At 62.7% G+C, this 112,034-nt stretch carries 117 protein-coding genes and 1 riboswitch (2 of these 118 cut by a window edge); of the genes, 52 read left to right on the top strand and 65 right to left on the bottom strand.

The annotated features are described in order from the left end of the window. The 10 genes from BG57_RS09865 to BG57_RS09820 form a co-directional block, all read right to left on the bottom strand. Positions 1-796 carry the 5' portion of an NAD(P)/FAD-dependent oxidoreductase gene (locus BG57_RS09865; protein WP_035962627.1) on the bottom strand. Its footprint begins 374 nt before the window's first position, so the window shows 796 of its 1,170 coding nt (coding positions 1-796); its start codon is at positions 794-796; its stop codon lies off the left edge, out of view. Next, positions 793-2,181 (bottom strand): FAD/NAD(P)-dependent oxidoreductase, encoded by a 1,389-nt coding sequence (locus tag BG57_RS09860; protein ID WP_035962625.1) that lies wholly within the window; start codon positions 2,179-2,181, stop codon positions 793-795. The genes BG57_RS09865 and BG57_RS09860 overlap by 4 nt, the downstream gene beginning before the upstream one ends. After that, entirely contained in the window at positions 2,166-2,477 is a 312-nt protein-coding gene (locus BG57_RS09855; protein WP_035962624.1) for a (2Fe-2S)-binding protein, read from the bottom strand. Before BG57_RS09855 ends, BG57_RS09860 begins: the two co-directional genes overlap by 16 nt. Beyond that, positions 2,474-4,309: an ABC transporter ATP-binding protein gene (locus BG57_RS09850; RefSeq protein ID WP_035962623.1), complete on the bottom strand. Its 1,836-nt coding sequence runs from the start codon at positions 4,307-4,309 to the stop codon at positions 2,474-2,476. The genes BG57_RS09855 and BG57_RS09850 overlap by 4 nt, the downstream gene beginning before the upstream one ends. Then, complete coding sequence (locus BG57_RS09845) at positions 4,306-5,238, bottom strand: ABC transporter permease (protein ID WP_035962622.1); 933 nt, start codon at positions 5,236-5,238, stop codon at positions 4,306-4,308. The genes BG57_RS09850 and BG57_RS09845 overlap by 4 nt, the downstream gene beginning before the upstream one ends. Beyond that, positions 5,235-6,191, bottom strand: coding sequence for an ABC transporter permease (locus BG57_RS09840; protein WP_035962621.1), 957 nt, complete (start codon positions 6,189-6,191; stop codon positions 5,235-5,237). The genes BG57_RS09845 and BG57_RS09840 overlap by 4 nt, the downstream gene beginning before the upstream one ends. 79 nt (positions 6,192-6,270) lie before the next feature. Then, positions 6,271-7,893 (bottom strand): ABC transporter substrate-binding protein, encoded by a 1,623-nt coding sequence (locus BG57_RS09835; protein WP_035962619.1) that lies wholly within the window; start codon positions 7,891-7,893, stop codon positions 6,271-6,273. Positions 7,894-7,993: 100 nt separating this feature from the next. Beyond that, on the bottom strand, positions 7,994-9,268 hold the full coding sequence (locus BG57_RS09830) for an NAD(P)/FAD-dependent oxidoreductase (RefSeq protein ID WP_035962759.1): 1,275 nt from the start codon (positions 9,266-9,268) through the stop codon (positions 7,994-7,996). A 27-nt stretch (positions 9,269-9,295) separates the two neighbouring features. Next, positions 9,296-9,964, bottom strand: coding sequence for a haloacid dehalogenase type II (locus tag BG57_RS09825; RefSeq protein ID WP_035962618.1), 669 nt, complete (start codon positions 9,962-9,964; stop codon positions 9,296-9,298). A gap of 197 nt (positions 9,965-10,161) precedes the next feature. Next, on the bottom strand, positions 10,162-11,640 hold the full coding sequence (locus tag BG57_RS09820) for an aldehyde dehydrogenase family protein (RefSeq protein WP_035962617.1): 1,479 nt from the start codon (positions 11,638-11,640) through the stop codon (positions 10,162-10,164). 246 nt (positions 11,641-11,886) lie between these two features. Here BG57_RS09820 and BG57_RS09815 point away from each other — a divergent pair, with 246 nt between their 5' ends. Further along, a complete protein-coding gene (locus BG57_RS09815) occupies positions 11,887-12,759 on the top strand; it encodes a GNAT family N-acetyltransferase (protein ID WP_035962616.1) in 873 nt (290 codons plus the stop codon). A gap of 12 nt (positions 12,760-12,771) precedes the next feature. On the opposite strand, the gene BG57_RS09810 is transcribed toward BG57_RS09815, so the two are convergent. Both BG57_RS09810 and BG57_RS09805 read right to left on the bottom strand, forming a co-directional pair. Continuing rightward, positions 12,772-14,349, bottom strand: coding sequence for an ABC transporter substrate-binding protein (locus BG57_RS09810; RefSeq protein WP_035962615.1), 1,578 nt, complete (start codon positions 14,347-14,349; stop codon positions 12,772-12,774). Between the two features lie 49 nt (positions 14,350-14,398). After that, positions 14,399-16,453: an oxidoreductase gene (locus BG57_RS09805; protein ID WP_035962614.1), complete on the bottom strand. Its 2,055-nt coding sequence runs from the start codon at positions 16,451-16,453 to the stop codon at positions 14,399-14,401. Between the two features lie 96 nt (positions 16,454-16,549). On the opposite strand from BG57_RS09805, the gene BG57_RS33675 reads away from it, so the two are divergent. The 3 genes from BG57_RS33675 to BG57_RS09795 all read left to right on the top strand — a co-directional run bounded on the left by BG57_RS33675 (position 16,550) and on the right by BG57_RS09795 (position 18,456). Then, complete coding sequence (locus tag BG57_RS33675; protein WP_229754015.1) at positions 16,550-16,684, top strand: LysR family transcriptional regulator; 135 nt, start codon at positions 16,550-16,552, stop codon at positions 16,682-16,684. After that, positions 16,671-17,540: a LysR substrate-binding domain-containing protein gene (locus BG57_RS09800; RefSeq protein WP_229754014.1), complete on the top strand. Its 870-nt coding sequence runs from the start codon at positions 16,671-16,673 to the stop codon at positions 17,538-17,540. The genes BG57_RS33675 and BG57_RS09800 overlap by 14 nt, the downstream gene beginning before the upstream one ends. A 130-nt stretch (positions 17,541-17,670) precedes the next feature. Continuing rightward, positions 17,671-18,456 carry a spherulation-specific family 4 protein gene (locus BG57_RS09795; protein ID WP_052005690.1) on the top strand — a complete coding sequence of 262 codons (786 nt, stop codon included), beginning with the start codon at positions 17,671-17,673 and terminating at the stop codon, positions 18,454-18,456. Between the two features lie 27 nt (positions 18,457-18,483). Here the strand turns inward: BG57_RS09795 and BG57_RS09790 are convergent, their stop codons facing one another. Beyond that, on the bottom strand, positions 18,484-18,759 hold the full coding sequence (locus tag BG57_RS09790) for a hypothetical protein (protein WP_035962612.1): 276 nt from the start codon (positions 18,757-18,759) through the stop codon (positions 18,484-18,486). Between the two features lie 127 nt (positions 18,760-18,886). After that, positions 18,887-19,513, bottom strand: coding sequence for a LysE family translocator (locus BG57_RS09785; RefSeq protein ID WP_035962611.1), 627 nt, complete (start codon positions 19,511-19,513; stop codon positions 18,887-18,889). A gap of 128 nt (positions 19,514-19,641) precedes the next feature. On the opposite strand from BG57_RS09785, the gene BG57_RS09780 reads away from it, so the two are divergent. After that, a complete protein-coding gene (locus BG57_RS09780; RefSeq protein ID WP_035962610.1) occupies positions 19,642-20,106 on the top strand; it encodes an Lrp/AsnC family transcriptional regulator in 465 nt (154 codons plus the stop codon). Between the two features lie 4 nt (positions 20,107-20,110). On the opposite strand, the gene BG57_RS09775 is transcribed toward BG57_RS09780, so the two are convergent. Continuing rightward, entirely contained in the window at positions 20,111-21,073 is a 963-nt protein-coding gene (locus BG57_RS09775; RefSeq protein WP_035962609.1) for a GlxA family transcriptional regulator, read from the bottom strand. 117 nt (positions 21,074-21,190) lie between these two features. Between BG57_RS09775 and BG57_RS09770 the strand changes: the two genes are divergently transcribed. Beyond that, positions 21,191-21,832 carry an HD domain-containing protein gene (locus BG57_RS09770; protein ID WP_035962756.1) on the top strand — a complete coding sequence of 214 codons (642 nt, stop codon included), beginning with the start codon at positions 21,191-21,193 and terminating at the stop codon, positions 21,830-21,832. A 35-nt stretch (positions 21,833-21,867) separates the two neighbouring features. On the opposite strand, the gene BG57_RS09765 is transcribed toward BG57_RS09770, so the two are convergent. Continuing rightward, positions 21,868-23,295 (bottom strand): cytochrome P450, encoded by a 1,428-nt coding sequence (locus BG57_RS09765; RefSeq protein ID WP_035962608.1) that lies wholly within the window; start codon positions 23,293-23,295, stop codon positions 21,868-21,870. 389 nt (positions 23,296-23,684) lie between these two features. On the opposite strand from BG57_RS09765, the gene BG57_RS09760 reads away from it, so the two are divergent. Next, positions 23,685-24,419 carry an ABC transporter substrate-binding protein gene (locus BG57_RS09760; RefSeq protein ID WP_035962607.1) on the top strand — a complete coding sequence of 245 codons (735 nt, stop codon included), beginning with the start codon at positions 23,685-23,687 and terminating at the stop codon, positions 24,417-24,419. A 29-nt stretch (positions 24,420-24,448) separates the two neighbouring features. On the opposite strand, the gene BG57_RS09755 is transcribed toward BG57_RS09760, so the two are convergent. The 5 genes from BG57_RS09755 to BG57_RS09735 form a co-directional block, all read right to left on the bottom strand. Then, the gene (locus tag BG57_RS09755) at positions 24,449-24,973 is read right to left on the bottom strand and encodes a DUF4142 domain-containing protein (RefSeq protein WP_035962605.1); all 525 of its coding nucleotides are present in this window, start codon (positions 24,971-24,973) and stop codon (positions 24,449-24,451) included. Between the two features lie 135 nt (positions 24,974-25,108). Beyond that, positions 25,109-26,815, bottom strand: coding sequence for a methyl-accepting chemotaxis protein (locus tag BG57_RS09750; RefSeq protein ID WP_035962604.1), 1,707 nt, complete (start codon positions 26,813-26,815; stop codon positions 25,109-25,111). Between the two features lie 225 nt (positions 26,816-27,040). Beyond that, entirely contained in the window at positions 27,041-27,361 is a 321-nt protein-coding gene (locus BG57_RS32475) for a hypothetical protein (protein WP_152562555.1), read from the bottom strand. A gap of 6 nt (positions 27,362-27,367) precedes the next feature. After that, positions 27,368-27,826, bottom strand: coding sequence for a ribonuclease (locus BG57_RS09740; protein ID WP_035962755.1), 459 nt, complete (start codon positions 27,824-27,826; stop codon positions 27,368-27,370). Between the two features lie 127 nt (positions 27,827-27,953). Beyond that, entirely contained in the window at positions 27,954-28,727 is a 774-nt protein-coding gene (locus BG57_RS09735) for an H-NS family nucleoid-associated regulatory protein (protein WP_035962602.1), read from the bottom strand. A 363-nt stretch (positions 28,728-29,090) separates the two neighbouring features. Here BG57_RS09735 and BG57_RS09730 point away from each other — a divergent pair, with 363 nt between their 5' ends. The 4 genes from BG57_RS09730 to BG57_RS09715 all read left to right on the top strand — a co-directional run bounded on the left by BG57_RS09730 (position 29,091) and on the right by BG57_RS09715 (position 33,598). Beyond that, positions 29,091-30,452 (top strand): MFS transporter, encoded by a 1,362-nt coding sequence (locus BG57_RS09730; RefSeq protein WP_035962600.1) that lies wholly within the window; start codon positions 29,091-29,093, stop codon positions 30,450-30,452. A 26-nt stretch (positions 30,453-30,478) separates the two neighbouring features. After that, complete coding sequence (locus tag BG57_RS09725) at positions 30,479-31,450, top strand: dipeptidase (RefSeq protein ID WP_035962599.1); 972 nt, start codon at positions 30,479-30,481, stop codon at positions 31,448-31,450. A 53-nt stretch (positions 31,451-31,503) separates the two neighbouring features. Beyond that, positions 31,504-32,076: a PAS and helix-turn-helix domain-containing protein gene (locus BG57_RS09720; RefSeq protein WP_035962597.1), complete on the top strand. Its 573-nt coding sequence runs from the start codon at positions 31,504-31,506 to the stop codon at positions 32,074-32,076. Between the two features lie 118 nt (positions 32,077-32,194). Beyond that, positions 32,195-33,598 (top strand): glycerophosphodiester phosphodiesterase family protein, encoded by a 1,404-nt coding sequence (locus tag BG57_RS09715; protein ID WP_035962596.1) that lies wholly within the window; start codon positions 32,195-32,197, stop codon positions 33,596-33,598. A 12-nt stretch (positions 33,599-33,610) separates the two neighbouring features. On the opposite strand, the gene BG57_RS09710 is transcribed toward BG57_RS09715, so the two are convergent. Next, positions 33,611-34,924, bottom strand: a complete 1,314-nt coding sequence (locus BG57_RS09710; RefSeq protein WP_035962595.1) for an MFS transporter — start codon at positions 34,922-34,924, stop codon at positions 33,611-33,613. 41 nt (positions 34,925-34,965) lie between these two features. After that, on the bottom strand, positions 34,966-36,240 hold the full coding sequence (locus BG57_RS09705) for a glucarate dehydratase family protein (protein ID WP_035962594.1): 1,275 nt from the start codon (positions 36,238-36,240) through the stop codon (positions 34,966-34,968). 153 nt (positions 36,241-36,393) lie between these two features. On the opposite strand from BG57_RS09705, the gene BG57_RS09700 reads away from it, so the two are divergent. Beyond that, on the top strand, positions 36,394-37,098 hold the full coding sequence (locus BG57_RS09700; RefSeq protein WP_035962593.1) for a GntR family transcriptional regulator: 705 nt from the start codon (positions 36,394-36,396) through the stop codon (positions 37,096-37,098). A gap of 10 nt (positions 37,099-37,108) precedes the next feature. Here BG57_RS09700 and BG57_RS09695 read toward each other — a convergent pair whose 3' ends face one another. Together BG57_RS09695 and BG57_RS09690 are read right to left on the bottom strand one after the other, a co-directional pair. Then, a complete protein-coding gene (locus BG57_RS09695; RefSeq protein WP_035962592.1) occupies positions 37,109-38,746 on the bottom strand; it encodes a methyl-accepting chemotaxis protein in 1,638 nt (545 codons plus the stop codon). Between the two features lie 133 nt (positions 38,747-38,879). Then, positions 38,880-39,698 (bottom strand): class I SAM-dependent methyltransferase, encoded by an 819-nt coding sequence (locus BG57_RS09690; RefSeq protein WP_174447204.1) that lies wholly within the window; start codon positions 39,696-39,698, stop codon positions 38,880-38,882. A gap of 139 nt (positions 39,699-39,837) precedes the next feature. Here BG57_RS09690 and BG57_RS09685 point away from each other — a divergent pair, with 139 nt between their 5' ends. Continuing rightward, the gene (locus BG57_RS09685; RefSeq protein ID WP_035962590.1) at positions 39,838-40,908 is read left to right on the top strand and encodes an SDR family oxidoreductase; all 1,071 of its coding nucleotides are present in this window, start codon (positions 39,838-39,840) and stop codon (positions 40,906-40,908) included. A gap of 49 nt (positions 40,909-40,957) precedes the next feature. Here the strand turns inward: BG57_RS09685 and BG57_RS09680 are convergent, their stop codons facing one another. After that, positions 40,958-41,377: an organic hydroperoxide resistance protein gene (locus BG57_RS09680; RefSeq protein WP_035962588.1), complete on the bottom strand. Its 420-nt coding sequence runs from the start codon at positions 41,375-41,377 to the stop codon at positions 40,958-40,960. A 36-nt stretch (positions 41,378-41,413) separates the two neighbouring features. Next, entirely contained in the window at positions 41,414-41,629 is a 216-nt protein-coding gene (locus BG57_RS09675) for a DUF4148 domain-containing protein (RefSeq protein ID WP_035962587.1), read from the bottom strand. 276 nt (positions 41,630-41,905) lie between these two features. On the opposite strand from BG57_RS09675, the gene BG57_RS34105 reads away from it, so the two are divergent. The 3 genes from BG57_RS34105 to BG57_RS09665 are packed head-to-tail and all read left to right on the top strand — an operon-like array spanning position 41,906 to position 44,116. Next, a complete protein-coding gene (locus BG57_RS34105; RefSeq protein WP_268238048.1) occupies positions 41,906-42,028 on the top strand; it encodes a hypothetical protein in 123 nt (40 codons plus the stop codon). 7 nt (positions 42,029-42,035) lie between these two features. After that, a complete protein-coding gene (locus BG57_RS09670) occupies positions 42,036-42,776 on the top strand; it encodes a response regulator (protein WP_035962586.1) in 741 nt (246 codons plus the stop codon). Beyond that, on the top strand, positions 42,773-44,116 hold the full coding sequence (locus BG57_RS09665; RefSeq protein WP_035962585.1) for a sensor histidine kinase: 1,344 nt from the start codon (positions 42,773-42,775) through the stop codon (positions 44,114-44,116). The genes BG57_RS09670 and BG57_RS09665 overlap by 4 nt, the downstream gene beginning before the upstream one ends. An 11-nt stretch (positions 44,117-44,127) precedes the next feature. Here BG57_RS09665 and BG57_RS09660 read toward each other — a convergent pair whose 3' ends face one another. After that, entirely contained in the window at positions 44,128-45,846 is a 1,719-nt protein-coding gene (locus BG57_RS09660) for a cytochrome c biogenesis protein DipZ (RefSeq protein ID WP_035962752.1), read from the bottom strand. 206 nt (positions 45,847-46,052) lie between these two features. Between BG57_RS09660 and BG57_RS09655 the strand changes: the two genes are divergently transcribed. Beyond that, the gene (locus BG57_RS09655; protein ID WP_035962584.1) at positions 46,053-46,610 is read left to right on the top strand and encodes a thioredoxin family protein; all 558 of its coding nucleotides are present in this window, start codon (positions 46,053-46,055) and stop codon (positions 46,608-46,610) included. A gap of 12 nt (positions 46,611-46,622) precedes the next feature. Here BG57_RS09655 and BG57_RS09650 read toward each other — a convergent pair whose 3' ends face one another. Beyond that, positions 46,623-47,525, bottom strand: coding sequence for a LysR family transcriptional regulator (locus BG57_RS09650; protein ID WP_035962582.1), 903 nt, complete (start codon positions 47,523-47,525; stop codon positions 46,623-46,625). A gap of 105 nt (positions 47,526-47,630) precedes the next feature. Here BG57_RS09650 and BG57_RS09645 point away from each other — a divergent pair, with 105 nt between their 5' ends. The 4 genes from BG57_RS09645 (at position 47,631) to BG57_RS09630 (ending at position 50,493) form a co-directional block, all read left to right on the top strand. Then, positions 47,631-48,053 (top strand): (R)-mandelonitrile lyase, encoded by a 423-nt coding sequence (locus BG57_RS09645; RefSeq protein ID WP_035962581.1) that lies wholly within the window; start codon positions 47,631-47,633, stop codon positions 48,051-48,053. Further along, positions 48,050-48,523 carry a (R)-mandelonitrile lyase gene (locus BG57_RS09640; protein ID WP_035962580.1) on the top strand — a complete coding sequence of 158 codons (474 nt, stop codon included), beginning with the start codon at positions 48,050-48,052 and terminating at the stop codon, positions 48,521-48,523. Before BG57_RS09645 ends, BG57_RS09640 begins: the two co-directional genes overlap by 4 nt. An 88-nt stretch (positions 48,524-48,611) precedes the next feature. Continuing rightward, positions 48,612-49,313 carry a carboxymuconolactone decarboxylase family protein gene (locus BG57_RS09635; protein ID WP_152562554.1) on the top strand — a complete coding sequence of 234 codons (702 nt, stop codon included), beginning with the start codon at positions 48,612-48,614 and terminating at the stop codon, positions 49,311-49,313. Positions 49,314-49,470: 157 nt separating this feature from the next. Next, positions 49,471-50,493: an SGNH/GDSL hydrolase family protein gene (locus BG57_RS09630; protein WP_035962751.1), complete on the top strand. Its 1,023-nt coding sequence runs from the start codon at positions 49,471-49,473 to the stop codon at positions 50,491-50,493. A gap of 181 nt (positions 50,494-50,674) precedes the next feature. On the opposite strand, the gene BG57_RS09625 is transcribed toward BG57_RS09630, so the two are convergent. The 3 genes from BG57_RS09625 to BG57_RS09615 form a co-directional block, all read right to left on the bottom strand. Further along, a complete protein-coding gene (locus tag BG57_RS09625) occupies positions 50,675-50,902 on the bottom strand; it encodes a hypothetical protein (protein ID WP_035962578.1) in 228 nt (75 codons plus the stop codon). Then, a complete protein-coding gene (locus tag BG57_RS09620) occupies positions 50,899-51,564 on the bottom strand; it encodes a peroxidase-related enzyme (protein WP_229754012.1) in 666 nt (221 codons plus the stop codon). Before BG57_RS09620 ends, BG57_RS09625 begins: the two co-directional genes overlap by 4 nt. A gap of 180 nt (positions 51,565-51,744) precedes the next feature. Continuing rightward, positions 51,745-52,821, bottom strand: coding sequence for an AraC family transcriptional regulator (locus BG57_RS09615; RefSeq protein ID WP_081850859.1), 1,077 nt, complete (start codon positions 52,819-52,821; stop codon positions 51,745-51,747). 141 nt (positions 52,822-52,962) lie between these two features. Here BG57_RS09615 and BG57_RS09610 point away from each other — a divergent pair, with 141 nt between their 5' ends. From BG57_RS09610 to BG57_RS09585, 7 genes are all read left to right on the top strand, one after another. Continuing rightward, a complete protein-coding gene (locus BG57_RS09610) occupies positions 52,963-53,313 on the top strand; it encodes a GFA family protein (RefSeq protein ID WP_152562553.1) in 351 nt (116 codons plus the stop codon). Between the two features lie 129 nt (positions 53,314-53,442). Continuing rightward, the gene (locus BG57_RS09605; protein WP_035962577.1) at positions 53,443-54,276 is read left to right on the top strand and encodes a class I SAM-dependent methyltransferase; all 834 of its coding nucleotides are present in this window, start codon (positions 53,443-53,445) and stop codon (positions 54,274-54,276) included. After that, complete coding sequence (locus BG57_RS32965) at positions 54,273-54,449, top strand: hypothetical protein (RefSeq protein ID WP_160174721.1); 177 nt, start codon at positions 54,273-54,275, stop codon at positions 54,447-54,449. The genes BG57_RS09605 and BG57_RS32965 overlap by 4 nt, the downstream gene beginning before the upstream one ends. A gap of 398 nt (positions 54,450-54,847) precedes the next feature. Further along, positions 54,848-55,273, top strand: a complete 426-nt coding sequence (locus BG57_RS09600; RefSeq protein ID WP_035962575.1) for an organic hydroperoxide resistance protein — start codon at positions 54,848-54,850, stop codon at positions 55,271-55,273. A gap of 426 nt (positions 55,274-55,699) precedes the next feature. Beyond that, positions 55,700-56,467, top strand: a complete 768-nt coding sequence (locus tag BG57_RS09595; protein WP_052005704.1) for an FkbM family methyltransferase — start codon at positions 55,700-55,702, stop codon at positions 56,465-56,467. A gap of 76 nt (positions 56,468-56,543) precedes the next feature. Next, complete coding sequence (locus tag BG57_RS09590) at positions 56,544-57,725, top strand: glycosyltransferase family protein (protein ID WP_035962574.1); 1,182 nt, start codon at positions 56,544-56,546, stop codon at positions 57,723-57,725. Positions 57,726-57,900: 175 nt separating this feature from the next. Further along, positions 57,901-58,890 carry a sulfonate ABC transporter substrate-binding protein gene (locus BG57_RS09585; RefSeq protein WP_035962573.1) on the top strand — a complete coding sequence of 330 codons (990 nt, stop codon included), beginning with the start codon at positions 57,901-57,903 and terminating at the stop codon, positions 58,888-58,890. A 22-nt stretch (positions 58,891-58,912) separates the two neighbouring features. On the opposite strand, the gene BG57_RS09580 is transcribed toward BG57_RS09585, so the two are convergent. After that, positions 58,913-59,137 carry a hypothetical protein gene (locus BG57_RS09580; protein ID WP_035962572.1) on the bottom strand — a complete coding sequence of 75 codons (225 nt, stop codon included), beginning with the start codon at positions 59,135-59,137 and terminating at the stop codon, positions 58,913-58,915. Between the two features lie 330 nt (positions 59,138-59,467). Between BG57_RS09580 and BG57_RS09575 the strand changes: the two genes are divergently transcribed. Then, positions 59,468-59,971 (top strand): GNAT family N-acetyltransferase, encoded by a 504-nt coding sequence (locus tag BG57_RS09575; RefSeq protein ID WP_229754011.1) that lies wholly within the window; start codon positions 59,468-59,470, stop codon positions 59,969-59,971. Positions 59,972-60,070: 99 nt separating this feature from the next. Continuing rightward, positions 60,071-60,246: riboswitch (FMN riboswitch) on the top strand. A 93-nt stretch (positions 60,247-60,339) separates the two neighbouring features. Then, a complete protein-coding gene (locus BG57_RS09565; RefSeq protein ID WP_035962570.1) occupies positions 60,340-60,840 on the top strand; it encodes a 6,7-dimethyl-8-ribityllumazine synthase in 501 nt (166 codons plus the stop codon). A gap of 79 nt (positions 60,841-60,919) precedes the next feature. Here BG57_RS09565 and BG57_RS09560 read toward each other — a convergent pair whose 3' ends face one another. The 9 genes from BG57_RS09560 to BG57_RS09520 form a co-directional block, all read right to left on the bottom strand. Then, positions 60,920-61,714 (bottom strand): glucose 1-dehydrogenase, encoded by a 795-nt coding sequence (locus BG57_RS09560; protein ID WP_035962569.1) that lies wholly within the window; start codon positions 61,712-61,714, stop codon positions 60,920-60,922. Between the two features lie 24 nt (positions 61,715-61,738). Further along, on the bottom strand, positions 61,739-63,208 hold the full coding sequence (locus BG57_RS09555; protein ID WP_035962567.1) for an FGGY family carbohydrate kinase: 1,470 nt from the start codon (positions 63,206-63,208) through the stop codon (positions 61,739-61,741). A gap of 33 nt (positions 63,209-63,241) precedes the next feature. Further along, entirely contained in the window at positions 63,242-64,324 is a 1,083-nt protein-coding gene (locus BG57_RS09550; protein WP_152562552.1) for an ABC transporter permease, read from the bottom strand. 24 nt (positions 64,325-64,348) lie between these two features. Continuing rightward, positions 64,349-65,896 (bottom strand): sugar ABC transporter ATP-binding protein, encoded by a 1,548-nt coding sequence (locus tag BG57_RS09545; RefSeq protein WP_035962566.1) that lies wholly within the window; start codon positions 65,894-65,896, stop codon positions 64,349-64,351. Next, entirely contained in the window at positions 65,893-66,534 is a 642-nt protein-coding gene (locus BG57_RS09540) for a DUF2291 family protein (protein WP_035962565.1), read from the bottom strand. Before BG57_RS09540 ends, BG57_RS09545 begins: the two co-directional genes overlap by 4 nt. Before the next feature lie 67 nt (positions 66,535-66,601). Then, the gene (locus BG57_RS09535; RefSeq protein WP_035962564.1) at positions 66,602-67,546 is read right to left on the bottom strand and encodes a D-ribose ABC transporter substrate-binding protein; all 945 of its coding nucleotides are present in this window, start codon (positions 67,544-67,546) and stop codon (positions 66,602-66,604) included. A 43-nt stretch (positions 67,547-67,589) separates the two neighbouring features. Next, a complete protein-coding gene (locus BG57_RS09530) occupies positions 67,590-68,387 on the bottom strand; it encodes a GolD/DthD family dehydrogenase (protein ID WP_035962563.1) in 798 nt (265 codons plus the stop codon). A 33-nt stretch (positions 68,388-68,420) separates the two neighbouring features. Then, a complete protein-coding gene (locus BG57_RS09525) occupies positions 68,421-69,365 on the bottom strand; it encodes a transketolase family protein (RefSeq protein WP_035962562.1) in 945 nt (314 codons plus the stop codon). After that, positions 69,358-70,212 (bottom strand): transketolase, encoded by an 855-nt coding sequence (locus tag BG57_RS09520; RefSeq protein ID WP_035962560.1) that lies wholly within the window; start codon positions 70,210-70,212, stop codon positions 69,358-69,360. The genes BG57_RS09525 and BG57_RS09520 overlap by 8 nt, the downstream gene beginning before the upstream one ends. A gap of 175 nt (positions 70,213-70,387) precedes the next feature. Here BG57_RS09520 and BG57_RS09515 point away from each other — a divergent pair, with 175 nt between their 5' ends. Beyond that, complete coding sequence (locus tag BG57_RS09515; RefSeq protein ID WP_035962559.1) at positions 70,388-71,155, top strand: DeoR/GlpR family DNA-binding transcription regulator; 768 nt, start codon at positions 70,388-70,390, stop codon at positions 71,153-71,155. 109 nt (positions 71,156-71,264) lie between these two features. Here the strand turns inward: BG57_RS09515 and BG57_RS09510 are convergent, their stop codons facing one another. The 6 genes from BG57_RS09510 to BG57_RS09485 are packed head-to-tail and all read right to left on the bottom strand — an operon-like array spanning position 71,265 to position 77,736. Next, on the bottom strand, positions 71,265-72,278 hold the full coding sequence (locus BG57_RS09510; RefSeq protein WP_371875866.1) for an ABC transporter substrate-binding protein: 1,014 nt from the start codon (positions 72,276-72,278) through the stop codon (positions 71,265-71,267). 29 nt (positions 72,279-72,307) lie between these two features. Continuing rightward, on the bottom strand, positions 72,308-73,216 hold the full coding sequence (locus tag BG57_RS09505; RefSeq protein WP_035962557.1) for an SMP-30/gluconolactonase/LRE family protein: 909 nt from the start codon (positions 73,214-73,216) through the stop codon (positions 72,308-72,310). Positions 73,217-73,265: 49 nt separating this feature from the next. Next, a complete protein-coding gene (locus BG57_RS09500) occupies positions 73,266-74,237 on the bottom strand; it encodes an ABC transporter permease (protein WP_035962556.1) in 972 nt (323 codons plus the stop codon). Further along, positions 74,234-75,169 carry an ABC transporter permease gene (locus BG57_RS09495; protein ID WP_035962554.1) on the bottom strand — a complete coding sequence of 312 codons (936 nt, stop codon included), beginning with the start codon at positions 75,167-75,169 and terminating at the stop codon, positions 74,234-74,236. Before BG57_RS09495 ends, BG57_RS09500 begins: the two co-directional genes overlap by 4 nt. Continuing rightward, positions 75,166-76,650 (bottom strand): sugar ABC transporter ATP-binding protein, encoded by a 1,485-nt coding sequence (locus tag BG57_RS09490; RefSeq protein WP_052005688.1) that lies wholly within the window; start codon positions 76,648-76,650, stop codon positions 75,166-75,168. Before BG57_RS09490 ends, BG57_RS09495 begins: the two co-directional genes overlap by 4 nt. A gap of 48 nt (positions 76,651-76,698) precedes the next feature. Then, on the bottom strand, positions 76,699-77,736 hold the full coding sequence (locus BG57_RS09485; RefSeq protein WP_035962552.1) for an ABC transporter substrate-binding protein: 1,038 nt from the start codon (positions 77,734-77,736) through the stop codon (positions 76,699-76,701). A 439-nt stretch (positions 77,737-78,175) separates the two neighbouring features. On the opposite strand from BG57_RS09485, the gene budC reads away from it, so the two are divergent. Beyond that, positions 78,176-78,946: a meso-2,3-butanediol dehydrogenase gene (gene budC, locus BG57_RS09480; RefSeq protein ID WP_035962551.1), complete on the top strand. Its 771-nt coding sequence runs from the start codon at positions 78,176-78,178 to the stop codon at positions 78,944-78,946. Between the two features lie 62 nt (positions 78,947-79,008). Then, positions 79,009-80,157 (top strand): SIR2 family protein, encoded by a 1,149-nt coding sequence (locus BG57_RS09475; protein WP_052005687.1) that lies wholly within the window; start codon positions 79,009-79,011, stop codon positions 80,155-80,157. Between the two features lie 35 nt (positions 80,158-80,192). Here BG57_RS09475 and BG57_RS31150 read toward each other — a convergent pair whose 3' ends face one another. Together BG57_RS31150 and BG57_RS09465 are read right to left on the bottom strand one after the other, a co-directional pair. Further along, positions 80,193-80,570: a hypothetical protein gene (locus tag BG57_RS31150; RefSeq protein WP_052005686.1), complete on the bottom strand. Its 378-nt coding sequence runs from the start codon at positions 80,568-80,570 to the stop codon at positions 80,193-80,195. Further along, entirely contained in the window at positions 80,567-80,794 is a 228-nt protein-coding gene (locus BG57_RS09465) for a hypothetical protein (RefSeq protein ID WP_052005685.1), read from the bottom strand. Before BG57_RS09465 ends, BG57_RS31150 begins: the two co-directional genes overlap by 4 nt. Before the next feature lie 111 nt (positions 80,795-80,905). Between BG57_RS09465 and BG57_RS09460 the strand changes: the two genes are divergently transcribed. Then, positions 80,906-81,499: a DUF3005 domain-containing protein gene (locus BG57_RS09460; RefSeq protein WP_308743664.1), complete on the top strand. Its 594-nt coding sequence runs from the start codon at positions 80,906-80,908 to the stop codon at positions 81,497-81,499. Positions 81,500-81,506: 7 nt separating this feature from the next. Here the strand turns inward: BG57_RS09460 and gcvA are convergent, their stop codons facing one another. Continuing rightward, on the bottom strand, positions 81,507-82,397 hold the full coding sequence (gene gcvA, locus BG57_RS09455) for a transcriptional regulator GcvA (protein ID WP_035962550.1): 891 nt from the start codon (positions 82,395-82,397) through the stop codon (positions 81,507-81,509). 102 nt (positions 82,398-82,499) lie between these two features. Between gcvA and BG57_RS09450 the strand changes: the two genes are divergently transcribed. Further along, positions 82,500-83,342: a DMT family transporter gene (locus BG57_RS09450; RefSeq protein WP_035962549.1), complete on the top strand. Its 843-nt coding sequence runs from the start codon at positions 82,500-82,502 to the stop codon at positions 83,340-83,342. Between the two features lie 7 nt (positions 83,343-83,349). Next, on the top strand, positions 83,350-84,072 hold the full coding sequence (locus BG57_RS09445) for a sulfite exporter TauE/SafE family protein (RefSeq protein WP_035962548.1): 723 nt from the start codon (positions 83,350-83,352) through the stop codon (positions 84,070-84,072). Positions 84,073-84,137: 65 nt separating this feature from the next. On the opposite strand, the gene BG57_RS09440 is transcribed toward BG57_RS09445, so the two are convergent. The 5 genes from BG57_RS09440 to BG57_RS09420 form a co-directional block, all read right to left on the bottom strand. Then, positions 84,138-85,865 carry a tannase/feruloyl esterase family alpha/beta hydrolase gene (locus BG57_RS09440; protein WP_052005701.1) on the bottom strand — a complete coding sequence of 576 codons (1,728 nt, stop codon included), beginning with the start codon at positions 85,863-85,865 and terminating at the stop codon, positions 84,138-84,140. 151 nt (positions 85,866-86,016) lie between these two features. Beyond that, positions 86,017-86,958 (bottom strand): ABC transporter substrate-binding protein, encoded by a 942-nt coding sequence (locus BG57_RS09435; protein ID WP_035962546.1) that lies wholly within the window; start codon positions 86,956-86,958, stop codon positions 86,017-86,019. Between the two features lie 57 nt (positions 86,959-87,015). After that, positions 87,016-88,059, bottom strand: a complete 1,044-nt coding sequence (locus BG57_RS09430; protein WP_035962545.1) for an ABC transporter permease — start codon at positions 88,057-88,059, stop codon at positions 87,016-87,018. 16 nt (positions 88,060-88,075) lie between these two features. Further along, positions 88,076-89,587 carry a sugar ABC transporter ATP-binding protein gene (locus BG57_RS09425; protein WP_035962543.1) on the bottom strand — a complete coding sequence of 504 codons (1,512 nt, stop codon included), beginning with the start codon at positions 89,585-89,587 and terminating at the stop codon, positions 88,076-88,078. 96 nt (positions 89,588-89,683) lie between these two features. Further along, complete coding sequence (locus tag BG57_RS09420) at positions 89,684-90,445, bottom strand: GntR family transcriptional regulator (protein WP_035962541.1); 762 nt, start codon at positions 90,443-90,445, stop codon at positions 89,684-89,686. A gap of 133 nt (positions 90,446-90,578) precedes the next feature. Here BG57_RS09420 and BG57_RS09415 point away from each other — a divergent pair, with 133 nt between their 5' ends. Next, a complete protein-coding gene (locus BG57_RS09415; protein ID WP_035962538.1) occupies positions 90,579-91,877 on the top strand; it encodes an L-fuconate dehydratase in 1,299 nt (432 codons plus the stop codon). A gap of 41 nt (positions 91,878-91,918) precedes the next feature. Here BG57_RS09415 and BG57_RS09410 read toward each other — a convergent pair whose 3' ends face one another. The 3 genes from BG57_RS09410 to BG57_RS09400 all read right to left on the bottom strand — a co-directional run bounded on the left by BG57_RS09410 (position 91,919) and on the right by BG57_RS09400 (position 94,238). Further along, positions 91,919-92,665, bottom strand: coding sequence for a glucose 1-dehydrogenase (locus BG57_RS09410; protein ID WP_035962735.1), 747 nt, complete (start codon positions 92,663-92,665; stop codon positions 91,919-91,921). Positions 92,666-93,157: 492 nt separating this feature from the next. Then, positions 93,158-94,027: an MBL fold metallo-hydrolase gene (locus BG57_RS09405; RefSeq protein WP_035962537.1), complete on the bottom strand. Its 870-nt coding sequence runs from the start codon at positions 94,025-94,027 to the stop codon at positions 93,158-93,160. A gap of 19 nt (positions 94,028-94,046) precedes the next feature. After that, entirely contained in the window at positions 94,047-94,238 is a 192-nt protein-coding gene (locus BG57_RS09400) for a hypothetical protein (RefSeq protein WP_035962536.1), read from the bottom strand. A 179-nt stretch (positions 94,239-94,417) separates the two neighbouring features. On the opposite strand from BG57_RS09400, the gene BG57_RS09395 reads away from it, so the two are divergent. The 14 genes from BG57_RS09395 (at position 94,418) to BG57_RS09330 (ending at position 106,841) form a co-directional block, all read left to right on the top strand. Continuing rightward, a complete protein-coding gene (locus tag BG57_RS09395) occupies positions 94,418-95,209 on the top strand; it encodes an OBAP family protein (protein ID WP_052005700.1) in 792 nt (263 codons plus the stop codon). 47 nt (positions 95,210-95,256) lie between these two features. Then, positions 95,257-95,466, top strand: coding sequence for a hypothetical protein (locus BG57_RS09390; RefSeq protein WP_152562551.1), 210 nt, complete (start codon positions 95,257-95,259; stop codon positions 95,464-95,466). Between the two features lie 54 nt (positions 95,467-95,520). After that, entirely contained in the window at positions 95,521-95,736 is a 216-nt protein-coding gene (locus BG57_RS09385) for a DUF2795 domain-containing protein (RefSeq protein ID WP_035962533.1), read from the top strand. Positions 95,737-95,797: 61 nt separating this feature from the next. After that, complete coding sequence (locus BG57_RS09380) at positions 95,798-96,250, top strand: DUF3597 domain-containing protein (protein WP_035962532.1); 453 nt, start codon at positions 95,798-95,800, stop codon at positions 96,248-96,250. A 105-nt stretch (positions 96,251-96,355) separates the two neighbouring features. Further along, the gene (locus BG57_RS09375) at positions 96,356-96,655 is read left to right on the top strand and encodes a DUF6723 family protein (RefSeq protein WP_035962731.1); all 300 of its coding nucleotides are present in this window, start codon (positions 96,356-96,358) and stop codon (positions 96,653-96,655) included. 225 nt (positions 96,656-96,880) lie between these two features. Next, positions 96,881-99,241 (top strand): hybrid sensor histidine kinase/response regulator, encoded by a 2,361-nt coding sequence (locus tag BG57_RS09370; protein ID WP_035962729.1) that lies wholly within the window; start codon positions 96,881-96,883, stop codon positions 99,239-99,241. Positions 99,242-99,567: 326 nt separating this feature from the next. Beyond that, entirely contained in the window at positions 99,568-100,284 is a 717-nt protein-coding gene (locus tag BG57_RS09365) for a YrzE family protein (RefSeq protein WP_035962530.1), read from the top strand. Between the two features lie 38 nt (positions 100,285-100,322). Beyond that, entirely contained in the window at positions 100,323-100,772 is a 450-nt protein-coding gene (locus tag BG57_RS09360; RefSeq protein WP_035962529.1) for a DUF2382 domain-containing protein, read from the top strand. Between the two features lie 85 nt (positions 100,773-100,857). After that, entirely contained in the window at positions 100,858-101,718 is an 861-nt protein-coding gene (locus BG57_RS09355) for a YsnF/AvaK domain-containing protein (protein ID WP_035962528.1), read from the top strand. A gap of 224 nt (positions 101,719-101,942) precedes the next feature. Then, complete coding sequence (locus BG57_RS09350; protein WP_035962526.1) at positions 101,943-102,146, top strand: cold-shock protein; 204 nt, start codon at positions 101,943-101,945, stop codon at positions 102,144-102,146. A 177-nt stretch (positions 102,147-102,323) separates the two neighbouring features. Further along, positions 102,324-102,542 carry a hypothetical protein gene (locus BG57_RS09345; RefSeq protein WP_035962525.1) on the top strand — a complete coding sequence of 73 codons (219 nt, stop codon included), beginning with the start codon at positions 102,324-102,326 and terminating at the stop codon, positions 102,540-102,542. Positions 102,543-102,858: 316 nt separating this feature from the next. Continuing rightward, complete coding sequence (locus BG57_RS09340; RefSeq protein WP_160174720.1) at positions 102,859-105,255, top strand: EAL domain-containing protein; 2,397 nt, start codon at positions 102,859-102,861, stop codon at positions 105,253-105,255. A gap of 14 nt (positions 105,256-105,269) precedes the next feature. Continuing rightward, positions 105,270-106,004, top strand: a complete 735-nt coding sequence (locus tag BG57_RS09335; protein WP_035962521.1) for an iron-containing redox enzyme family protein — start codon at positions 105,270-105,272, stop codon at positions 106,002-106,004. A 108-nt stretch (positions 106,005-106,112) separates the two neighbouring features. Next, positions 106,113-106,841, top strand: coding sequence for an OmpW/AlkL family protein (locus BG57_RS09330; protein WP_035962520.1), 729 nt, complete (start codon positions 106,113-106,115; stop codon positions 106,839-106,841). A 48-nt stretch (positions 106,842-106,889) separates the two neighbouring features. Here the strand turns inward: BG57_RS09330 and BG57_RS09325 are convergent, their stop codons facing one another. The 6 genes from BG57_RS09325 to BG57_RS09300 form a co-directional block, all read right to left on the bottom strand. Beyond that, positions 106,890-107,153: a DUF3072 domain-containing protein gene (locus BG57_RS09325; RefSeq protein ID WP_035962519.1), complete on the bottom strand. Its 264-nt coding sequence runs from the start codon at positions 107,151-107,153 to the stop codon at positions 106,890-106,892. A gap of 61 nt (positions 107,154-107,214) precedes the next feature. Further along, a complete protein-coding gene (locus BG57_RS09320) occupies positions 107,215-108,090 on the bottom strand; it encodes a LysR substrate-binding domain-containing protein (RefSeq protein ID WP_035962517.1) in 876 nt (291 codons plus the stop codon). A gap of 380 nt (positions 108,091-108,470) precedes the next feature. Beyond that, complete coding sequence (locus tag BG57_RS09315) at positions 108,471-109,166, bottom strand: CBS domain-containing protein (RefSeq protein WP_035962516.1); 696 nt, start codon at positions 109,164-109,166, stop codon at positions 108,471-108,473. Between the two features lie 121 nt (positions 109,167-109,287). Beyond that, the gene (locus BG57_RS09310) at positions 109,288-110,277 is read right to left on the bottom strand and encodes a zinc-dependent alcohol dehydrogenase family protein (protein ID WP_035962727.1); all 990 of its coding nucleotides are present in this window, start codon (positions 110,275-110,277) and stop codon (positions 109,288-109,290) included. Continuing rightward, positions 110,277-110,693, bottom strand: a complete 417-nt coding sequence (locus BG57_RS09305) for a DUF1488 family protein (protein ID WP_075583107.1) — start codon at positions 110,691-110,693, stop codon at positions 110,277-110,279. The genes BG57_RS09310 and BG57_RS09305 overlap by 1 nt, the downstream gene beginning before the upstream one ends. 200 nt (positions 110,694-110,893) lie before the next feature. Beyond that, positions 110,894-111,823 (bottom strand): LysR substrate-binding domain-containing protein, encoded by a 930-nt coding sequence (locus BG57_RS09300; protein WP_035962514.1) that lies wholly within the window; start codon positions 111,821-111,823, stop codon positions 110,894-110,896. A gap of 156 nt (positions 111,824-111,979) precedes the next feature. Between BG57_RS09300 and BG57_RS09295 the strand changes: the two genes are divergently transcribed. After that, positions 111,980-112,034 carry the beginning of an ABC transporter substrate-binding protein gene (locus tag BG57_RS09295; RefSeq protein ID WP_035962513.1) on the top strand. Its footprint extends 1,001 nt past the window's final position, so only the first 55 of its 1,056 coding nucleotides appear in the window; the start codon lies at positions 111,980-111,982; its stop codon lies beyond the right edge, outside the window.

Raw genomic sequence — 112,034 nt, 5'->3', positions numbered from 1 at the left:
GGCCGCCGCCCAGCACGATATTGCCGCGCGCCACCTGCCTGTAATACACGCTCTCCTTCTTGATCGACGTATAAACGCCCATCGACGTGCTGAACACGTAGGGCACCGGCTCGGTCACGGCCATCTGCGGACCGCGTGCGACGAGCGGCACCGGCTCGCCGGCTTGCGTCGATAGCGTATTGGCCCATGCGCCCGCGCAGATCAGCACTTGTTCGGCGCGATAGATCTCGCCCGTTGCGCTCTCCACGCGAAAGCCGCCCGCTTCCTTTTCGACGCGCACGACTTCCGTGTTTTCCACGATGCGCGCGCCCAGCCGCGATGCGGCGCGTCCGAAAGCGGGCGCGGCGAGTCGCGGATTCGCGTGACCATCGAAGGGCGAAACGGATGCCGCGAGCACCTCGCGGCCAAGATGCGGATAACGTCTGAACATCGCTGCGCCATCGAGCACTTCGAGATCGAGGCCATGGTCGCGCGCATCGGCGGCATAGCGATGAAAGTAGTCGGCATCGTGCGCGTGATAGCACACGCGCGTATGACCCGACGGCATGAACTCGACGTCTTCGCCCAGCAAATCGCGCGAACGCCGCCACGTTTCGAGCGCGCGATTGGACATCGCAAGCTGTTGGAGCGCACGCCCTTGCCGGCGCACGCCGCCGAAGTTGACGCCGCTTGCCTGCTGCCCCGTCAAGCCGCGCTCGAGCAGAATCACTGATCGCTGGCGGCGGCGCAGAAAAAAGGCAGTCGTCGTGCCGACGATGCCGCCGCCGATCACGATCACATCGGCGCGTTCGCTCATTCGCTCGTCTCCATGTCTGCTTGCGTCGCGATCGCCATCGGCAGCGGTTTGATGGGCGCCTGTCCGCGCAGCCGCCCCACTGCTTCGAGCGGCACGCGTGCTTCCGCCGCGATGACCTCCGCGCCTGCATGGGCGCAGAAGCGGCCCTGGCATCGGCCCATGCCGACGCGTGAAAACGCTTTCGCGCGATTCGCTTCCTTCGCGCCCATCTCGTTCACGACGCGCCGCAATTCACCCGCGGTAATCGCTTCGCATCGGCAGACGATGGTGTCGTCCGGCAATGCGGCGGCGAATTGAGCGGGCCACGGAAACGCGGCGCGCAGTCCGGCGGCGAAGCGCGTGAAGCGCTGCAACTGCAGGCGCAAGCGGTTAGCTTCGTCTGCGTTGCGCGTGACGCCGGTGTCCTTCAACACGGCCAATGCAGCGAGACGTCCCGCCCGTTCGGCTGCATCGGCGCCTCGCACGCGTGCGCCATCGCCCGCGAGATAGACGCCCTTCACGTTGCTGCGGCCGTCTTCATCGGCGAAGGGAAGCCACTGCTGCAACGCGTGATCGAAGCGGAATTCGCAGCCTGCAAGGTCCGCAAGTTGAGTCTCAGAACGAAGGTGATAACCGAGCGCAACGGCATCGCATGACACTTGCAGCGGCGCGCCATTAGCCTGCTTCACGCGTACGTTCTGCACGCCGGTCTCCGGCGTTCCTTCGATGGCAAGCGGCGTGATGCCGCGATGAACCGGCACGCGCGCATCCTTGAGCACACGCATCAACGCGATGCCTTTCTTCAACGTCGACGGAATCGCGAGCAGTTGCGGCAATGCGCGCACGCGTTGAGCGAACGTCGATGTATCGAGCACGGCGCTGACCGTCGCGCCGGCCTTCACGTATTGCGCAGCGACGAGATACAGCAATGGGCCAGTGCCCATCATCACGACGCGCGAGCCGATTGCGCAGCCCTGCGACTTCAACGCAACCTGTGCCCCGCCGAGGCTATACGTGCCCGCGTGATGCCAGCCGGGAACCGGCATCAGCCGATCCGTCGCGCCGCTGCAAATGATGAGCGCATCGAACGCCATCTTGCGATGATGCGTGCCGCTCACCACATGGACCGCGTTCGGCTCGATGTTCCACACGAGCGTATCGGGCACGTAGTCGATGTTCGCGCGCAACGCATCGAAGTCGCGATGCAAGGAACGCGCACGTTCCGCTTCTGTGCCGTAAAGCGCCTCGTAGGTGCGCGTGAATCCTTCGGGCTGCCGGCGATAAATCTGCCCGCCGTCGCGCCGTCCTTCATCGATGACGACCGGACGCAAGCCCGCTTCGACGAGCGCCTGCGCCGCGCGCACGCCCGCCGGTCCCGCGCCGATCACGATTACAGTCGCGGCCATAACCCCTCCCTGTCCGCCAGCCGTGTGACGATCGACATGCCTTCGACCGCTGGCGTCGTGCACGCACGCACGCGTTCGCCGTCCGCCGTCCACACCCAGCAGTCCTGACATGCACCCATCACGCAGAAGCCGGCGCGCCGGCCATCGCCGAATTCAGAATCGCGCAAGGCGTCCTGCGATGTCAGCAGCGCGACCATCAACGTGTCGCCTTCGGCTGCGAGCGCGCGCTGGCCGTCGATATGAATGGCGAAGGTCTTGCGCCCCTTCTCCGCGACCCTCACGAAACGTCCGCTCATGCCGTCACCGTGTCGAGCGACTGCATGCGCGCAAGATCGTCCGCGCTGTGATGACACAAAATCTGCGAGCCCGATGGCAGCGTCTTCTTCATGGGCGGCGTCACGTTGCATTTGCCGTCGATACGCGCGGCGCAGCGCGAGCGGAAGCTGCAAAGCTCTTGCGCACCGCTTTCCGGGCCCATCGCGGGCAACGCGGCAAGCGCCGTCGCGCGTCGCGCGTCGAGCCAGCCGGGACGCAACGCCGGAACCGAATCGACGAGCAAGCCCGTGTACGGGTGATACGGCGGATGCGAAAGCGCATCGCGCTGTCCGGCTTCGACGCACTGGCCTGCATACAGCACGATGACGTCGTCGCAGATCGCACGCACCGTCGATATGTCGTGGCTGATGAACATATACGACACGCGCAGTTCGCGGCGCAGTTCCGCGAGCAGATCCAGAATCGCGGCGCCGACGACCGTATCGAGCGCGGACGTCACTTCATCGCAGAGAATGAGCTCGGGATTCGCCGCGAGCGCGCGCGCGAGATTCACGCGCTGCTTCTGCCCGCCCGACAAACCGCCCGGCTGACGCTTCGCGATGGCTGCGGGCAGCTTCACGAGATCGAGCAATTCGAGCATGCGCTTTTGCGCCGCTGCGCCGCGCAGGCCGTGATAGAAGTTCATTGGCCGCGCGAGAATATCGGCGATGGTGCGGCTCGGGTTCAGCGCCGTATCCGCGTTCTGAAACACGATTTGCACACGGCGATATTGACCCAGCGTGCGCTCCGACAGCTTCGCGGGCAAGGGCTTGCCGTCGAGCAGAACGTCGCCGCGCGCACGATCGACGAGACCCGCGATCACGCGGGCGAGCGTCGTCTTGCCCGAGCCCGATTCACCGATCACGCCGAGCGTTGCGCCGCGTGCGATGGTCAGGCTCACGTCATCGAGCACGCGCACGGCCGGAACGCCGTTCGCATCGACACGGCCATAGCCCGCGCTCAGGTTGCGTATCTCCAGCAGCGGCGTTGCCTTCGCTGTTTGCGCGCCGTCGAGTTCGAGTTCCGGACGGCGCGTCGCCGCAAGCAACTGGCGCGTGTAGTCGTCGGCGGGCGCATCGAGCACTTGAGCCGTCGCGCCGTTTTCACGCACGCGTCCGTTATTCAACACGACGATGCGATCCGCCATCTGCGCGACCACGGCCAGATCGTGCGACACGTACACCGCCGTCGTGCCCAGTTCGCGCACCACGCCCTTGAACGCGGCGAGCACTTCGATCTGCGTGGTCACATCGAGCGCGGTGGTCGGTTCATCGAATACGACGACAGCGGGATCGGTGATCATCGCCATCGCCGCCATCAGGCGCTGTAACTGCCCGCCGGATACCTGATGCGGATAACGGTCGCCGATGGTTTCAGGATTCGGCAACGCGAGCGAGCGAAAGAGGCCGATGGCTTTCTCGCGCGCGGCGACGGCCGTCATCAGCTTGTGGAGCAGCGCGGGCTCGGTCACCTGATCCATGATCGTGCGCGCCGGATTGAAGCCTGCCGATGCGCTTTGCGCGACATACGCGACGGTGCGCGCACGCAAGGCGCGGCGGCCCTTTTCATCGAGCGCGAGCACATCGACATCGCCGATTCTCACCGAGCCGCCCGCAATCGCGCATCCCGCGCGCGCATGGCCGAGCAGCGCCAGCGCAATCGTCGTCTTGCCCGAACCCGACTCGCCGATCAGCGCAAGCACTTCGCCCTTCTTCACCGTGAAATCGACGCCCTTCACGATCTCGACGACCGCATCGGGCGCGCTGCCCGCGACCACGCGCAAGCCCTTTACTTCGATCATGTCCGTCGTCATTTCGCGCCTCCGTGCGAACGCGCGCCATGACGGCGCAGGCTGTCGATCAGCAGGTTGACGCCGACCGTCAGCGTCGCGATGGCGACCGCCGGCATCAGCACCGCGGGCGCGCCTTCGGAAAGACCGCCGATGTTCTCGCGCACCAGCGAGCCCCAGTCGGCGTTCGGCGGCTGCACGCCGAGGCCGAGGAAGCTCAGGCCCGACAGCAGCAGCACGATGAACACAAAGCGCAGGCCGAAGTCCGCGAGCATCGGATGAATCATGTTGGGCAGCACTTCGACGCGCGCGATATAGAAAAGCTTTTCGCCGCGCGCGTTCGCCACCTGCACGTACTCGAGCGTCATGATGTTGACCGCCAGTGAGCGCGAGATGCGGAACGCGCCGGGGATATAGGCGAGCGCGGCGACTGTCATCAGCATCGGAATGGACGAGCCGAATGCCGCGATCACGACGAGCGCGAGTATCTTGCTCGGGATCGAGATGAGTGCATCGAAGAGGCGGCTCAGCACTTCATCGACCCATCGGCCCGAAACGGCGGCGATGAGACCGAAGCACGTGCCGATGACGCTCGCCGCGACCGTCGATGCAAGCGCGAGACCGACCGTGTGCTGCGTGCCGTACAGGATGCGGCTCAGCATGTCGCGGCCGAGGTAGTCGGTGCCGAGCAGATGCGCCGCGCTATATGACGCGAAGATTTCCGTCGACGTGAACGCGCCGCCTTTATACGGCGCGACGAGCGGCCCGATGAACGCGACCGCGAGCCAGAACACGACAAGCGCAAGACCGATCAGGCCGAGCACGGAGAAGCGATGCACGAGGCGGCTGACCGCGCCGCGCCTCGCCGGAGCGGGTGCCTGCTCTTGCGGGGCGTCGGCGGGCGGCTGGTCGTATAGCACGGTGGTGGCGTGAGAAGAGACGTTCCGGTTCATCGTTGACGCAGCCTCGGGTTGGAGACGATCTGGGCCAGATCGGCGATCAGAACGAGCGCGAGATACGCCGCGCAGAACACCATCACGCAGCCCTGAACGAGCGGCATGTCGCGATTGGTGACGGCATCCACCATCAGGCTCGCAAGGCCCGGATAGTTGAAGATGGACTCGACGATCACCACGCCGCCGAACAGATACGACAGCGACAGCGCGACCGCATTGGCAATCGGTCCGATGGTGTTCGGCAACACATGCCGCAACACCACGCGCATCGGGGAAGCGCCCTTTAGCACTGCCATCTCCACATACGAGGCGTTGAGCTGATCGAGCACCGCCGCGCGCGTCATCCGCGCCATCTGCGCGACGATCACGCAGCAAAGCGTCATCACCGGCATTGCATAGGTACGCACGAGCGCGCCGAACGACGACACGTCCGACAGATACGACAGCGCCGGCAGCCAGCGCAGCTTCACCGCGAAGATCAGCACGGCAATGGTCGCGACGAGGAACTCGGGCACGGCGACCGTCGACAACGTGAGGACGTTCAGCGTGCGATCGAGCAGGGAGCCGCGATACATCGCCGACAGAATGCCGATGGTGAGCGCGAGCGGCACGGACACGAGCGCCGTCAGCCCCGCGAGCACGAGCGAATTCGGCAAACGCGTCGAGATCAGCTCACGGACCGGCAGATTGTTCGACAGCGACGTGCCGAAGTTGCCCGTCACCACATGCGCGAGCCATTGCAGATAGCGCGTGAAGGCGGGTTGATCGAGACCGAACTGATGCCGCAGCGCGGCGACCTGTTCGGGCGTGGCCGCCTGGCCGAGCGCCTGCTGTGCAGCATCGCCCGGCAGGAGGCCGGTGATGCCGAATACGATCATCGACACGATCAGCAGCGTCAGCAGCGCGAGGCCGAGGCGCGCGGCGACGAGTCGTTGCGCGTGAACTTTCATCGGATATCGCCTCTCGTTCGAAGGGTTGATATCGCGCGCCGTATCGTGGAAACGGCGCGCGTCCGCTGCTAGAGCACGCTCATGCGTCGAGCCACACGTTCTCCGCGAACATCCAGCCCATCAGGCCCGCGAGCGGAATGCCGCCCAGACCCTTGAGCTTCGCGGTGTGCGCATCGAGCGAACTTTGGAACATCGGAATGCCGACGCCGCCATCCTTGTGCACGAGTTCCTGCATGTCGCCGTAGATTTTCTTGCGCTTCCCATCGTCCGGCTCGCCTCGTGCGGCGACCAGCAGTTGATCGAACTGGGCGCTCTTCCAGTTCGCTTCGTTCCACGGCGCGTCAGACTTGAAGAACTGCGTGAAGATGACGTCCGCGCTCGGGCGCGCATTGATGTTGCCGAAGCCGAGCGGATGCTTCATCCAGTGGTTCGACCAGTAGCCGTCCGACGGCACGCGAACGACCTGCAGATTGATGCCGGCCTGTGGCGCGACCTGCTGCATCAGCACGGCCATCTCGACCGAACCCTCCGCCGCCGGCGATGCGTAAAGCTGAATCGGCGCGTTGCCGAGCTTCGCCTTCTGGAAATAGAACTTCGCCTTCTCGGGATCGAACGTGCGCTGTGGCAGGCCCGCCATGTAGTACTTGTTGCTCGGATCGATCGGCTGATCGTTGCCGATCGCACCGTAGCCGCGGAAGATGGTCTTGCGCATCTGCTCGCGATCCATCAGGTGCATCATGCCGCGCCGGAAGTCCGCGTTGCCGGTGATGCCGCCGTCGTCGCGCATGATGAGATCGGTGTATTGGCCGGTCTTCGTTTCGAGCACCGAGAAACCCGGCGTCCCCTTGATGCGCTCCGTCGAACGCGCGCTTACCGCGTTGATGAGCTGCACGTCGCCGGACATCAGCGCATTCACCCGGGCCGGTTCATCTGCAATCCCAATCAATTCCACTTCGTCCAGATGCGGCATGCCGGACTTCCAGTACTTCTCGTTGCGCACGCCCACGGTGCGCACGCCCGGCGAAAATTCCTTGAGCTTGAACGGCCCCGTGCCGACGGCCGTTTTGAAATCGGTCGTGCCGTCCTTGATGATGAGAAAGTGCGAAGCCGCGAGGATCACCGGCAAGTCCGCATTCGCGCCCGTCAGCGTGATCGTCAGCTCGTTCGGACCGGTCGCCTTGATCTCCTTGAACTGATCGGCAAGCGTCTTCGCTTTCGAGCCGACCGCCGGGTCTTTATGGCGCATCAGCGAATAGGCGACGTCCTGCGGCGCGAGAGATTTGCCGTCGTGGAACTGCACGCCGCTGCGCAGCTTCACGACCCACACGGTTGCGTCGTTCGTGTCGAGCGATTCGGCGAGCGCCATCTTCGCGCCGAGGCGGTTATCGAGTTCGGTGAGACCGCTATAGAACATGAAGGCGCGGGCGTAGTCGGTGCCTAGCGCGCCCTTCGCGGGATCGAGCGTATCGGCGGCGGACGACGATTGCGTCGCCACGCGGATGCGGCCGCCCTGCTTCGGCTTGTCTTGCGCGAACGCTGCACCGCTCGCCGTGAGCAGGCCCGCGCCGGTCATCGACAGCAGCCCGCCCGCGGCCATCGCGCGAAGGACGTTGCGCCGCGACGCGCCACGGCGCGTCAGTTGCTCGAGCCGTTGACCGGCATCGGCGTGGGCGATAGCTTCAGGCGTTTTGTCGATGCTCATGGACTTCTCCGCGATTGGGGGGCTATGAATGTGCGACGGCTTCGTTGTTTGCTGCGGGCCGCCTGTCCTTGATGCCGTTGCTTCCGTTGCTTCCGTTGCTTCAATAAAACACGTCTTTGATCGAGTAATACGCGCCGACGAGCGGCAGGAACCACGGCTTGCCCGTGTGGCCCGGAATCGCGGGCCAGGCGAATTCGCGCCACGGGTTGGCATCGGCATTGCCGTTCATCACGTCGGCCATCACCTGGCCCATGTGCGTCGACATTTGCGTGCCGTGGCCGCTGTAGCCCATCGAGAAATAGAGGCCGTCGTGCTGGCCCGCACGCGGCAGGCGGTCGGCGGTGATATCGACGAGCCCGCCCCAGCAATAGTCGATTCGCACGTTCGCAAGACCCGGGAAAATCGAGGCCAGATTGCCTTGCAGGATGCGCCCGCTCTTTTCATCCGATGGACGCTCCGACGCGGTGAACCGTGCGCGGCCGCCCAGCAGCAGCCGCGAATCGGGCGTGATGCGAAAGTAGTTGTGCATCAGGCGGCTCGTCGTGTACGAGCGGCGGTTCGGCATCAGTTGGCTCAAACGATCGGCGGCCAACGGCTCGGTCACGATGATGAACGAGCCGACCGGCGCCATCCTTCGCCGATACCACGAGAACGGACCGTGTTTCGACGGGCCGGTCGCGATCAACACTTGCTTCGCGCGAACCGTGCCCCGCTTCGAATCGATCCGATACGCCCCGCCTTCCTTCGCAATCGCCGTTACTTCGGCATGCTCATAAAGCCGTGCGCCTTGTCTTGCGGCTGCCTTCGCAAGTCCAGCGGCGAACTTGCCCATGTGCATCTGTCCGCCATGACGCTGCAACAGGCCGCCGTGAAAGGCATCGGACTGCACTTCATTGCGGATCTGCTCGCGATCGAGCAAGTCGATGTGCGGATCCACTTCTCGGCGAATCAGTTCGGCGGCCGCCGCGATGTGTTCCAGATGATGCGGCTTTGCGGCCAGCTTCAGCTTGCCCGACGCGAGGTAATCGCAATCGATGCTCTCTTCGCGGATCAGGCGTTCCACGGTGCTCACCGCCGCCGCATACGCGCGATAGCAGCCCTGCGCACGCTCGACGCCGAGTTGCGCGCGCAGCGCCGCATAGTCCTGCGCGACGCCCGTGTTGCACTGGCCGCCATTGCGGCCCGACGCGCCGCCGCCGATCCGCCCGGCATCGAGCACCACGACCGACGCGCCGCGCTTTCCCAGCGCGAGCGCCGCCGACAAACCCGTGAACCCGCCGCCGATCACGGCGACATCGGCCTGGCCATCGACCGGGCCTTCGCACGCCGAGGTCATCGCGGGCGCGGTGTCGAGCCAGTAGGAGTCGAGTTTCATCGGCATTGCTCGCGTGAGGGAGTGCGGTTACAGACCGAGCTGGCCGGCTAGCTCGCCGATGGTTTCCACTTCGTAATACTCGTAGTAGGGCGTGCCCGGCTCATGCCCGCGCTTCACGAAAGCCTTGTGCTTGATGCCCATGTCATGCGCGGTCATCAGGTCGTAACGCAGGCTGGACGACACATGCAGCACGTCTTCCGGATTGCAGTCGAGCTGATCGAACATGTACTCGAAGCCCTGCATGCGCGGCTTGTACGACTGCGCCTGCTGCGCCGTGAACACGCGATGGAACGGCGCACCGAGCAGGTCGACGTTGCTTTGAATCTGATCGTTCGATGCGTTCGACAGAATCACCAGCTTGTATTTCTTCGCAAGCCGCGAGAGGCCTTCCGGCACGTCCGGATGCGGGCCCCAGGTCGGCACGGCGAGATAGAACTTCTCGGCTTCGGCTTCGTTGAACTCGACGTTCATCCGCGCACATGCCCGGCGCACCGAATTGACGATCACATCGCGATACGGCTTCCACGCCCCGAGCACTTCATCGCGACGATAACCTGCGAAGAACTTGACGAATTGCTCCAGCTCGTCGCCTTTCAGGCGGTCGGCGTACAGCTCGCGGGTCATATCGGCCATGCGGAACTTCGTCAGCGTGCCGTAGCAGTCGAACGTGATGTACTTCGGCTCGAAATCGATCATGGTTTCAGTCCTGTCGTGTAGTGAACCCGCCCGGAGTTCAGTGGTGGAAACAAGGAACAGCGAACTGTCGAGAAAATTTAATCAAGGCAAAAATGACTGCTGGCGTCGAATGCGTGCGTTGCGACGATACAAGTCATGCGTTTTCAAGCTCCGCGACAGCACAAAATGCGGTGTGCTTTTATGCACGGTCGTGCAACTCAGCCTTCCGTGTCGATGAGCACACTCTTGAAGCGCAGATTCGCTTCATAGGACTGGCGGCCAAGATCCTTGCCGATGCCCGAGCGCTTGTACCCGCCCGTGGGGATCACGAAATCGCTGGTGCGTCCATAACGATTGACCCATACCGTGCCCGCTTCGATGCCGCGCACCATGCGCAACGCGCGGCCGATATCGGCTGTATGCACGCCGGCGGCAAGTCCATACTCGGGATGCGACGCGAGTTCGAGCGCTTCTTCTTCCGTGTCGAACGACTGGACAGTCAGCACGGGGCCGAAGATTTCGCTGCGCACCGCTTCGCTTTCCTGCGTGACATCGCAGAGCAAGGTCGGCGAATAGAATGCGCCGGGCGTTGCCGCATCGGCGCGTGTGCCGCCGTATCGCAAGGTCGCGCCGCTCGCGATGCTGCGCTGAACGATCGCATCGATGCGCGCTGCCTGCGGCTCGGAGATGATCGGCGGCAAGGTCGCGCCTGCGGCCCATGTCGGTCCCGCCCTCAGTTCGCTGAAGGCTTGCGCAATGCGTTCGATCAGTTCATCGGCTATCGCGCGTTGAACGAGCAGACGCGATCCCGCCACGCATACCTGTCCCGCGTTGCCCGTGATCGCGCCGGCGATGCGTCTCGCCACATCGTCGATGCGCGGGGCATCGGCGAATACGATCTGCGGGCTCTTGCCGCCGAGTTCGAGCGTGACGGGCTTGGTGCCCGTTTCCGCGCAGGCGGCCATGATCGCGGCGCCGGTGCGCGTCGAGCCGGTGAACGTCACTTTGCCGATGCGCGGATGACGCACGAGCGCCTCGCCGGTGATGCGGCCATCGCCCTGAACGACGTTGAAGATGCCGGGCGGCACGCCTGCTTGCAGCGCAAGCTCGGCCAGCCGCAATGCGGAAAACGGCGTCATTTCCGAAGGCTTGAGCACGACCGCATTGCCCGCCGCGAGCGCGGGCGCAACCTTCCATATGCCCATCACGAGCGGAAAATTCCACGGTGCGATGGCGCCGATCACGCCATACGGTTCGGCGATCGTCATGCCGAGATGACGATGATCGGTCGCCGCCACTTCGCCGCCGATCTTGTCGGCAAGCTCCGCGTAGAAGCGGATGCTCTCGGCGGTGAACGGAACGTCCCAGTGGTACGCATCGCGCACCGGACGCGTCGAACCGACGGCTTCGAGCGGCGCGAGATTCGCTGCATCGGCCGCGACGAGATCGGCGAACTGGCGCAACACGCGGGCGCGCTCGCGCGGCGCACGGCGCGCCCAGTCGCTTCGTGTGAACGCGGCGTATGCGTTCTGCACGGCATAGTCGATCATCGCGTCATCGGCGACGGGCACCGATGCATACGTGAGGCCATCCGATGGCCGCGCGACGTCGATGCGCGACGCGCCTGCATCGATCAGTTCGCCGCCGATGAAGTGCCCGCTCCTGATGCCGATGCTGGCGGGATCGAAACGGTCCATAAGCGTGAATCCTCCTCGGGATGCTGCGTTGGCATGACATCATCGTAGGACCGGAGGCCCGGCATAAATCGCCGACAAAATTGCCGATACAGCACAGCGCGCGCGTTGTCGGCGCGATAACCTGCGCTTTTGCGTTGCACCACATCGCGCGGTCCATTGCCTGTGTGGGACAGGAAGATCGTCCTAGCCATGCACGCGGCGCGGTGTCACAGTCACGGTAATAGTCTTCAAAATGAGGAGGCCGGCATGCCCGACTCGAACAATCGCGATGTGGTCGAATACCGGGCTTTCACGCTCGACGACATCCCCGCCGGGCATGCGCTTTCCATGTCCGTCAAATGGCGGCATCGGGCCGACGACTGGCGCTTCGCCGCACGTCTCGGCCGCGGTTTTGCCGCTGTCGATGCGCAAGGCGCGCTCATCGGCACCGCGCTCGCCTGGCAGTTCGGCGAAAGCGCCGCCACGCTCGGCATGTTCATCGTGTCGCCCGAGCATCAACGTCAGGGCATCGGGCGTGCATTGCTCGACCGCCTGATCGCGGCGCACCCCTCGCGCATGCTGCTCAGTCATGTATCCAATGAAGGCAGGCACTTGTGCGAAGAACGCGGCTTCACGCGCATCGATACGATTCATCAACATCAGGGCGCGGCCTTTCAGCCGCCGCTCGTTTCACTGCCGCCGGGCGAGCGGCTTCGTCCGATCGGCGCGAAGGACACGCTACGTCTCGCCGATCTCGCGACCCGCGCGACCGGCATGGATCGCACCAAAGTGATGCCGCACCTGCTCGATGTCGCGAGCGGTATCGCATTGGACCGCGATGGCGAACTGATCGGCTTTGCGCTGTTCCGGCGCTTCGGCGATGGCCACGTGATCGGCCCGGTGATCGCGCCCGAATCGCCGGACCAAAGCCGCGCGAAAGCGTTGATCAGCTACTGGCTCGCGCTGAACGCTGGCATGTTCGTGCGCGTCGATACCCCGCTGCGTTACGGGCTTTCAGCGTGGCTCGAAGGACAGGGCCTGCCGCTCGTCGATACCATCGAGCAGATGGCGCTGAACGGCACGCCATCCACCGATTCCTCGCTCACGCAGTTCGCCCTCACGAGCCAGGCGCTCTGGTAAAGCCAGGCACGCTCACGCCTTCGCAAGCCACGCGAATTCCGCAAAGCGATAACCCATCACGCGGCCCGACGGACTGCCCTTCAAGCCACGCAACGTTGAACTCTGCGCATCGATGAAGTTGATGAACGCGGGTATCACGAGACTGTTCCTCTCGTACACGATGGTCTGCATATCGCCGTAAATCTGCTTGCGCTTCGCATTGTCGCGCTCGCGGCGCGCCTGCACCAGCAGTTGATCGAACTGCTCGTTCTTCCAGCCCGATTCATTCCAGTTCGCGTTCGAGCGGAAGAACTGCGTGTACAGCAGATCGAGCGTCGGGCGCGGCAGGATGGAACCGTAGGTCATCGGGTACTTCATCCAGTACGTGCTCCAGTAACCATCGGCGGGCACGCGGCGCACGTTGATGTCGACGCCCGCCTGCTTCGCCGCTTGCTGAACCAGCATCGCGGAATCGAGCGCCGTTTCCACGGATGGCGGCGCGATGATTTCCGCCCGCGCGCTCTGCGTGCCGGCCTTCTTGAAGTGGAACTGCGCCTTGTCCGGGTCATAAGCGCGCTGCGGCAATCCCTTCATGAAATACGGATGCCACTCCGGCACCGGATGATCGTTCGCAAGCGTGCCGTGGCCGCGCAGCATCACGTTCACGATGCGCTGCCGGTCATGCAGATATTTGATGCCTTCGTTGAAGTCGGTACTTTTGGTCGGAAGCATGTCCTGACGCAATGCGAGGTCCGAATAAAGCTGCGCCGGACTTTCGAGCACGGTCGCCTTGCCGGTCTGCTTGATGCGGTCGACATCGCGTGCGGGCAGCGGCGATATGAGCTGCACGTCGCCCGCGAGCAGCGCGTTGGTGCGCGCGGCATCGTCGCCAATGCCGATGACTTCCACTTCATCCAGATAGGGCTTCCCCGGCTTCCAGAAGTTCGGATTGCGCACGCCGATGCAGCGCTGCGCCGGCGTGAACTCCTTGCAGATGAACGGGCCGGTGCCGTTGCCTTTCGAGAAGTCCGTCGTGTTCGCGGCGACGATCACGAAGTGCGGGATCGCGAGCAGCGCGGGAAGATCGACGTTCGGCTCCGTCAACGTGATCTCGACCTTGAGCGGTCCGGCCGCTTTCACCGATGCGATACCGTCCGCGATGGACTTCGCCTTCGACGCCGTCGCCGGGTCCTTGTGACGCATCAGCGAGAACACGACATCGTCGGCAGTGAAGGGCTTGCCGTCGTGAAAGTGCACGTTGGGCTTGAGCGCAACGTTCCACTTCACGAAGTCGTCGGATTCAAGCTTCTCGGCCAGTGCGTTCTGCGTCTTGAAGTCGGCGTCGAGTTCGGTGAGGCCGCTATAGAACATATAGGCGCGCGAATAGTCGCCGGTATGCGTGCCCTTCGCGGGATCGAGCGAGTCCATCAGCGACTGATTCGCGAGCGCAACGCGAATGCGTCCACCGCGTTGCGGCGCGGCTTCCGTCGCGGCGAATGCAAGCGACGATGCACCCGGCAGAATGAGCGTCGCGGCGCCCGCGGCGGCCAGCGTTTTGATCGCCTTGCGGCGGGAGGGATCGGCGACAACGAAGTCTTTCGGCAATGTCATGGGCAGCCTCGCTCGGTGATGTCGTCATGCGGATGGATGGGTCGGTCCGTCACAGCGCGAGGCAAAGCCGGTACGCGTCGTAGATGGCCGTATGGATGTCGCGCGACGCGCTTGCATCGCCGATGCGGTATAGATGGAACTGCCCTGCCTCGCCTTCCTGTGCGGCGGGTTGCGGCCTGGCTGTCGCGAAGGCTTCGAGATCGGTGTAGCCGTCGTTGACCGAATACATGCGCGCGGCTTCGAACAGGTCTTCGACGGCGAGCATGCCGCGCTCGGCGACCACATGATCCGCTTCCACTTCGACCAGTTCGTTCGTCAGATGATGGCGGAACACCGCGCGCCGCTTGCCGCTCGCTGACGCGCTGACTTCGATCAGTTCGACATTGGTCCGCACAGGCACGTCCCAGCGCGCGATGTGGCGCATCCATGCCTGATCGTCGCCGCGTCCGCCCGTTTCCTGCGCGGGCGTGCTGTCGATCAAGGCAAGCGATACGTCGAGGCCCGCATCGACATAACGCTCGGCGCACAGATAGGCGTTGTGCCGGCCCGTGCCGTCGTACACGAGCACGCTGCCGGCGCGCGGCGGCGTTTCCGTCAGCGCGTCGAACACCGACTTGCAGAGTTCGCCGCCCGGCAACGCATCGAGGTCGGGCAGGCCGCCCGTCGCGATGATGACGGCATCCGCGCCGTGACTCAGCACGTCGCTCAGTTCGGCATAGTGGTTGTAGCGCACGTCGACGCCGAGTTGTTCGAGTTGCGACACGCGCCAGTCCACGATGCCGATGAGATCGCGCCGCCAGCTTCCCGTCGCCGCGAGCAGCATCTGTCCGCCCGCCGTCGAATTGGCTTCGAGCACGGTCACGTCATGGCCACGTTTTGCGCTGATGCGCGCCGCTTCGAGACCCGCCGGTCCCGCGCCGACGATCAGCACCCGCTTCTTGTGCGCCGCCTGTGCAATGTCATGCGTGAGATACGTCTCGCGCGATGTCGCCGGATTATGGATGCAGGTCGCGCGGAAATTGCGGCAGAACGATGCGCCGACGCACGGCCGCGCTTCGTCTTCCTTGCCCGCTTCGACGAGCTTCACGAGATGCGGCTCCGCGATATGCGCGCGCGTCATGCCGACCATGTCGAGCAGCCCTTCGCGGATCGCATAGCGTGCGGTGGCGAGGTCCGCGATCTTCGCCGCGTGGAACACGGGCAAATCGACTGCGCGCTTGAATGCCGCAGCTTTCGGCAGCCACGGCGCGGACGGCACGAACATGCCCGGCATCGGATTCACTGCGAGCGACATCTTCGTGTCCATGCGCCCGAACGTGACGTTGAAGAAATCGACTAGCCCGGTGCTCTGCAGAATGCGCGACATTTCGAGCCCTTCTTCGAAGCTGCATCCGTCTTCGAGCGCGAAGCGAAAGCCGACGATGAAATCGTCACCCGTCTGCTTGCGTATCTCTTCATGGACTTCGATCGCAAAGCGCACGCGATTAGCGGTCGAACCGCCATATTTGTCGGTGCGCAGGTTCACGGTCGGGTCCATGAACTGCCCGATGAGATGCCCGCCCGCATGCGTTTCGATGCCATCGAGGCCGCCATCGCGGCAACGCTTCGCCGCGAGGCCGAAGTCGCGGATCACGCGCCTGATGTCGGCGTCGTGCATGGCCTGCGGTATCGCGCGATGCAGCGTTTCGCGCACCGCCGATGGCGCGATCATCGGCAGCCACGGCTCCGTGTAGGCATCGCCGCGGCGTCCCAGATGCGTGATCTGGCACATCAGCGCCGCGCCATGCGTGTGGATGCGATCGGCAAAGCGCCGCAGATGCGGCACGACGGCATCGGTCGATACGTTGATCTGCTGGAAGGTGTTGGGACTGTCGATGCTGACGTTCGATGAACCGCCGAACATCGTCAGCGCAAGCCCCCCTTTCGCTTTTTCCTCGTGATACCGTTGATAGACCTCTTGCGGGAATTCATCGCGCGTCAGACGGCTTGCGTGGCTCGTGCTCATGACGCGGTTCTTGAGGACGAGATGCCTGAGGGCGAATGGCTGAAGCAACGGGTCCGACGATGCGGGTGCGGCGGCGCGGTGATCGGTGTGGGGTGTCATGGCCTGCCAGATGAGTTGAGCGTTGGACTCAAGGTAAGAAGACCAATATCTGCCGTCAAATTACAAATCGATGCATGCCCCATAACATGGTGTTGTATGAGTCTTCGACTTCCTTCGCTTCAGGCACTGCTCGTATTCGAAACATCCGCGCGGCTTCTGAGCTTCACCAAGGCGGCCGGCGAACTCAACGTGACGCCCGTCGCGGTGAGCCGCATGGGTGGCGCGTCTTGAAGACGCGCTGGACTTCAAGCTCTTCGAACGCACGAAGCTAGGGCTAACCCTGACGGATCGCGGCGCAACGCTGCAACGTGCGGTCGCATCCGGTTTCGGTCAGATCGGCGACACCATCGACCAACTCAAGCGCGATCATGCGCGAGGCGAGATCGTCACGCTATCGCTCGCAAGCGGTTTCGCCGCCTTATGGCTTCTGCCGCGTTATGCGGACTTTCGCAAGCGCTTTCCGTCGATCAATCTGCGTCTGCAGGTCATGCCGGGCCGCCTGTACGGACCGCTCGAAGACGCGGAACTCGGAATCCGGCTGCACGGTCCCGGCTCGGAAAGCGATCCTTCGTGTCTTTGCCCCGAGATCATCGTTCCTGTTTGCAGTCCGAACTATCTCGCTGAATCGGGACCGCTCGATGCGCCGAAGTCGCATGAAGGTCATGCCTATATTCATCTCGATGTGACCACGCATTCATGGGCGGATTTCCATCGCGCGACGGGGCGTTCGGATCAAGGCATCGGTGAAGCGGTGCATCACACGGACCCCGGTCTCGCCGTGCAATGCGCGATGCTCGGCCAGGGCGTCGTGCTCGGCTGGCTGCTGGCTATCGCCGCGCCGCTCAACGAGGGCAAGGTGATTCCCGCATGGGATCGCTATATTGAAACGGGCTGCCACTACGTGCTCGAATATCGTTCGTCGAATCCGTCGGACGGCACGCGGCATGTCGCGCGATGGCTGATCGAGCAACTCGGGGAGGAAGTCGAGCGCGCGCGACGCTTGCTCGCGCCGATGAAGGCCGTTTCGCGAGGGCGCATCGGGCAATCGGCGCACAAAACGGACGCCAGGGATTGCCCGATGCACTAAAGAACCGGCACCACGACGCCGTTAATACGTCGGGCGAAGCCGGAGTAATCCGGTGACGCATAACAAAGTTGCCCGCCGCACTAAGGCGGGCCAATCGACACGATTCCGACGACGGGCGTAAGGAGGACGAATGAAATTCATCAAGGCGAGCATAGTGGTGTCGTCGATCGCGTTCAGCGGCGCTGCGCTCGCGGGCACGACGGCGAGTACGGCGAGCGCGCCGGTTACGTTGGTCGTGCCTGCCTATTTCGATGCAGCGAGAGGCGTTGCGAATTGGGACGCGCTCACGGCAACGGCGCGCAAGATACCGACCACCGCGATTCTTAATCCCAATAGCGGTCCAGGCATCACCGCCGATGCGAACTACACGGCCGCCATCGCACGATTGCGCGCCGCGGGCGGCAAGGTGATCGGCTATGTATCGACGTCTTACACGAAGCGATCGCTTTCGGCGGTCGTGGCTGACATCAATAGATATATCGCGCTATATGCGGTCGACGGATTCTTCATCGACGAAATGACGGCGGACAACGAGGCGTCGCATATCCAGTTTTATCAGTCGGTCTACAACTACATCAAGGGGCTGAAGCCGACTTATACGGTCATCGGGAATCCGGGTACGAATATCCCCGAGCTTTACGCGAGCTTGCCGACTGCCGATCAATTCGTCGTGTTCGAAAGCAATGCGAGGAGCTATGCGAACTATCAGACGATGGGATGGCAGGCGGCTTATCCGAAGAGCCGGTTCGTGCATATCGTCTATAACGTGAGCGCCGCGCAATTGCCGCGCGTGGTGACGTATGCAAAAACGCATGGTGCCGGAAGCGTGTACGTCACTTCGTTCACGCTGCCGAATCCATACAAGGCGCTTCCCGCGTACTGGAACAGCGAGGTCGCGGACGCGCTCGCGCCGTAACGCGGAAGCCTTGTTTGCGCTTCGGGATCAAACCCTTGCGCGATGGGCAGCCTTTACCGCCTTGGCCTGAACTGGTGGCCAGTCCGGGAGCGGCGGTTCGCGGTGGTCGACGTCTGCCATGCCGTAGGCAAGCGCATAACGTCTTGCAGATAACGCGCATGCAAACTGGCCGAGCGCGCCGCTCGCGCGCATTTCGCCATCGGCCGTGCGCATGATGAGCATCGCTGTGTAGAACGGGCCGTCCTCAACAGCGAGTGGCGACAGCGTGCAACCCTTGTAGAGCACTTCGTAATCGCTTTCCATTACCGCGTTCTCTCAGATATGTTGGAATGTTTTACCTGGATTTTACGAAAATAATGCGGTAATTAAGACCCTACGTATACCCTAGTACAGGCAAATTCTTCAGATCATGGACACGCGCCAAGAGGTATCAATCGAGTGACAGGCGCGCAGCAAAAGCAAGCAGGGTCGCGCTGAACGCCCAACGCTGAACTTGCTGCATACGAGGGTGACGCGTGAGCCAGCGTGAGAGGCGCGTCGCGCCGGCCGCAAGCGTCAGGTCGAAGGCCGCGCCCACGACAACGAGCACGACGCCAAGCTCCATCACTTGCGGCCACACCGCGCCGGCGGCGGGGTCCACGAACTGCGGGAGCAGCACCGAACAGAACAAAAGCGCCTTAGGGTTCAGCAAATTGCCCAAGACGCCTTTTGCATAGGCGCCCGAAAGCGACGGCCCGGCGCCTTCGCGTGCTCGCGCCTCCATGCCGAAAGCGGGCGCGCGAAGAATCTGCACGGCGACATAGGCCAGATAAAGACCGCCCGCGATACGCACGCCGTTATAGAGCCAGGGCGCGCTGCGCAACAGCGCCGCCACGCCCAATGCCGAAAGCGTCACATGCGCGGCGCGGGCCGTCGCAAGACCGCCGGCCACGGCGACGCCTTGTCTGAACCCTCGCCCAGCGCTGGCCTGCAATACGAGCGCCATATCGGGTCCGGGAAGCGCATAAACGACGGCGAGCGCGCCGATAAAAAGCCCGAGTACGTGACTTGAGACCATGATCGATTCCTCCAATATTTGCGATCATGGTGCCACTCGTTTCGCGCGGTTTTCCGTCGAAACGCGGGCCCCGCCCTGCAAATCGAAGCGCTTTCCGCTAACGTTGCGGGATTGTGTGGAGGAAACCGATGCTTGAACTGGACCGCATCGACCGCGCCATTCTGGCGGCCCTTCAGAAGGACGGACGGCTCCCGATTGCCAAGCTCGCCGAGCGCGTCGGTCTCAGCGAGACGCCCTGTGCGCGGCGCCTGAAGCGCCTCGAAAGCGATGGGTACATCGAGGGTTATCGCGCGCTGCTTGCGCGCAGGCGGCTGGAACTCGGCGTCGTCGCTTTCGCGCAGGTGCGCTTCAGCGTCCATGATCGCGCACTGTCCGACCGCTTCGAGCGCGAAGTACAGGGCATCGAGCGCATCGTGTCGTGCCATAACGTGTCCGGGACGGCGGATTACCTCTTGCAGATCGTCGTGCGCGATCTCGACGAATACGGCGTCTTCATGCGCGACGTCTTGCGGACCTTGCCCGGTGTAACCGCCGTCGAGTCGATGCTGTCGCTGCGCGAAATCAAGCGCGATACGTCGCTGCCGATTTCATAGCGCATCAGACACGCGTCGCAAAGCGCTTTCGATACTCCGAAGGCGTCACCCCGACATGCTTGACGAAGCTCCGCCGCAACACATCGGCGTTAGCGAATCCGCACTTGGCGGCGACCTGTTTCGGCGTATCGCCGCTCGTCTCGATCAAGCCCCGCGCCGCCGCAACGCGAGCCGATTCGACCCATGCGGCCGGCGTCACGCCCACTTCCGCCTGAAACAGGCGCGCAAAGTGCCGTGGACTCAGATGTGCACGCGCGGCGAGACTCGCGACGCTATGGTCCAGATCGGGGCGCGCGGCGACGAGGCGCTGCACGTCCTGCAACACCGAGCGGCCCGCTGGCTGCGCGTGTCCTTGACGGCTGAACTGCATCTGCCCGCCGGGACGCTTGAAGAACATGACGAGCTGGCTGGCGACACGCATCGCGACCTCGCGTCCCAGATCTTCTTCGACGAGCGCCAGCGCAAGATCGAGTCCGGCCGTCACGCCGGCCGCCGTTCGCACTTTTCCGTCCCGCACGTACAGCGCGTCAGGCTCGACGCTGATGCCGGGATACCGGCTCGATAACTCTTCGACGCACGACCAGTGAGTCGTGATGCGCCGTCCCTCCAGCAAGCCCGCCTCCGCGAGAATGAAGGCCCCCGTGCATACCGAGCCAAAGCGCCGGCAGCGCTTCGACATTGTTTTCAACCACGTACGCAACGAGCTCGGTAACGTCATCGTCGATGCATTCGGCGCGCCCGCGACGAGCAAGGTATGAGCGGAAACGAAGGCGTCGCCTGCTATCTCGTCCGGCAGCAGGCGGGCGCCGGACGAGCTTCTTAACTGGCCCGCCCTGGTTCCGACGATCTTCAGTTCGTATTCGATGCGGCCCGCTTCGACATTCGCCTGCGCGAATACATCGAGCGGTCCGCACACGTCGAGCATTTGCACGCCGGGCATCGCCAGCATCGCAATCGTTTTAGCCACGCCGATTCACTCCAGGTCCGAAAGCCGCGCGAAATGGCAGGAATCGACGGTTCCCGCCTGTTGTTGCCAAGCGTATCACGTCCGAGAATGAGCTTTCACCCCTTTCCGGAGAACGTCATGAGCGCAAGCGTCAGTGGCATTGCCATTCCCGACAGCAAGCTGGCCCGCGAAATCACGGAATTCATTCGCGACACGGAGACCGAACTTCTCTTCAATCATTCGAGCCGCGTGTATTACTTCGGCGCACTGGCCGGACAGCATCGCGGTCTTCCGTTCGACGCCGAGTTGCTCTATGCCGGCGCGATGTTCCACGATATCGGCCTCATGCCGTCGCACAGCAGCACGAACCAGCGATTCGAAGTGGACGGCGCCAACGCCGCGCGTGACTTCCTGAAGCAACGCGGAATCAGCACTCAGGATATCGACCTCGTGTGGACATCCATCGCGCTGCATACGACGCCAGGCGTGCCCGAACATATGCATCCAGTGATCGCCCTCGTGACAGCCGGTGTCGAGATGGATGTGCTCGGTCTCACGTATCCGCAATACAGCGACGCCGAACGCAGCGCAGTCGTCGGCGCTCACCCTCGCACGGCGCATTTCAAGGAGGACATCATTCAGGCCTTCTATGACGGCATCAAACATAAGCCTGATACGACTTTCGGCAACGTGAAGGCCGATGTCATCGCGGACAAGGAGCCTCTATTCAGGCGGGGAAACTTCTGCGCCGTGATCCGCGAATCCGCATGGCGCGGATGAACGTCTCGACTCTTCGGGCGCATGCCGACGTTGCGTTATGACCGCACCGCGAGCGTGAGCGGCATCCGGTCCGGCACCATCGTGAACGCCGATACTTCCTTGATGGTCGCGGGATCGGTCGCGAGTTCGATATCGAAGTGCCTTGTCAACATCGATATGACGAAGCGCATTTCCACGGCGGCCAGATAGCGCCCCGGACACACGCGCGGACCCGCACCGAACGAGAGGTAAGCCTTTTGTTCGTGCGGTGTGCTTGCTGCTGTTCGATGTTGCAGCCAACGGTCGGGAAGAAACTCGTCGGGCTGCGCGAAGTTTTTCGGGTCGAGCATGCAAGGCCGCGTGAGGTAGAACATGCGCGTGCCGGGCGGCAAGAGCACGCCGCCGACGTTCACCTCGGTTAGCGGCTCGAATGTCTGTATCGCGGCGACGGGGCGCAGACGCAGCGCTTCGCTGCACACCGCTTCGCACAGATCGAGCCGCTTCAGTGCGTCGAAGTCCGGGCATACGCTGCGAGGGCCGAGCGTATCGAACGATTCGTCGAACACGCGACGCTGCAAGTGCGGATCGGTGGCAATGTACATCAGCGCCCACGCGATGGCGTTCGCTGTCGTATCCTCGCCCGCGACGAGCAAGGTCAGGACGTTGGCCGCGATCTGCTCGTCGGTGACGGCGGAACCGTCGTCGTCATGGGCCAGCAGCATCGCTTCCAGCAAGTTGCCGGGCGGCGCACCGGGACATGCGGACAAGCGCCTGCGCGCTCGCTCGATCATCGTATCGACATACTCGTGCACGCTTGCCATGGCACGCGCAAGACGCCTGTCCTGTGGAAGGCTGAAGTAACGCCAATACGGAAAGAGCGCCGAGACGCGCCGCATCAGTGCAGGCGGTATCAGCGCGAGGTGTTCCTGAATGACGCCGCGATCCCGTTCCAGCGTGTGCGGGTCCTCACCGAATGCGAGTGTGCTCGTCACATCGACCGTGTAGCGCTTCAGCTCGTCGGTCATTTCGAGCGTTCTGTGTGCGTTCGCGGCCTCGCGCAGCCGGACGAGAAAGCGCTCGGTGATGGCGGCCAGCGCCGGGAAGAACGACTTGATGTTCGATGGAGACAGCGCGTGCATCACGAGCCGGCGCTGCGGCGCCCATGACGCGCCTTCAGCGGAAAACACGCCGTTGCCGCCGAGTTCCGCGAGCACGGATTCCATCGGCGCGATGCGTCGATAGACATGAGGCCGCTCGCGCATCACGGTCTGGAACAGGTCTGCCTGCGTCCACACGGTGATCGGCAGCGTGCCGAGCTGCACGCGATAAGGCGACCCGTAACGCTTCGCCCAATGCTCGAGCGTCAGATGCAGCTTCGGCGGCGCTAGCTGAAAGAGATTGCCGAGAACGGGCAGACCGGGCGGGCACGGAAGATTCTTCACGGTCCGCAGCGCGCCGCCAGCGCCATGCTGAGTGCAGGCCATCACTCACCTCCGTGTTTCGTACTCGACGGCTCCTATCCAGAGGATAGAACATCGGGCGGCATCAGTGAAAAAGGCGCGCGGTTCGACGCGCATTCGTTCATCGGGCTTTCGTTTGCCCGACTTCTTGAACGCGGCTTTGTCGCCCGCGAACATCGTCACGCGCGGCAGTTCCGGCCCCGAGTCGTTGCACGGAGAAGCGCGGGCTTAAACTAATATTTCCCGTTTCTCCCGACGTCATTGAAGCTCGCCGTCCTTACAAACCGGAATGAATGAGGATCTCTCGTGGATTCAGTCAAGCGCTTGAACCGCGTGCGCCGGCTGCTGTCTTATCGATCGATGCAGCATCCACATTCCCGATTCCCAAACCCTGAGCCTTTACCGACACCATCATGCATATCGATCAAGACGTCGTTCGGAAGATTGCGCCTGAAGGCAAATTGCGGGCATCCATCAATCTCGGCAATCCGATTCTCGCGAACAAGCGCGCGGAAACGGGCGAGCCGTTCGGCGTATCGATCGATCTCGCGCGTGAGTTCGCACGGCGGCTCGGCGTCGATATGGAACTCGTCGTCTTCGATACCGCCAGCAAATCGGTCGAAGCGGTCGCGAACGAACAGGCGGATATCGGCTTCTTCGCGATCGATCCGTTGCGCGGCGCAAGCATCGCGTTCACGGCGCCGTATGTGCTGATCGAAGGGTGCTATCTCGTGCGCGACGAGTCGAGCATCCGGCGCAACGAGGACGTGGACCGCGAAGGCGTGCGCGTGACGGTCGGTAAAGGCAGCGCCTACGATCTCTTTCTGACCCGCGAGCTGAAGCGCGCGGAGATCGTGCGCGCGCCGACATCGCAGGCGGTCGTGCAGACGTTCATCGAGCAAGGGCTGGATGTGGCGGCGGGCGTGCGTCAGCAGCTGGAATCGGATGCGGCGCGCACAACGGGATTGCGGCTGCTTGGCGAGCGCTTCATGGTCATCCGGCAAGCGATGGGCACGCCCAAGAGCCGTGGCGAAGCAGCAACGGACTTACTGCGTGCATTCGTGGAAGACGTGAAGGCGTCGGGCTTCGTCGCGGACGCGCTAAAGCGGCACGGGATTGAAGGGGCGTCGGTGGCGCCAGCGGCTTAAAAGCGGCTCGCGCGTGGGCAAGCATCGACTCATCGACGCAACGCCCACTCCAGCCGCTGCGCCTGATCGAGATGCAGTATGCACGCTGGCCGCGACGCAGCCATCAGCGCCTTGACGTCCGCACTCGTCGTCGTGCGGACGAAGTCATCGACCGCCGCGATCGACCGCTGATGCCACGCGATTTCATGTTCCAGATACGCAAGGTCGAAGTCACGGCCTTGCACATCATCGAGCACGGCGAGGTCATCGCGTATCTGCCGCGATAGCGACTCACTCATCGCGCTGGGCCGGGCCTGTTCGCCAAGCTGCTGCAACATGGCGGCCACCTGACGGTTCATGCTGTCATGTTCGGCAATCACTCGCCGCGCGTAATTCTGCACGCTTCGCGACTGCGTTCTACGCAACGCAAGCTCGCCCGCCGCGACTTCCGCCTGATTGGCGACGATGAAGACGCCGACCCTCTGCGCATCCGTGAGACGCACGTTCTGGGCGTCGGCACGCAGGCTGGATGCGATAAGCACAAGCATGACTGCAATGCGCGATAGGTACTTCATGTCTCGCCTCGTGAGGACACACGGCGTCAGCGAATGAGTGCGGCTCGGGCTATTGCATCGAACTCACTCGCTGGCTATGCAGCGCGGCAGACCAGACTATCACAGCAGTCACTCGCTCGCGGACGCGGGCGGCTTTTAGAAAGTCTCCCAGTCCTTGTCCGACGACGCGGTCGCCATCGCCGGGGATGCGGCTTTCACCGGCTCGCGTTTCGGCGCTGCGGGCGCGGTGCGGCTTTGCGTGCGTTTGATCGTCGCCGGCCGGGGCTGGCTTTCGATAACAGAAGCAACGCCTGCACTGTCCCGGCTCGTTCGGAAAATCGCGACCGCCTGACGAAGCTGTTTCGCCTGATCGTCGAGTGAGCCGGCGGCTGCTGCGGCCTGTTCGACGAGCGCGGCGTTCTGCTGCGTCACCTCGTCCATCTGCGTGATCGCCTGATTCACCTGCTCGATGCCCCGGCTTTGCTCATGCGATGCCGACGCGATCTCACCCATGATATCGGTCACGCGCTGGATCGCGGACTGCACGCCGCGCATCGTATCGCCGGCCTTCGCGACCAGTTCCGTGCCCGCGCCGACGCGATCGCCCGATGTGTCGATCAGCGCCTTGATCTCTTTCGCCGCGCTCGACGAGCGCTGCGCCAGGCTGCGCACTTCGCTTGCCACGACGGCAAAGCCGCGGCCCTGTTCGCCTGCCCGCGCGGCTTCCACCGCTGCATTGAGCGCAAGAATGTTGGTCTGGAAAGCAATGCCTTCGATGATGCCGATGATATCCGCGATCCTGCCGGAGCTTTCCTGGATGCCGGCCATCGTATCCACCACCTGGCCGACGATGGCCGCGCCCTCGTTCGCCACCGCGCTCGCGTTATCGGCGAGGCCGCTTGCCTGACGCGCGTTGTCGGCGTTCTGCTTCACGGTGCCAGTCAGTTCCTCCATGCTCGCCGCCGTCTCTTGCAGCGAAGCGGCCTGCTCTTCCGTGCGCGCGGACAGGTCCGTGTTGCCGGCGGCGATTTCATTGGTCGCGTTCGCGATGGCCTTCGCCGATGAGGTGACCGCGCCGATCGCGTCGAGCAGGCGATCCTGCATCGCCCGCACGGACGCCATCAGGCTCTTCTCATAACCGGCGGGAACATGAACCGATTCGGTCAGGTTGCCCGCTGCGATACGTTCGCATGCCTCGGCGACGTCTTGCGGATCGCCGCCCAGTTTTCTCAGCACGTTACGGATGATCCAGCCGATCGCCACTGTCAGCAATGCACCGACGACGCCGACGATTCCAAGCATCTCGATGAGCCGTACGCCGAATTCGCGATCGATGTCATCGACATAAGTGCCGGTATAGACGTGCCAGTCCCATGCGCGGACGTATTCACCGTAAGCGCTTTTCGGAAGCGCCTCGGTTTCGCCCGGCTTCGGGTAGAGATAGCTCGTGAGGTGAGTGCCGTCGAGTCCGTGCTTGACGATTTCGGCGGTGAAATGCTTGCCCGTCTTGTCGACGAGATCGTTGATCTTGTTTTCGGTCTCGGGGCGAATCGGGTTCAGCAATTGCAGCATGTTCGAATCGACGACGAGCATGTAGCCGCTTTGACCGTAGCGAATGGGCCGCAAATGGGCGATGGCCGCCTGTTTCGCATCGGCTTCCGACATCGCGCCGCTTTGCGCCTGCTTGACGTAGTGATTCACGACGCTCACCGCCGATTGCACTTGCTCGGCCAGGCCGCGTTCGCGGTCGTGCATCATCATCGTGCGGGTCATCGTCGCGCTCAATAGCGACAGCACGATCAGGCTCACCCAGATGAACCCGACGGTGCTCCACAATGTCGCCTTGAAACTCAGTCTTCTCATTTGCTCCGTCCTCTTCGCATTACGCGCGCGTCTCGATCTTTCGTCGGCGTTTCGGCCACTGGATGAAATATCGGCGGATGAAGAGGAAAGTTGAGTGTGGACGCGATGGCGGCGTCGAGGCGATGAGAACTGGCAGTCCCGGCGCATCAAGTTCGACGCGAAGATGCCGTAAACCAGAGACGTGCCGTCGTTCAGGGCGTGTCGACGAAACGCGTGGGCAGACTGCTACTGATGCTCGACGCTCGCGTTCTCCAGTCGCTTGAACAACGCTTCATGCTGCGAGTAGATGGCCACGAGTTTCGACCTGTAGTCGTCCGCCACGCCCAGCTCATCTTTCACAGCGCGATTGCAGCCCGCGCGCCGCAGTCGCTGTTTTCTCTGCACGAGTTTCATCCGCAGACGTTGTTTCATGGCTGATGAGAAGCGATAGCCTGGCGGCCTCGTCAGAACGTTAGAGAAATGACACTCGCTCCACAGAACGCACAGCGACGAAGCAATGCGATTTGTCAGTCGCGGTTTTACAGAGAAGCGAATCGGTTTCAGCACCCGAACTCATTCCGCGATACGTTTGAAGGTCACGTAATAATCGTCGGTGTAATAGCAGTCGCTCGTCTGCTTGCGCGGCCCGCCACACACGATGCGCCGTTGCCCGCGCTCTGTCGAACCGGGCGTCCGCACCGTGTATGCATGGTAGTAGCCGCGAGGATGCTGCGGCAACAATGTCGAGCTGTTGCGAAACAGGACGCCGTCCTCGCCAAAAGGAAAGGGGCCGCCCGCCTTGATCAGACGCAGTGTTTCCACTGCTTCGGCCGGCAATTGCGCCTTCGCGACGGCGGACAACGCACCTCGTTCCTGCACGCTCGATGCGGCAGTTACCGCGCTCGCCGCGCTCGCCGCCTGACTCGCCGAAGCGCCGGATTCCTGAGTCGCGTTCCGGGACCCATCCTTATTGCATCCGCAAATGATCGCGCTCACGGCGATCATGCAGGAGAAAACCAAAGCGCGCTTCATCAAACGGTTGTCTCCGGGTTGACCCGCATTCAACGACGACGAACGATTCAAGGATATCCGTAGTGGCAACCCGGATCAATGATCGGCCGAAGATGTTCGTTAGGCGAAGCGCATCATCCCGGCAAAATCAGACAGCCTGATTCGATGCTGCGGGCGCCGACGTGTCAGCACCGGATGCTCCCGCGTTATTCTTCGCGGCGGCAGGCGCGGCCTTTTTGGAAGCGGCCTTTTTGGAAGCGGCCTTTTTGGAAGCGGCCTTTTTGGAAGCGGCCTTCTTGCTTACAGGCTTCTTCATCGAAGCAGACGCTTTCTTCGCCGATGCCTTTTTCGAAGCAGCCTTCACCGTTGCTTTCTTGCGAGCGCCTCCGGTAGCGGCTTTATCGCCCGACGACTTCGCGTCCGAGCCGGCCTGAGCCGCATCGATCAGAAAGCGGCTTCGGTCTCTCGCATTGGCCAGCCAGGCCGGCGCCTTGCCTCGGCCGCTCCACGTCGCGCCCGACTTCGGATCGCGATACTTCGCCGGCTGCGGGCCTCGCACATAATTACCGGCCGCAGCGGACGCCTTCTTGGTCGTTACCGTTGCGCTCGCCGCATTACCGTCGATTAGAAACCGATTCCGATTTTTTGCGTTCGCAATCCAGCCCGGCGCGCGACCGCGGCCACTCCATTCAGCACCGCTTTTCGGGTCGCGGTATTTCGCGGAAGCAGTGGATTCGGTTTTAGGTTCAGCGCTTCGAGTTTCGTTTCGAATGCCTTGACCGAGATCATCGACGGTTAAACCGTGTTCCTTCATTAGTCGCTGAATTCGCGAAATGACGCCCGCCGACTGCTTTTTTCTAAGCGCTTCAGCCTGTGCCTGCAGCTTCGCAATCCTTGCGTTCAGGCTATCAATCGTTGCCATTGTCTTTCTCCCATTTAATGACGATGTCGCGACTATGCCATATAGAGGGCGCACTGAGCGAATAAGTCGCGAACATAGATCGTTTAAATCGCAACTTTTTATCGCTTCGATGATTCGCGAACCGATTTCTCACAGAAATGAAAAGAGTTGTAGGGTGATTTCTCAGTGAGATGAAATCCATTCGATTCGACACAAGAATTCGGCAGTGGCCGAAGGCCGTCCATCGACGCGTCTTCCTCGCCGCTCTTTCATCCGGCGCCGCGCTGATTACCTAGGTAATTGGCACGTATGGACCTAGGTAATTTGAGCCTCTACTCTCGTTTGGACACCGCAAGGCACCGACACTTGATGAGGAGAGGCACCATGCCAGCGCAACACACGCAGGAAGTCGACACCGGAACGTTGCGACGCGTCATCGCCGCCGCCTCGATTGGCAACTTCGTCGAATGGTTCGACTTCGCCGCATACGGATTTCTCGCCACCATGCTGACGCGCGAATTCTTTCCGAGCGGCGACCCCACGGTCGGATTGCTGAAGACATTCGCGGTCTTCGCAGTCGCATTCGCATTCCGGCCGCTGGGCGGATTGTTCTTCGGCATCGTGGGCGATCGGATTGGCCGCAAGCGAACCCTCGCTTTCACGATTCTTCTAATGGCCGGGTCGACGACGCTCATCGGCCTGCTTCCGACATACGCGACTATCGGTTACTGGGCGCCGCTGCTGCTGACGGTCATCCGCTGCGTGCAAGGGTTTTCCGCAGGGGGCGAATATGCGGGCGCTTGCGCTTACGTGATGGAACATGCGCCGCGCCGTCGCCGCGCGTTCTTCGGCAGCTTCGTCCCGGTATCGACGTTCTCGTCTTTTGCCTGTGCCGCCGTGGTCGCGTATCTGCTCGAGTCGTCGCTGTCGCCGCAAGCGATGATCGACTGGGGCTGGCGCGTGCCGTTCCTGATCGCGGCGCCGGTCGGTCTCATCGGCGTTTATCTGCGTGTGAATCTCAACGAAACGCCCGCGTTCAAGGCGCTCGAAGGGAAGCATGAAGTCGCGCATGCGCCCCTGATGGAAACCCTGCATTCGCAGTCGTGGAATATCCTGAAGCTCGGCGCGTTCGTGTCCGTGACGGCGCTGTCGTTCTATACGTTCACGACGTATTTCGCGACTTATCTGCAAGTGGCCGGGCATCTCTCTCGCGGTACGTCGCTGCTCGTGACCGTGCTCGCTCTCTTCTTCGCCGCGGCCCTGTGCCCGCTCGCCGGCTTGTTCTCCGATCTGGTCGGCCGCCGCGCGACGATCGCGACTACGTGCATCTTCATTATTGCGTCGGTGTATCCGGCATTCTCGCTGGGCGGCTCCGGTGTGTTGTCGCAGTCCTTGTTGGGCGTCGCGCTGCTCGCCATCGGCGCGGTGCTTTCGGGCGTGGTGACTGCGCCGCTGATGTCGGAAGTGTTTGCGACGAAGACGCGCTACACCGCGTCCGCCATCACCTACAACCTTGCCTACACGATCTTCGGCGGCACCGCGCCGCTCGTCGCGACGTGGCTCATCTCTTCCACCGGGACGAATCTGTCGCCTGCGTACTATCTGATCGCGGTATCGATCTTTGCGATGATCGGCGGCCTGTCACTGCTCGAAACGTCGAAAACCGCGCTGGAAGATGCCGGAGCCGCGACGGATAGCCGAAACAAAGCCGCCAGCGTCAAGCGCGCATACAAGCGCACCGTCTGAGCGGCCTTCATGGAGAACATCGAACAATGACCACGCTTCACGACTCGAGCATCATCATCGACGGACTGAATATTTCGAAGTTCGAGCGTTCAGTTTTCGAAGACATGCGCAAAGGCGGCGTGACCGCCGTCAACTGCACCGTTTCGGTTTGGGACGACTTCCAGAAGACCATCGACAACATCGCGGAAATGAAGCAGCAGATTCGCGAATACAGCGAGATTCTGACGCTCATACGCACCACGGACGACATTCTTCGCGCGAAGAAAGAGAACAAGACCGGCATCATTTTCGGCTTCCAGAACTCGTATGCGTTCGAGGACAACCTCGGCTATATCGAGGTGTTCAAGGAGTTGGGCGTGAATGTCGTGCAACTCTGCTACAACACGCAGAATCTCGTCGGCACCGGCTGTTATGAGGCCGACGGCGGTCTCTCGGGCTATGGCCGCGAAGTGATCCAGGAAATGAATCGCGTGGGCATCCTGGTAGATCTCTCGCACGTCGGCGCGAAGACGTCATCGGATGCAATCGCGTGTTCGAAGAAGCCCGTTACGTATTCGCACTGCTGCCCCTCGGGGCTCAAGGAACATCCACGCAACAAGACAGACGAGCAGCTCAAGGAAATCGCCGATGCCAACGGCTTCGTCGGCGTAACGATGTTCGCACCGTTCCTGAAGCGCGGCGCGGAGGCGAACGTCGATGACTATCTCGAAGCGATCGAATACGTGATCGATGTGATCGGCGAAGACAAGGTCGGCATCGGCACCGACTTCACTCAAGGTTATAGCACTGAGTTTTTCGACTGGATCACGCATGACAAGGGACGTTATCGCCGTCTGACGAACTTCGGCAAGGTCGTGAATCCGGAAGGCATTCGCACGATCGGCGAGTTTCCGAACCTGACCGCCGCAATGCAGCGCGCGGCCTGGAGCGAAGCGCGCATCAAGAAAGTGATGGGCGAAAACTGGCTGCGCGTATTCGGCGAAGTCTGGAACGGCTGAGTCGAACGCAGGCCGGCTACACTACATAGGAGCCTACGTACGCAAAAGACCCCATGCCGACCACGACCGATACGACTCGCAATCTCGACTACGAAGACCTTTTCAGGCATCTGCCCGTGGCGGTCATCGTGGCGCGCGAGCGAATCATGGTCGACTGCAACATGCGGGCTCTCGAACTGTTCAGAGCGGAACGTAGCGACATAGTCGGTCAGTCGTTCTCCCGCCTTTATCCGCAGCAGAAAGACTTCGCGACGACCGGCCGCCGCCTCGGGCCGCTCATCGCGAAGCGCGCTGTTTTCAGCGACGATCGCATCATGCGCCGCATCGACGGCACGCACTTCTGGGTGACGGTGCGCGGCTTCGGCTATAACCCGAAGCGTCCTTTCGAACTGGCGATGTGGACGTTCACCGATCTATCGGAGAACGTGAAGCAGACCGACGTCGCGAGCACATTGACCGAGCGCGAACGCGATGTCGCCGCCTGTCTCGTGCACGGCATGACGAGCAAGGAGATCGGCAAGGAATTGAATATCAGCCCGCGCACAGTCGACATTCATCGCGCGAGCCTGTTGCGAAAGTACGAAGTGCGCACGACGCCCGATCTCATTGCGCGGCTGCTTGCGTGAGTAGCAATGTCCCGAACGCCTTTGTGCTACTGAAAGCCGATTGAGAGCTTCCGGACATAAGAGGGTCATCGCGCTCTCGCAATATGCGCGGGGACCATCATAAGGACACGGAAAGCCGATGAAGCGCGATCGTAAGACCTCTCTATCCGCAATACCGAAGTTGTCGCTGGCACTGACTGCATTGGCTTTGGCGCTTGCAGCCTGTCATGGCGACGGAAACAACACGACACCCGCTGCGCCCTCTCCCGCCGCTTTCTCGACGCTCGACGGCAAGATGGCGCTCGTCATCGGGCATCGCGGTCTGCCGGGCTTGCGCCCCGAAGAAACGCAGCCGTCATACGAACTGGCCGCAACGAACGGCGCGGATGCGCTCGAAGAAGACCTGCACCTGTCGAAGGATTGCGTGCTCGTCGCGCGCCACAATCCGTGGCTGTCGGACAATACGAACATCGCGGATGTCGCGAAGACCAACGCATCCGTTGCGGCGAGAAAACGCACGGTGCCGGGCGTGCTCGTCAACGTGAAGTGGCAGACCACGCCGCAGACCGGGCCTTCGCAATATCTGACGGACCTGACCGATCCGAACGATCCGAAGTCGGTGTTGAAATCGCTGATCGTCGATGGCGAGGATCACACCGGCGACTGGTCGATCACGGACTTCACGGCCGCCGAACTCGGCACGTTGATCGGCGGCACGACCTACGATGCGGCCAGCGAGCGCCCGACCGAATACAACGGCAAGTATCCCGTTCTGACGTTCCAGCAGATCATCGACATTGCGAAAGCGCAGAGCGCCGCGACGGGCCGCGCGATCTCCGTCTATCCGGAGACGAAGAACCCGACATGGAACAACGCACAAGCAATCGCCAACGGATGCGGCGCGCCGGGCAGCCATCCGCTCGAAGATGCGCTCATCAAGATTCTCAACGACAACAATCTGAACACGCACGACGCCGCCGTATTCGTGCAGAGCTTCGAGCCGTCGAGCCTGCAATACATGCGCGCACACGGCCTCAATACGAAGGCCGTGCAGTTGATCGACGGCTACGACGTCGACTATCGAACGGGCGCGGTCGTCTACAACGAGATCACGGATAGCCGTCCGTTCGACTGGACCGTCGCCGGCGATCCGCGCTGGTTCGACGCGATGCTCACGCCGCAAGGTCTCGCGCAGATCAAGACGTATGCGGATGGCATCGGTCCGTGGAAGCCGCAGATCGTGCCGCTCAAGATCACGCCGTTTCCCGCGACGAACGCGGATGGCTCGCCCTTCGTCGGCTCGACGACGCAGGCGACCTCGCAGCCCGCGACGAGCGTCATCGCCGATGCGCACAAGGCCGGTCTCTTCGTGCACGTCTTCACGTTCCGCAACGAGAAGAAGTACCTTGCAGCGGACTACAACGGCGATCCGGCGGCGGAGTATCTGAAGTTCTACCGCCTCGGCGTCGACGGCGTGTTCACGGACTTCGCCAATACCGGCTATGCGGCGCGTGCGGCGTATCTAAAGGAACTGGGGCGATAACGCGCCCCGGCATCACGTTCCGCGCCGCGTGACCTGCGCATGACCCCGCACGGCGGGCGTCATGCGCGCGAAGAACACGATGACGGCAGCCGCTACCGACACCACCGCAAGCGCGGTCAGCCCGCCCTGAATCGAGCCGGTCTTCTGCTCGAGGAAGCCAAACGTCGCCGGCGCAACGAAGCCGCCGAGATTGCCGATCGAGTTGATGAGCGCAATCACCGGCGCGGCGATACGTGCGTCGAGATAGCCTTGGGGAATCGGCCAAAACAACGAAGAAGCCGCCTTGAAGCCGATTGCCGCGAAGCAGATCGCGACGAACGAGAACACCGCGCTGCCCGTGCCCGCCGCGTACATGCCCGCCGCCGCGATCAGCAACACGCACGCGACCCACGCCTGTTGGAACTTGAAGCGCGCCGCCAGCGCCGCGAACACGTACATCGCGACGATGGAGATAAGCCACGGAACCGAGTTGAACAGACCGACCTGAAAGTCGTTCAGATGCCCCATCTTGCGGATGATGCTCGGCAGCCAGAACGTTGCACCGTAGATCGTCAGCGACACCGAGAAGTAGATCAGGCAGAAGATGATGATCTGCGGATCGCGCAGCAGGCTCAGCGCCGATGGCCGCGCGACATGCGTGGCTTCGCGCTCGCGCTGCTCTGCTTCGATTTCGCCGACGAGCGCATCCTGCTCCGCGCGCGTGAGCCACTTCGCGTCGTGCGGCTTCGAGTCGAGCCAGAACCACACGAAGCCCGCGAGCACCACCGATGCCATGCCTTCGATGATGAACATCCACTGCCAGCCGTGCAGCCCATGACCTTCGATCAGCAGCAATGCGCCGGAAATCGGCCCTGAGAACACGGAGGCGAGCGCCGAGCCCGAGAGAAAGATCGCCATGGCGCGGCCACGTTGATCGCGCGGCAGCCATTGCGTGAAGTAGAACACCACGCCGGGAAAGAAGCCTGCTTCGGCCGCGCCAAGCACGAGACGCATCACGTAGAACGAGGTCTCGCCTCGCACGAACGCCATGCCGACCGCCGCCAGTCCCCACGTCACCATGATGCGCGTGAGCCACGCTTTCGCGCCGAAGCGCTGCAACAGCATGTTCGACGGCACTTCGAACACCGCATAGCTGACGAAGAAAAGCCCCGCGCCGAGACCGTACGCCGCCGCGCCGATGCCGAGATCCGCGCTCAAATGCTGCCGCACGAAGCCGATGTTCACGCGGTCGATGTAATTGACGATGAACATCACCACGAAAAGCGGCAATACGTGCCACTTGATCTTTGTGACGGCGCTGTGCAGCGCGTCGGCTCGATTGCTCATGAATCTGTCTCCTTCGTTATGGGGGTCGAGCGTCGAGCCGGTCAAAAGCGCGGGTTCTTGCCGCTGAAATCCGGCTGATACTTGCGCATCTGCGTGAGGTCATCGCGATTGCGCACGCCGCAGGTCAGATATTGCTCGTGCAGCACGGCAAGCTGCTCGCGGTCCAGTTCGACGCCGAGACCCGGCGTCGTCGGCACGCGAACCGCGCCGTTGTCGAACTTCACGCGGCCGCCCTTGATGATCTCTTCCTCCTGCCACGGATAATGCGTGTCGCAGGCATAGGTGAGATTGGGGATGCTCGCGGCGACATGCGTCATCGCCATCAGGCTGATGCCGAGATGCGAATTCGAGTGCATCGACATGCCGAAGCCCCACAGCCGGCACATGCGCGCAAGCGTCTGCGTGGCGCGCAAGCCGCCCCAGTAGTGATGATCGGAGAGCAGCACCCTGATCGAGCCCATCTCGCAGCCGCGACGGAAATCGTCCATCGTCGTGATGACCATGTTGGTCGCGAGCGGCAGCTTCGTATGCTTCTGCAACTCGGCCATGCCTTCGAGACCGGGGCACGGATCTTCGTAGTATTCGAGAATTTCATCGAGTTCGGGGGCGGCCTCGATGCTCGTCTTCAGTGTCCAGTTCGCGTTCGGGTCGAGACGCAGCGGCATGCCGGGGAACGCCTTCGCGAGCGCCTTCATGCACGCGATTTCATGCGATGGCTCGAACACGCCGCCCTTCAGCTTGATGCTTTGGAATCCGTACAGATCGATCATGCGCCGCGCCTGCGCCACGATCTGTTCCGGGCTGATGCCCTCGCCCCACGCATCCGGCGCGTAAGGCCTGTCGATATGCTCCGCGTATTTGAAAAACAGGTACGCGCTATACGGCACTGCATCGCGCACCTTGCCGCCGAGCAAATCGACGACCGGCGCACCGACGATCTGCCCTTGCAGATCCAGCATCGCCACTTCGAGCGTGCTGATGACCTTCGGCGCGTTCTTGGCCGCGTGGGAGCCGGGCGCAAGCTCGAACTCCACCGCGCCGGGCGTCGCCTTGATCGTCGCGCGGACGCGCTCTTCCATCGCGTTCAGATCGAACGGCGAGAGGCCGATGGCCAGCGACCTTGCCTGGTCGAGCACGCGCAGCATCGGTTCGTCGCCGTAGGTCTCCGAGATGCCGACGCGGCCATCGCTCGTCTCCAGTTCGACGATCGCGCGCAGTGCCCACGGCTCGTGAATGCCCGCCGCGTTGAGCAACGGACCGTCGCGGAAGGCGATCGGCGTGATTCTGACCTGGGTGATGGTGATGTCGCGCGTCATGTCGGAGATTCCGGTGAACAAGGAAGTCCGTGCATCTTAAACACTAATATATTAGTGTTTTATCGGTGAAAGTACCGAGGGCGGCCAATTGTTCGGCCTGACCGCGCGGATTGGTATGCTGGAGCCGAATCCGTCTTCCACTCAGCTTTCAGCATGAACCTCAACGACGCACCACCGGGGGCGCATCGCCTCGACCGCTCCCGTCACGCCGCGCCGCAAGTCTTCGAACGCCTGCGCGCGATGATCGTTTCGCTGGAACTCGCGCCCGGCAGCGTGCTGTCGCGTGCCGATCTCGCCGCGCAATACGGCCTCAGCCAGACGCCGGTGCGCGACGCACTGATCAAGCTCGGCGAGGAAGGGCTCGTCGATATCTTCCCGCAGCACGCCACGGTCGTCAGCCGCATCAGCGTCAGCGCCGCGCTGCAAGCGCATTTTTTGCGCCGGTCAATTGAAATAGAAGTGGTCCGCACGCTGGCGATCGAACGCGACGCCGCGCTGATCGGCCGTCTGCGCGAGACCATCGACGCGCAAAGCCGCGTGCTCGCTCCCGCCGATAACGAGCGCTTCGTGCTGCTCGATCAGGATTTTCACCGGCAGATGCTGGAGGCCGCGGGCGTGCCGCAATTGTGGGAACTGGTGCGGCGGCGCAGCGGGCATATCGACCGGCTGCGGCGGCTGACCTTACCCGTCGAGGGGAAGACGTCGGCGGTCGTGCGCGATCACACGGCCATCGTCGATGCAATCGAAGCGAACGAACCCGACGCCGCGCAAGCCGCGATGCGCAGCCATCTGTCGGGCACGCTCGGACAGATCGACCAGATTCGCGCGAATCATCCGGACTTTCTGACGGATCACTAGCGGCACAACGTCAGAACGTGGCCCAGTCGCCTTCCGCCGTGGCAACGGCCTTGGCGGCGCGCTTCGGTTGCGCGGCGCTGCGCGTCGACGCAACACTGGCCGATGCCGGTGCGCCCGTGCGGAACACCGCGACCGCCGCGCGCAACTGCTCGGCCTGATCTTCGAGCGAGCCCGCCGCGGCCGCCGCCTGTTCGACGAGCGCGGCGTTCTGCTGCGTCACCTCGTCCATTTGCGCGATGGCCTGATTGACCTGCTCGATGCCCCGGCTCTGCTCGTGCGATGCCGACGCGATCTCGCCCATGATGTCCGTCACGCGTTGAATCGCGATGCCGACGTTCTGCATCGTCTCGCCCGCGCGGGCCACGAGTTCGGTTCCCGCCTGCACGCGGCTGCCCGACGTTTCGATCAGATCCTTGATCTCCTTCGCGGCAGTCGAGGAGCGCTGCGCGAGGCTGCGCACCTCGCTTGCCACGACCGCGAAACCGCGGCCCTGCTCGCCGGCGCGGGCGGCTTCGACTGCCGCGTTGAGCGCAAGAATGTTGGTCTGAAACGCAATGCCCTCGATCATGCCGATGATCTCGGCGATCTTGTCCGAGCTTTGCTCGATGCCGGCCATCGTCTCGACTACCTGACCGACGATTGCGCTGCCCTCGCTGGCCACCGCATTGGCGGTATCGGCGAGGCTGCTCGCCTGCTTCGCGTTATCGGAATTCTGCTTCACCGTGGACGTCAACTGCTCCATGCTGGCCGCCGTTTCCTGCAGCGACGCCGCCTGTTCTTCGGTGCGTGAAGACAGATCGGTATTGCCCGCCGCGATCTCCTTGCTGGCGCTCGCGATCGCCTCGCTGCTGCCGCGCACGCTGCCGACGGTGACCGCGAGCTTGTTCTTCATCGCCGCGACGCCGGCGAGCAGTTTCCCCATTTCATCGTGACTCCTGATGATTACTTCTCGCGTCAGATCGCCGCTTGAAATATGTTCGAAGTGATCGAGCGCCTGAGCAAGCGGCGTCATGATTGCGCGGCGCAGGAAGTACCAGCCCGATACCGCGGCGGCGACACCGACGAGCAGCGAAAACATGCCGATGATGCGCAGCGTCAATACCTTGCTGTCGTTTTCCGCGTCCTGACGGGCCGCATCGGTGAGCTGATATTCTCGCAGCGTCCTGAACGCGGCGCTCACGCGATCATACGACGCGGGCAGTTCCTTCAACGCCGAGCGGCGAACCTGTTCCTGATCGTGCCGGTCGATAGCCGCACCGAACGTTTCGATGGCCTTGCGCATGTCGGCGCGGGCCGCGATGACATCCTTCGCGATCGCCTCCTCATCCGCGCCACGCGGGATCGCGTCGTACTTCTTGTACCAGTCGTCGGAGTTGCTCAGCAGGCTCTCGGCGCGCGCACGCATCTGGCGCGCGTCCGGCGCATCGGGATCGAGTGCATAAGCGTCCAGTTGCATCCGTGCACGGCTCATATAGATGTCCGAGACCCCTAGCGCATTGACGGACGGCAGCGTGCTGAGACCCAGGTCTCTCGCCGACGCGTCGATCGCGTTCATTCCGTACAGACCGAAGCCTACGCAGACAGAAAGCAGAACGCCCAGAAAAGTCATGGTGAGCGCAAGCCGCGCCCGGATTGTCAGAGTCATCATCTATTTCGCCTATGCGCGCGCCAGGAACAGGATCCTCGCGCCGGGTCTTTGGTTGCTTACGTGGGTGCTTCTGCTTATCGGCCAGCATGCGCGAAACTGTAATGCACCTGTAGTCTCTGACGACGCAGAAGGGTCACGTCCTTGCGGTGATGACTATCGCCTGCATCGCGCCATCGACGGGGCCGTGCCCGAAGCTATCGGCGATGGCGGCGGCGCATGCATCCGTAGCAGTCGATAACGCATCGGGGCCGCGCGCTTCGAGTTCGAAGCGCAACGGCGTGCCCTGGCAGAAGCCGATCGCGGCCATCATCGGCGAACCGGCATGACTGCTGTCACGCACGACTTCGAACGACATATTTTTGTCGAAGCCACCCGCACGGAGGTCACGCTCGATGACCGAACGTTCGTAATAAGCATGCGGCGTGCGTGCGAAGAACATCGGCGGATCGGCGGGAAAGATGCGCGACATCGTCTCCGTGACGATTGAAGCGAACGCGTTGTTTTCGATGCAGTCCCATACGTTAATGATCAACGCGCCACCGGGGCGCAAGACGCGATGCATCTGCGCGAAGGCCTCGGGCTTGCCGGGGAAGAACATCGCGCCGAACTGGCAAACGACGACATCGAAAGACGCATCGTCGAAAGGCAAGTGCATCGCGTCGGCCTGTCGCCACTCGACGGGTCTCGCCGTGCCGACTGCTCGCGCGCGTTCGAGCATGGCCGGGTTGAGATCAGTCGCGACGATGACCGTCGATTCGGCGAGCGCATTCGCCAGCGCGCGCGTGACGACGCCCGTCCCCGCCGCGACTTCGAGCACGCGCGTTGGCCGTTGCGACGCGACGCGAGCCGCGATGTCGTCGGCATAGCGTGCAAAGATCAGCGGCACGAGGCAGGTGTCGTATATCTCGGGGATTGCACCGATGAAGCGCTTGTCGGCGTTGTCCTTGTCGATCATGTCGCGCTCCCTTTGCCGTGCATGCATGGGCGGTGTTATGAGTCTAGGTGATCGCGGCCTCTTCAAGCAGGCTTTCGCACAATCCGTCACACTAGGGCGATGACATCGTTCAACTCACGCACGAGCACGCAAAACAATGGACAAACGAGCACTGATCATCGGCGCAACGGGCATCGTCGGACGCAATCTGTTCGAGCATCTTCAAACGCACGGCGACTGGTCGATCGCGGGGCTATCGCGGGGCCGAACGCCTGCGCCCGCCGGCATGGAGTCGATCACGGCCGACCTCACATCGGCTTCATCCGTCGCGGATGCCCTGAAAGACCAGGAATTCACCCACGTCTTCTTCACCGCATGGTCGCGCCAGGCGACCGAGGCCGAGAACATCCGCGTGAACGGCGCGATGGTGTCGAACGTGCTGGACGCACTGGGACCTTCGGGCGCGATCACGCACGCCGCGCTCGTCACGGGGCTGAAGCACTATCTGGGACCGTTCGAAGCGTACGCAAAGGGCAACGTTCCGATAACGCCGTTTCGCGAGGAGCAAGGCCGGCAGCCGGTCGACAACTTCTACTATGAGCAGGAGGACCGGCTCTTCGACGCAGCGGGGCAGTTCGGCTTCGGCTGGAGCGTGCATCGTCCGCATACGATCATCGGCTATGCAGTCGGCAATGCGATGAACATGGGCGTGACGCTCGCCGTCTATGCGACGCTTTGCAAGGCGACCGGCGAGCCGTTCGTGTTCCCCGGCTCCGCTGCGCAGTGGAACGGCCTCACCGACATGACCGACGCGCGCCTGCTCGCGCGGCAACTCGAATGGGCCGCGACGTCGCCGATGGCGCGTGACGAAGCATTCAACGTGGTCAATGGCGACGTGTTTCGCTGGAAGTGGATGTGGGAGCGTATCGCCGGATATTTCGGCATCGAGCCCGCGCCCTTCGATGGCGAGACGCGGCCTCTGGAGAACCGCATGCAGCACGCCGGCAAGGCATGGGCCGACATTGCGGCGCGCCATGCGCTGGCCGAAGCGGACATCGACAAGCTCGCTTCATGGTGGCATACCGATGCCGATCTAGGCCGCCCGATGGAAGTGCTGACCGATATGTCGAAGAGCCGCAAGGCCGGCTTCCTCGATTATCAGAGCACGCCCGATGCGTTCTTCGAACTGTTCGACCGGCTGAAGGCGGAACGCATCATTCCGGCCTGAACCGGCGGCAAGGCGTGCATCGCTGCACGCCTTCCCTCCGACGATTGCATCACACCACGCGAATGGTGACGTCGATGTTTCCGCGCGTCGCCTTCGAATACGGACACGTGCCATGCGCGCCCTCCACGATGGCCGCGGCCACGTCGCGCTCGATGCCCGGCAGCGTCACCGCGAGCCGCGCACGCAACTGATAACCGTCGGCGTTGGTGCCGAGATCGACTTCGGCGTCGACGGCGGTATCGGCGGGCAGCTTCACCTGCAACTTCGCGGCGGCCTTGGTCATCGCGCCGATGAAGCAGGCCGACCAGCCCGCCGCGAATAGCTGCTCGGGATTGGTGCCCGCGCCCGCCGATCCGGGCGGCGAGAGTTGCAGGTCGAGCCGGCCGTCGGTGCTGCGCGCGTGGCCCTCGCGGCCTCCCGTGACATGCGTGCTGCCGGTATAAAGAACAGTGTCGATGGGCTTGGTCATGGTGTGATCCTCAAAGTAGCGTATTGATCGGGCGGCTTAGCTTCCGCGATACAGGTTCGACAGCGCGGCGATCTGCCCGCTCTTCTGCGCCTGCACGAGTTCGTTGCGCACTTCCGCGCGGGTCTTGCCCATCTCGCGATGCGCCTGCGCTACGGACGGATTCGGCATGGCGCTGCTGCTGGTCACGGCAGCTTGCGCGGCTCCGGCGAAAGCACTGGCGGCGAGTACGAAAGCGATGATGGAAGTCTTCATGATGTCCTCTGCGATTGGATGTACGGCGATTAAGTGGCAAACGACGCTTCCGATGCCTGCTTCGCCTGCTTTGCCTGGCGGCTTGCATCGGTTGCTGCCGTTGACGTATTGAAACGCCGCGGTGTATCCGTCATGTTTCAGCGAGAGGGTCTGCTCGAATCGTCATGTATCGCGTACGACAGCGGATACACTGCGATACAAAACGCCCCGGCCAGCAGTCGAAGGGCGGCGCGTTTCGCGATATAAAGCTTGCATCGTCCATCATGGAGCAATGTCGTGAAGCGTATGCTCGCAATCGTCGCCATCGTCGCAGGACAGATCGCGACCGAACTGGCGCATCCGGTGCAATGTCTGCTCATCGATCCCGCCCGGCTGCAAATCAAGCGCAGGAAGTCCTGAACGAGCAATGGAACACACCGACCATGTGCTGATCGTCGACGATGACCGCGGCATCCGCGAGCTTCTTGCGACGTATCTGGAAAAGAACGGCATGCGCGTGTCGCTTGCCGCGAATGGCCGTCAGATGCGCGCGGCGCTGGAACAGGGCGCGCCCGATCTGATCGTGCTGGACCTGATGCTTCCCGGCGAAGATGGCCTCGTGCTATGCCGCGAATTGCGGGCGGGCAAGTTCCGCGCGGTCCCTGTATTGATGCTCACCGCGCGCAACGAAGAAGCGGACCGCATTCTCGGCCTCGAAATGGGCGCGGACGATTACTTGCCGAAGCCCTTCGCCGTGCGCGAACTGCTTGCGCGCATGCGCTCCGTGCTGCGGCGCACGCGCATGCTGCCGCCGGGCATGCAGGTCACGGAGACCGCGCCGTTGCTCGCGTTCGGCGACTGGCGGCTCGACACCACGGCGCGTCATCTGCTCGATGCGGAAGGCACGATGGTCGCGCTCTCGGGTGCTGAATATCGCTTGCTGCGCGTGTTTCTCGATCATCCTCAACGCGTGCTCACGCGTGACCAGCTGCTCAATCTGACGCAAGGCCGTCAGGCCGATGCGTTCGATCGCTCGATAGACCTTCTCGTGAGCCGTCTGCGTCAACGCTTGAGAGACGAGGCGCGCGAGCCGCGCTACATCAAGACGCTGCGCAGCGAAGGCTATGTATTCTCCGCCGCCGTGACGCCGCTTGGCGGGGCGCAATGAACACGCACACGGAAGCATCGGCAAGCGCGCCGGTCATCGCTTCTTCGTGGCTACACTGGCCGCGAACGCTGTTCGCACGGCTCGCGTTGATCCTGCTGATCGGTCTCGCCCTCGCGCAGACGGCGGCGTTCTGGCTCACGATGACCGAGCGCGACCAGAGCATGACGAACGTCATGACCGGTTATGTCGAACGCGAAGTGGCAAGCTCCGTCGCGCTGCTCGATCATCTGCCGCCGGACGAGCGCGCCGCGTGGCTGCCACGGCTCGCGCGGCGCAGTTACGAGTTCATCCTCGGCCCCGGCACGGGCGGCGTGGCCCCGGACGCCGCGTTGTCGGCGCGCTTCGCGCAGTCCATTGCCGATGGCATCGGCAAGCGTTATCCGCTGACCGTGAACGCGATTCCCGGCGATACCCAGCGTTTTCAGGTGCACTTGCGTCTCACCGACGGCTCGCCGCTCACCATCGACATGCGGCCGATGCAGGGCACGCCCGTATCCGGCTGGCTGCCGTTCGTGCTCGCGCTGCAACTCGCGGTGATCGTCGCGTGCTGCTGGCTGGCCGTGCGGCTCGCGACGCGCCCGCTCGCACAACTCGCCCGCGCCGCCGATACGCTCGGCCCCGATCTCAAGGGCCAGCGCCTGCCCGAACAAGGACCGGAAGAGGTCGTGCACGCGGCGAAAGCGTTCAACGCGATGCAGGACCGCGTCGCGATGTACATGGCGCAGCGCATGCAGATCCTCGCCGCCATCACGCACGACTTGCAGACGCCGATCACGCGCATGCGCCTGCGCGTCGACGTGATGGACGACGATACAACCGGCGCGAAGCTGCGGCAGGACCTGCAGGAGATGGAGACGCTCGTGAAGGAAGGCGTCACCTATGCACGCACGTTGCACGGCACGCAGGAAGCGGCTGTGCGCATCGATCCGGACGCACTCATCGAAAGCATCGTCGATGATTATCGCGACGCGCGCAGGGACGTGTCGCTCGAAGGACGCATCGGGCATCCGCTGGTGACGCGTCCGCAAGCGTTGCGGCGCATCGTCGGCAATCTGGTCGACAATGCGCTCAAGTTCTCGGATGCAGCGGAAATCCGCGTCGAAACATTGGCCGATGGCCGCACGCGCGTTTCGGTGATGGATCGCGGCCCGGGCATACCCGACGCATCGCTCGAAGCGGTGTTCGAACCGTTCGTGAGGCTCGAGGAATCGCGCAACCGAAGCACCGGCGGCACGGGCCTGGGGCTCGCCATCGCGCGCCAGCTTGCGCGCGCGATGGATGCCACGCTAACCCTGCACAACCGCGACGGCGGCGGTCTCGAAGCCCGGCTCGTGCTGTGATCGCGTTGCGGTTAGCCGAACGTGAACGCGAGGGCTCGCGCGCCGGCATCGAGAAATTCGATCTCGAAGGTGCGATCGTCGACGGAACCGCTTTGCCGCACGAGCTGATACAGGCGCGCAGCGGTGACGACGCCATTGCCTTCGGCATCGACATCCGCGCCATGTGATGCGCCCGGCGGCTTGCCGTCGAGCGTGACGCGGATGCGAACCGGTTTGCCATCGTCAGCGGGTGCGAGCACGAGGTGCAGATCGCGTGCGTGGAAGCGATAGGCAACGCGCGCGTGAGCGGCCGCCGGCACGGCCGCCTCTGCGCCGACGTTCCACTGTCCGCCGAAAGCCCACTCGTTAAGCGCAAGCTGTTGCGGCAATGCATAGGTTGACGAAGTATCTCGAACGATGCGCTGGTCCAGCGCGAGGCCTTCCGACTCGCGATAGCCAAGATACGTTTCATTCGATGCGACGTGCGCGGCATCGGCGGCCACTTGCGTGCCGTTCGCCGCCACCAGATTGCCATCCGTTGCGCCCGGCGTCTTGCCAAGCAGTTGACGGATGGCGCCTTCGGCCTCGTCGTAATCGCCTTCGCCGAAGTGGTGATAGCGCACGCGCCCCTCTGCATCGACGATATAGAACGCCGGCCAATAACGGTTGCCGAACGCTTGCCAGATGCGGTAATCGTTATCGACGGCTACCGGATACGACACATGAAGATCCTGCAAGGCGCGCTTTACGTTGCGCGTGTCGTGCTCGAAGCCGAACTCGGGTGTATGCACGCCGAGCACGACGAGCCCGTCGCCGCCGTAACGCTGCGCCCACGTCCTGAGATACGGCAGCGTGCGCAGGCAGTTGATGCACGAATACGTCCAGAAGTTGACGACGACCACCTTGCCGCGCAACGCATCGCGCGACAGCGGCGGCCCGTTGAGCCATTCGGTCGCGCCATCGAGCGCGGGCAGCTTGCTTTCCACGGGCAACGCCGATGAAGGCGTCGATGGCGGCGTCTTCGGCGTCGCGGACGCAAAGCCGATGAGCCTGCTTTCGATGCGATCCGTCGATACGCCCTTCACGCTTGCAAGCACGCGCGTATCGGCGCCGGATGCGATCGCCGCGACGGTCAGCAGCACGAGCGCACCCATCGCGCGGCGCAAGTGTTCGCCGATACCGAACGAACGCTTGAGCGCATCGAGCGCGCGCTTGCCGAGCGACGACGCCACGGCGAGCGCGACTGCCGCGCCCGTCGCGTAGGCCGCGAGCGCAGCAGCGGTCTTCCACGTTGCGCCATCGAGCGCCGCGCCCGAGAGGATCGCACCGAGTATCGGTCCTGCGCACGGCGCCCACAGCAGGCCCGTCGCCGCGCCGAGCAACGTGGCGGAGAGCACACGGCGCGACGCCATTTGCGACTGCGAACGCGCGATGATCCGGTCGGCAAGCGATGACAGCGGACGTGTGACGCGTGCTGCAATCGACGGAAACACGAGCGATGAACCGAAGAGCGCGAACAGCGCGAGCGCGATCCATCGTCCATACTGGTTGAATTGCGCGGCGCCGGCGAGGCCCGCGGCACCGAGGCCGGTGACGAGCGTGAACGTGCCCGCAAGCCCTGCAAGAAGCGGCAGACGGTCGGTGAGAAAAGGCCGGTCCGTGCGCGCGAAGACGAACGGCACGACCGGAAGTATGCACGGACTGAGCACGGTGAAAGCGCCGCCGAGAAACGCGATGACGATGAGTAGCACGAGGGTCTCCACGAGGTTGAGCGATGACCCGTATTTGAAGGCTCGCATGTATCGCGTGAGTGTCCGAAGCGCGGCGGTTGTGTATCGCAATGTATCTGCGCGGCGCGCGGATACACGGCAATGCGATCTCTTCCGGTAGCCGACACAGTGCGGATACACCGGGGCGCTTCAATGCACTCCATCGTCAATCATCTTGGAGAGTCGTCATGTTGAATCGTCTCAGGATTGCAGCCGTCGCCGTGGGACTCGCCGCGACCGCTGGTATTGCGGCCTTCGCGTCGGGCAATGTCTCGGCGCTTGCGCCGGCTGCCATCGCGACCGGTGCGGATGCGCCCAATTTTCAGGGCATCGACAACTGGTTCAACAGCGCGCCGCTGGACCTCGCGAAGCTGCGTGGCAAGGTGGTGCTCGTCGATTTCTGGACCTTCGATTGCATCAATTGCGCGCATACGCTGCCGTACATCAAGGCGTGGGATGCGCGGTATCGCGACAAAGGGCTCGTCGTCGTGGGCGTGCACTCGCCGGAATACGCATTCGAACGCGATACCGGCAATCTGAAGAAAGCGATCGAGCGCAATGGCATTACTTATCCGGTCGCGCAGGACAACGGTTTTGCGACATGGCGCGCGTACGGCAATCAGTACTGGCCCGCGCTGTATCTGATCGATCAGAACGGCAAGCTCGTTTATAGCCACTTTGGCGAAGGGCAATACGCGCAAACCGAGGAGAAGATCCGCAGCCTGCTCGCGAACGAAGCGAAGTGACCGATACGCGGCTCATGCGTTCGTCGTGCGATAGCCGGCCTTCAGTGCGTCAAGCACGAGACTGACTGCGCGCGACGATCGCCGGCGGCTCGGATAAAAAACGTGATGGCCGACGAAGGTCGGGTGCCAGTCTTCGAGAACCCATTGAAGGCGGCGGCGCGCGACGTGCGGGGCCGCGAGATCCTGAGGGATATACGCAAGGCCGAAGCCCGCGAGCGCCGCGTCGAGCATCTGGTAGGTGTTGTTGAAGACGAGCTGGCCGCCTACCCTCACTTGCAGTTCCCGCCGCCCCTTCTTCAGTTCCCACGCCAACAGCGAATCCCGAGTGGGAAGACGCAGGTTGATGCAGTTGTGAAGCGTCAGGTCTTGCGGCGCCCTGATCGGCGGGTGCGACCGAAGATACGCGGGCGCCCCGACGATCGCCATCGTCAGATCCGGTGCGATCCGCACCGCGACCATGTCCTTTTCGACCTGATCGCCCAACCTCACACCGATGTCATAGCGACCCGCGACGATATCCGTCAGCCCGTAGTCGTTGATGATTTCGAGCTTTACTTCGGGATACTGCCGCAGGACGGTCTGCACACGAGGCCACACGTACGTATTCACTGCGTAATCGGTCGTCGTGATTCGAACGGTTCCCGCTGGCCGGTCCGTCGACGACTTCAACGAATCCAGCTCTGCCGCGATCTCTTCGAGCCGCGGCGCAACGGCCGCAAGCAGCTTTTCGCCGGCCTGCGTCACGGATACGCTGCGTGTCGTGCGCGTGAGAAGCGGCAGCCCCATCCGCTCTTCGAGCGCGCGGACGGTGCGGCTCAGCGCGGATTGAGACACGCCCAGTTGCGCAGCGGCGCGAGTGAAGTTTCGCGCACGCGCGACCGCCATGAAGGCGGCGAGGTCGTTGAAGTCGTGCATCGATTCATGCTCCTGTGCATAAGGGCATGCCGATTTTGCCACCTAGTCGCACGCGTGACGAGTGCCTATAGTGGCCGGCAGATCATCAAGCTCCGGGAGTGTCTCGTGCAACTGAAACGCGCTGGTTCTCAGCCATCGATCAAAGGTCCGGACGAATGGTTCACGGGCACGGTCCGCATCGATCCGCTCAATGCTCCGCCGCCGCCATCGCGCGTCTCGTGCGCGAGCGTGACATTCGAGCCTGGCGCGCGCACGGCGTGGCATACGCATCCGCTTGGACAAACCCTTCTCGTGACTGCCGGATGTGGCTGGACGCAATGCGAAGGCGAGCCGCGTGTGGAGATTCGCGCGGGCGATGTGATCTGGTGCCCGCCCGGACACAAGCACTGGCATGGCGCGACGACGACGACCGCGATGACGCATATCGCGATACAGGAGGCGCGCGACGGCAAGAACGTCGAATGGCTCGAGAAAGTAAGCGATGAGCAGTATCTGTCGGGCGTCGTTCAGAGCGGGGTGACGGAATGAAGCGTCTCGTTACCGCTGTCTTGTCGGTCGCATCGATTGCGGCGTCGGCGGACGATGCGCCGCAAGCGGGCATCGCCATTACGCATCCGGGGTCCGTGGCATCGGTCAAGGGAGCCACGCAGCGTTTCAACGGCGATGTGCGCATCGACATGCTCTTTCAGGCGGAGCCGCCCTCGCGTCTTTCGGGCGGCATGGTGACGTTCGAACCCGGCGCGCGCACCGCGTGGCATACGCATCCGTTGGGGCAAACGTTGATCGTCACCGCTGGCAAGGGATGGGTTCAGCCATGGGATGGTGAAAAGCGGGAGATCGTCGCGGGCGACATCGTCTCGATTCCCGCACGCGTCAAACACTGGCACGGTGCGACGGCAACGACCGGAATGACACACATCGCGCTTCAGGAGGCGCTCGATGGAAAGAACGTGGAATGGCTCGAACAGGTGGCCGATGAACAATACCGCAAGCCGTAGCCCGTCGTGGCGGCGTCTTCATGTACTCGCCCTCGTTGCGGCGAGCGCGATGTCGTCGGCATGCAATCACATGGAAAGGACAGACCGTATGCAATCGCCAGAATCACTCGCGGACATGAAATCGGCAACGCCGGCCCTTGCCCGATACACGACGCACACGCTTTTCGATGGCGTCTGGAAGCGCCCCGGCTTGTCGGCACGCGACCGGAGCATCGCGACAGTGTCTGTCCTCATCGCGCGTAATCAGTCTCGCGAGCTGCCGTTTCACTTCCGCTTCGCGCTGGACAACGGTGTCAGGCCTGCCGAGCTTTCGGAGATCATCACGCATCTTGCGTTCTATAGCGGCTGGGCCAACGCGACGGCAGCCGCAGCAATCGCGAGCCATGTATTCGAAGAGCGTGGCATCGACGCTAGCCAGATTCCTGCAGCGGACGTGGCCTTGCTTCCGCTCGATGAAGCAGCGGAGAAGCAACGCGCGCAAACGGTCGATGCCAACTTTGGCGCAGTATCGCCGGGCGTCGTTCAATACACGACCGACGTCCTCTTTCGCGATCTATGGCTTCGCCCCGCACTTGCACCGCGCGACAGGAGTCTTGTCACGGTAAGCGCGCTCGTTGCGAATGGACAGGTCGCGCAGATTCCCTATCACCTCAACCGCGCGATGGACAACGGTTTGACAAAGACCGAAGCCTCGGAAGTGCTGACTCAACTCGCTTTCTACGCGGGCTGGCCCAACGTATTTTCAGCGATGCCGGTGTTCAAAGATGTAGTGAGTAAGCGCGGGCTTTAAAAGCCGCGCGGCGTAATGTTTTCCAGATACTGACACTCAATAGAACGCTCGATCGCCGTATTGCATTGTTCTTGCTTCCTGATGCATCGCGTCCTTGATCAGATCGACGCATGATCCCGCCACATACGCCCGGCCAATGGCCCGGCACGGAGAAGCGATGCATCGCGCCGCAATCAAATCCCCTATTCGTTCTGCAATTCTTGCCGCGACGATTGCACTGCTTACCGCGTGTGGCAGCGGAGGCGGCTCGAACAACACCAGTCCGTCCGCGCCCGCAGGCGGCGTCCAGTTGCAAGTCGTGGCGTTCGGCGACAGTCTTTCGGACGCCGGCACCTACGCGCCGATCGCCAGCGTGATCGGCGGCGGGCGCTTCACCACGAATCCGGGCCAGGTATGGGCTCAGGACGTCGCGCAGCATTACGGCGATACGCTGACGCCCGCCTACACGATCGACCTCGGTCATCAGTTACGTGCGCAAAGCGGGCTCGATTATGCGCAGGGCGGCTCGACAGTCGCAACGCCAGCCGATCAATATCAATTCCTGACCGATGTGATCGGCGATATTCAGATGCCGGTCACGCAACAGTTATCGAGCTATGTCGGCACGCACGGCAGCTTCAACGCGAACCAGCTCGTGCTGGTCTGGGCAGGCTCGAACGATGTCCTTCGCGCGGGCAGCCCGCCTGCCGCGAACGCGACCGTCGAGACCGCGGCAACCACGCTCGCGCAACTCGTCGCGCAGATCGTGCAGCGCGGAGCGGCACATGTTGTCGTGGTGAATGTGCCGAACATCGGCATGTCGCCGCAGGGCATCAAGTCCGCCGATGGCGGCGCGAACTATACGCAGCTCTCACAACTGTTCAACGCGACGCTGAACGCCGCTTTACAGACCAATGGCGTGCAAGGCAAGGTCATTCTCGTGGATGCGTACACGTGGACGACGCAGACCATCGCGAACTATCAGGCCAACGGCTTTGCAGTGTCGAACACGGGCCAGGCGTGCGATCCGTCCAAGACGCCGCGCGATACGTCGCTGCTGTGCTCGCCAGCGACTTACACGACGTCCAACGCCGACCAGACGTACATGTTCGCCGATGAACTGCACCCGACGACGCGCATGCACGCGCTGTTTGCCCAATACGTGCAGACGCGGATCGCGGCGAGCGGCCTGGGGCGGTGAATGTGGCGAAGGCGTTGGTGTCGATGTTGATGCGAGGGCTGTGATATGCAGGTCGCTTTGCTCACGCGGCCTGTTTAACGCCTTCCTTCCTGGCGATCCGTTGGACCGCGACTAGCGTTTGCGCGCGACGTTGCGCCAGACGTGCCGAGACTGCGCATCACACGATGATGCTCAACGCCCTTCATTCGATCAGCAATTCAAACTGCTCAACGGAAGAGCCGTTGAAGTACCCCGCCTGTGCGAAGAGCGCAATGCATCTAAGCCGTTCGGCGCGCGATGCGTCGCCATCGTATGAAGCGTTGCAGGCGCATTCACTCATCGCGCGTTTGGCCTCGCGCAAGAAGCGGCGTTCACGCGCACGTTTCGTGCGCTCGGACAAGGTGCTTAGAATAGAGTGCATCGCAATCACGCGACCTTTAAATCGCGCCCCGCAAAGAACTGGTCGTCCGGCACGACATTTAGCGCAATCGTCAGCCGGTTCGCGTAATTGAAGAACGCCGCTATTTCCAGCACTTCCGTCACCGCTTGCTGCGTGAAACCTATCTCTCGGAGCCGCTGCAAATCGTCTTCGCCGATGCCCGACGGATCGCGCGTCAGCCGTTCCGACACTTCCGCGAGCGCGGTTTCCTTCGGCGAGAGCCGCACGTGATGAAAACCCTGCGCAATCCGCTGCGCACGCACCGTATCGCCCGTGACGCTTGCAAGCGCCTGCGTATGATTGAACACGCAATAGCTGCATCCGTTTGCCGCCGATGTGACGACCGCGATCAACTCGCGCTCCGCTGCTGTCAGATGACTGCGATGCGGATCGAAGAGATGCTCATGGAAGGTCACGAGCCGGTAAGCGGTATCCGGATTCACCGATAACGCCGCGAGCCAGTTCGGCACGAAGCCATACTGCCGGCGAAACTGCGCATGAATCGACGCAACATGCGTCGGCAGGCGTGTTTCGTCCGGCACGACGAAGCGTGAGATCGGCTCGCGACTCACGTTGGCATCGGCGAGCGAGTCTTGTTCTGGCGCGAGCGTGGACATCGTCTGACTCTCCTGGCGCATGTAGAAGAGCTTCACGTTAGCGCACGATCGCGGTCACCGGTACGACTCATTTTTCATAAGCTAAGCGATGAATGCGCTGTTCGAGTTCTCGCGCTAAGAATTAGCGCTTTAGCGCCTTACACTGGTCCCATGCAAAGAACCGGAGTAAAGCGCCAGGGTGTAACGCACTAATAAACCAACACAAAACAAACACCCCTATCGCCGAAGAACCTGTTGTGATCGCCGATCCAGCACCCCCGCCATTTCCAGCCCGACGCCGGGCGCATCGCCGTCCAGCGCAACAGGCCGTTCATCTTCCCCCCGGCGGCAACGCCGCCACCCCGCCGGCGGCATTCCGAACTCCCGCTTGAACGCGCGATTAAAAGCCGCCTCGGATTCGTATCCGACATGCTCCGCAATCCCGGCAATCGACCGCGTTCCATTGCGCAACTCCTGCGCGGCAATCTGCAACCGCCAGCGCGCAAGATATTGCATCGGCGGTTGTCCGAGCAATTGCGTAAAGCGCTGTGCAAGCGCCGAACGCGATAAGCCCGCCTTGCGCGCCAGTTCATCGACCGTCCAGCCATGCTCCGGCCGGGCATGGAGCATCGCAAGCGCGCGACCCACGAAACGATCGCCAACGCCTGCAAGCCAACCCTTGCGGTCCGCCGGCAACGCATCGATGCAACGCCGCACCGCCTCGACAAACAACAACTCCGACAGCCGCGCAAGCACGATCGCGCTGCCCACGCGCCATTCAGCCGCCTCGAGCGTCGCAAGACTCAACGACGATTCAAGCCACGCCGAACGCGGATCGTTTCGCATGTCTACCTTGAAAAGTCGCGGCAATACCGACAACACCGGGTTCGTCAACGTGTCGTCACTCGCAAGAAAACCGCAAATGACTCGCGTGCGAGGCTCGCCACCGCCACCGTAAGTCAGCTTCATCACTTCGCCGGGCGTCGTCTTCAGATAGTGCGCCATCATCTCTTCCGAACGCGCAGGCGTGATCGAAAGCGAACTGCCCATCAAATGCGGCTCACCCTGCGGCACCACGAGCAATTCGCCCGCATCGACACGTATCGCGGACGATGGATCATCGACGAGACACGCCCAGCAGCTTCCTTCCGTGACGAGGTGATACGACACGATGCGCTCGGCGCGAGGCAGGAACGTCGCGCTCAGTTCCTGCGAAGCCTGACCGACCACGCACCACGGCGCTGTGAAGTCGCCGTTTAGATAAACCGCCCCGCTAAGTCGCACGAGACGCAGAACGTTCGATAGCGCATCCATGATGCTCGCTCGTGAAATCTGGCGTCTTTCACAAAACTTCTGGACGCGCAGTCATTCATTCGTTCGGCTTGCGTGCCGATACTAGCACTCACACGAACCCGCAACAACGAACCTGCGCAGCACGCCGCCACCGGAGTCCATGTGAACCATCCAGACGTTTATCGCGCCCGATGCATCTGCGGTTGCGTGCGCTTCACGCTGAGCGGCGAGCCGGCAGGCGTGGGCTACGGAGGGCACGTCATTCCCGTCGACGCATTTGTCCTGTGGACGCAGGAAGCGTTGCGCGTGACGCGCGGCGTGAATGACATCGGCGCTTACAGAACGGATCCGCGTGAATCACGGCATTGGTGCAAGTCGTGTGGCGCTTATCTGTTCACGGAGCATCCGAGGCTCGGACTCGTCGATGTCGATGCGTCCATTCTCGGCGATGCACGTTGCGAAGAAGCCGTTCGGCTCATGAACGATATGCGTATCGGCTATCGCTCTTCATAGATTCGATTGCGATGGGCCCGTCTGCCGCGCGGGCCATTCGTATCGTAGTGCCGCGGCGCCAAACGAAAGCACAACACATGCATCGCGCGTCGTGCCGTTCGCATACTGTCCGCCTATCAGGAGTCTGTTATGTCCGCTGTCGAATCCGCTGTCTCTCCCGCCATCGATCTAGCCGCCGTCAAGGTCCGCCAGCAAGCCGCCTGGTCGACGGGAAACTATGCCGTCGTCGGCACGACGCTACAGATCGTTGGCGAAAGCCTTTGCGAAGCGCTCGATGTGCGCGCCGGCAGCCGCGTGCTCGATGTCGCAGCAGGCAACGGCAATGCGACGCTCGCCGCCGCGCGACGCTGGTGCGATGTCACGTCGACCGATTACGTGCCTTCGCTGCTCGAAGCCGGGCGCGCACGCGCCGAAGCGGAAGGCCTCACCGTGCAGTTCCAGGAAGCGGACGCGGAAGCGCTGCCGTTCGCGGACGCATCGTTCGATGTGGTGGTATCGACCTTCGGCGTGATGTTCACGCCGGACCAGCAGCGAGCGGCCCACGAACTCGCGCGTGTCTGCAAGCCAGGCGGCAAGATCGGCCTCGCGAACTGGACGCCGGAGAGTTTCATCGGTCAGGTGTTCAAGACGATAGGCCAGTACATTCCGCCAGCGCCCGGAATGAAATCGCCGGCGCTGTGGGGCACGAAGGCGCGGCTGGAAGAACTCTTCGATGGCCGTGCGCGCGGCATCAGCGCGACGAGCCGCGAGTTCACGTTCCGCTATACGTCGCCTGCGCATTTCATGGACCTGTTCCGCACCTACTATGGGCCGATGAACAAGGCTTTCGCCGCGCTCGAAGGCGAGCGGCAGGCCGCGTTTATCCGCGACTTGATGGCGCTGATCGAAAGCCGCAACCGGTCGGGCGACGCGACTCTCGTGCTGCCCAGCGAATACCTCGAAATCGTCGTGGAGCGATCGTGAACATCTTGAGACGCGGGCTTGCTGCCCTCCCCGAATGTGTATGGCATGTATGGTCGTCGGCCTGCATGATTCGCATCCGCTATGGCTCCGGACTGTTTGCGCTACCGCTGTGCTCGTCCGTATGTCTCTTCGGCCTGCGCATCGTGCTGGCGGCGGCTGGCGTGTCGGTTTAATTCGTTCGACGTACTTACGTTTTGCTTCGCCACGATTGCGTTCGTGGCGGAGCGCTTTTCGATGGATCGTTGCGACTTCGTGAAAGGCGGCGGGTAATAGATGCCATCGTAGTATCTAAAAGTCAGGCGATACGTCATACGGCGTGCGCGGCTATTGATCTACCGATAAGAGAAGTGGCGGCTCCGTCGGCGAACAGTGCCGATGGGACACGGTGCCTCCGGCCTGACTTATCCACAATTTTAGTGGACAAGCCTGTAGATAAGTCCGTTACAACGACCGAATCGATAGCGACAAGCACCGTCGCCTGCTCTTTAGTATTCTTGTGCCGGGCGCTTCCGGCCGCAGCCCGATGCCCCGGAAAGCGGTCTATCAACGTTGACACAATAAAGGAGCTGGAATGACGATCGAGAAAGTCCTGTACCGTGCCCACGCGCATGTCACCGGCGGACGCGATGGACGCGCCACGATCCCCGAGAGCAACATCGATCTGCGGCTGACGACGCCGAAAGAACTGGGCGGCGGAGGCGGCGACGGCACGAACCCCGAACAACTGTTTGCGGCAGGCTATAGTGCATGCTTCATCGGCGCGATCAAGTTCGTCAGCGCACGCGACAAGATCAACCTGCCGAAGGATGTCGCCATCGACAGCAGCGTCGGCATCGGTCAGATTCCGAATGGCTTCGGCATCGAAGTGGAGTTGAAAATCTCCTTGCCTGGCATGGATCGCGCCGAAGCGCAGGAACTGATCGAGAAGGCGCACGTCGTCTGTCCGTATTCGAATGCGACGCGCAATAACATCGACGTCAAGTTGACGTTGGTTTGAGCTTGCACCAACGCATGCAACCCTTCATGCGTTAGACGAAACGAAAGCGAGCGGCAGAGTTGCCGCTCGCATCGCACTGGCTGGGTGTCGTGCTTGGGCATGGCATGCAAGCCGTCGGAGTTTAAGCGGTCTCCGTATCTGGGACGCAATCGAACCCCGCCTGTCCCCGCTCATCACCGCAATCGTCCTTCCGTTGTAGTCCTCATTGCTGTGCATGCCCCATTCCGGACCGGAAATGCATCATTTCGCGGAACAAATCGACTCGTCTGTTTATTTACATGAACGTCAATGCGCAACGAGCTTACGAACGAACGTTTAGAACAGACGTACGGGATATTTTTATGATGCGGCCAGCACGGATCGCGATTATGCTACCGCGTAATGCAGCATCATCCGGTTCTCCTCAATAACGTGAGGTATCGTTTCATGCATGCCGATGCAGTCCATCGAGCTTTGTCCGACCCGATTCGAGCGCTCTCCTACGTCAAGAACCTGACGTTGATCGACAGGAGGAAGCTTTATCAGCAATGGGAGACGTCCCACCTCGAGAAGCTCTTCGCCTATCTGAAAGTGGACTGCGTGTTCGACATCGGCGCGAACCAGGGCCAATACGCGACGATGCTACGTCGCAAGGTCGGCTATGACGGTTGGATCTTCTCCTTCGAACCGAACCCTGTAGACGCCGCCGTCGCTCGCGAGCACGCCAGGGGCGACGACAAGTGCAAAGTGATCGAACTGGCGATCTCCGAGAGCGAGGGCGATGCCGAATTCAACGTCATGCGGTCGAGCGAATTCAGTTCACTGAGCCTTCCGAAGCACGACGAAGTCTCGCTCTTTCGCGAGATGAATGCGGTATCTCATGTCGTCACGGTCAAAACGGAGAGACTCGAAACCGTCTATCGGCGACTGAAGGAAGAGTACGGATTTCAGCGCCCCTTCCTCAAGATGGACACGCAGGGATTCGACGTGAAAATCGTCAAGGCGTCGCCGAATGTAATGCGCAGCTTCGTCGGACTTCAGAGCGAGCTGGCCATCAACAAGCTCTATGCCGACTCGGTGGATTTCCGCGAAGCGCTGACCGAATACGAACGATGCGGCTTTATTCTCAGTGCGTTCGTACCGAACAACGCAGGCCACTTCCCCCGCCTGGTGGAGACGGACTGCCTGATGATCCGCGAAGATCTGGCCGGCTGAAAGGATTCACGACAGTTCGAGCAGGCCATGCCGGGCCTAGATGCGCCACGCCGTTAGCGAATAAAAGGAGAGTTCCATGACGCAAGAGAAACGCGCGGTCATCATCTGTTCGCAAGATGCTTTCGCAAACGGCGTGAAGCCAAAAGAACTCGAAACCTACCTGAAGCGCAGCGGGTTCACGTCCGTCATCCGGTTCGATTCCGGCAAGCTATCGCGGCTTGCGAAAACCGGCGTGCGCCGGCTCGTGCCCGCTTTGCATCCGTTGAAGATGGCCCTTTATCTGCACGAGGCGGTGCTCGCTGTCGCGGTGAAGATGGGCGGCGCCGCATGCCATTCCGCGACGTCGAGTCTGCTTTGGCGCATCATGGTGTTGCGCGGCAAAGTGCTGCAGACGACCTTGCGCGAAAGCGGCCATTTCGATCTGCTCATCTGCGAAAGCAATATGGATCAGACCGTGACGCTCGGCAAGCGGGTGGCCGACGTGCAAATCCTCGATCTGCCTTCGCCTTTCGCGGAAGAAATGATGTTCGGCGGTGAATTCACTCAAGCGGGGTACGACAAGCTGCGCGAGGTGGAAGTGGCGTCTTACACTGCCGCCGATTATCTTTCGTTTCACTGGCATACTTACGCGGACTATGTGCGCCAGAAGAAATACAACGGCAACAACTTTCTGCCCATCACGTACGGCACGCACAAGAAGACCTTGCAGGCCCGTTACAGCGAGCAGCCCAGAATCATTTTTCTGGGCTATCTGGGGGGCTATTGGGTCAATCTTCCACTGCTGTCGCGGCTATGCAAGCTCTACCCGAATCTGGATGTCTACGGCGGCCCCGAGCCTGCGGCGTCGCTCGGTATCAACTACAAGGGATACGCGCCCTCTACCGACGTCATCGCCGAATACCAGTTCGGGCTTATCACCATCAGTGACGACGAGTTGCGGCAGCATAGCTTCTCGTCCAAGCATCTGGAATACATCTCGTATGGCCTGCCGGTACTCACGCCCGCCTGGCGACAGGATGCAGCGCTCGATGATAGTTCGATCTACTACACAGCCGACAATTTCATCGAACAGGTCGAGCGCGCGAGCACGCGCGAAGCCTGGGAAAGCCTTCATGCGGCAGCCCTCAGGGATGCAGCGCGCTTTAGCTGGGACAATGCGCTGAAGGCGCTTGACGTGAGCATGAAGCGCAGCGAAGTCTGGGAGACGAGCACCGAGCAACTGGAGTCTGAGCAGGCTGTGATGCGGACATATCCCTGATCTTCATCGCGCCGTTTCGCGACTGCGTCGGCGTGCAAGACCGGGCGCCAAGCCCGCGCAAACGAAATGCATATGACGCCCTGGACCATAGCGTTATGCATATTCCTACGTTTGCCCGCCAGCCCGCGCGCTTTAGCATCTGCAATCTTTCAAATGCCAAAGCGCCGATTCCCTCATGTCCGAACCGAAGAAGTCCACCGACCGTCGCGCGTTTTTGTCTTTCTCCAGTCGCACCGCACTCGCCACTGCAATGCTGGCCGCCGCGCCTGCTTCCTTCGCGCAGCAAGCAGCGCAAGGACAGTCGCGCGTGCTGCGAGTCGGGAACCAGAAGGGTTATCTGAATCTGTTGAAGGGACGAGGAACGCTCGAGAAGCGGCTTGCTCCGCTCGGTGTATCCGTGAGCTGGACCGAGTTTTCCGCCGGGCCTGTGCAGCTGGAAGCCCTCAACGTGGGCTCGATCGACTTCGGCGATGTAGGCGAAGCACCGCCGATTTTTGCGCAGGCCGCCGGCGCACCGCTCACTTATGTCGCGGCCACGCCGACGCGGGCCCGGTCTGAAGCCGTGCTCGTTCCGGCGCAATCGTCGATCAGGACGGTTGCGGATCTCAAAGGCAAGCGCGTCGCGTTGAACAAGGGCAGCAACGTCCACTACTTTCTCGTGAAGCTGCTGCAACAGCACGGCTTGAAATACAAGGACATCGAGCTTGCCTTTCTGCCGCCCGCCGATGCGCGCGCTGCGTTCGAGCGCGGATCGATCGATGCATGGGTCATATGGGACCCGTTCTTCGCCGCCGCGCAACAGACGCTGAATGCGCGCATCGTCGCGGATGCGAGCGGCGTCGTCGGCAATCGCGCTTTCTACTTCTCGTCGCAGAGCTATGTGGCGAAGAATGCCGATGTGATCCGCATCGTCATCGAGGAAATCAAGGCGGTTGATCAATGGGGCAAGCAGAATCCCGATGCGCTCGCGAGCGAACTCGCGCGGCTATGGGGCTTGCCGAAGCCTGTCGTCGATCTCGCGGTGAGCCGGCAGGTGTTCGGCACCGTGGCGATTACGCGCGAGATCATCGGCGAACAACAGCAGATCGCCGATACGTTTCTCGATCTCGGCCTGTTGCCGAAGCATGTCGACGTCGCGAGGGCCGCGCCGCCCGGCCTCGCCTGAACCTCGCGCAGCGCGCGCCGCTTCACGAGTCGCGGCGCATGCGATGACTGCGCTGATCGATCCATAGACGGGCCCAGCGCACCGCATAGGCGATCGCGTGATCGGCTTCGAAGAAGTAATCAAGCGCATCGAACGTGAACGATGCGCTGCGCGTGGACGTCGTGTTCTCGATGATCAGATTGGCCGCATAGAGGCCGCTCGGCAGCGCGTGTGCGGATGGTGCTACCTCGTATCCCTTGTATTGCATGACGGCTTTCCTTGCATGTGGGCGTCATCGCCCCGAACGCATCATGCTAGTGACCGATACGCGCTGCGCAAACGAATGCTTTGGCGTAAGCAAATCAGCGATGAGTTCAATTGGCTCGTTGCAGCGGTGCTTTCTTGTGAGCTGGTTTTCTTCGTAAATTCCCTCGCGTCTCCAGTTTGCAGTCGCGACGCAGGACGGACAGTTAGTTGCGCGGTGGGCACTGACACCCGCACTCATGCGCGGCCAACTGACTAGACTCTCCGTCCTGGTCTGCGGTTTGCTCGCGTTCGGTCGAGTCAGAAAAACACCGCAGATAAGGAGTTGATCGCCGTGACGCCATCAGGAACAGCAATCCTTGTCCAACGCGAAGACCCGTGGTCGAAGGACGCGCAGGCGCTTCTCGACGAACTCAGCGCCATGCTGGCCGTCTACTCCGGGGATAGCGGCCAGTCCCGGTTCTGCTTGCAGGATGTCTGCTCGGCGCGAGGTGCATTCCTCGTCGCGCGGAACGAACAGGGCTTCTCGCTCGGATGCGGTGCATTCCGCCGCTTCGACTATGGCGTCGCCGAAGTCAAGCGGCTCTATAGCCGCCCGAATACCTGCGGCGTCGGAAGCGCGCTTCTCGCACAACTCGAAGCTGAAGCGGCGGCGGTGGGCTATCACAAGCTGTTGCTCGAAACCCGAGCGTTCAATCGACGCGCCATCGCGTTCTATCAGCGCAACGGCTTTCGCGCGACGACCCCGTATGGCATCTACGTGCACCAGCCCGATGCGCGGTGCTTCGAAAAGGTCATCAGCCCCAGAGCGAAGCAGCGTCGGACGGACGAGTGTTGAACTCTTCGAATCACCACAAATCCCCGTAGAAAACGCGGTATTTATTCGGACACTGCTTCTTTCGTGATACCGTACACCCGTTCTTCGACAACATGAAGAACACGTTCTCGGGGCGGGGTGCAATTCCCCACCGGCGGTAATCGTCGATATGAGTCTTCATGCGACGTAGCCCGCGAGCGCTCATCGATGCACCCTGCAAGGTTGCATCGAGCGAGGTCAGCAGACCCGGTTGGATTCCGGGGCCGACGGTATAGTCCGGATGAAAGAGAACAGGACAGCCAGTATTTTTACGCCCGACGTGCGTGCATTTCTCGCGTGCGCAGGCGCGGCTGTCCTTCGCCCTGTTCACACAAAACAGGCTGAAGTCCATGAACGCACCCAACATCATCGAATCACAAGCGGTATCCGCTACACGTTCCAACCGTCCGCGCATCGCGTTCGTCCAGGCTTGCTGGCATCGCGATATCGTCGATCAGTGCAAGACGTCCTTTCTCGAAGCCATGCAGCAATACGGCTACAGTAACGACGATATCGATCTCTTCGAAGTCGCCGGCGCATTCGAAATCCCGCTGCATGCGAAGCGCCTCGCATCGAGCGGCCGGTATGCGGGGATCGCTGCGGCGGGGCTGGTCGTCGACGGCGGGATCTATCGGCATGAGTTCGTCGCGCAGGCTGTCATCAATGGCCTGATGCAGGTTCAGCTCGAAAGCGGCACGCCGGTTTTCTCGGCGGTGCTCACGCCGCATCATTTCCATCACGGCGACGAACACGTGAACTTCTTCCGCGAGCATTTCCTCGTGAAGGGCCGCGAAGCTGCGCATGCGTGCGCCGATACGGTCAGCAAGCTGAGCGCCCTGCCGGTCGCATAAACGGCTGTACGAAACTCACGGGCATTGCGCCCGTGAGCTGGACATTTACGCCTGGCGCTCGCGCAGGTCCATCCAACCGCTACGACATGAACATCCCGCCATCCACGTTGACGGTTTGTCCAGTGATATAGGCCGCATCATCCGATGCGAGGAACGTCACGAGGCCGGCCACATCGCCGCCATTGCCCGCGCGCTTCATCGGAATGTTGGCGACCCACTCCGCCATCAACTCGCCGGGTTTGTAATCGCCCAGCAGCTTGCCCCACGCTTCGTCGTTATACGACCACATGTCCGTCGTGATGATGCCCGGGCAGAACGCATTGACCGTGATGCCCGTCGGCGCAAGCTCTTTCGCAAGGCTCTGCGTAATTCCAAGCACACCGAACTTGCTCGCCGCATAGTGCGGCGTATAGACGAAGCCCTGACGCGCCTGGCCCGACGCCGTGTTGATCAGGCGGCCGCCCTTGCCCGCACGCAGCATGCGCGTCGCAGCCTCCTGACAGCACAGGAACACGCCTTTGGTGTTCACTGCCATCACCTTGTCCCATTCGCTTTCCGTGAGATCCGGCAGCTTCGCGATGGTGATGACGCCCGCGTTCTGCACCGATACATCCACCTCTCCGAGCTTCGCCGCGACTTCTTCATACAACGCGACGACCTGGCTCTTGTCGGTGACGTCCATCTCGACGGCGAGCGCATCGAAGCCCGCATCGCGCAAACGCGAGGCCGCATCGTGGACGCTCTTCTCGTTCGCAGTCACGCAGACCTTCGCGCCTTCCTGCGCGAAGCGCTCCGCGATCGCCAATCCGATGCCGCGACTGCCGCCCGTCACGACGGCGACCTTGTTCTCGAACCGCTTTGCTTCGTAAGCCACGTTGCCTTCTCCTGAAAGCGAAAGTTATAGACGTTCGATCCAGCAGAGCCATTGCGCATGGTTCGCCGCCGCCGCATCGACGCCGCTGCCCGGCTCGACACGCCGCGCAATCACGCGCTTGCTCTGATACGTGTCGAGTGATGCGATCAGCCCGCCCCTCCATGCCGCAAGCGCAGCCGCACCCGCCGCCGATATCTCGCTCAACGCGAGCGTGCTGACAGGGCGATCGAGCGTATCGGACAGATATTGCAGCAGGAACGGACGCTGCACGAGGCCGCCATCGAGATACAGTTCGCGCAGGCGCACGTTGGCCGCCTGCTCCATCACCGTGATGACGTCCTTGATCTGATAGACGATGGATTCATACGCCGCGCGCGCGACGTGCTGCCAGGACTTCGAGAAATCGAGCCCGACGATCTGCGCGCCGCCCGGATACTTCCAGTGCGGACAGCCGATTCCGGAGAACGCGGGAAGCACGAACACGCCGCCGTTGTCGTAGTCGATGAAGGCCTGCTCCGCTTGCGCGAAATCGTCGAAGAGACGCAGCTTGTCCTTGAGGAACGCGGGCGTGGAACCCGCACTGATGACGATGCCTTCGAGCGCATAATCCACGCGCTCATCGCTTGCGAAGCATAGTGTGGACACGAGGCCATGCGCCGGTTCTTGCGGATGCGCGCCGACGTTCATCATGATCGACGAGCCGGTGCCCATCGTCGCTTTCGCCACGCCCGGATGCAGGCATCCTTCGCCGACGGCCGCCGCGTGCGAATCGCCGATCATCGAGAGCACGGGTATCGCACGGTCGAGCAGGCCGTCGAAGTCGGTTGCGCCGAAGTCGGAGGCGGAAGGCATCGGCTCGGGCAAACGCAGACCTCGAAGGCCGAACGTCTCCACCAGTTCGCGATCCCATTGCAGCGTCGCAAGGTTGAAGAGCATCGTGCGCGACGCGTTCGTATAGTCGGTGCGATACGCCGCGCCCTTCGTCAGCCGATACAGCAGCCAGCTATCGACCGTGCCGAAGTAGGCATCGTCCTTTGCGATGGCATCGCGCACGCGCTCGTCGTTCTCGTTCAGCCAGATGAGTTTGGAGCCTGAAAAATACGGGTCGATCAGCAAACCCGTCTTCTTCGCGATGACAGGCCCGAGTCCATCGGCCTTCATGCGCTCGCAGATGCCGAGCGATCGCTGACACTGCCACGACACCGCAGGCACGATCGGCTCGCCCTTCGCATTCCACAACACGACAGTCTCGCGCTGGTTCGAGATGCCCACGCCTGCGATTTCGTCGCGCGGTCCTTCGAACCTGCCGATACACTCGGTCACCGCACGCAGTACCGACTCATACAGCGCTTCAGCGTCCTGTTCGACGAAACCGGTGCGCGGATGGGTGCAGGCCACCGCCGCGAAGCCGCGCGCATGCACCTGCCCTTCGCTATCGAAGATCAGCGCCTTGGTGCCGCTCGTGCCCTGATCGATCGCCAGAACGTATTTCATTGGACGGTCCTTGTCTCTCTTTCGTGGCGCGCATCAGGCGGTGAGCGACACCATGCGCGACTGCAGGCGCTGCTGCAACTGATCGACGACCACCGCGAAGATGATCACGAGTCCCTTGATGACCATCTGCCAGAAGTCGCTGATGCCGCACATCACCATGCCGTCGCCCAGAATGCTGATCACGCACGCGCCGATCACCGAGCCGAACACGGTGCCGCGTCCGCCCATCAATGCGGTGCCGCCAAGCACGACCGCTGCGATCGCGTTCAGTTCGTAGGTTTGCCCGGTGAGCGGGTGAGCGGTCTGCAGCTGCGCGGTGATGACAAGCCCGACGAGCGCCGCGCAGAAGCCCGAGAACATGTAGACGAACAGCTTCACGCGATTCGTGCGGATGCCTGAAAAGCGCGCGGCCTGTTCGTTGCCGCCGATCGCATAGATTCGGCGTCCGAGCGGCGTCTTGCGTGCGATGAAGATGGTCACGACTGCGAGCACGAGCATGATCCAGACAGGCATCGAGAGGCCGAGTATCGTGCCGTTGCCGATGAATTCGAAGCCCGTGTTGCCGAGCGCCGGATTGCCTTCGAGGTCTGCATACGTGCTGCCGTTGTTGACGAGCAGCGCCGCGCCGCGCACCACGTACAACATGCCGAGCGTCGCGATGAACGGTGCGACATTCAGCATCGTGATCAGATACCCGTTCACCGCGCCGATGAGCGCACCAAGCACGCACGCAATGATCGTGACGCCGAGCGGACTGAAGAACACGATGTGATGCCCGATCTTTACGCCTTCGAGCAGCAGATAGCCCGCGGCCATCCCGCTTATGCCCACGATCGATCCCACCGACAAGTCGATTCCGCCGGTCAGGATCACGAGCGTCATGCCGATGGAAAGGATCGCGACCACGGTCACGTGCTTCGCCATGATCAGCATGTTGCTCGTCGAGAGGAAGTTCTCCGTCGCCAGCGAGAAGACAATGATGATCGCAAAGAGCGCGATGAAAATCCGCAGCTTGAGCAGGTTCACCGCGATCCGCGATGCGACATACGCGGTATGCCGGCTGTGCTTCGCATGCACCGGATGCACCGGCGGGTTGCTGCTGTTGGGAGTGTTCATGGTTTCGATCTCGGTTTGCTTCTCTCAGACCACGGCGGTCGCGGGCGTCGATGCGCGCACGATCCGTTCGCTGTCGAATTCTTCGCGTCTGATGTCGGCGGTGAGCTTGCCGCTCGCCATCACGAACACGCGATTGGAGACGGCCATCGCTTCGTCGAGTTCGGACGTCGCATAGATCACCGCGATGCCCGATTGCGCGAGCAGGCTGATCGTCTTGTAGACGTCCTCTTTCGCGCCGACGTCGATGCCGCGCGTCGGCTCGTCCATCAACAGCACCTTCGGCTTCGTGAGCAGCGCCTTGCCGATCACCACCTTCTGCATGTTGCCGCCCGATAGCGACATGATGGGCGCATCGACGGACGACGCCTTGATCGCGAGCCGCTTGACGATATCGCTCGCCGCTTCCACCTGTTTGTCGCGTGCGAGCGACCCGACGAAGCGGCGCGTGAACTTCCCGAGGCTCGACAAGGTCATGTTCTCGAGGATGGTCATCAGTTGCACCATGCCCTGCTTCTGCCGGTCTTCCGGCACGAGCGCGATGCCCGCTTCGATGCGCTTCGGTATCGGCAAATCTTCGATAGCCTTGCCCGCCAGTTCGATTTCGCCGAGCGCGAGCGGTTGCGCGCCGAGCAGCGATTCGAGCAGCTCCGTGCGGCCCGCGCCCATCAGCCCGTAGATGCCGATGACTTCGCCCGTCTTGACCGAGAACGACACGTGATCGACCGCATAGATGCCGTTCGAACGCTTGAGCGCGAGGTCCTTCACGTTCAGCACTTCATCGCCGATGGCGTGCTGCTCGAACGCGAAGCGCTTCTTCGACGAACCGACCATCGCTTCGATGATCCACGGAATGTCGATGTTGGCGATATCGTCTTCGGCAACGAGACGCCCGTTGCGCAGCACCGTGATGCAATCGCCGATCGCCATGATCTCTTCGAGGCGGTGCGAGATATAGATCACCGTCACGCCCTCTTCCTTCAACTGGCCGATGATCTTGAAGAGAATCTCGACTTCGGTCTTCGAGAGCGCGGACGTCGGCTCGTCCATGATCAGCACCTTGATGTGCTTCGACAGCGCCTTCGCAATCTCCACGAGCTGCTGCTGGCCGACGTAAAGATCGCCGAGCCGCGTGCGCGGACTGATGGGAATGCGCAGGCGATCCAGCAGCACCTTCGCCTGATGATTCTCCATCTTCGCGCGGATCACGCCCGAACTCGTTAGCTCGTTGCCCGCGAAGATGTTCTCCGCGACTGTCATGTCGGGAAAGAGATTCAGCTCCTGAAATATGATGCCGATGCCGTGATGCTCCGCACTGCGCACATCGGTGATATGCGCGATCTGGCCATCGACCCATATCTCGCCGGAGGTAGCCGTCTCCGCGCCCGCGAGCAGTTTCATCAACGTGGACTTGCCCGCGCCGTTCTCGCCGATCAGCACGTTCACCTTGCCGCGACGCACCTTGTAGTTCACGTCGACGAGCGCGGCAGTGCCGGGATATTGCTTCGACAGGGCGCGCGTCTCGATCACGTTCGCCGTGTTCATGTTGCGCGGTTCGCTCGGGGTTTCGTTCATTTCCAGGCCACCGGTATTGCGCGAATTTCGCCTGTCGGCTCGCTCCATGTGCTGTAGACGGCGGCGACATCCACCGTCTCGCCGACCTTCAGCTTCATCGATTGCACGCGGTTCACGACGAGCTTGTTGAGTTCCTGACCGAACGCGGCGAAGCGCGTCTGGTCATCGAAGTCGCTGTATTTCACGCCGGGAAAGCCATCTCGCACACCGGTGCCGACCACGACCGGACCGGTCTGCAACACGACATGAACGGGTTCGCCGCCCGACGCCGGAGCCACGTCCACATAAGCCTTGCCGACCCGCGACGATCCGTCGATGCGTGTCACCTTGCCCTGCACGCGCAACCAGAAATTGCACGGGAACGCCGTGCTCTGACGAAAGCCGTATTGCTTGCACGCATCGTCGAAGTTCGAATTGAGCGCGGCGATCACCTGCGAGGCCGGCTTCGCGTTCTTGTCGGCATAAGGGATGAGTTGTTCGCTCAGCATCTTGCCGGCGTCCGGGCCCTTGTGCTGGCCCTGGTTGCGGATCGCCGCGAGTTCGGTATCGGTGACGACGTGGCACGCGCCGAGACTTGCCGCACCGAGCACGAAGAGCACGGTAAGCGCGCGGCGGGCTGCGCAGATTGGATGAACCATGACGACCTCACATGACAAGCCTTGCACGGGCGCGGCGATGACCGCGCCCGTCCAACATCGCAGTGCGTTACTTCGTGTAGTAGAAGTCCTTGACCTTCGACGCGTTGTCCTTCGTGATCAGGATGCCGCGGAACAGCTGACGCTCCTGCTCGCCGGTCTTGCCGGTGGCGATGTACTTGTCGAGCAGGTCGACGCCGTGAATCGCAATGCCCTGCGCCTGCAGCATGACCGTGGCCTTCAGCTTGCCCGCGAGAATGGAATCGCGCTCGTCGTTGCTGCCGTCGATGCCCATCACGACCACGTCCTTGCGTCCCGCCGATTCGAGCGATGCGATCGCGCCGAGCGCAACCGGACCATTGCCGCTGATGACGCCCTTGATCTTCGAGTGCTCCTGCAGGATCGAATCCATCGCCTGCTTGCCGGGCAGGAGCGCGCCCTTCGCGTCCTGACGCGCGACCATCTTCAGTTCGGGATATTGATCGAGCACCTGATGGAACGCTTGCGAGCGCGTGACGCAGTTCTTGTCCGCGAGATTGCAGGTAAGCTCCACGTATTCGCCCTTTTCGCCGATGGTTTCGACGAAGCGTTGCGCGACTTCAGTGCCCGCTTGCAGATTGTTATGGCTCAACTGCGCGATCGCGATACCGTCCTTCGGAATCTCGCGATTGATCAGCACGACGGGCACTTTCTTGTCGACAGCGGTGCGCACCGTGGCGACGCTCGCGTTCGAATCGGCGTTATCGAGAATGATGCCCTTCACGCCCTTGCCGATCACCAGATTGACGAGCTCGTTCTGCTTGTTGACGTCTTCGCCATGCGAAAGAACGATGGTGTCGTAGCCGAGCTTCTTCGCTTCGCTTTCCGCGCCCTTGGCTTCGGCGGCATAGTACGGATTGTCGAGCGCGTTCACGAGAATCGCGATGGTGCCCTTGCCCGCCGCATTGGCGACGCCCGGCACGGCGGCGCCGAACGAAACGGCCACCGCCGCAGCGACTGCTAGCTTCTTCCACATGGTGTTGTCTCCGGTTGATTTGTGTTCTTAGAGCAATGACGCATCAGGCGATCGTGTAGCCGCCATCGATCATGATGTCGGCGCCGGTGATCATGTCCGCGCCGTTCGACAGCAGGAACAGAATCGCAGCGGCGATTTCATCGGTATAGGCGAAGCGGCCGACGGGAATCAGCTTCTTCATGTTCTCGCCCTTCTCGCCTTCCCATGCGGCCGCGCCCATCGGCGTGAGCACGACGGTCGGCGATACCGTGTTGACGGTGATGCCGCGCCCGGCCCATTCCTTCGCGAGCACTTTCGTCATGCCGATGAGGCCGGCCTTCGCGGACGTATAGGCGCAATGCTGGTCGATCGCGACGGTCGCCGCCTGCGATGCGATGTTGACGATCTTGCCGCCATGCCCGCTTGCCAGCACGATGCGCGCGAAATGCTTGGAGCAGAGAAACGGCCCCGTGAGATTGACGGCGATCTGACGCTGCCATTCGTCGTAGCCGATCTCTTCAGCGGGCGTCAGCGTGATGCAGCCTGCCGCGTTCACGAGCAGATGCAGATCGCCGAAGTGCGCATGCGCGGTCTTGATGGCGCGCTCGACATCGGCTTCGTTGGCGACATCGCACGCGAAGGCTTGGGCGTTGTCCGCGCCCAGCTCGTCGATGGCGGCTTGCACGCGCGGCGCTTCGAAGCTCGGATAAAGAATTGCGACGCGAGCGCCCTTCGCGATCAACGCGGCGTTCGTCGCCATCGCGATGCCGCCGAGACCGCCGGTCACGACGGCAACCTTGCCGTCCAGACGGAAGTCGAAATCGACGCCGTGGCGCAGCGACATGTCGTACTGAATGCCCATCTGTGTCTCCTGATTCGTTCTTTGGCGCGTGTTTCAGTTGGCGCGCTGCGCGCGGATCGCATCGGCGATGCCGGCTGCATCGATACCGTAATGGCGGCGGATGCCCTTGCGCGTGCCGTACTTCGCGAACTCGCCCTCGGTGATGCCGAGCATCTTGAGCGGCCGATTGATCTGACGCCGCGCCATCAACACGGCCACCGTCGCGCCGACGCCGCCATGCAGCGAATGCTCTTCGACGGTGACGATCGCATCGTGCCGTTCGATGATCGCGGCGAGCGCGTCCTGATCGAGCGGGCGCAGCGACGAGAGGTTCACGAGCGTCGGCGACATGCCGCTCTCTTTCTGCATCGTCTCGCATGCATCGAGCGCCTCGCCGACGACCGAGCCCATCGCGATGACCGCGACGCGCGAGCCTTCGATCAGCACATCGGGACGGCCCGGCACGAAGCGATACGACGCGTCGTGCACGACCGGAAACTTTGCATTGTCGAGACGGATGTAGACGGGGCCATCGAAGGACGCGGCATAGCCGATCATCTGCACGACTTCGACTTCGTCGCACGGCGCAAAAATCTGCACGTTGCCGAAGCCGCTCATGATCGAGAGGTCGTCGATTGCATGATGCGTCGATGCAAGCGGCCCATACGCGACGCCCGCATTCAGGCCGAGCATCTTCACGTTGGTGCCGCTATAGCAGACGTCGTTCTTGACCTGCTCGTTTGCGCGTCCGACGAGAAACGGCGCGGCATTCGCCGTGAACACGATATGTCCGCCGAGCGCGAGGCCAGCCGCCATGCCGACCATGTTCTGCTCCGCGATGCCGACGTTGATCACGCGCTCGGGATAGTCCTTCATGAACGGGCCGATCTTCGAGGTGGACGTGGAATCCGCCACCATCACGATGATGTCTTGCCCCGCGGCGGTCAGCCGGCCGAGTGCGCTTACCGCGCCGTCCCGCAAGTCAGCGTAGTCACGCATGGTCCAGCTCCTTCAGCGCCTGCTTGAGTTGCTCTTCATCGGGAAACTTGTGATGCCAGGCCGGCACGTTCTCCATGAACGACACGCCGCGCCCCTTGATGGTATGCGCGATCACGACCTTGGGCTTTCTGTTCGCGTAGTCGAGACTTTCCAATAGTTTCCAAATTGAGTCCGCCTGGTTTCCGTTCACGTCGTGAACTTCGAAACCGAAAGCGCGGAACTTCTCGTCGAGCGGATCGAGATCCATGATGTTGTGCGTGAAGTCCGCAAGTTGCAGGCGATTGCGGTCCACGATCACGACGAGGTTCGAGAGCTCGAAATGCGCCGCAGCCATCGCGGCTTCCCAGTTGGAACCCTCTTCGAGTTCACCGTCGCCAGTCAGCACGAACACGCGCCCGGTCGGTCCTTCGTATTGCGCGGCGTGACGCTGCTTGGCCATCGCGAGACCGGCTGCGATCGGCAGGCCGTGACCGAGGCCGCCGGTGTTCACCGTGACCCAGGTCGGCAGCTTCTGACGCACGGGATGGCCCGGCAGACGTGAATCGTCCTTCAGATAGGTGAGCAGTTCGTCGTCCTTCAGCCAGCCGAGTTCCGCGAAACAGGCGTAGAGGCCGCCGACGCCGTGCCCCTTGCTCAGGATGAACTCGTCGTGCCAGCGCACGCTGCTGGCGGCATCGGTCTCATAGCGGAGCACATGAAAATAGAGAGCCGCGAGGATATCGGCCTCCGACATGTCGCCGCCCGTGTGACCGCTCTTGGCCGTGGCGTTCATCACGCAGATTTTCTTGCGGATCTCTTGCGCCCGGCGATGCAGCGCGTCGCCCGACTGCTTGAAGGGGTTTTCCATTCCCTGCTCCCAGACTCCCGTTTGCTTGAGACAGAGTTTCTTTTAGTTTCTTTCGAAGGTCAAAGGCAAATCAATCGAAAGAGGGAAAACCCCTAAAACGAACGCGGCGGCGTTTCTGATCAGGCAGAATACGGCTTGGGGTGGCGCGGGATAGCGCATGGGCAGGAAGGGCGGAATGGATCAACGAACCAGAACAGAGAAGATTTTTGAACGTGTGCGTGCGGCCAAGCTCGTGAAGCTCTCGGAGTTGTCGAGTGAGTTTGGCGTGTCGATGCCGACCATTCGAAAGGACATCGACGAACTGCAGCGGCTTGGGCGAGTCGAGCGCGTGCATGGCAACGTGCGGCTGCGAGCCGAGCAGGTAGAGCCGGCGAGGCGCAGCTACGAGACGCCGGTGTTGCCGACGAGCGCGGAGAAGGCGCTGATCGGGGCGAAGGCGGCGAGTCTGATCGAAAACGGGGATTCGATCATTCTGGACTGCGGCGCGACCGCGACCGAACTTGCGAAAAACCTGCTGGACCGCCAGAACCTGCGCATCGTGACGAACGCGCTGAACATTGCGATTCTGCTCGGCGCGGAACCGACGAATCGCGTGATGCTGACGGGCGGCATCTTCAAGCCGGAGACGATTGCGGTGTCGGGCGAGAAGGCATCGACGTTCTTCGAGGGCATGTTCGTCGACAAGCTGTTTCTGGCGGCGGGCGGGGTGTCGATGGAGTCGGGCATTTCGTATCCGGACTTCATCGACCTGCACGTGAAGCGCGCGATGATCGACGCGGCGAAGACCGTCTATTTGCTGGCGGATTCGAAGAAGTTCGGCAAGCGCGAGTTCGCGGCGTTCGGCGCGATGGATCGTATCGATTATCTCGTCACCGACGACGGACTCGGCGAAGAGTTCGTGCGATGGCTCGATGGCAACGGGACGAAGATCCTGTATGCGTGAGGCGCTACTTGCCGTTTTTAATCGAGGCGGTGGTGGCCTTGGTAACTCGCCCCGGCGAGGGGCGAGCTAGCAGAACGGCGCGCAAAAACGCCACGACAGGGAAAAGAGCCTACTTCTTCCCATCCACCACAGCCACGACCTCGTCTCGCGAGTACTCCTTGTTCGCGAGCGCGCCCGTCGGCGTCTTGGCCAGCACCGCATCCAGTTCCTCGGGCTTCACTTCGAGCACCGGCATCCGGATATCGTGCGGCACCTTCTTGCCCGCCAGCACCTGCTGCGTCACCCAAAACGCGAACGACGATGCCCCCGGCGGAATCGTCACCGACATCGTTTCATAGCCGCTCTTGCGCTGTTCCGCCCACCACGCAAGCTCCTCCTGACGATTGCCGAGAATGATGATCGGCGTCGGCCGCCCCGCCGCCTTGATCGCCTGCGCCGCGCCGAACCCATCGCCGCCCTGCGTGACGACGCCATCGATCTTCGGCAGCGTCGGCAAAATGCCCGCGACCTGTTTCTGCGCGACGGTCTGCGTCCAGTCGCCATGCACCGAACCGACGATCTTCAACCCCGGATACTTCTTGATCTGATCGACGATGCCCTGATGGATCTCGTCATCCACCGACACGCCCGCCAGCCCGCGAATCTCGAGCAGGTTGCCCTTGCCATTGAGACGCTTCGCCAGATAATCCACCTGCATCCGGCCCATGCCCTGGAAGTCCACGGCGATGCGATACGCGCACGGCTCGGTCGCGATGCCATCGAACGATACGACCGTCACGCCCGCACCGCACGCCTGCTTGATCACGCCATTGAGCGCGGTCGGCGACACGGCGTCGACGGCAATCGCCTTGTAGCCCTGCAAAATAAGGTTCTGTATCTGCTGAACCTGCTCCGTCGCCTGGCTCTCCGCGGTCGTGAAGCTCGGCGCGGACGCCACGATCTTCTGCTTCACCGCGGCATCGGCGACATTGGACCAGCTCTTGAGCATCTGCTGACGCCAGCTATTGCCCGCGTAGTTGTTCGACAACGCGATCTTCATCGACGACGTATCGCCGTTCGCGACCTGGGCCATCGCCGACACGCTCGCCAGCGCCACGCATGCCGCCGCCATCATCTTGAGCATCTGCACTCTCCGTCTCCTTGTTTTATCGATCAGCGCGCCGCGCCGCGCACGCCCACATGAACCGCATACACCGATGAAGTCGCGGTGATGAACAGCCGGTTGCGCCGCAGCCCGCCAAACGTCAGGTTCGCGACGACTTCGGGAATGAGTATCTTGCCGAGCAGCGCGCCATCCGGCGCATAACAGTGCACGCCGTCTTCCGCGCTCGTCCACACGTTGCCTTGCTCGTCGGTGCGCAAGCCGTCCGGCACGCCGCTTTGCATCTCGACGAACACGCGGCCATTGCGCAACGCGCCATCCTTCTCGACATCGAAGACGCGAATGTGACGCGGCGCATCGTCATCGTGCGAGGCAGCGGAATCCGCGATATAGAGCTTCGATTCATCCGGCGAGAACGCGAGGCCGTTGGGCTTCACGAAGTCATCGCAGACGAGGCGCACTTGCGTTTCGCCGGGCGCGACGCGATACACGTTGCATCGGCCGATCTCGCTCTCTGCGCGATATCCCTCGTAGTCGCTGATTATTCCGTAGTCCGGATCAGTGAACCAGATCGCGCCTTCCGAATCGACGATCACATCGTTCGGCGAATTGAGCTTCTTCCCGTCGAAGTGCGATGCGATCACCGTCATGCTGCCGTCGTGCTCCGTGCGCGTCACGCGCCGCGCGCCGTGCTCGCAACTCACGAGACGTCCCTCGCGATCGCGCGTGTTGCCGTTGCTGAAATTCGATGGCGCGCGATACACGCCGACGCCCATCCCCGGCGCCCAGCGCAGCATGCGGTTGTTCGGAATGTCGCTCCAGATGAGCAAGTCCGTCGCCGGAAAATAAACGGGGCCTTCGGCCCACAGGCAATCGCCGGTCAGCTTCTCGAGGAATGCGTTGGGCTGAAGCAGCAGCCGAAAGCGCGGATCATGCACTTCGTAGTCTTGGAATTTCATGTCTCCTTGCCCTTGTTATGAGTTGATTCAACGCGTCTTCAACGCGTCTTCAACGCGCCGCCTTGCCGCCCGCCGCCACCGTCACCGCGATAATGAGCACGCCATAGACGATCGAACGCACGCCCGCATCCGCACCGACCGCGTTGAGGACGGCGTTGGTCAGAAACAGGAACATCGATGCGCCCCACACGCCGGCTATCGTCGCCTTGCCGCCGGCAACCAGCGTGCCGCCGATCACGACTACGGCAATCGAAATCAGCATGTACTCGACGCCCATATCGAGCGACGCCCCGCCCGATGTCGCCGCGATCAGTAGCGCCGTCAGCGACGCGATCATCGACGACATCACATAGGCGAGGCAGCGCGTGCGATGAACGTCCACGCCCGCGAGCCACGCGGCCCGCGCGTTCTGTCCGATTGCCGAAAGCCTGCGCCCATACACCGCGCGATGCAGCAGCACAGCCAGCGCAATCGACAACGCCAGCGCCACCAGCGCGATATACGGCACGTCGAGAAAGCGCCCGGTGGCGAACGCGCCGAGCCCGGGCGGCGGCGGCGGAAGCTGCCTGCCTTGCGTAATGGCGATCGACTGGATGATGAAGCTCGATGACAGCGTCGCGATGATCGGCGGAATGCGCAGCATGCGAATGAGCGCGTAATTCGCGAGCCCGATCGCGATGCCCACGCCGAGCGCCGCCGCTACGCCGACCACGATGTTCCCGTTCACGCCGCCCATCACGTGCATGCCGACGACGCCGGCGAGCGCAATCGTCGATGGCACCGACAAGTCGATATTGCCCACGCCCGAGGTGATGACGAGCATCTGCCCGAGCCCGACCAGCACCATGAACACGCCGTACGTCAGCGCCGTTTGCGCGACATTGCTCGCGATGCCGAAGCCGAAAATCGCGACGATGGCGAACCACACGAGCACCGCGCCGACGAAGGACCACGCCCACGGCGCCTGAATGGCCTTGATGCGCGACCACGCGCTTCCATTGTTGTCTGCGATGGTGTTCATCGGCGCTCTCCGCGTTGCAGCAGCACGCGCAACGACAAAACCACGATCAGGATCGCACCCTGCATACCGACCTGCCAGTCCGACGAAATATTAAGGAATGCGAGGAATGATGCGGCGAGCGTCAGCGTAATCGCGCCGAGCACCGCGCCGATCACGGAGACGCGCCCGCCCACGAATTCGCCGCCGCCGAGAATCACGGCCGCGATGGACAGCAACGTGTAACGCAACGCGAGGTTCGCGTCGGCGGAGGTCGTGAGGCCCAGCAGCGACAGGCCCGACAACACGCCGAATACGCCCGCGACGCCATATAACGTCGCCTTGCTGCGCACGAGCGACCAGCCGAAGCGGCGCATCGCGCGCGGATTGCCGCCCGCGCCACGCACGCGCACGCCCGCCGAGGAGCGCATCAGCAGCAAATGACCGATGATCGCGATCAACACCGACCACACGATGGGCGCCGCGATGAACGGCGTCTGATAGTTCATCGCCGCGCCGAGCCATGTGGGGCTCGTGCCGCCCGGCGATGGCAACAGCACGATGGCAAGCCCGCTCCACACGAAGGAAAGTCCAAGCGTCACGACGATCGACGGTATCTGCCGCAACTCGATCAGCGCGCCCACGGCCGCATAAGCCAGCACGCAGCCGGCGAGCGCGAGCGCGCCGAGCCACGGCGTCTTCACGAGCAGCGTCGCGCCGATGCATGCGACAAGACTCACGAACGGCCCGATGGAAAGATCGAGATCGTTGACGGTGATGATTGCAAGTTGCGCGAGCGTCGCGAGCACGATCGGCACGGCGAGATTCAACAGCAGGCTCGACCCGAAGTAGCTCATCACCGCGGGCTGCATGACGAGGATCGGTATCAGCACCGCGACGAGCGATATGGCGGGAAGCATCGCGCGCAAACGGGCTTGCGTGAAGGCGAGAGTCATGCTGCCTGCTCCTCGAAACTCGCCGCGAGCAACGCTTCTTCCGTGCATTCGTCGGCATGGAGCACGCGCGTGACGGCGGCCGAGCGGAACACGTAAGTGCGGTCGCAATGCGACAGTTCTTCGTTTTCGGTGGTGTACCAGATGAAGGTGCGGCCCTTCGCGGATTCATCGTGAACGAGTTGATAGATGTCCCGCTTCGTGCCGACGTCGACGCCGCGCGTGGGATCGTCCATCAGGATGAGATCGGCATCCGATGCGAGCGCCCGCGCGAACAGCACCTTCTGCTGGTTACCGCCCGATAGCGACAGAATGCCCGCGCTCATCGCCGCGCCGCGTATGCCGATCTTCAGGCGCCACGCTTCGACGACGGCCCGCGCCGCCGCGAGATCGACGAGACCGCGCCTGCGTGTCGCCCCGCCCGCGAGCCAGCGCACATCGAGATTCTGCGCGATGGACCAGATCGGAAAGACGCCGTCGCGGCCGCGATCCCCCGCTACGAAAGCCACTTTCGCGCGGCCCGGCCCACGGCGCGACGCGGCTTCATAGATCGCAAGCAACGCTTCGGTTTGTCCCTGGCCCGCGAGTCCCGCGAAGCCGACGACTTCACCACGCGCCGCTTCTATCGGCGTGTGACGCTTGACGCCCACGTTCCACCTGAAGTGCCGCTCGGTGCTGCGCGCGGCTTGCGATTGCGTCGCGCCCGGCGTCTTGTCCGCTTCGAGATGCTGCCCCATCGCCTGAATGATCGATGCGCGGCTCGACTGCGCACGCGGCAACACGCTGACGATGCCGCCATCGCGCATCACCATCACGCGGTCGGCCACGCGCTCGATCTCGCCGAGCATGTGCGTGATGAGCAGGCACGTGATGCCGCCCTGCGCCGCCTTGCTCACGAACGCGAGCAACTGCTCGGCGGTATGGGCATCGAGCGATGAGGTCGGCTCGTCGAGAATTACGAGACGCACGGGGGTATCGTTGACGGTGAAGCCTCGCGCGATCTCCACCATCTGCTGCTGCGTGAGCGTGAGATCCGAGACGAGTTCGTTGCCCTTCAAGCCGTTGCCCGGAAAGATTTCTTCGAGCTTCTCGCGCATGAGCCGCGTAGCCGTGCGCCGCCATCCACGGCCATGCAGTTGCGGATGGACGATGCACATGTTCTCCGCGACCGTCAGGTTCGCGCACAGCGACAACTCCTGAAACACGCAGCGCACGCCGGCTTCGCGTGCGGCGTTGGCGTCGTAATGCGGCGCGTCCCGGCCATCGACTTCGATGCGTCCCTGCGTCGGCGCATGCACGCCGGCCAGCACGGCCATCAGCGTCGATTTGCCCGCGCCGTTGTGCCCCGCAATGCCGACGCATTCGCCTCGCATGAACGCGAAGTCGATACCGTCGAGCGCGCGCACGCGCCCGAACGTCTTGCCGATGCCTTCGAAGCGAATCAACGCGTCATCGCCGGCAATCGTGTCTCCTGCTCCGCCCATTCACATGCTCCATGCGTGGCGTTAGATTGAAATGCTCAGTTATTCTGACTATTTTTTCTTGTCGAGCAGCGCGACCGTCTGCGGCAGCGTATAGGTGACGTCGCTGATGCCGCCCGGCGGGGTCGCCGCGAGCTTCGCCGGCAACTCCTGCTGCGTTATCTCCAGCAATGGCACGTTGATGGTCACGTCCTTCGGGATATTCTTGCCCGCGAGCACTTGCTGCGCGACCCAGAACGCGAACGTCACCGCACCCGGCGGATTCGACAGCGAGCGCGACTGATAGCCGTTCTTCGTCTGCTCGTTCCACCAGTTGAGCTCGGGATACGTGCTGCCGATGATCATCGGCGGTGCCGGGCGATTCGCCGCCTTGAACGCCTGCGCAATGCCGAACGACATCTCGCCTTCGGTCGCGACGCCATCGACTTGCGGCAGCGTCGGCAGGATGCCCGCAACGGCTTTCTGCGCGACCGATTGCGTCCAGTCGCCATTCACCGATCCGACGAGCTTCATGCCGGGGTACTTCTTCATTGCTTCGAGCACGCCTTCATGCATGAGGTTATCGACGGAAATGCCCGCGACGCCCCGCACTTCGAGGATATTGCCCTTGCCGTTCAGACGTTGCGCGAGATAGTCGACGCCCTGCGCCGCCCAGCCCTTGAAGTCGAAGTTCACGCGATACGCGCAAGGCTCATCGACGATGCCATCGAAGGACACGACCACGACGCCCGCCGCGCACGCCTTCTTGATCGTGCCGTTGAGCGCGGTCGGCGAGACGGCGTCGATAACGATTGCGTTATAGCCCTGCAAGATCAGGTTCTGCACCTGTTGCGCCTGCTCGGTGACCTGGTTTTCCGCGGTGGTGAAGGCGGGCGCGGCCGCGATCTTCTTGTCGGCAACGGCCTGTTGCGACACGCCGTTCCAGCTCTTCAGCATCGACTGACGCCACGCATTGCCCGCGAAGCTGTTCGACAACGCAATCTTCTTCTGCGACGTATCGCCGGTGGCGACCTGTGCATGCGCCGCGCCGGCGATCATGCATGACGCTGCGGCGAAGGCCATCGCCGCCTGTTTTGCTGAGCGGGACATCCGAGTCTCCTTATTATCGTGCTGCGTGTTTTTGTCGGTTCAATGCGTGCAGCGCGCGTGGCTAGGCGCGTGCTGTGTCAGTGCGAGCGATACGAAGCGCGCTGAAAGAATGACGTAATGGGCGAAGCAGTATGTGCGCGCTCGATGCGAACGCCGGAGCGGAAAGCCTGAAACGACATCGTCATGAGCATGCCTCTTTGGAGCGCATCAGCGAGGACGCCGACGCCTTGCTTTCAAACAGTTGCCTTCGGGACTGCCTTCAGTTGCATTGCGGTCAGGCCAATGAGAGTGGTCAGGCCAACGTACCGCCGAGGCAGTATAGCGATTGCCCTTGCGCGATGCAATTCGATTGTGACCGGTAACAGACCGGTACGTATGCCGCTTTTCGGTGGAACGAAACATGCAAACGCACATGTCCTGACAAACACTGGACAAGCACATGGACACCTTACGTTTCACATCCAAAGTGGTCATCGTGACGGGCGCTGGCTCCGGCATCGGCGAAGGCGCGGCGCGCCGGTTCGCTGCGGAAGGCGCGAACGTCGTGCTGGCCGGACGCACGCAAGAGAAACTCGAACGCGTCGCACGCGACCTCGATGCCGCGCGCACGCTGGTTCACGTTTGCGATGTCTCCCGCTATGACGACGCGGAGCAATTGATCGAAGCGAGCGTCGCGCGCTTCGGGCGCATCGACGTGCTCGTGAACAACGCGGGCGTCGCGCCGACGGGACGCATCGATGAAGCATCGCTCGAAAACTGGCGCGCGATCATGTCGACCGATCTCGACGGCGTCTTCTATTGCAGCCGCGCGGCCATCCGTCACCTCATCGCGGCTAAGGGAGCGATCGTCAATGTGTCGTCGGTGTCGGGGCTGGGCGGCGACTGGGGCATGAGTTTCTACAACGCGGCCAAGGGCGCGGTGACCAACTTCACGCGCGCGCTCGCGATGGATCACGGCCGCGACGGCGTGCGCGTGAACGCCGTCTGTCCGAGCCTGACCGCGAGCGATCTCACGCAAGACATGCTCGACGACGAGCCGCTCATGGCGAAGTTTCGCGAGCGCATTCCACTCGGCCGCGCCGCCCAGCCGGACGACATCGCCGCGGTCATTGCCTTTCTCGCCAGCGACGATGCGCGCTTCGTGACGGGCGTGAATCTGCCTGTCGACGGGGGCCTGAGCGCATCCAACGGCCAACCGCCGCAAGCATGAAACACGCGCCCCCGTGATTCGGTATGTCCATTGCTCGATTGTCCGGCAAGGAGGAATCGAGCATGGAGCTGGACTCGGCCGCGTGGTTCGGCAAGGCGTTCTCGGAGCTGTGCAGGAAGCAGCGGTCTGCCGCGACCACCATCACGTTCGTGCTGGGCGCGGGCTTCTCGAACTCATGGGACCCGCGCTATCCGACCGGCGCGGCGCTCTTCAATCTCGCCCATGACGACTGGACGGCGTGGTCGCCCATTCTTGCCGAATTCCTCACGATGATCGGCTTTCCTGCCGAACGCACGACGCTGGATCGCGAGCTGTTTCTCGACATCGTGTATCAGGTGGGCATGTTGAGAAAGTATCCGCCGATACGCAACCGCTTCGTCGACGACTCCTGTCTCGATGCGATCGAGCGCGAGCTGCGCTACATCGTGTATCGCAAATTCAACGATACTGCGCCGCCGCCGAAAATGCTGGATGGCCGCTTCCGGCTGGATACCACCGGCTCGCCGGAGAAAGACGCGATCCTCTCGCTTTTCTCGGTGCTGATGCATCCGTCTTGCGCGAACGCGGCGCATGGACCAGAACGCGCGCTGCAAGTGAGCTTCGTCACGACCAACTATGACTTCGTGATCGAAGCACTCGTCGATAGCGCGAATCCGCAGGAGCGGCATGCGTCGCGCAGGCTTTATCGCGGCATTACGCCCGTTTCGTGGTGCGGAGAAGATGCGTTGATCGCGGGGCACTTGCGACCGTCGGGCAATCTATTGAAGGTCAATGGCGGCTTCGATCTGGTCATGACGCACGAAGGCTTGCAAATCGATTATCGCGAGCGTGATGACGAAGCCGTGCGCCGTCATCCGCCGCAAATCATGCTGCCGTCACGCGCGCAAGACTACGATCAGCCCTATTTTCAGGCACTGTTTCCGAAGGCGGTGCGCTTGCTGCAGGAATCGCGCGTCGTGGTGCTGGTGGGTTACGGGTTTCCCGAAGAAGATGCGCTGCTGCGGCTTCTGCTTCGGCAGTTCGCGGAAGCGCCCGCCGATGGCCGGCAACGCGTGCTGCATTACGTCGATCTCGCCGACGAGCGTACGCAACTGGTTCGCGCACGCCGCGCGTTTCCGCACCTCGGACGCGATGGCGGCCTGGTCGTCAAGCCGTTCGAAGGCTCGTTCGGACAGTGGTGCAAGGACGTGCTGAAAAACCTGTCGATATGAAGAACGCGTGCTTACGACACGCGTAATTGCAACGCTTACCAGCCCTGCGAGCCGCCCGCGTCGTGCTTCGTGGCGGGCGACGGCTTGCCGCTTTGCGCGCCTGGCACGCCCGTGCCGCCCGTATCGCGGCTCGTGCCGCTGCCCGCGCCGCCCGTCGATACGGTCCCGTCCGGTTGTCCGTTCGGCGCGGCGTGGATGCGCGGTCCGTCTGTGGATGATCCTGCCGCAGCCCCGGCCTTCCCGCTCGCACCCGAGGGCAGCCCCGCGCCCTGTCCGCCGGACCCGCCGCCCGGGCAGCCCCCGCCGCCGCAGCCGAGGCCGCCGCCCGCCGCGTGGACGCTGCCCGCGAGCGCCAGCAGCGCGCCGGATATCGCCAGCTTGATAGTGTTCGCTTTCGTCGGCTTCCGGCTCACAGCGCCAGCGCCTCGTGCTCGTCGATCCACGCGATCGCGCTTTCTTTCGCGAAGGCCATCGCTTCGTTCTCGTCGACGAAGGACAGGCGAAACTCCATGTCGTGCGATTCCATCGCGTCGCCGTCGTTCGCGGTTGGCAGATAGATGCGCGCGTTGCCGACAATGCTTCCATCGTCGATGCTCGCCGATGTATGGATCGTGCATGACCGGTACTTGATTTCCATGACGTGCCTCCGCGCGGAATAGGAAAGATGCGCGACAACGCAGCATAAGCCGTGCCGCTCGCTTTACTGTCGGGCACGCTGCATGCATCGACGTGCTCAATCGACGAATCCATGAACAACAGTGAGGACGCAATGCAGAACGCAGAAGGAAACCCGTCACAGGCACAACAGAACGACATGGCGGCGAAAAGCCCGGTCAAAACGCCCGCCACCGGCACCTCTGGCCCTGACGCCGCCAAGCAGGCCGAAGAGTTCGGCAAGACGAAGCATGCCGGTTCGGCTGAACCCGGAGCGTCCGACGACAGCTCGCCGCTTCCTTCGTTCAACGAGTCCGCCGATCAGTCCGCCGCACGCGATTCGGGCGATCCGGTTCTGCGCGCGAAGGGCCGTATCCGTTCGGTCGATTCGGATGGCATGGAATCCACCGACGACACCGTCGATGCCGATGCAAAATCCATCGAAGCGCGCCGCGACGTGTCGGAATGGCATGACAACGTCATTTCGTCGAACGCGACGCTCGACAACAACGTGCCCGCGCCGGCGGCGGGGCTGGGCGGCATCGACAGCCGGCCAACCGGGAATGCGCCTTCGATCCTGCCGAAGGAGGGTTATCGCGTCGTCATGGGCGAAACGGAGTACGAGCAACAGCTCAATGGCTCGAAGACATCGCACGTGATCACGCTCGAGCGCAAAGAGGAAGTCTGAGCGTGCGTCAGGCACGTTGTCCTTCGCTTTCGAGCCACGCGCAGAACAGCTTCACCACTTCGTCGGCAGGCCGGTTCTCCGCTATGTACGTGCAATAGCTCCGCGATGGCAGGCGCGGACCTGCGAACGGCATCACGAGCCGGCCAGCCGCGAGATCGTCCGCGACGAGCGCGGTCGGTCCCATCGCGACGCCTATCCCGTCGATCGCGCCTTGCAGCGTCAGATAGAAGTGATCGAAGGTCACGACCGCCGCTGGCCGCAGCGCGGGAATCTTCGCCTTCGTCAGCCAGTCGGGCCACAGCCGCGGCAGGCTCGACGTATGGAGCAGCGTGTGACGATGCAAGTCATCGGGCGTGCGCAGCGGCATGCGTTCCATGAGCGCGGGACTGCATACGGGCAGCCGTTCTTCCGCGAGGAACGGGCGCATCGAATAGCCGTAGAACGTATCGGGGCCGCCGCGGATAACGACGTCGTAGCCTTCTTTCAAAGCTTCCAGCGGCTCGTTCGATGTATCGACCTTCACGTCGATGTCCGGATGCGCCGCGCGAAATTGGGCGAGCCTCGGCACCAGCCAGCGCAACGCGAATGTCGCGAGTGCGTTCACGGATAGCGTCCGGGGCACGGCTTTGGGAACGCCGTACCTCGCCGTCGCCTGTGCGAGTTGCTCGAACAACGGCCCGATTTCCGCAAGATATGCTTCGGCCGCGCCCGTCAGCACGACGCGCCGGTTCTTTCGCTCGAACAACGATGCGCCGAGCCATGCCTCCAGCAGACGCACTTGCTGACTCACCGCGCCCTGCGTGACGTGCAGTTCCGCCGCTGCATCCTTGAAGCTGCCGAGCCGGCCCGCCGCCTCGAAAGCACGCAACGCATTCAGTGAAGGCAGGTCTCTTTTCATTCGCAATAGAAAAACTCACGCATCGGGCCAATTTATCTGGTTTGTGTGGCGTTCACAAGATAGATATTCTTGCGCATATCTTGAACGTTCAGAGGAACCTGCATGTTCAGCTACACAGGCGGTGTCGTGCTGTTCGCCGCGCTGCTTCACGCAAGCTGGAACGCGATGCTGCACGGCAATCGCGACCGCTTCCTCTCGATGACATGGATGAGCATCGCGATTGCGGCGGTATCGTCGGTGGCGGTCATCGCGTTGCCCTTGCCCGCGGCTGCCGCGTGGCCCTGCATCGTCGCCTCGGGGCTCGTGCATATCGTCTATAACGTGAGCCTCGTGCGCTCGTATCGGCGAGGCGATCTCGCGCAGGCATACCCTATCGCGCGCGGCTCGTCGCCGCTGCTCGTCACGCTCGGCGCGGCGCTCTTCGCGCACGAGGCCATCGGGCCGCTGCATGCTTTCGGCATCGCGCTGATTTCCGGCGGAATCCTGGCGCTGGCGTTGCAGGGGCGGCATGTGTCGCGATCGAGCGCGCTCGCCGCGTTGACCACCGGCGTGACCATCGCGATCTATACGGTCATCGACGGCATCGGCGTGCGGGCATCGAACGGACAGGCGCTCGCCTACACCGCGTGGATGTTCCTCTTCTACTGGCTGATGCCGCTGCTCTTCGTGACGATGCGCGGGCTTCCCGCACTGTGGACGCCGATCCGCACCGCGCCCCTGGCCATCGGGTCGTCGCTGGCGGGCGGGCTCGTGTCGATCGCCGCGTACGGCATCGTCATATGGGCGATGCAAGCGGGCGCGATGGGCGCGGTATCGGCGTTGCGGGAAACGAGTGTCGTGTTCGCCGCGCTCATCGGCAGGGTGTTTCTGCGCGAGACGGTCAACGCGAAGCGCTGGTTCGCATGTCTGATCGTCGCGGCGGGCGCGGTGTGTCTCGGCTTATGAGGCTCGCATGGCTTATCTGATGGTTCTCACGGTCGGGCTGATGGCCGGCGTGTTGAGCGGCATCATCGGCACCGGTTCGTCGATGATGCTCATGCCCGTGCTCGTCATTCTCCATGGACCGCAACAGGCGGTGCCGATCATGGCGATTGCGTCGATACTCGGCAATCTCGGCAAGGTGCTTTCGTGGTGGCGGGAGATCGACTGGAAGGCGTGCTTCGCGTATGGCGTGACCGCGGTCCCCGGCGCGATGCTGGGCGTTCGCACGCTGCTGGCGCTGCCGTCGCGCACGGTCGATCTCGCGCTCGGCCTGTTCTTCGTGGCCATGATTCCCACGCGGCGATGGCTCGCCCGCCGGTCCATTCGCTTCTCGCTCTTTCAGCTCTCGCTCATTGGCGCGCTGGTCGGCTTCCTGACGGGCATCGTCGTATCGACCGGGCCGATCACGGTGCCCGTGTTCATGAACTATGGTCTCGTGAAAGGCGCCTTTCTCGCGACCGAAGCGGCCGGCTCATTGGCCGTGTACGGCGCGAAGGTCGCCACGTTCCGTGGATTGGGCGCGCTGCCGTCGAGCGTCGTCTTGCAAGGGCTCATCACCGGCGCATCCATCATGGCGGGGACGTTCTGTGCGCGCGGCATCGTCGCGAGGATGTCGGCGAATGCGTTCAGGCTCGTCGTCGATGCGCTGATGCTGTCGTCCGGATTGACGCTGCTCTGGGCCGCCAGCCGATAACAACGGCGATGCCACGGCTTCTCGCGTAGCCGTGGCATCGATGCATCGCTCAGTTCACTGCGAACTCACTGCGAAGCGCATGTAAAGCTGGACGCCACGTTCACATTGCCCGAACCGTTATAGCGCGGGAACGTCGGATACTCGCACAGCGGCCGCGTACGGCCCGGCACGCCCGCCGTATCCGCAACGGTCTGCGCAGGCGGCGTCGTGCCGCGTTCGACCCAGTTTTCCAGTGTCGTCAACGAGTCCCACGATGCGTTGAAGATCGTGCTGATCGAATGCCCGTAGCCGGGAATCTCGTAGTAGCGCACGAAGTTCGCAACCGTCGATGCACCCATCGTCTGCTGCAGCCGCACGTAATACTGCTCGGTCGATTGTGTGCTGACGAGGGCATCGGACATGCCGTGGGCCATCAGGATCTTGCCGCCCTTCTTGTTGAACGCGGACAGGTCCGTCTTGTTCACGTCCTGCTCGGCGGTCAGCGCACTGATGCGCGCCTGATAGGCGCCCGGGTTCTGCGGATCGACGTTGAGCGAATTGACGTTCGGATCGCGCGCCACGAAGTAGCGAATCCACTGGTCCCAGAAGACGCTGAAGTAAGGCGCGGTCGCCGGCATCGGGTTCGTCGGCTGCAGCAGGTTGAGCGCCAGCGCGGTGACGGTCGCCTGCGCCGGCGCCGTGTTCACGACGCCCAGATCCGCGCCCCACACGTTGAAGCCGGGATACTGCGTCTCGCCGCTCGCGAGCGGATACGCGAACGTGATCGGCGTTGCGTACACCTTGAGCGCGTTGATCTGCGCATCCGAGAGACAGGACAGACCCGTATCCGCGCCGCCCGGACAGCGCAGCGGTGCGCCGTTGAGCAAGGCCGTCGACGGATCGAAGGTCGCATTGCACGCGGGAATGTTGCTGATGAGCCCGTCGGCGACGCCGTCGAGTGCATCGCAGGTGGCCGTGGCTGAATCGAGCAGCGCCTTGCGCTTCAGCTGGCTCGGATACGCGCCCGGCTGCGCGAGCGCCCGCGTGATGCGGCCAAACTGCAGATCGAGCGTAGCCGCATTCCACGCCGGATAGAGCGCGATGATGCCGTCCCAGTCCTGCGGCCAGCGCTGCACGACCGCGAGCGCCTCGCGTCCACCCGACGATCCGCCCGCGAAGTACGCGCGCTTCGGCTTGTCCACCGCATAGCGTTTCGACAGGAGATAGACGGCGGTATCGCGCGTCTTCTTCAGCGCGTCGCCGGAGAAGTTGGCGACGGCTTCGTCGTTCGTGCCGAACGAGCCATCGCGACTGCCGAGCGCGCCGGCCTTATGACCCGAATCGCTGCTGAACACCGCATAGCCGCGCGCAAGCGGCGCAGGCTGCGTGGTCGGGCCGGCGGGAACGTTACCGGTCACGGATGGCACGGTGCCGTCGTATCCGCCGCCGCCGAACATCACGACCTTGCTGTTCCACTGCGTCGGCATGGCGACGCGGAAAGTAATCTTCGGCGCAGTCTGATCGACCGGCGCGATGGTGCCGTCGACCTGACAGTATTCGGGCGTCGCCGTGACGCCCGTCCCCGATGCCGCGACGGTCGTTGCCGCCGTGACGGTCGCGCCCGTCGTCTGCAGGCCGATGGCGCTCGCCGGCACCGCCATGCCCGCCAGTTGCGCGCAGGTCAAAGGCGTCGGCGAGGGCGATGGCGGACCGTCGTCGTCCCCGCCGTGACACGCGGCGAGCGCGAGCGCGGCGAGCGGTGCGGCGACGATGACACCACGATGTGCTAAAGAGCGGCCGAGTGCTTCTGGCATGTCCCCTTCCTCCATGTAGTTTGCTTCGCTATGTCGACGGTTGTCACCCGACGCCCCGCTCGCGGCCTGCTGCGGCATCGGCGTGACACATCGTCGTCGCGGCGCATGGAGAAAGTCAATTGGGGTGTTTACTTCACCCGGCCACCCCCGATCAGTCGTAAAGCACGGCTGCGATCTTCGGGTCGTTCATGTTGCTCTTGTCGTACCAGTAGAAGCCGGTATCGACCTTCTTCGGCAGCTTCTCGCCCTTCAGCGCCTTGGCTGCCGAATCCACGACGCATTTACCGATGCCGATCGGGTTCTGCGTGATCGCGCCCAACATCAGGCCGTTGGTGATGTCCGCCTTCTGTTCCTTGCCCGAGTCGTAGCCGATCAGCACGAGCTTCTTGCCCGACTCCTTCACGCCGATCGCCGCGCCCGCAGCCGACCCTTCGTTCGCACCGAAGATGCCCTTGATGTTGGGATTGCCCTGGATCATCGCCTTGGCGATCTCGGCCGACTTCAGATGGTCGCCGGCGCCGTACTGCACCGATACGATCTTGATGTTCGGATGCTTCGACTTCATCTGATTCAGGAAGCCATCGCGACGATCGATGCCCGTGCGGCTCGTCTGGTCGTGCACGATCACGCCGACTTCGCCCGCATTGCCGATGGCGTCGGCCATCTTGTCGGCGGCGAGCGCGGCGGCGGCGAGATTGTCGGTGGCGCACGTCGTGAGCGGAACGTCGCCATCGACGCCCGAGTCGAACGCGATGATCGGAATCTTGTTGTTCTGCGCGCGCTTGAGCAGCGGAATCGCGGCTTTGCTGTCGAGCGCGGCGATGCCGATCGCTTGCGGCTTCTTCGCGAGCGCGGCGGACAGCATGTCGATCTGCTTGTCGACCATCGCTTCGGTTTCAGGGCCTTCGAAGCTGATGCGGATCTTCTGTTCCTTCGCCGCCTGCTCGGCGCCGGACTTCACCGCCTGCCAGAACTGATGCTGGAAGCCTTTGGAAATGAGCGGCACATACGGCTCGTCCGCATGCGCGGCGCCCGTTGCGGTCGCGAGTGCGGATACACCAATCAGGACACCGATGATTCTTCTTTTGAACATGTTGCGTCTCCTCCTAGGGTTTGTATCGCTTCTTACCAGATGATCTTCGCGCAGTTCTCAGCGCTTCCTGCGCCGCAGGATGTCCGCATACACGGCGAGAATGATGATGAGGCCGGTCACGACGATCTGCCATTCCTGCGCCACCGACATGATGCGCAATCCATTGGTCAGCACGCTCATGATGAACGCGCCGATGATGGTGCCGAGAATCGTCCCCGCGCCGCCGCTCAGCGACGTGCCGCCGATCACGACCGCCGCGATCGCGTCCAGCTCGTAGCCTTGACCGAGCGCCGGCTGCGCCGAGTTGAGCCGCGACGCGATCAAAAGGCCCGCGACGCCGCAGATCGCGCCGCCGAGGCCATAGATCGCGATCTTCCAGCGGTCCACGTTCACGCCCGAGAGCCGCACCGCTTCCTCGTTGCTGCCGAGCGCGAACGTATAGCGGCCGAGCGCCGTGCGATTCAGCGTGATGGAACTCGCAATCGCGATGACGAAGAGAATCAGCACCGCATTCGGAATCGGCACGCTCGGGAAGAAATAGCCGATCAGCGAGTCCTGCGAAATCATGTAGAAGTTTTCAGTGTCGGTGAAGTAGATCGGCTTGTTCGTCGACACGACGAGCGACAATCCCTTCAGCAACATCATCATGCCGAGCGTCGCGATGAAGGGCGGTATCTTCATCTTCGCGGTCAGCGTGCCGGAGATGGTGCCGCACAGCGCGCCCGTTGCGATGGCCGCGACGATGCCGAGCCACATCGGCAGATGCCAGTACGTGAGAAACACGCCGCATATGACGGCGGTGAAGGTCATCAGCGTACCCACAGACAAGTCGATGCCCCCCGTGATGATCACGAAGGTCGACGCAATGGCGAGCACGCCGTTGACCGCCGTCGCCTGCAGGATGCCGAGGATGTTGTCCGTCTGCATGAACGCGGGCGAAGCGAAGCTGAAGAACACGAGCAGCAGGATCAGGCTCGCGAAGGCGAGCAGCTTTTGCAGCGCGGTCGGCGTGAAGAGGCGGCCGCGCAGGCCGCCCGCGCGTCGCTCGCCTGCAAGCGCGGCGCTTTCGGATGGCTGGGAAGGCTGCGATGGCTGGTTCATGGTCGGTCCTCGCGGCTCATGCCGCTTGCAGGGTGGGACGACGCGTCGCGAGCTGCATGATGCGCTCTTGCGTCGCTTCGCTAGCGGAAAGTTCGCCGGTGATGCGCCCTTCGCACATCACGACGATACGGTCACTCATGCGCAGAATCTCCGGCAGTTCGGAGGAGATCATCACGATCGCCTTGCCTTGTGCCGCGAGCGAGCGCAGCAGCCGATAGATTTCGCTCTTCGCGCCGACATCGATGCCGCGAGTGGGTTCGTCGAAGAACAGCACGTCGCAATCGCGTTCGAGCCATTTGGCGATGACGATCTTCTGCTGGTTGCCGCCCGAGAGCAGCCGCACCGGTTGCGTGGGCGACGGCGTTCTGATCGCCAGCAGCTTGATGAAGTGCGACGCCGACTTGCGTATACGCCCGCGCCGCAGGAACATGCCCGCCCAAAGGAATTTGCCGAGGTCCGACATGACGATGTTCGATTCGACATCCATGCCCGTCGCGAGGCCGAAGCGCTTGCGATCCTCCGACAGATAGCCGATGCCGCGCGTCACCGCATCGCTCGGCCTTCTGATGCTGGCCTTCGCGCCCTTCACGTAGATTTCGCCGGACTCGATCGGATCGGCCCCGAACACCGCGCGCGCCACCTCGGTGCGGCCCGCGCCCATGAGACCGGCGAAGCCCAGGATCTCGCCCTTGCGAAGCGTGAAGCTCACGTCGCGCACGAGCGGTCCCGCGTTGAGATGCCTGACGTCGAGCGCGACATCGCCCTGTTCGGAACCGCCGAGGAAGGACGTCAGATCGGTCAGCGTGCGGCCCACCATCATGCCGATGATCGTCTCCACGCTCGTCTCGCGCGTGCCGACGGTGGCGACATATTCGCCGTCGCGCAGCACGGTCACGCGATCCGATATCTGTTCGAGCTCGTCCATCTTGTGCGAGATATAGACGATGCCGACGCCGCGCTCCTTCAGTTGCCGGATGATGCGAAAGAGTTCGGCAATCTCGGCATCGTTGAGCGCGGAAGTCGGCTCGTCCATGATGAGCACGCGCGAATCGAACGACAACGCCTTCGCGATTTCCACCATCTGCTGGCTCGCGACCGTGAGCGTGTCGACCACCGTACGCGGGTCGAGATTGACGTGCATGCGCGCGAGGATGTCGTGCGCCGCGCGATTGAGCTTGTCCTCGTCGAGGAGGAGGCCCATCAGCTTGCGCGGCTCGCGGCCGATGAAGATGTTCTGCGCGACGGTCAGATGATTCATCAGATGCAGTTCCTGATGAATGATGCCGATGCCGAGCGCCTGCGCCTCACGCGGACTGGTGAATTCGACGGGCTTGCCGTCGACGGACATTTCGCCTGAATCGCGGCTGTACACGCCGGCGAGAATCTTCATCAGCGTGGACTTGCCCGCGCCGTTCTCGCCCATGAGCGCATGGACTTCGCCCGGCATGAGTTCGAACTGAACTTCATGCAGTGCGCGCACGCCTGGAAAACTTTTGCTGAGCTTGCTGACGGAAATGAGCGGAGTCATGGAGTCCTGTTTCAAGAGGTTCGATACTGTGCGTCGATACCGCTGAACATCCACCTGCCACTGCCACTGCTGTTATTGCTTTTGCTTTTGCTATTGCTATTGCTCGAAGAGGTCCGGCCTCTTTGCGGCAGAGCGATGCAGTTCCGCCACCACCTGATCGAGATGGTCGTGCATCGCCTTGGCGGCGGCATCGGCTTCGCCGTTTCGTATCGCTTCGAAGATGCGTTCGTGTTCCGCGAGCGTATGAACGAGCCGCTCCGGACTGGCGAGAATCTGCCGCGCACGATCCAGCGCGTTGCGCGATACCGCGACGATTTCCTTTACACGCGGCAACGCGATAGCATCGAGAAGAATCTCGTGAAATGCGAGGTCCAGCGCGTGAAACGCGAGGCGCTGATCATTCGCGACCGCCGCGCGTTGCTGCTCCAGATTGCTGCTCAGTGAATCGAGCGTGGCGGGCGCGAGATGAAGCGCCACGCCGCGCACCGTTTCGACTTCCAGCGCACTACGGATAAACAAATGCTGATGAATGTCGCGCAGCGCGATGGGCTTCACCCGCGTGCCGCGCTGCGGCAAGACTTCGACGAGACCCGCGTGTTCGAGCCGCGCCAGCGCCGCCGAAACTGGAAAACGCGAGACGCCCATGCGCTCGCAGACCGCGATCTTGTCGATCATCATTCCCGGTTCCAGCGCCAGCGTGACGATGGCTTCGCGCAAGGCTTCCTCGACCGCGTCGGTCAGGCTGCCCCGCTGCGCGCCGCCGTCGATCTTGTGCAGTGCGTCATACGGAGTACTCATAGTGTTCGTATCGGACGAAGTACTCACAGGGCGCTTGATTTCCGATGAAGATGCTAGCATGCTAGAAAGCAGATTCGATGTTGTCAACGCGTGCAAATGCCTAGTCGTCGTTAAACGCTTATGACGTCATCGAAACTCATTGGTGTTTTCCCGCAGACCGAAGTCGATCGCCATCGCCCCGGAGGGCGCCCTGATGACCACGATCACCAAACTGTCCGTTCGGGACATTCGCTTTCCCACGTCGCGCTCGCTCGATGGCTCGGACGCCATGAACGCCGCGCCGGACTATTCCGCCACCTACGTCACGCTCGAAACGGATTCTTCATCCGGGCTGACGGGACACGGCCTCACCTTCACCATCGGACGCGGCAACGAGATATGCGTCGCGGCCGTCCATGCGCTGACGCCGCTCATCGTCGGCAAGACGCTCGAGGACATCACCGCGAACATGGGCGCGTTCTGGCGCGCGTTCACATCGGACAGTCAGTTGCGCTGGATCGGCCCGGACAAGGGCGCGATTCATCTTGCGACCGCGGCAGTCGTCAACGCGGTGTGGGACTTGTGGGCGAAGGCGGAAGGCAAGCCGGTGTGGAAGCTGCTCGCCGACATGACGCCGGAACAACTCGTGCGGTGTCTGGACTTCCGCTACGTGACCGATGCGATCACGCCGTATGAGGCCATCGCGATACTGAATCGTCATGTGAAGACGCGCGGCGAGCGCGAGAAGGAAATGCTGGATCGCGGTTATCCGGCTTACACGACATCGGCGGGATGGCTCGGCTACGACGACGACAAGATTCGCCGGCTCGCACGCGAAGGCGTCGCGCAGGGCTGGACGCATTTCAAGCAGAAGGTCGGCGGCAATCTGGAAGAAGACGTGCGGCGTGCGCGCATTCTTCGCGAAGAGATCGGCCCGGATGCGAAGCTGATGATGGATGCGAACCAGGTATGGGACGTCGATGAAGCCGTCGCCAACATGCGGCGTCTCGCGGAGTTCGATCCCTGGTGGATCGAAGAACCCACGAGTCCCGACGATGTCCTCGGCCATGCCGCAATACGTCGGAGGCTCGGTTCGATCGGCGTCGCCACGGGCGAGCATTGCCAGAACCGCGTGATGTTCAAGCAGTTGTTGCAGGCCGAAGCCATCGACTTCTGTCAGATCGACAGTTGCCGTCTCGGCGGGCTGAACGAAGTGCTCATCGTGCTGCTGATGGCCGCCAAGTTCGGCGTGCCGGTGTGTCCGCACGCGGGCGGTGTCGGGCTATGCGAGTACGTGCAGCACATCTCGCTGTTCGATTACATCTGCGTATCCGGATCGCTCGACAATCGCGTGCTCGAATACGTCGATCATCTGCACGAGCATTTCGTCGATCCCGTCGTGATCCGCAACGGCCGGTACATGCCGCCGCAACAGCCGGGCTATAGCATCGAAATGAAAGCGGCCTCGCTCGACCGGCATGTGTATCCGGATGGCGAGGCCTGGCGTTCGTGAACGCCTGCCCGGCGTTTCGACGGCCGGGCATGTCTTTGCGATCAGCGCAGCCCGCCGCTCGCGATGATGCTTTCGCCGGTCAGCCAGCGTGCATCGTCCGATGCGAGGAACACCGCGACGGATGCGATGTCGTCCGGCTGACCCAGGCGGCCTAGCGGCGTCTGGCCGACGATCGCGGTATCCATCTCCGAACCGATGATGCCCGCCGTGTTCGTGCCTTCGGTCACGACCATGCCGGGGTTGATCGAGTTCACGCGGATCTTCTTCGGACCGAGTTCGCGGGCCAGCGCGCCGGTGATCGCGTCGACCGCGCCTTTGGTGCCGCTATACACGGCGCTGGCGGGCGGCGTGATACGGCTTACGACCGAACTCACGTTGATGATGCTCGCGCCTTCGCCGAGATGCTTCGCGGCGGCTTGCGTCACGAGCAACACGCCGAGCACGTTCACATTGAACTGCTTGTGGAAGTGCTCTTCGGTGATTTCTTCGATCGTCGAGAACTCGTAGATGCCCGAGTTGTTCACGACGATATCGAGCCGGCCATACGTCTCCACGGCGGCATTCACGATGCCTTGCGCATCCGCCGCTTTCGACACATCACCGCCGACAGCGATCGCGCGTCCCTTCGCTGCGGTGATGTCGGCCACGACCGCATCTGCGCCGGCCTTGCTGCTCGAATAATTCACCACGACCGAAGCGCCTTCCGCTGCGAGCTTTCTGGCGATTGCAGCGCCAATACCCTTCGATGCTCCCGTCACGACGGCGACCTTCCCTGCGAGCTTGCTCATCATCGTTTCCTTTCAAAGATTGTTTGCGGCGGTTCATCGGATGAACCGATCTGCTAAGCGCAAATGTAGACAGGTCGATCGTTCGGATAAAGCGGCTCAAAGCGAATTGACTGGCGGGGAATCGCGAACAATCAAGGATTCTCTGTAAGCGCCCGCTTCAAAGCACTTGGTCGCAGGTCCGCGAGGAAGCCACCGCGGTTCGGCATCTTCACGAACGATGTGGTTCAGAGACCGCACACACTCGCTCACGGCATGGATTTCGTCCGCCGACAGCGACTGCCGCGCTTTAGGCGACCATGCCGGCCGCGCCAGCCGAAAGCTTGCGCATGGCCTCGCGCCGCCCTTGCTTCATATGGAATCCGAATTGATTGCGTTAGCTTCCAGATTAGCGATCGCCAGCGTCGCCACAGAGCGCAGGCGCATCATTCTAGTGAGCGGACGTTCGTCCGCTAACCAACGAGGATTCATATCGTTATGAAGAAGGCCGTGCGTTCAGCAGACCAGCAACTGCTCGGCAGGAATGCCCGGCGAACGGCCTGCGAGCTTTTCGAATTCGAACGGATCGTGACTGCAAAAGACGGTCAACCCGGAGCCCGCGCTTCGGCATAGCTCGCGCAAACGCGCCTGATTCTGCAAACGCGCCGCGCGATCCTTCTCCATCATCCATTGATAGAACGCGAGGCCCGGCGTGCAACGCGGGCGGTCCCAATCCATCTCGGTATGGAAGAAGTAGGCGTCGGCAGCGAGCAGCAGCCATCCGGCGCCGTCCTTGCGCACCGCGATGCCCGCGTGCCCGAACGTATGGCCAGGCAGCGGCACGAGCGCGATGTCGTCGGCGAAACCGGGCAGCGGACGGACCGAGTCCAAGCCGCGCCACTTCTCGCCGCCTCCGCGATGCACCGTCCAGTTGCCGCGCGTCGACCATTGCTGCGGGCGAAAGCGCTGCCGGTCGAGCCACGTCTTCTGCGCGAGCGCATAGTCGCGCTCGATCTCCAGCATATGAACGGTCGCGTGCGGAAAGTCGTCGAGACCGCCTGCGTGATCGAAGTCGAGGTGACTCATCAGGATGTGGCGCACATCGCTCGCCTTGAAGCCCAGGCGCTCGATCTGCCGCACCGCCGTCATTTCCTCGCGGAAGTCCGGCTTCAGCATGAAAAGAAAGAACGTGCTCAGACGGCTCCGCGGATTCGCGACGTCTCGAAGGCCGAAGCCTGTATCGACGAGCACGAGGCCATCGTTCGTTTCGACGAGCAGACAGTGGCACGTGAGTTCGCCGCGGCGCAACAGGCTCGGCGTGCGGCCGTCGAACAGCTTGCCGCCGAGCGGACAACTCGATATGCAGTTGAGGTGGTGAACGCGCATGAAAGCCGCTCGCGCGCGTTCAGGACTTGTCGCCGTCGGCCGGCTTCACTTCCGACAGATCGTCCGCCCTCACCTCGGCCTCGCGCACGGTCGTGCCTTCGTCATCGGTCTCGGAGACATCGGTCGTGAAGGTTTCGTCGCTGCCGGTTTGCGCTTCGTCGTCGGCGTTCTGCGATGCGTCCGGTTTGCCGTTCTGGGGTGACGTGCTCATGATTCGCTCCTGATGACGTAGGTGGAAGGACGGGATGCGGCGCCATGAGGTCTGGAAATCCGCACGCTGATGGTCAAAGCAATCGCAGTGCCGCGCAATCCAGAGCCCGCGAGCGCCCCGGCGGAACACTTATTGCTGCCCGACTGACGAAGCGAATGCTTGATGAAAGGGAGGCATGGATGACGAACCGGCGTGTGCTGTCGAACGAATCCGACTCATTGATGCCGCTTGCCGCGGGCATGGTGGCGGGCCTTGCGGCGGCTGCGGGGCTGTTGATCGGCCGCCGCGTGAGCGCGCTCGCTCGCACGGGCGAAGGTCACTCGGCGAAGCATCGTCTGCTCGATCTGGCATCGGGCGTGATGCAGCCGAAGTATCCGCTCGCGGCGATGAGCACCTGGCTCAACGGCTTCCATATGTATGCGGACGACATGGGCCGTCAGGTCGAAGCGCACCACTTCTGCATTCATCTGAAACATGACCTGCATCAATGCGTGATCTTCGATTCGAACCGGCCGGATGCGCGGCTCATCGGCATCGAATACATCATTTCGGAAGAGCGCTTCCGGCAGCTGCCCGAGGAAGAGAAGCGCCTGTGGCATAGCCATCATTACGAGGTGAAGTCGGGCACTCTCGTTGCGCCGGGCATCCCGGAGATGGCGGAGCGCGCGTATTTCAACGATCTCGTTTCCACGTACGGAAAGACCTTCCACACGTGGCAGATCGACCGCGACGACTTTCCGTATGGCCCGCCGCAACTGATGATGGGCTTCACGCAGGACGGCCAGCTCGATGAGTCGATGCTCGCTGCGCGCGATGCGCGTCTCGGCGTCTCGTGGGAAGACCGCAGGCGCAAGCGTTACGACATACCCGTGCCCGACATCGTGCCGGGTGCGAACGCGTGGGAAAGCGGCACCTCAGTGCAGACGACGCTCATGGACGTCCCGTTCCGGGACCGGCGCGACGCGTCGTGAGCATCCAAACGCAGTCCAAAGCCATAACGGAGGAAGGACAAATGCGCATGAATTCCATCACCCGCATCGCAGTACTCGGTGCAGTCGTCGCGGCGATGTCGCTCACTGCCGGCTGCAAGCGCGGCTCGGATAGCGCGGGCGCAGGCGGCGCGGCAAGCGACACGTCCGCGGCATCGGCGCCCATGGCATCGGCGCCCGCGGCAACGAGCTTCCCTGCGACCGCCGCCAGCGACGCACCCGCCGGCGCGAGCCAGTAAGCGGAGCGGCATCGCGCGGGCGCCGTTCGAATCATCATCTCAAGGAGAAACGCGATGGCCAAAGACGAGTCCAGCGGCTCGAACAACATGTTCATCGAGATGCAAAAGGCGCTCAAGGGAATCGACTATCCCGCGGACAAACAGACGCTCCTCGACACCGCGCGCAGCAACGGCGCGAGCGAGGAAGTGACCAACGCGCTCGATGCGCTGCCGGAGCAGGAGTACGACAGCCCCGCGGCCGTATCGAAAGCGGTTGGCCAGGAAGAGTGACGGTCTTTCCATCACCTGCAATGCGCGGACTTCGCGCTGCTTCAATCACAGAGGGAACACAATGAGCATTTTCTCGACCATCCTGAACAAGATTTTCCCGCATGACCATCCGGCCGCGACGACATCCGGTGCGGCCACGCCGCCGGCGGCATCGAACGCGGCAGGCGGCGCGGCGGCGGCGACGCAGGCCAATCCATCGGCTGCGCCGGCAACGTCCGGCACCGAACCGGCGCGTCCTCCCGTCACGCCGATGCCCGAAGTCGACGTCGAAGCGATCCTTGTTCAGAAACAGCAGCAGAACGGCGCGAACCTCAACTGGCGCACGTCGATCGTCGATCTAATGAAGCTGCTCGACCTCGACAGCAGTCTTCAGGCGCGCAAGGAGCTCGCCATTGAGCTGCACTACACCGGCAACACGGACGACTCGGCTTCGATGAACATCTGGCTGCACAAGGAAGTCATGAAGAAGCTCGCGGAGAACGGCGGCAAGGTTCCCGACGATCTCAAAAACTAACGCAGGAATCGCCATGACCGGTTCTATCGTGCGATCGGCGGCGGAGAGGTTCGGCACGCTACGTGCTGAAACTTTGCGCCGTTTCCCCCGAGGGATGTGATCGCCATGAAAGAACCGGTCTCGCGTCGCGCGAAACTTGTCCTGTTTCCCTGGAAGAAGAACGTGTCGGCCAAACCCGGCCTCACAGACGATGACTACGCGATCTACGCGTCTTATCGGCCGCATGTCAGCGGCGCGTTCGTCGGCACACTGAAGGTCGTCCGCCTGACCGACGGACGCCTCCTTTATCCCTTCGACGGCGCCGAAGAGATCGGCCCGTTCACGCTCAAGGACGACGCAAAAAACGCGGCGCAAGCGCGCGGCAAGGAAATCGTCGAGGCCGACCTGCGCATGCCGGAACTGTGATCGCGGTCCGGCTTAGAGCTAAATTGCTGCACCGCACCTTGCCTAGCGCGGCTCCTTCTTGCCGCCAACGCGCGCTCGCGCACATCGCCGCGCGATGACCCAGCGGCACGCTCGCACGAAGAAGGGTACAAGCCGCTAGAATGTCCGGTTACGACAACTCCCCGTCCATGCTTTGCGAATTGCCGCGTGAAGGGTCAACGAGTACAAGAACCGATGACAATTGCCATGCGCAAGAGCGAGAATCCGAACGACGATCACGCCCTTCAAGACTGGGCGCGCATCTGGGTCGAATCGACGACGAACCTTGCAGCCTTCTGCCTGTCGCCGGAAGGCTTCGTTTCCACATGGAACCCCGGCGGTAGCGCCATTTATGGCTATGCGCCCGACGAAATCGTCGGGCGCCACTACTCGATCTTCTTTCCCGACGAGGCCCGCGAGCACGGCATCGTCGAAATAGAACTGCGCGAGGCGCGCGAGCACCGGAGCTTCGAAACCGAGGGCTGGCGCAAGCGCAAGGACGGCTCCGTCTTCTGGGCAAGCGTGCTGACGACGTCGCTCGTCGATCACGACGGCTCCCTGCTCGGCTTCGTGAAGGTCGTCCGCGACGAGAGCGACAAGCGCAAGGCGCACGATGCGGTCATCGAAAGCGAGCGGCGCTTCAGGCTGCTCGTGGAGGGCGTGACCGACTATTCGATCTTCATGCTCTCGCCCGAGGGCCTCGTGACCAACTGGAACAGCGGGGCGCGGCGCATCAAGGGCTATACCGCCGACGAGATCATCGGCGCGCACTTCTCCCGCTTCTATTCGCCGGAAGACGCCGCCGCCGGGATGCCGCAACGCGCACTGGACACCGCCGCCCGCGAGGGACGCTTCGAGTCCGAAGGCTGGCGTTTGCGGCGCAATGGCACGCGCTTCTGGGCGCACGTGATCGTCGACGCGATCCGCGACGAGAAAGGCACGCTGATCGGCTTCGCGAAGATCACGCGCGACGTCACCGAGCGGCGCGAGGCGGACCAGCTACTCGAGGAAACGCGCGCTGCGCTGTTGCAGGCGCAAAAGATGGAGGCCATCGGCAAGCTGACGGGCGGCGTCGCGCACGACTTCAATAACGTCCTCCAGGTGCTGCGCGGCAATCTCGAACTGCTGCGCACGCGCTGTCTTCACGACAGCTGGAGCATGGACCGCGTGAGCAGCGCGATCGACGCCGTGGAGCGCGGGGCCAAGCTCGCCTCGCAGTTGCTCGCGTTCGGCCGTCGCCAGGCGTTGCGGCCGGTATCGGTGAATCTGGCGGCGATGGTGCGCGGCATGGACGACCTGCTGCGCCGGGCGCTCGGCGAAACCATCGAGGTCGAGACGGTCGTATCGGGCGGGCTGTGGAACGCGTTCGTCGATCTGCATCAGTTGGAGAACGTGCTGCTGAATCTCGCCATCAACGCGCGCGACGCGATGCCCGAGGGCGGCAAGCTCACGCTCGAACTGGCCAACGCCATGCTCGATGACCGCTACGTGCGCAGCTTGTCCGACGTGCCGCCCGGCCAGTACGTGATGCTCGGCGTGACCGATACGGGCATCGGCATGCCGCCGGAAGTGGTGGAGCGCGCGTTCGATCCGTTCTTCACGACGAAGCCCGAAGGCGAAGGCACCGGCCTCGGATTGAGCATGGCGTATGGCTTCGTCAAGCAAAGCGGCGGGCATATCCGCATCTATAGTGAAGTCGGGCACGGAACCACGGTGCGCGTGTATCTGCCGCGATCGTCCGTCGAGGCGGCGGAGCCCGTCAGATGGCGCAACGCACCGGTCACGGGCGGCACGGAGACCGTACTCGTCGTCGAGGACGATCAGAAGGTGCAGGCGACGGTCATCGAAATGCTCTCCGAGCTGGGCTATCACGTGCTGAAAGCTGACAACGCCGATCAGGCGCTCGTCGTGTTGAGCAGCGGCGTGCACGTCGATCTCATCTTCACCGACGTCGTGATGCCCGGCACGTTGAAGAGCCCGGAGATGGCGCGTCGTGCGGTCACGATGCAGCCGCATGTGCGCGTGCTGTTCACATCGGGTTATACGCAGAACGCGATCGTGCATGGCGGGCGCCTCGACCCCGGCGTCGAACTGTTGAGCAAGCCCTACAGCCGAGAAGACCTCGCCTTCAAATTGCGGCAAATGCTGGGCTCACCGGGTGAACTGGTCGTCGCCGCGCCTGCTGATAAACCATCGGCGGAATCCGCCCCGGCGGGTGCGAAACGCGTGCTCGTCGTCGAAGACGACGGCGCGACGCGCGAAGCGGTCGGCGAACTCATCGGCATGCTGGGTCATCAGGTGGTCGGCGCGGGCAACGCGCAAGCGGCGCTCGACGCCATGGCGCAAGGCCCATTCGATGTCCTTCTCACCGATATCAACCTGCCCGACATGACGGGCATCGAACTGGCGCGACGATGGATTCAACGCTTCCCGGACGTGCGCGTGATATTCGCGTCGGGGGAAAACGTCCTGCAGGAAGACGTGCGGGACTTCTCGTGGCAGGCGTTGCGCAAGCCCTATACGCTCGAACAACTCGAAAGCGCGTTGAGCGACAACAGCGGAGCGTAGCCGCCCGGCATCGTGCCGTGGCGCATGGCTGAGACTGCGCGCGTCGAGCGCGTCTCAGCCGGTCATTCCTCGTTAATTCATTGCTCACTGCGGAATCGGCCGCTTGGCTTTGCGCGGGAATGATTCCGGTTTAGTCACCGATTTACTACGGCATCCATAGTAATTTAAGGGGCTTGTAATTTCGCCATGGCGCTCGCCCCTTCGAGCGTCGACGGGACGTGCATCGCGTCCCGCGTTTGCGGCACAACCCTTGCGGAAAGTGGATCACCGGACGTGTAAGCGCCAAGTGCGGCCATGCGGAAGGTGTGACCTGTCAGGGGGACATCATGAAACTTCTCACTACGCGCGACGGCCTGCCACGGCTGTCGTGGGGCTCCATCATCGCGGGCGTCATCCTGTCGATGGTCGTCTACCTCATCATGAGCGTGCTCGGCACGGCGATCGGGGCATCGTTGCTCTCTCCGATGTCCAGGCCCGATGCGCTGCACGGCTTCGGTTTCGGCTCCGGCGTATGGGTGATCATCACTACGGTCCTCGCTGTTTTCGTCGGGTCTTACTACGCGGGACGTTGCGCGCCCGTGCTCGGATGGCTGCATGGCCTGCTCGCATGGGCCGTGATGACGCTTCTCATCGTCTATGGAATGACGTCGCTCATTACCGGCGCGGTCAGCACGGCTGGCAGCATCGCCGCGACCAGCGCGCAGGTCGGCGCGACGGCCGCGAATCAATCAGGCGGCGCAAACCAGATGATCGATTCCGCCAAACAGCAAGTACAGGCGGCGCTGGCGTCGGCGGCGTCCGCCGCATCGAGTCCCGAAGCCGAGCAGAACGCGCGTCAGGCCGCCGACACGGCCGCTCGCAACGTCGCTCGCGCAAGCTGGTTCTCGTTCGCGGCGCTGATCGTCGGCGCGATCATCGCCATTGTCTCGGGCAACGCCGGATTCAGGCATCAGCCGCCGTTCGAAGAAGGCGGCGGATCGGCGACCACGCGCGACGCCGCAGCCGCGCGCAACCGTCCTTTGCAAGCCGGCGGACGCGCGTGAGCGTCGACGTTACCCACACTCAAGCAACGGAGAACCCGATGAACCCGGACGAAACGCCCAGTCACGTCACCCCATCGACGGATTCCTCCGACGAAGTTCGACTCGCGGCGGTGCAGGAAGAACTCGCCGTCGGCGTGCGTACGACCGAGACCGGCTCCGTGCGCGTGCGCAAAGTCGTGCACGAAGAGATGCAGCCCGTGTCGATGCGGCTTGCCACCGAGCAAGTAGAAGTCACGCGCGTGCCCGTGAACCAAGCTGTCGACGAACGAGCGGAGCCGCGGCGCGAAGGTGACACGCTCATCGTTCCTGTCTACGAATACGTGCCGGTAGTTCGCATGCAACTCAGTTTGAAAGAAGAGGTGCATATCCGGACGATACATACCCAGCAGGACGTCGTGCAGCAGGTTCTGTTGAACTCGGAAGAGTTGATCGTCGAGCGGCGCGAAGGCCCGGACGGCGAATGGAAGCCCGATCAGACGGCCGAATGATCCAAGCGGGAACGCGCGTTGCGCTTTCTGTGCACGCGCTTCAACTTCGGCCTGCGTACGCCTTTATTGTTAAGGAGATCATGCAATGACTCAGACCATCATCGGTGTATTCAACACCATCCAGGATGCGGAAGTTGCCCAAGCCCGCCTCGAAGCGGAAGGCTTCTCCAGATCGGACATGAGCGTGCACGCGCAGGACGCGACGAGCACGACTGACGCCGATCTGACCACGCGCAATGTCACCGCCGGCACGTCCGACACCGGCTATCACGAAGGCGCGATGTCGCGTATCGAGCACTTCTTCAAGAACCTGTTCGGCGATAACGACCGGCCGGAAGAGATCGGTCACTATCAGGAAGCGGTTCGCCGCGGCGGCGCGTTGCTGGCCGTCGATATCGTGAACGAGTCGGATAGCGAGCGCGTGCGCGATGCGCTCTATGCAGCGGGCGCAATCGATATCGACGCGCGCGTCGCCCAATGGCGCAACACCGGCTATACCGCCTACGACAGCAGCGCCCCCGCCTATACCGCCGACGAAATCGCCGCTGAACGCAAGGCGTTCCCGGTGGTTCAGGAGTCGCTCGAAGTCGGCAAGCGCGAAGTGCAGACCGGCGGCGTGCGTGTCTACTCGCGTGTGACCGAAACGCCCGTCAGCGAGTCGGTGAACCTTCGTGAAGAACACGCGAGCATCGAGCGCCGTGCTGTCGACCGTCCCGCGACGGCCGCCGATCTGAAGGAAGGCTTCGTCGAGATCCGCGAAACAGCGGAGCAGCCGGTCGTGGCGAAGACGGCACGCGTCGTCGAGGAAGTGGTCGTCGGCAAGGAAGCGTCGAACCGCACGGAAACCATCACGGACACCGTGCGCGGCACCGAAGTGGAAGTGGAGCGGACCACCGGCGTTGAAGGCACCGCCGACGTTCCTCCGGTGAAGAAGACGCCGCTCTAATCGCGGCAGCGTTCAGCGGTTCGTCACGTGCGGGCCGCTGAACGCGAGCTTATTCAAAAAATTGTTGACCGGTCCGATAGAGTTCGGCATAATCCACTGTGAAGTTCAAGAAGTCGATTGCTGTTCATCAATAGTCCGATTCCCCCCGGTATTCGTTGTCCACTCCCTCCTTGCTGCTTCGCCCTGCTCACTGAGCGATCACACTTATTCATTTCAGGATTCTCATGGATACCGGTACGGTTAAATGGTTCAACGACACCAAGGGTTTTGGCTTCATCACGCCGGATAACGGCGGCGACGATCTTTTCGCCCACTTCTCGGAAATTCGCGCGGACGGCTTCAAGACGCTCGCAGAAGGCCAGAAGGTGAGCTTCGAAACGAAGCGCGGCCCGAAGGGCATGCAAGCTTCGAACATCAAGCCGGTGTAAGTTTGCTGCACATCGGGAGCTGAATAATCGGCTCCCGATTTCTTGCTGGTCCGCTTTACTCCCCTCCGCGTTCCTCCGGCCAAGACGTTCTCAGGCCCATTCCCCCAAGCGTCTCTCAGGCGCGGCATTTCAAGACTTTCCGTACTTTGACGGAAGGCATTTACCTACAAAATTAAAATGACATCAAATCAACATTACCGCGGTTATGCGGTGCATCCCTTCGCACATCGTCTCGGCGACAACGGCTTTTCCGCTAACTTGCTGCTCGAGCGCGCCGACACAAATTGCGGCGACCCGGCCTATCAGTTTTATTCGCTCGACTACTTCTCGAAAGAAGCCGACGCCATTGCTTATTCGCAGCGATGGGCGGAGGACTGGATCGACGCGCGAGGCTAAATCGCCCGCGCTGTGCCTTCGACGTGCCGTTCGGTAACGTCGACACTCACCTTTTCCCGCCTTGCATTTTTTCCCTCGCAGAACATTATCGGCCTCCCATTCCGATAATTAAGATTCAACGCGCCAAACGTTTGCCCGCGCAGGCAACGCCTTCAGTCGCCGCTGCAACTGCCGTTATCGGTGGAAGGAGGCTTATCCGGCTTTAGCCGTCGATACCTCTTCCCCGACCCTGGCTTTGCAGTCGCATCGTTCCGTCGTTTAAGAGCGAATAAGAAAGGAAAACATGCGCGTTGCCTCTAAAACGACGAATCGGCAGTTGTTCAACACAATCTGGCCATTCCTGGCAGTCGTCATCTCCCTATTGGCGATGGCGGCTACGAGCCTGGCGATCATGTCGTCGGTGCGTGCTTATATCGGCGGGGAAAGTACCTGGTCGAAGGGGCAAAAGGACGCAGTGTTCTATCTCGTCCGCTACGCACAGACCGGCGATGAACAAGCGTTCTCGGAATACCAGAGCGCGATCGCCTATCCGCAGAATCTCAAACGCGCCCGTCTCGCGCTCGACCGCCCCGATCCCGATGTGCCCGAAGCGCGCGCCGCCCTGCTGGCGAGCGGCGTGTTTCCGGCCGATGTCGGCGCGGTCATCTGGGTCTATCGCACGTTCCGCCGCGCAAGCTATTTTCAGGAAGCCGTGGCGTACTGGACGGCCGGCGACCTGCTCGTCGACCAACTCGCCGATGCGGGCCGCCAGTTGCGCGCCGCCATGAAACGCGGGGACGCCGGGCGCGCCGACGTCGACCATCTCACCGACGAAGTCTGGAACATCAACGGCGCGATCGCCCCGATCTCGCGCGCCTTCGCCGACGTGCTCGGCTCCGCGTTCCGCCAAACCGCAATGCTGCTGTTCACGGTCAACGTCGTGATCGCCGTGCTGCTTGTCTGCCTGTCCGGTTGGTACGCGCGGCGCTTCATCACCGCGCGGCTCGCGACGGAGAACGCGCTGCGCCGAAGCGAAGCGCGCGCCAAGGCGACGCTCGGCTCGATCGGCGAGGCGGTGATTTCGGTCGGTCCGTCCGGACTTGTCGAGTTCATCAATCCGGCTGCGGAAAAGCTCTTCTGCCGGGAAGCGGCGGCGTGCGTGAACCGGCCGCTCGGCGCGCTCGTGACGGTGGCGCGCGAATGGGACCGCCGGCCCGTCGACGTGATCGACGAGGCGCTGAAGGAAGCGGAGCCCGAAGACGTCAGCGGCGACCTGATTCTGACGAACGCGATGGGCGTGGATATCGTCGTGCAGGCCATCACGTCCGTCGTGCGCGATCAGTCGGATGTGCTGACGGGCGTCGTGCTCCTCCTGCGGAACATGACGCGCGAGCGCGAGTACGTGTCGAACCTCGCCTGGCAGGCGACGCACGATGGCCTGACGGGCCTGCTCAACCGCACCGAATTCGAGCGGCGTCTCAGCAACGCGCTCGATCGCGAATCGGACATCGATCCGTCGCATCGCGCGCAAATGCTGATGATGCTGGACCTCGACCAGTTCAAGGTCGTCAACGATACCTACGGTCACGCCGCTGGCGACGCCATGCTGCGCGAAGTCGCGTTGTTCATCGAAGAATGTCTGCGCGAAGACGACGTGCTCGGCCGTCTCGGCGGCGACGAGTTCGGCGCGCTGCTCTGCAACTGCGACAAGCAGACCGCGATGCAGATCGCCGAGCGCCTGCGAAAGGACGTCGCCGCGTTCGAATGGTCGTGGGAGACGCATCGCCTGTCGACGAGCGTGAGCATCGGCGTGGTCGATCTTCGGCAAAGCGGACTCGATGTCGAGACCGCCATGCGTTATGGCGATATCGCGTGCTATCTCGCGAAGGAGCGCGGCCGCGATCGCGTGCATCTCGCGGTGCCCGGCGACAAGGAACTCACGCGCCACGCGAGCGAAATGTCGTGGTGCGGACGCATCAAGGACGCGCTCGCCAACGACCGCTTCTGCCTCTACATGCAGGAGATTCGCGCGACCGATCTGGAGGCGGGCGATCCCAGCGGCATCGCATACCCGCGCCATGCGGAAATTCTCCTGCGCATGGTGGGCGAACGCGGCGATATCGTGCCGCCGGGGCTTTTCATGCCGGCAGCGGAGCGTTATGGCCTGATGTCGGCCATCGACCGGTGGGTCGTGCGCGCGGTGTTTTCCACGCTATCGCAGATGCCGCAAAGAGAACGGATGGAATACGCGATCAACCTCTCGGGCGCATCCATCGGCGACGAACGCTTCCTCCAGTTCCTGAACGAGCAGTTCGCGGTCAGCGGTGTCGCGCCATCGTCGATCTGCTTCGAAGTCACCGAAACCACCGCTGTCGCCAATCTCGCCGCCGCCGCGCGCTTCATCCGCGAACTGAAAAAACGCGGCTGCAAGTTCGCGCTCGACGACTTCGGCGCGGGCATGTCGTCGTTCGGCTATCTGAAGCACTTGCCGGTCGACTACATCAAGATCGACGGCGGATTCATCAAGGACATGCTTAAAGATGCCGTTAACCGAGACATGGTGGCGGCAATTAACGACATCGGTCATTCGATGGGCCGTCTGACCATCGCGGAATACGTGGAAAGCGAGGCGATTCTTCGCGCGCTTCGGGAGATGGGCGTCGATTTCGTACAAGGCTTCCATGTCGGGCGTCCCGAACCCTGGGCGCAGCACGTCGAACCTATCAACATCTAACAGGAGAGTACGTTTTGGATCCGACTTTTCAGCGGGTTGGCGATCTGAAGGATATCGCCAGCTACCCGGCATGGCTTGGCGACGTTTTGGCCGAGACGAACGAAGCGAAACAAGGCGTCGTCAGGCATCCGATTTTCGCGGCAATGCGCGAGGCGAAGCTGGAAGCGCGTCAGGCAGAGGCGTTCCTCGTCAACGGATGGCCGGTCGTCGAGCAGTTTCCGCAATACATGGCGATGAACCTGCAAAAGGTGCGCTACGGCCACTCGCGCGGCGAAGACCTCGCACGGCGTTATCTGACGCGTAATATCCGCGTCGAGCAGAACCACGCGGATTACTGGGTCGACTGGGCCGCTGCACACGACGTCAGCAAGCGCGCGCTGATGAAGGCCAATGGCCCGACGCTCGCGTATGCGCTTAGTCACTGGTGCTGGAAGAGCAGTAGCACGGACGCGCTCGCGGCCAGCATCGCGGCGACGAACTTCGCGATCGAAGGCGTGACCGGCGAATGGGCGACGCTCGTTTGCAGCAGCGACACGTATGCGAACAGCTTCCCGGTATCGATCCGCCGCAAGGCGATGCGCTGGCTCAGCCTGCATGCGCATTACGACGACGCGCATCCGTGGGAAGCGCTGGAAATCGTGGCCACGTTGCTCGGCAATGCGCCGGGTGTCGACGAGGTGCATACGGTGAAGCGCAGCATCGAGATGAGCTATGAGTACTTCAAGATGAGCCTCGACTGCTGCCTGTAGCAGACGGCTTCCCGCTGTATCAAGAGCGTTATCCGCATCCGTACACGCGATGTCGTGTGCGGAGTGGATACGCTCTGCCCGGCAAACTGGAACCAATCTGGACAAGAGATGAAAAAGAAGCAATTTGCGTGTGCTGCCGCAGCGGCCCTGTGTGTCACGGGCGCTCACGCACAGGCGGCGGGAAGTGTCGTCGTGAACGCCGGGTGGATGCATTTCGCACCGCAGGAATCGAGCGGCCCGTTCAAGATCACCGCGTTGGGACAGACGACGACGGCGCCGGGTGCGGGCGCATCCGTGAGCGATGCCGACACGTTCGGTCTCACGGCGACGTACTTCATCACCGATCACATCGCCGCTGAAGGCGTGATGGGCGTGCCGCCGAAGTTCGATCTGTACGGCACCGGCACGCTGGCTCCGTTCGGCAAGCTCGGCTCGGCGCGCGAATGGAGCCCGACGCTGCTCCTGAAGTATTACTTCGGCGGCGCGCAAAGCCGCTTCCGCCCTTACCTGGGCGCGGGCGCATCGTACGTGTGGTTCTCGGGCGAGAAGTTGAACGGCGCGATGTCGAGCGGCGCCTTCCTCTATTCGAGCCAGTTCGGCAACGCGCTGACCGGACCGACGACCGTCAAGCTCAGCAGTTCGTTCGCGCCTGTCGTCAACGCCGGTCTGTCGTACAACTTCAACGAGCACTGGTCGGCCGCGTTCTCGGTGTCGTACATGTGGCTCAAGACCCGTGCGACGATGGAGACGCAATCGGCGGTGGGCACGGTCAAGAGCGAATCGAAGATCAAGCTCGATCCGGTCGTGACGTTCCTCTCGGTCGGCTACAAGTTCTGAGTGTCTTCGCGATGCCGCCGCCGTCACGGGCGGCGGTTCATCGCCGGCTCAAGACTTTTGTCCGCGGCCTGTCTTTTCCTGCAGTTCTTCGATCCTGCGCGAAGCGTCCGCCTTCGTCAGCGACGGATCGAACGGCTCCTTCGCCTCTTCCGATAACGTCTTCAGATACGACGCCTGTGCGCCGGTCATCGGCTCGTCGCCCGTTACCCAGTCGTCGGGGTCTTTCTCCGCATTCGAAGTAGGCGATGCCTTCGGGTTGTCGCTGGGCGCGTTGCTTTGAGCGTCGTCGCGTTCGGTGTCTTTCTCGTTCATTGCGCGGTTCTCCTTGCGGGTGCTTGGTCGATGATGACGGGCGCAAAGAACGTGCCTTGCCTCATCCACGCGACAGCGCCGCGCGCACATGCGATACGAATCGCGCCGTCACCGGATTTTCCCGCGCCGATGCCCACGCCAGCCCGACGCGCCATCTCGCGTCCCTGCCTGGCAACGGCAGAACGGTTGCATCGCGCAACAGATATTGCGCACGCGACGGAATAAACGCGACGCCGACGCACGCCGCGACCGACGTCAGCACGGACTGCACGTCTTCCGCATGCTGCGTGATGTTCGGCACGAAGCGCCGCGCGCCGCACCACCGGTCGATCTGAGCGGCGAGACCCGGCCCGCGTGCGCGCGACAGCGCGATGAACCCGATGTCGTTCAGCACCGCAAGGTCTGACGGGAGGCGCTTGTACTGGCTGTGCGGCGGCATCGCCAGTGCGAGGCCTTCATCGACGACCTTGAACGACGCCAGTCCCGCGCCCGCCGGCAAGCGCAGGAAGCCGGCGTCCAGCTTGCCCGCGAGAAGCCGCCGCTCCTGCTCGGCCGACGACAGATCGCTCAAAGTAATGACCACGCCCGGATTCGCGCGCCGGAAATCCGCGATGATCTTCGGCACGAGCGTCAGCACGGACAGGCAGATGCCGATGCGCAGATGCCCCGTCCGGCCACTGCTCGCGTCGCGCGCACGCGCGAGTACGTCGTCGGCGTCGCGGACCAGCGTCTGTGCGTCGGGCAGGAAGCGCTCGCCAAACAAGGTGAGTTCCGCGCCATGCCTTCCTCGCTCGAACAGCTTGCCGCCGATGCTCGCCTCGAGCACGCCGATCTGCTTGCTGAGCGCCGGCTGGCTCATATGCAAGGCGTCGGCGGCGCGGCTGAAATGGCGCAGTTCCTCGACCGCGAGAAAGGTTCTGAGCAGTCTGATTTCCATTCGATTTGGTGATTGAACGCCGCAAATCATTCATTTTACAAATCGGACGCCGCAACGTTCAATGGCTACCTGAACTTTCGATCGAGGTAGCGTCATATGTCTTCTGAAAAGTCTCCGCCGAGTGTGAGTGCGCCCGATGCGCGCACTCCGTCGAAGCCCCCGGCACGCGTCAGGCGCATTCAGGTTGAAGAGGCACCGGCGCAGGACCGGCCTTCGACTGGGTCCATCGCGCTGAGCTTTGCGGTGGTTAGACGGAATATCGGGAGTTCGGCGAAGTAGAGGCGCGGTGAACGCCTGTCTAACCGGACTACGCCGATTGCGGCTGCGGAGCGCGACGTTGATGGTGGGGTGGCGCGACGCAAACGAGTGCCCGAATCCGCTCAAACCCCCGGCATCATCGGATAGGCAACCGTATGATCCTCCACGCGCTCCACGCCGGGGATATTCTCGGCCGCGATCCGCATTGCGTCGACTTGATCCGTCGACCACACCGCGCCCCACAAGTGCACGACGCCATCCTGCACGACGATATTGCGCCCCGGAAACGCCCATCCACGCCCCGCGACCTCGCCCATCAGCATCGCGCGAATGTCCTTGTCGGCTGCCGGGGTGTCCGTCGCGCCCTTCGCCACCGTCGCCGACGCCAGCGCCTGCACGAGATTCGAGCGGCTCACGATGCCGACGAGCCTGTGCTCCCGCAGCACCGGCACCCGCTTGATATGCCGCGTTTCCAGCACCGAGGCAATCTCGGCAAGCGACGTATCCTCCTGCACGCACACCACATCGCGGCTCATGATTTCGCCGACCGTGCGCGCATGCGACTTCACGTAGTCCGCTGCGCCATCGGAGCCGATCAGATCCAGCCACCACGAACGCCTGCCTTGCCGCTTCTCGGTGTCCGTCTCGCTGCGATGAAGCAGGTCGCCTTCGCTGACCATGCCGATCACGTGCCGGTCTTCATCGACGACCGGCGCGCCGCTGATGCGGTGCTTGACCAGCAATTGCGCCAGCTCATGAACCGTCGTGCCGGGCGTGACGGAAAGGACGGTCGAGGTCATTACATCGCGTGCTTGCATGACGGGCTCCGGTAGCGAGAAATAGTCAGTTGATCGAAACGATGCCGGCTTCGCTATTTACGATACGCCTCGCGCAATGCCCGGCGTTGACAGGCGTCAATTGCGGATGAGATGCGAAGCATCAACCGTCCATGCGCAACACCGCCGCACCGGAGACGCGGCCCGCGCGCAGATCGGAGAGCGCGTCGTTCGCATCGTCGAGCGCGTAGACGCGTGTCCGCAGACGAAGCACGATGCCTTCCGCACGCGCCATGAACTCCGCGCCGTCCGCGCGCGTCAGGTTCGCCACGGACACGATCCGCCGCTCGCCCCATAACAGCGCATACGGGAACGCGGGAATGTCGCTCATATGAATGCCGCCGCACACGACGACACCGCCCTTCGCGACCGCTCCGAGCGCGGCCGGCACGAGCGCACCGGCGGGCGCGAAGATCAGCGCCGCATCGAGCTCGTCGGGCGGTGGTTCGCCGCTGCTGCCGGCCCAACTCGCGCCCAGCTGCAAGGCCAGCGCCTGCGCGGCCGCATCGCCGGGACGCGTGAACGCATAGACCGTGCGCCCCTCGTGCCGCGCGACCTGCGCGACGATATGCGCCGCCGCGCCAAACCCATAAATGCCGATGCGCTTCGCGTCGCCCGCCATCTTCAGCGCCCTGTAGCCGATGAGTCCGGCACACAGCAGCGGCGCGGCGTCGAAGTCCGGGTAGCGCGACGGAAGATGCAGGCAGAACCGGCTATCGGCGGTCATGCGCGTGGCATAGCCGCCATCGAGCGTATAGCCGGTGAAGCCGGGCGCATCGCACAGATTCTCGCGACCGCTCGTGCAATAGCGGCATCGTCCGCATGTGTGGCCGAGCCACGGCACGCCGACGCGCTCGCCTGTCGCGAAGCCCTCCACGCCCGCGCCGATCGCAGCCACGCGCCCGACGACTTCGTGGCCCGGTATCACGGGCCGCTTCGGATGCGCGAGTTCGCCATCGACGACATGAAGATCGGTCCTGCAGACGCCGCACGCCGCGACGTCGATCAGCAGTTGCCCCGGACCGGCGACGGGATCATCCAGCTCGACGGCGCAGAGCGTCGGCGAACTGCCGTCGAAGCGCATCGCATGCATCATCCGGCTCCGTGCGTATCGCGTTCGGCGCGCAGCTGGTCCGCGGAAGGCGTCTGCTCTGGCAACGCAGGTTCGGGTGGCGACGGCGCGTCGTGACCCGTTGAATCCATCTGTCGATGGGTATGAACGCTCGCCGGAAGGTTCTCGCTGAACCGGAAATAGCCGCTGCGAAGCATCACCGGCTTGCGTGCGACGCTGGTCAGCAGTTGTTCCGCGGCCCTTTCGATCGCGGCGCGATGGTTATCGAACGCTCGCCGCAAGTCGTCTTCCCGCGACGACGCCGCACCGAGATGGTCCCTCAGGGCTTCCGCCGATATCGTGCATTGAACCCGCTCGCCGCCCGCGACGGCGCCGAACACGAGCGCGGGCTCGTCGCCGTGATAGACGGGCGCGGCGGTGGAGAACGTGATGTCCATGATGGCGAGCCCTCGCTGGACCATGACAAGCGAACGGCATGCGCCGTGACTTACGCTTCCAGTGTTCCCGCGATGACGCGCACAAGCGTTGATCCAGATCAATGCCCGGACGCGCTATCTGCGCAGAATCGATGACTGTGCGCATGCCATGTTGTCGATGGCGGGCATCGCATTCGCCCACGAGACATCACGCGCCAGGTTCAACGCGATGCCCGCGCGCCGCGCCGAGGCGGCGCCACTTCTGCGAGCAACTCGTAATGCAACTCGCGCAGGATTTCGACGAACGCCGAAGTAAGCCGCTCGCGCGGCCGATGCGGCGGAAACAGCAGATATGTCGGGAAAAGCGTGGCCGGAAGAAACGGACGAATGACAATCTCCGGACCCGCGAAGTCCCGCGCGACGATCGGATGCGCGAGCGTCACGCCCATGCCATGCCTGACCATTTCGCAGCTTATGGCGGTGTACTGCGCTTCGATCGCGAGCACGCGTTCGACGCCGGCGCGCTGGAATACCTCGTCCATCAATGCGCGCGTGCCGTCGCCATGACAGAGCGATATGAACGATTCGCCTTCGAGATCTTCTGGCTTGATGCTGCGCTTCGCCGCGAGCCGATGCGACGCCGGCATCACACAGACGGCTGCGACACTCGATAACTGCTCGACCTCGCAATCGGACGCCTCGCTGACATAGACCGCGACGCCAAGATCGCAGAACTGCGAAGCCGTCCAGTGATTGACGGTGCCCGACGTATTCACGTGCAGCGACACCGTGACTTCCGGAAACTGCGCGACGAATCGTTTGATCGCGTGCGGCACGAGCGTCATGCCCGCGGATGGCATCGCCGCAATGCGCAGACGCCCGCTGCCCAGATTGCGTATTTGCGCGGCAGCATTGGCGAGCCCTTGCAGGCCCACGAACGCGCGCTCGACTTCGCGAAAGAAAGCCGTGCCTTCGCTCGTCGGTATCAGACGCACGCCGCTGCGCTGAAAGAGCTGCAGGCCCGTATCGCGTTCAAGCTGCGAAATCAGCCGGCTCACGTTCGGCTGCGACGTGAACAGCGCCTTGGCTGCGGCGGTCATTGATCCCGAGACCATCACCGCGCGAAAGGCCTCGATGTGCTTCAGATTCATGCGCGTTTTCCCTCATCGGAGCAACCATGGTCCATATCATTCCTGCATGGATAGGTATTTTATTCGTATTGGACGATATGACACGCCGGCGCGACACTGCATCTCAACGACAAGCTGCAAAGTCCCCCACACATCCCGGTACTGGAGATCGTCGTCATGAAAAGAGCGCTGCATCGCCGTCTTTCCGCCCCTGCCCGCACCGCCATCGCGG

The sequence above is a fragment of the Caballeronia grimmiae genome, from assembly GCF_000698555.1.
Taxonomy (GTDB): domain Bacteria; phylum Pseudomonadota; class Gammaproteobacteria; order Burkholderiales; family Burkholderiaceae; genus Caballeronia; species Caballeronia grimmiae.
This window is presented reverse-complemented; position numbering and strand designations above follow the sequence as displayed.

Excerpts from the sequence above, each read along its gene's own strand:
- BG57_RS09675 (WP_035962587.1), bottom strand. The coding sequence starts at position 41,629 with ATGAAGACTTCCATCATCGCTTTCGTACTCGCCGCCAGTGCTTTCGCC.
- BG57_RS09735 (WP_035962602.1), bottom strand. The coding sequence starts at position 28,727 with ATGGCAACGATTGATAGCCTGAACGCAAGGATTGCGAAGCTGCAGGCA.
- BG57_RS09600 (WP_035962575.1), top strand. The coding sequence starts at position 54,848 with ATGACGATCGAGAAAGTCCTGTACCGTGCCCACGCGCATGTCACCGGC.
- BG57_RS09810 (WP_035962615.1), bottom strand. The coding sequence starts at position 14,349 with ATGACATTGCCGAAAGACTTCGTTGTCGCCGATCCCTCCCGCCGCAAG.
- BG57_RS09520 (WP_035962560.1), bottom strand. The coding sequence starts at position 70,212 with ATGGAAAACCCCTTCAAGCAGTCGGGCGACGCGCTGCATCGCCGGGCG.
- BG57_RS09585 (WP_035962573.1), top strand. The coding sequence starts at position 57,901 with ATGTCCGAACCGAAGAAGTCCACCGACCGTCGCGCGTTTTTGTCTTTC.
- BG57_RS09845 (WP_035962622.1), bottom strand. The coding sequence starts at position 5,238 with ATGAACCGGAACGTCTCTTCTCACGCCACCACCGTGCTATACGACCAG.
- BG57_RS09825 (WP_035962618.1), bottom strand. The coding sequence starts at position 9,964 with ATGATCGATTTCGAGCCGAAGTACATCACGTTCGACTGCTACGGCACG.
- BG57_RS09630 (WP_035962751.1), top strand. The coding sequence starts at position 49,471 with ATGCATCGCGCCGCAATCAAATCCCCTATTCGTTCTGCAATTCTTGCC.
- BG57_RS09400 (WP_035962536.1), bottom strand. The coding sequence starts at position 94,238 with ATGAGCACGTCACCCCAGAACGGCAAACCGGACGCATCGCAGAACGCC.
- BG57_RS09590 (WP_035962574.1), top strand. The coding sequence starts at position 56,544 with ATGACGCAAGAGAAACGCGCGGTCATCATCTGTTCGCAAGATGCTTTC.
- gcvA (WP_035962550.1), bottom strand. The coding sequence starts at position 82,397 with ATGAAAAGAGACCTGCCTTCACTGAATGCGTTGCGTGCTTTCGAGGCG.
- BG57_RS09515 (WP_035962559.1), top strand. The coding sequence starts at position 70,388 with ATGGATCAACGAACCAGAACAGAGAAGATTTTTGAACGTGTGCGTGCG.
- BG57_RS09410 (WP_035962735.1), bottom strand. The coding sequence starts at position 92,665 with ATGAGCAAGCTCGCAGGGAAGGTCGCCGTCGTGACGGGAGCATCGAAG.
- BG57_RS09850 (WP_035962623.1), bottom strand. The coding sequence starts at position 4,309 with ATGACGACGGACATGATCGAAGTAAAGGGCTTGCGCGTGGTCGCGGGC.
- BG57_RS09695 (WP_035962592.1), bottom strand. The coding sequence starts at position 38,746 with ATGATGACTCTGACAATCCGGGCGCGGCTTGCGCTCACCATGACTTTT.
- BG57_RS09565 (WP_035962570.1), top strand. The coding sequence starts at position 60,340 with ATGAACGCACCCAACATCATCGAATCACAAGCGGTATCCGCTACACGT.
- BG57_RS09355 (WP_035962528.1), top strand. The coding sequence starts at position 100,858 with ATGACTCAGACCATCATCGGTGTATTCAACACCATCCAGGATGCGGAA.
- BG57_RS09635 (WP_152562554.1), top strand. The coding sequence starts at position 48,612 with ATGCAATCGCCAGAATCACTCGCGGACATGAAATCGGCAACGCCGGCC.
- BG57_RS09580 (WP_035962572.1), bottom strand. The coding sequence starts at position 59,137 with ATGCAATACAAGGGATACGAGGTAGCACCATCCGCACACGCGCTGCCG.
- BG57_RS09365 (WP_035962530.1), top strand. The coding sequence starts at position 99,568 with ATGAAACTTCTCACTACGCGCGACGGCCTGCCACGGCTGTCGTGGGGC.
- BG57_RS09665 (WP_035962585.1), top strand. The coding sequence starts at position 42,773 with ATGAACACGCACACGGAAGCATCGGCAAGCGCGCCGGTCATCGCTTCT.
- BG57_RS09415 (WP_035962538.1), top strand. The coding sequence starts at position 90,579 with ATGACCACGATCACCAAACTGTCCGTTCGGGACATTCGCTTTCCCACG.
- BG57_RS09300 (WP_035962514.1), bottom strand. The coding sequence starts at position 111,823 with ATGAATCTGAAGCACATCGAGGCCTTTCGCGCGGTGATGGTCTCGGGA.
- BG57_RS09445 (WP_035962548.1), top strand. The coding sequence starts at position 83,350 with ATGGCTTATCTGATGGTTCTCACGGTCGGGCTGATGGCCGGCGTGTTG.
- BG57_RS09805 (WP_035962614.1), bottom strand. The coding sequence starts at position 16,453 with ATGACACCCCACACCGATCACCGCGCCGCCGCACCCGCATCGTCGGAC.
- BG57_RS09545 (WP_035962566.1), bottom strand. The coding sequence starts at position 65,896 with ATGAACGAAACCCCGAGCGAACCGCGCAACATGAACACGGCGAACGTG.
- BG57_RS09460 (WP_308743664.1), top strand. The coding sequence starts at position 80,906 with ATGAACAACAGTGAGGACGCAATGCAGAACGCAGAAGGAAACCCGTCA.
- BG57_RS09685 (WP_035962590.1), top strand. The coding sequence starts at position 39,838 with ATGGACAAACGAGCACTGATCATCGGCGCAACGGGCATCGTCGGACGC.
- BG57_RS09425 (WP_035962543.1), bottom strand. The coding sequence starts at position 89,587 with ATGACTCCGCTCATTTCCGTCAGCAAGCTCAGCAAAAGTTTTCCAGGC.
- BG57_RS09325 (WP_035962519.1), bottom strand. The coding sequence starts at position 107,153 with ATGAACGAGAAAGACACCGAACGCGACGACGCTCAAAGCAACGCGCCC.
- BG57_RS09490 (WP_052005688.1), bottom strand. The coding sequence starts at position 76,650 with ATGGGCGGAGCAGGAGACACGATTGCCGGCGATGACGCGTTGATTCGC.
- BG57_RS09505 (WP_035962557.1), bottom strand. The coding sequence starts at position 73,216 with ATGAAATTCCAAGACTACGAAGTGCATGATCCGCGCTTTCGGCTGCTG.
- BG57_RS09405 (WP_035962537.1), bottom strand. The coding sequence starts at position 94,027 with ATGCGCGTTCACCACCTCAACTGCATATCGAGTTGTCCGCTCGGCGGC.
- BG57_RS09670 (WP_035962586.1), top strand. The coding sequence starts at position 42,036 with ATGGAACACACCGACCATGTGCTGATCGTCGACGATGACCGCGGCATC.
- BG57_RS09760 (WP_035962607.1), top strand. The coding sequence starts at position 23,685 with ATGCATATCGATCAAGACGTCGTTCGGAAGATTGCGCCTGAAGGCAAA.
- budC (WP_035962551.1), top strand. The coding sequence starts at position 78,176 with ATGGACACCTTACGTTTCACATCCAAAGTGGTCATCGTGACGGGCGCT.
- BG57_RS09860 (WP_035962625.1), bottom strand. The coding sequence starts at position 2,181 with ATGGCCGCGACTGTAATCGTGATCGGCGCGGGACCGGCGGGCGTGCGC.
- BG57_RS09530 (WP_035962563.1), bottom strand. The coding sequence starts at position 68,387 with ATGGGCATTCAGTACGACATGTCGCTGCGCCACGGCGTCGATTTCGAC.
- BG57_RS09500 (WP_035962556.1), bottom strand. The coding sequence starts at position 74,237 with ATGAACACCATCGCAGACAACAATGGAAGCGCGTGGTCGCGCATCAAG.
- BG57_RS09435 (WP_035962546.1), bottom strand. The coding sequence starts at position 86,958 with ATGTTCAAAAGAAGAATCATCGGTGTCCTGATTGGTGTATCCGCACTC.
- BG57_RS09680 (WP_035962588.1), bottom strand. The coding sequence starts at position 41,377 with ATGACCAAGCCCATCGACACTGTTCTTTATACCGGCAGCACGCATGTC.
- BG57_RS09375 (WP_035962731.1), top strand. The coding sequence starts at position 96,356 with ATGAAAGAACCGGTCTCGCGTCGCGCGAAACTTGTCCTGTTTCCCTGG.
- BG57_RS09780 (WP_035962610.1), top strand. The coding sequence starts at position 19,642 with ATGCTTGAACTGGACCGCATCGACCGCGCCATTCTGGCGGCCCTTCAG.
- BG57_RS09700 (WP_035962593.1), top strand. The coding sequence starts at position 36,394 with ATGAACCTCAACGACGCACCACCGGGGGCGCATCGCCTCGACCGCTCC.
- BG57_RS09345 (WP_035962525.1), top strand. The coding sequence starts at position 102,324 with ATGACATCAAATCAACATTACCGCGGTTATGCGGTGCATCCCTTCGCA.
- BG57_RS09430 (WP_035962545.1), bottom strand. The coding sequence starts at position 88,059 with ATGAACCAGCCATCGCAGCCTTCCCAGCCATCCGAAAGCGCCGCGCTT.
- BG57_RS09320 (WP_035962517.1), bottom strand. The coding sequence starts at position 108,090 with ATGGAAATCAGACTGCTCAGAACCTTTCTCGCGGTCGAGGAACTGCGC.
- BG57_RS09360 (WP_035962529.1), top strand. The coding sequence starts at position 100,323 with ATGAACCCGGACGAAACGCCCAGTCACGTCACCCCATCGACGGATTCC.
- BG57_RS09705 (WP_035962594.1), bottom strand. The coding sequence starts at position 36,240 with ATGACGCGCGACATCACCATCACCCAGGTCAGAATCACGCCGATCGCC.
- BG57_RS09835 (WP_035962619.1), bottom strand. The coding sequence starts at position 7,893 with ATGAGCATCGACAAAACGCCTGAAGCTATCGCCCACGCCGATGCCGGT.
- BG57_RS09655 (WP_035962584.1), top strand. The coding sequence starts at position 46,053 with ATGTTGAATCGTCTCAGGATTGCAGCCGTCGCCGTGGGACTCGCCGCG.
- BG57_RS09475 (WP_052005687.1), top strand. The coding sequence starts at position 79,009 with ATGGAGCTGGACTCGGCCGCGTGGTTCGGCAAGGCGTTCTCGGAGCTG.
- BG57_RS09730 (WP_035962600.1), top strand. The coding sequence starts at position 29,091 with ATGCCAGCGCAACACACGCAGGAAGTCGACACCGGAACGTTGCGACGC.
- BG57_RS09450 (WP_035962549.1), top strand. The coding sequence starts at position 82,500 with ATGTTCAGCTACACAGGCGGTGTCGTGCTGTTCGCCGCGCTGCTTCAC.
- BG57_RS09330 (WP_035962520.1), top strand. The coding sequence starts at position 106,113 with ATGAAAAAGAAGCAATTTGCGTGTGCTGCCGCAGCGGCCCTGTGTGTC.
- BG57_RS09385 (WP_035962533.1), top strand. The coding sequence starts at position 95,521 with ATGGCCAAAGACGAGTCCAGCGGCTCGAACAACATGTTCATCGAGATG.
- BG57_RS09305 (WP_075583107.1), bottom strand. The coding sequence starts at position 110,693 with ATGGACATCACGTTCTCCACCGCCGCGCCCGTCTATCACGGCGACGAG.
- BG57_RS33675 (WP_229754015.1), top strand. The coding sequence starts at position 16,550 with ATGAGTCTTCGACTTCCTTCGCTTCAGGCACTGCTCGTATTCGAAACA.
- BG57_RS09815 (WP_035962616.1), top strand. The coding sequence starts at position 11,887 with ATGCCCGACTCGAACAATCGCGATGTGGTCGAATACCGGGCTTTCACG.
- BG57_RS09550 (WP_152562552.1), bottom strand. The coding sequence starts at position 64,324 with ATGAACACTCCCAACAGCAGCAACCCGCCGGTGCATCCGGTGCATGCG.
- BG57_RS09485 (WP_035962552.1), bottom strand. The coding sequence starts at position 77,736 with ATGTCCCGCTCAGCAAAACAGGCGGCGATGGCCTTCGCCGCAGCGTCA.
- BG57_RS09440 (WP_052005701.1), bottom strand. The coding sequence starts at position 85,865 with ATGCCAGAAGCACTCGGCCGCTCTTTAGCACATCGTGGTGTCATCGTC.
- BG57_RS09535 (WP_035962564.1), bottom strand. The coding sequence starts at position 67,546 with ATGTGGAAGAAGCTAGCAGTCGCTGCGGCGGTGGCCGTTTCGTTCGGC.
- BG57_RS09765 (WP_035962608.1), bottom strand. The coding sequence starts at position 23,295 with ATGGCCTGCACTCAGCATGGCGCTGGCGGCGCGCTGCGGACCGTGAAG.
- BG57_RS09510 (WP_371875866.1), bottom strand. The coding sequence starts at position 72,278 with ATGCTCAAGATGATGGCGGCGGCATGCGTGGCGCTGGCGAGCGTGTCG.
- BG57_RS09855 (WP_035962624.1), bottom strand. The coding sequence starts at position 2,477 with ATGAGCGGACGTTTCGTGAGGGTCGCGGAGAAGGGGCGCAAGACCTTC.
- BG57_RS09390 (WP_152562551.1), top strand. The coding sequence starts at position 95,257 with ATGAATTCCATCACCCGCATCGCAGTACTCGGTGCAGTCGTCGCGGCG.
- BG57_RS09540 (WP_035962565.1), bottom strand. The coding sequence starts at position 66,534 with ATGGTTCATCCAATCTGCGCAGCCCGCCGCGCGCTTACCGTGCTCTTC.
- BG57_RS09820 (WP_035962617.1), bottom strand. The coding sequence starts at position 11,640 with ATGGACCGTTTCGATCCCGCCAGCATCGGCATCAGGAGCGGGCACTTC.
- BG57_RS09755 (WP_035962605.1), bottom strand. The coding sequence starts at position 24,973 with ATGAAGTACCTATCGCGCATTGCAGTCATGCTTGTGCTTATCGCATCC.
- BG57_RS09640 (WP_035962580.1), top strand. The coding sequence starts at position 48,050 with ATGAAGCGTCTCGTTACCGCTGTCTTGTCGGTCGCATCGATTGCGGCG.
- BG57_RS09555 (WP_035962567.1), bottom strand. The coding sequence starts at position 63,208 with ATGAAATACGTTCTGGCGATCGATCAGGGCACGAGCGGCACCAAGGCG.
- BG57_RS09790 (WP_035962612.1), bottom strand. The coding sequence starts at position 18,759 with ATGGAAAGCGATTACGAAGTGCTCTACAAGGGTTGCACGCTGTCGCCA.
- BG57_RS09595 (WP_052005704.1), top strand. The coding sequence starts at position 55,700 with ATGCATGCCGATGCAGTCCATCGAGCTTTGTCCGACCCGATTCGAGCG.
- BG57_RS09615 (WP_081850859.1), bottom strand. The coding sequence starts at position 52,821 with ATGGATGCGCTATCGAACGTTCTGCGTCTCGTGCGACTTAGCGGGGCG.
- BG57_RS09605 (WP_035962577.1), top strand. The coding sequence starts at position 53,443 with ATGTCCGCTGTCGAATCCGCTGTCTCTCCCGCCATCGATCTAGCCGCC.
- BG57_RS09725 (WP_035962599.1), top strand. The coding sequence starts at position 30,479 with ATGACCACGCTTCACGACTCGAGCATCATCATCGACGGACTGAATATT.
- BG57_RS09350 (WP_035962526.1), top strand. The coding sequence starts at position 101,943 with ATGGATACCGGTACGGTTAAATGGTTCAACGACACCAAGGGTTTTGGC.
- BG57_RS09830 (WP_035962759.1), bottom strand. The coding sequence starts at position 9,268 with ATGAAACTCGACTCCTACTGGCTCGACACCGCGCCCGCGATGACCTCG.
- BG57_RS09525 (WP_035962562.1), bottom strand. The coding sequence starts at position 69,365 with ATGCGTGACTACGCTGACTTGCGGGACGGCGCGGTAAGCGCACTCGGC.
- BG57_RS09750 (WP_035962604.1), bottom strand. The coding sequence starts at position 26,815 with ATGAGAAGACTGAGTTTCAAGGCGACATTGTGGAGCACCGTCGGGTTC.
- BG57_RS09370 (WP_035962729.1), top strand. The coding sequence starts at position 96,881 with ATGCGCAAGAGCGAGAATCCGAACGACGATCACGCCCTTCAAGACTGG.
- BG57_RS09710 (WP_035962595.1), bottom strand. The coding sequence starts at position 34,924 with ATGAGCAATCGAGCCGACGCGCTGCACAGCGCCGTCACAAAGATCAAG.
- BG57_RS09395 (WP_052005700.1), top strand. The coding sequence starts at position 94,418 with ATGACGAACCGGCGTGTGCTGTCGAACGAATCCGACTCATTGATGCCG.
- BG57_RS09840 (WP_035962621.1), bottom strand. The coding sequence starts at position 6,191 with ATGAAAGTTCACGCGCAACGACTCGTCGCCGCGCGCCTCGGCCTCGCG.
- BG57_RS09715 (WP_035962596.1), top strand. The coding sequence starts at position 32,195 with ATGAAGCGCGATCGTAAGACCTCTCTATCCGCAATACCGAAGTTGTCG.
- BG57_RS09740 (WP_035962755.1), bottom strand. The coding sequence starts at position 27,826 with ATGAAGCGCGCTTTGGTTTTCTCCTGCATGATCGCCGTGAGCGCGATC.
- BG57_RS09310 (WP_035962727.1), bottom strand. The coding sequence starts at position 110,277 with ATGCATGCGATGCGCTTCGACGGCAGTTCGCCGACGCTCTGCGCCGTC.
- BG57_RS09650 (WP_035962582.1), bottom strand. The coding sequence starts at position 47,525 with ATGCACGACTTCAACGACCTCGCCGCCTTCATGGCGGTCGCGCGTGCG.
- BG57_RS09315 (WP_035962516.1), bottom strand. The coding sequence starts at position 109,166 with ATGCAAGCACGCGATGTAATGACCTCGACCGTCCTTTCCGTCACGCCC.
- BG57_RS09785 (WP_035962611.1), bottom strand. The coding sequence starts at position 19,513 with ATGGTCTCAAGTCACGTACTCGGGCTTTTTATCGGCGCGCTCGCCGTC.
- BG57_RS09465 (WP_052005685.1), bottom strand. The coding sequence starts at position 80,794 with ATGGAAATCAAGTACCGGTCATGCACGATCCATACATCGGCGAGCATC.
- BG57_RS09720 (WP_035962597.1), top strand. The coding sequence starts at position 31,504 with ATGCCGACCACGACCGATACGACTCGCAATCTCGACTACGAAGACCTT.
- BG57_RS09795 (WP_052005690.1), top strand. The coding sequence starts at position 17,671 with ATGAAATTCATCAAGGCGAGCATAGTGGTGTCGTCGATCGCGTTCAGC.
- BG57_RS09495 (WP_035962554.1), bottom strand. The coding sequence starts at position 75,169 with ATGACTCTCGCCTTCACGCAAGCCCGTTTGCGCGCGATGCTTCCCGCC.
- BG57_RS09420 (WP_035962541.1), bottom strand. The coding sequence starts at position 90,445 with ATGCTAGCATCTTCATCGGAAATCAAGCGCCCTGTGAGTACTTCGTCC.
- BG57_RS09380 (WP_035962532.1), top strand. The coding sequence starts at position 95,798 with ATGAGCATTTTCTCGACCATCCTGAACAAGATTTTCCCGCATGACCAT.
- BG57_RS09770 (WP_035962756.1), top strand. The coding sequence starts at position 21,191 with ATGAGCGCAAGCGTCAGTGGCATTGCCATTCCCGACAGCAAGCTGGCC.